Below are 115343 nucleotides of genomic sequence, written 5' to 3' on the forward strand. Positions count from 1 at the left end.
AAGAAATGGTTATGCCAGGTGATAACGTTTCTATCACAGTTAAGTTGATCAACCCGATCGCGATGGAAGAAGGTCTCCGTTTCGCGATTCGTGAAGGTGGTCGTACTGTTGGTGCTGGTGTTGTTGCGAAAATTATCGTTGGTTAATAGTTTTAAGTTGTAAGGATGAATTGGGTAGTGGCTTTAAAAAGCTTGCTATCCTCTTCGTTTGTAAAAGCTGTAGGGGTGTAGCTCAACTGGCAGAGCGTCGGTCTCCAAAACCGAAGGTCGTAAGTTCGATCCTTACCGCCCCTGCCACCATCAAGGCCAAAAGGCATCGAAAGTAAAAATCAGCATGTCTAACCAAACCGTTCAAACTGTCAGCACTTCTAATGATAAATATAAAATCATTTTGGCGGTGATTGCTGCTGTTGCTGGTGTCGTTGCATTTTATGTTCTCGCTGGTCAGGCGAAATATGTGCGTTTAGGTGCTTTGTTTGGTGGTATCGCATTAGCTTTGGTACTGGTCTTTATTTCTGAGACTGGTCGTGAGTTGGTGTCGTTTGCTAAAGAATCGATTCGTGAAGCTAAGAAGGTGGTTTGGCCAACTCGTAAAGAGGCTGGACAAATGACGGCAGTGGTATTCGGATTTGTATTGATTATGTCAATCTTCTTGTTTACGACTGATAAAGTTCTTGAATATTTGATTATGAACGTAATTCTTGGGCTTAAATAATGAGCGAACAAATCTCAGACAAAAATACGGATGGCGCGCCAGAGCAAGACTCTGGTGTTTCTGTCCCTAAGAGTGCAAAAAAATGGTATGCCGTGCATGCCTATTCTGGTATGGAGAAAAGTGTTCATCGTGCATTGGTGGAGCGTATTGAACGCGCTGAAATGCAAGATTTGTTTGGACAGATTTTGGTGCCTACCGAAGAAGTGATAGAAGTTAAGAATGGTAAGAAAAGTGTGACTGAGCGTCGTTTGTTTCCGAGCTATGTTTTCGTAGAAATGGAAATGACAGACGACACTTGGCACTTAGTAAAGAACACAAGTAAAGTAACAGGTTTTATTGGCGGTAAGTCGAACAAGCCAGCGCCAATCCCACGTCACGAGATTGAAAAAGTTCTGCAGCAGGTGCAGGACGGTGTAGAAAAACCAAGACCAAAAGTATTGTACGAAGTTGGCGAAGTGGTCCGTATTAAAGAAGGTCCGTTCACAGATTTCAACGGCAATGTCGAAGAAGTCAATTACGCTAAATCTAAAGTGCGTGTGAATGTTACTATTTTTGGTCGTGCGACCCCGGTGGATCTGGAATTTGGTCAAGTCGAAAAAGTTTAAGTTGTAAATGTAGCAAGCGGCGCTGGCACCGCACAGAAATGTAAAAGCTGGTGAAAAAAGCGAGGAGCCGAGTAGTTCGAAGATTCGTTAGAGTACTGATCAAAAGGCGCTACCACTCAACCATAGAAGGAGCCATCATGGCAAAGAAAATTATCGGTTTTATCAAGCTGCAAGTACCAGCTGGTAAAGCAAATCCATCCCCACCAATCGGTCCAGCATTGGGTCAGCGTGGTTTGAATATCATGGAATTCTGCAAGGCATTTAATGCGCAGACTCAAGGTATGGAACCAGGTATGCCAATTCCAGTTGTGATCACCGCATTCGCTGATAAGTCTTTCACATTCGTGATGAAGACGCCACCAGCAACTTACATGATCAAAAAAGCAGCTGGTATCACTAAAGGTTCTGCTAAGCCACATACAGACAAGGTTGGCAAAATCAGTCGTGCACAAGCTGAAGAAATCGCAACAGCAAAGCAAAAAGACTTGACTGCTGCCGATATGGAAGCAGCTGTGCGTACAATCGCAGGTTCTGCTCGTTCCATGGGCATCACGGTGGAGGGTCTGTAATGGCTAAGTTATCTAAAAAAGCAAAATTGCTGAAAACAAAAGTAGATCGTTTGAAAGTCTACCCATTCGATAATGCTATTGCGTTAATCAAAGAATGCGCAACAGCAAAATTCAACGAATCTATCGACGTTTCTGTTCAGCTCGGTGTTGATCCTAAGAAATCTGACCAAGTTGTGCGTGGCGCGGTTGTATTGCCAGCGGGTACAGGTAAAACAGTACGCGTAGCGGTTTTTGCGCAAGGCGCTAAAGCTGAAGAAGCTAAAGCCGCTGGTGCTGATATCGTTGGTATGGAAGATTTGGCTGAGCGTATCAAAGCTGGCGATATGCCATTTGATATCGTTATCGCGTCTCCAGACACAATGCGTATCGTTGGTACTTTGGGTCAAGTGTTGGGTCCACGTGGTTTGATGCCAAATCCGAAAGTTGGTACTGTAACTCCTGACGTTGCTACAGCGGTTAAAAACGCTAAAGCTGGTCAAGTTCAATACCGTACTGACAAGGCAGGTATCATCCACACAACAATCGGTCGTAAATCTTTCGCTGATGGCGATTTGAAATCGAACTTGTTGGCCTTGATCGAAGCATTGAACAAAGCTAAACCAGCGACGAGCAAAGGTGTTTATCTGCGTAAAATTTCCATCTCATCCACTATGGGTGCAGGTGTGCGTGTAGATCACATCAATTTGTCTGCATAATTAGTAAGAATTAAGTCCACTTGGCAATGTCAGGTGGCGCATCTTTGGGCTGTTGGTATTTGTTGACTTAGTCAATGAATGCAAAACAGAGTGTCAAAGACCGTTGGGCTTTTTAAATTCGTTTAGAAAGTTAATTGTTGAGAAGTGATTCTTGATGCCCAACGCAGATGGTGTACCCGAGCAAGTTTTGTAGTGACTACTGGTAACCCAGTGAAGCTCCTAACTTCGGACGCCGTGTTCGAAACGATATGAGGGAAGTGCATCATTGTGGTGTATCGACTGAATATCATTTAAGGAGGTTGACCGTGAGTCTCAATCTGAATGACAAAAAGGCTGTTGTCGCTGAAGTCTCTGCAAAAGTAGCAACTGCACAGACTATCATCGTAGCCGAATACCGTGGCATACAGGTCGGTCATTTGACGCAATTACGTGCTAGCGCACGTGCTCAAGGCGTATACATGCGCGTGTTGAAAAACACACTCGCACGTCGCGCTGTAGAGGGAACTGCATTTGCAAGCCTCGCTAACGAAATGACAGGTCCGTTGATCTATGCGATCTCGGAAGATGCTGTTGCTGCTGCTAAAGTTATTCAAGACTTTGCAAAAAGCAATGACAAGTTAGTCGTTAAAGCTGGTAACTACGCTGGTAAATCCTTGGATAAAGCTGGTGTTGTTGCGTTGGCAAGCATTCCTGCTCGTGAAGTATTGTTGGCGCAAGTGTTGGGTATGATGCAGGCTCCTGTATCAGCATTCGCACGTGCTTTGGCAGCACTCGCAGCAAAGCAAGAATCTGGTTCACCAGCAGCACCGGCAGCGGAAGTTGCCGAAGCAGCAGCTGAATAAGATTTTTCGTCAAATACCGAATCATAGTAATTTAAATATTGGAGTTTCAAATGGCAATTAGCAAAGACGATATCCTGGAAGCCGTAGGCGCGATGTCCGTAATGGACTTGAACGACTTGGTCAAAGCATTCGAAGAAAAATTTGGCGTTTCCGCTGCTGCAATGTCAGCTGGTCCAGCTGCTGGTGCTGCTGCTGCTGCAGTTGAAGAGCAAACAGAATTCAACGTTATTTTGGCTGAAGTTGGCGCAAATAAAGTTGGCGTAATTAAAGCTGTTCGCGAAATCACTGGTCTGGGCTTGAAAGAAGCTAAAGATCTGGTTGATGGCGCACCAAAAGCAGTTAAAGAAGCTGTTTCTAAAGCAGATGCTGACGCTGCTAAGAAGAAATTGGAAGAAGCTGGCGCGAAAGTTGACGTTAAGTAATTCTGTGTTATACTGGCGGACTTTCGAGTTTGCCTAAGTCAAAGTAAGGAACCTGCTTGCAAGAGGAGGTTCCTCTTTGGCTTCTCTGTCGTTCTCGCGGCGGTGTTGTTTGTTATTTGTAAATTCGTTGAAATTTCCTAAGCCGAATCTCATAAGGTGAGGGCTGAGACTTGAGGTTTCCTGATGGTTTTTCTTGTAGTGTATTTACCTGGAAAAAAGTTTTGAAATCTGAATTCTCCATCCTTCCTTGCCACTCACGGAGTGTCCATGCACTACTCATTTACTGAGAAGAAGCGCATTCGCAAATCTTTTGCGAAACGCGCTAACGTCCACCACGTTCCGTTCCTGCTGGCGACCCAGCTCGAGTCATATCATAGTTTTTTACAGCAAGACAAAGTAGCGTCTGTTCGTAAAAATGAGGGTCTTCAATCGGCCTTCACATCGATATTTCCGATCGTGTCGCACAATGGGTTCGCTCGTTTAGAATTTCTATCCTACGTTTTAGGCGATCCAGCCTTTGACGTCAAGGAATGTCAACTGCGCGGCTTGACATTTGCTTCGCCTTTGCGTGCCAAAGTGCGTCTGGTGATTCTTGATAAAGAATCTCCAACCAAGCCTGTCGTTAAAGAAATGAAAGAACAAGAAGTGTACATGGGTGAGTTACCGCTCATGACAAACACGGGTTCTTTTGTTATTAACGGTACCGAGCGCGTTATCGTGTCTCAGTTGCACCGTTCTCCAGGTGTGTTCTTTGAACATGATCGCGGCAAGACACATTCTTCCGGTAAGTTACTGTTCTCCGCACGGATTATTCCTTACCGTGGCTCATGGCTCGATTTTGAATTCGACCCTAAAGATATATTGTTCTTCCGTATTGACCGTCGTCGTAAGATGCCGGTCACAATTTTGTTGCGTGCTATTGGCATGACAAACGAGCAGATTCTTGCGAATTTCTTCGTCTTTGATAATTTCGGCTTGCATAGCGATGGCGCAGAAATGGAATTTGTCGCAGAACGTTTGCGCGGTGAAGTTGCGCGTTTTGATATCTCTGACAAAGCTGGCAAATTGATTGTTGCTAAAGACAAACGTATCAATTCCAAGCATGTGCGCGAAATCGAAGCTGCTGGTATCAAGATGATTTCAGTACCGGAAGACTATTTGCTTGGTCGTGTATTGGCGAAAAATATCGTTGATGCAGATACGGGTGAAGTCGTCGCGAATGCGAACGATGAGTTGACAGAAGAATTGTTGGCGAAGTTGCGTGACGCAAAAGTGACAGATATTCAAACTCTGTACACGAATGATCTCGATCAAGGCGCGTACATTTCTCAAACTCTGCGTGCAGATGACACAGCTGATCAAATGGCAGCGCGTGTAGCAATCTACCGAATGATGCGTCCTGGCGAACCGCCAACAGAAGACTCCGTTGAGGCGTTGTTTAATGGTTTGTTCTACAACGAAGATCGTTACGATTTGTCTGCCGTTGGACGTATGAAATTCAACCGTCGTATTGGTCGTGACGAATTGACTGGTGCTATGACTTTGTCGGATGACGACGTTTTAGCTGTCATTAAAATCTTGGTTGAGCTGCGCAATGGTCGCGGCGAAGTCGATGATATCGATCACTTAGGTAATCGCCGCGTGCGTTGCGTCGGTGAATTGGCTGAGAACCAATTCCGTGCTGGCTTGGTGCGTGTTGAACGCGCTGTCAAAGAACGCCTCGGCCAAGCCGAAGCAGATAACTTGATGCCTCATGATTTGATTAACTCCAAGCCAATTTCTGCAGCGATTCGTGAATTCTTCGGCTCCTCACAGTTGTCTCAGTTTATGGATCAAACTAATCCATTGTCAGAGATCACGCATAAGCGTCGTATTTCTGCTCTGGGACCTGGTGGTTTGACACGTGAACGTGCAGGCTTTGAAGTGCGTGACGTTCATCCAACTCACTACGGTCGTGTATGTCCGATTGAAACGCCAGAAGGACCAAACATTGGTTTGATTAACTCTTTGGCGTTGTATGCACGTTTGAACGAATACGGTTTCTTGGAAACGCCATACCGTAAAGTCATTGACGGCAAAATCACGACACAGATTGACTATTTGTCTGCGATTGAAGAAGGTCGTTACATTATCGCTCAGGCGAATGCGACGATTGATGCCGCAGGTATGTTGAGCGACGAATTAGTATCCTCACGTCAAGCAGGTGAAACAATACTGGTTTCTCCAGAGCGCGTTCAGTACATGGACGTTGCAACGGGTCAGGTGGTTTCTGTTGCGGCATCCTTGATTCCATTCTTGGAACACGATGATGCGAACCGTGCTTTGATGGGTGCCAACATGCAACGTCAGGCAGTTCCTTGCTTGCGTCCAGAAAAAGCCTTGGTTGGTACAGGTATTGAACGCACAGTGGCGGTCGATTCTGGTACCACGGTACAAGCTTTGCGCGGTGGTAAAGTGGATTACATCGATGCGGGTCGTATCGTTATTCGTGTCAATGATGCGGAGGCCTTGGCTGGTGAGGTCGGTGTTGATATCTACAACTTGATCAAGTACACACGTTCTAACCAAAACACAAACATCAATCAACGTCCTATCGTCAAAGTTGGCGACATCGTTGCCAAGGGTGACGTATTGGCTGACGGTGCTTCCACCGATTTGGGTGAATTGGCGCTCGGTCAAAACATGTTGATCGCGTTTATGCCATGGAATGGTTACAACTTCGAAGATTCGATTTTGATCTCCGAAAAAGTGGTTGCTGATGATCGTTATACTTCAATTCATATTGAAGAATTGTCTGCGGTTGCTCGTGATACGAAGTTGGGTGCGGAAGAAATTACGCGTGATATCTCTAACCTTGCTGAGAATCAGTTAGCGCGTCTGGATGAATCAGGTATCGTCTATATCGGTGCCGAAGTGACTGCTGGTGATACATTGGTCGGTAAAGTGACGCCAAAAGGCGAAACACAATTGACGCCAGAAGAAAAACTCTTGCGCGCGATTTTCGGTGAAAAAGCGTCGGACGTTAAAGATACATCCCTGCGCGTGCCGTCTGGCATGGTTGGTACGGTGATCGACGTTCAGGTCTTCACACGTGAAGGTATCCAACGCGACAAACGTGCACAGCAAATTATTGATGACGAATTGAAGCGCTATCGCCTCGATTTGAACGATCAGTTGCGTATTGTAGAAGGCGATGCTTTCGAACGTTTGCAACGTATGTTGGTCGGTAAAGTGGCTAACGGCGGTCCAAATAAATTGGCTAAAGGCGCAACGATCACTAAAGAGTACTTAGCAGAAGTTGACAAGTACCACTGGTTCGATATCCGTCCAGCTGATGAAGATGCAGCACGTTCTATCGAAGCGATTAAGGATTCTATCGCTGAGAAACGTCACCAGTTTGATCTGGCGTTTGAAGAGAAGCGTACTAAATTGACGCAAGGCGATGAATTGCCACCAGGCGTACAAAAAATGGTTAAGGTCTACTTAGCTGTTAAGCGTCGTTTGCAACCAGGTGACAAAATGGCGGGTCGTCACGGTAACAAGGGTGTGGTTTCACGCATTGTTCCGGTTGAAGATATGCCTTACATGGCTGACGGTACACCAGCTGACATCGTGTTGAACCCATTGGGTGTTCCTTCACGTATGAACGTGGGTCAGGTTTTGGAAGTCCACTTAGGTTGGGCAGCTAAAGGTTTGGGCTTGCGTATTGGTGAAATGTTGAATGCCAAAGCAAAAGTTGAAGAGATTCGTGGTTTCTTGAAACAGATCTATAACGAGTCTGGTAAGACAGAAGACATCGATGGTTTGTCAGATAGCGAAATCCTGGAATTGACTTCCAACTTGAAAAAAGGCGTACCTTTTGCAACACCAGTGTTTGACGGTGCGCATGAAAGTGAAATTCGCCGCATGTTGGATCTGGCTTATCCAGACCATATCGCAAAACAACTCGGTATGACGCCTTCGAAGAATCAAGTGACTTTGTATGATGGTCGTACTGGTGAAGCGTTTGAGCGTAACGTTACTGTCGGTTACATGCACATGTTGAAGTTGCACCATTTGGTTGATGACAAGATGCATGCACGTTCGACTGGTCCTTACTCTCTCGTTACGCAACAACCACTCGGCGGTAAAGCGCAGTTCGGTGGTCAGCGTTTCGGTGAGATGGAGGTGTGGGCACTCGAAGCGTACGGCGCGTCTTACGTCTTGCAAGAGATGTTGACTGTGAAGTCCGATGACGTGAATGGCCGTACCAAAGTGTACGAAAATCTCGTTAAGGGTGATCACGTGATCGATGCTGGTATGCCAGAGTCGTTCAACGTTCTCGTAAAAGAGATCCGCTCTTTGGGTATCGACATCGACCTCGAACGTAATTGATTAGTTTTAAATTAGTAAATTGGTAGCAAACCTTCGCCCGAATTCATTTCGGGCGTTGGTCATTCAGATGGGTCTTAATTTTCTGTGCTTTTTGTTCCCGGTAGTAGCGGAACTTGTGTCGAACACGATGTCGATCAGGCTCTCCCGTTATTGCGAACAGGGTTAAACCTAAAGTTGGTTAATAGACTCGTCAGCTTTAAGCGATTCAACTCTTCACTGGAGTGATATACATGAAAGCCCTGCTCGATCTATTCAAGCAAGTTCAGCCCAATGAACAATTCGACGCGATCAAAATTGGTCTCGCGTCTCCAGAAAAAATCCGTTCATGGTCCTATGGCGAAGTAAAAAAGCCAGAAACAATTAACTACCGTACGTTCAAACCAGAGCGTGATGGTTTGTTCTGCGCGAAAATTTTTGGCCCAATTAAAGATTACGAATGCCTGTGCGGTAAGTACAAGCGTTTGAAGCATCGCGGTGTGATCTGCGAAAAGTGCGGCGTTGAAGTGACCTTGGCAAAAGTGCGTCGTGAACGCATGGGCCACATTGAATTGGCTTCCCCAACAGCACATATCTGGTTCTTGAAATCTCTGCCATCCCGTTTGGGTATGGTGCTCGACATGACTTTGCGTGATATCGAACGCGTATTGTATTTTGAAGCCTATGTAGTTACCGATCCAGGCATGACTCCGCTGAAAAAATGCCAGATCATGTCTGAAGATGACTACGCAGCGAAATACGAAGAGCATGGTGATGAATTCACCGCATTCATGGGTGCAGAAGGTATCCGTGAATTGTTGCGCTCTATCGATATCGATCGTGACGCAGAAACTTTGCGTACTGAACTCAAAGAATCTAAATCTGAAGCGAAGATCAAGAAGTATTCCAAGCGTTTGAAAGTATTGGAAGCCTTCCAACGTTCTGGCATCAAGCCAGACTGGATGATCATGGAAGTGTTGCCAGTGTTGCCGCCAGAATTGCGTCCATTGGTACCTTTGGATGGTGGTCGTTTTGCGACTTCCGATTTGAACGATTTGTATCGTCGCGTCATTAACCGTAATAACCGTTTGAAGCGCCTGATGGAACTGCGCGCTCCGGAAATCATTACGCGCAATGAAAAGCGTATGTTGCAAGAAGCGGTTGACTCCTTGTTAGACAATGGTCGTCGCGGTAAAGCAATGACGGGCGCAAACAAACGTCCATTGAAGTCTTTGGCAGAAATGATCAAAGGTAAGGGCGGTCGTTTCCGTCAAAACTTGTTGGGTAAGCGCGTCGACTACTCTGGTCGTTCCGTTATCGTGGTGGGTCCACAACTGAAATTGCATCAGTGCGGTTTGCCAAAGCTGATGGCCTTGGAATTGTTCAAACCATTCATTTTCAATAAATTGGAATTGATGGGCTTGGCAACAACGATCAAAGCAGCGAAGAAACTCGTTGAGATTCAAGAACCAGTGGTTTGGGATATCTTGGAAGAAGTGATTCGCGAACATCCAATCATGTTGAACCGTGCGCCAACCTTGCATCGCCTTGGTATTCAAGCGTTTGAACCCGTATTGATTGAAGGTAAAGCGATTCAATTGCATCCACTGGTCTGTGCGGCATTTAACGCCGACTTCGACGGTGATCAAATGGCGGTTCACGTTCCTTTGTCTATCGAAGCACAAATGGAAGCACGCACATTGATGCTCGCTTCTAATAATATTTTGTTCCCATCTAATGGTGAACCATCTATTGTGCCTTCTCAAGATATCGTTTTGGGTCTCTACTACGCATCACGCGAAGCCATCAATGGTAAAGGCGAGGGAATGATGTTCCCGGATGTTTCTGAAGCGATTCGTGCTTGGGATAACAAAGAAGTGGAATTGGCGACACGTATTACGGTACGTATTACTGAATATCCAAAAGATAAAGAAACTGGCGAATTCGTTAAAACTGTTAAGCGTTACGAAACCACAGTGGGTCGTGCGATCTTGTCTGAGATCTTGCCAAAAGGCTTGCCATTCTCCGTCTTGAATCGTCCTTTGAAGAAAAAAGAAATTTCTAAGTTGATCGATACCTCCTTCCGTAAGTGCGGCTTGCGCGCAACGGTGGTGTTTGCGGACCAATTGATGCAGTCTGGTTTCCGTTTGGCGACTCGGGCTGGTATTTCTATCTGTATCGACGATATGTTGGTACCACCACAAAAAGTCACATTGTTGGCAGCGGCTGAGCATGAAGTTAAACAAATCGAACAGCAATACGCGTCCGGTTTGGTGACTGCTGGCGAACGTTACAACAAGGTTGTTGATATTTGGGGCAAGACCGGTGATGAAGTCGGTAAGGCGATGATGGAACAACTTAAAGTTGAACCAGTCACGCGTCGTGATGGCACAGTCGGTACGCAAGAATCTTTCAACGCGATTTACATGATGGCTGACTCCGGTGCGCGTGGTTCTGCAGCACAGATTCGTCAGTTGGCAGGTATGCGTGGTCTGATGGCGAAACCGGACGGCTCTATTATCGAAACGCCGATTACCGCGAACTTCCGCGAAGGTCTGAACGTTCTCCAATACTTTATTTCCACTCACGGTGCACGTAAAGGTCTGGCAGATACGGCGTTGAAGACAGCGAACTCCGGTTACTTGACGCGTCGTTTGGTCGACGTTACACAAGATCTGGTTGTGATCGAAGATGACTGCGGTACAGCGAACGGTGCTTCGATGAAAGCCATCGTCGAAGGCGGTGAAGTTAACGTGCCTTTGCGTGATTTGATCTTGGGTCGCGTTGCTGCGAACGACATCGTTAATCCAGAAACACAAGAAACTTTGTTTGCGGCGGGCACTTTGCTCGACGAATTCATGGTTGAAGAAATCGAATCCTTGGGTATCGATGAAGTCAAAGTTCGTACACCATTGACATGCGACACACGCTACGGTTTGTGCGCGATGTGCTACGGTCGTGATCTTGGTCGTGGCTCTATGGTTAACGCTGGTGAAGCAGTCGGTGTTATCGCTGCGCAGTCCATCGGTGAACCAGGTACACAGTTGACGATGCGTACGTTCCACATCGGTGGTGCTGCTTCTCGTGCAGCGATCGCTTCTTCTGTTGAGGCGAAGTCTAATGGTACGATTCGTTTTACAGCAACGATGCGTTATGTTACGAACGGCAAAGGCGATCAAATCGTAATTTCCCGTTCTGGCGAAGTCTTGATCACGGATGATCATGGTCGTGAACGTGAACGTCATAAAGTCCCTTACGGTGCGACATTGATCGTGAAAGACGGGATGACGATCAAAGCTGGTACTGATTTGGCGACATGGGATCCATTGACCCGTCCTATCATTACTGAATACACCGGTCAGGTTAAGTTTGAGAACGTCGAAGAAGGCGTGACTGTTGCTAAGCAGGTTGATGATGTCACTGGTTTGTCAACCTTGGTGGTAATCGATGCGAAGCGTCGTGGTTCTGCGGCTGGTAAGAGCTTGCGTCCACAAGTTAAATTGTTGAACGAAGCTGGCGAAGAAGTGAAAATTTCTGGCACTGAGCACGCGGTAACAATCGGCTTCCAAGTTGGTGCGTTGATTACGGTGAAAGACGGTCAACAAGTTCACGTTGGTGAAGTGTTAGCGCGTATTCCAACTGAATCACAAAAAACCCGTGATATTACCGGTGGTCTCCCACGTGTTGCTGAGTTGTTCGAAGCTCGTTCACCAAAAGATGCTGGTATGTTGGCAGAAGTGACTGGTACGGTTGCGTTTGGTAAAGAAACCAAAGGTAAGCAACGTCTGGAAATTACTGACATGGACGGTGAGAAACACGAGTTCTTGATCACTAAAGACAAACAAGTCTTGGTACATGACGGCCAAGTTGTGAACAAAGGTGAGATGATTGTTGACGGCCCAGCTGATCCACAAGATATCTTACGTTTGTTGGGTATCGAAGCTCTCGCACGTTACATCGTTGATGAAGTTCAAGACGTGTATCGCTTGCAAGGTGTTAAGATCAATGACAAGCACATCGAAGTGATCGTACGTCAAATGTTGCGTCGTGTTGTTGTGGTTAATCCAGGTGATGCGAACTACATCATGGGTGAACAAGTTGAACGTTCTGATTTGTTGGGCGAAAACGATCGTGTGCTTGCTGCTGGCGGTATTCCTGCAACGTATGAAAATATCTTGTTGGGTATTACCAAAGCTTCCTTGTCGACAGATTCCTTCATCTCTGCCGCTTCCTTCCAAGAGACCACACGTGTTCTCACAGAAGCAGCGATCATGGGCAAGAAAGATACTCTGCGCGGCTTGAAAGAAAACGTCATCGTGGGTCGTTTGATCCCAGCTGGTACAGGTCTGGCTTATCACCGCGCTCGCAAGTTGAAAGAAACTTGGGAAGCGGACGAACGCGCAGCCTTGTTGCAAGCTGAGAAAGAAATCTTCACACCAGCAGCGGAAGTTGCTGCAATTGATGTGAATGTAGGCGAAGCTTAAGTCATTCAGCGAGTCTGCTAAAAAGTAGCAAAAAATGAGAGCGGCACCGTGGAGTTTCTACGGTGCCGTTTTTGTTTTGTGGTGGTGAAGCGCCATACATTAATTGAATGCAAGCATATTCACTCGAACTGATGTGACCGAAGCGATAGCGAGGCATGGCCATCAATTGAGTCTAAACTAAGGAAACATATGAAGTTAGATCCAAACCTGATTCAATCTGTTCTGCGAGAATTGAGTCAGGGGCATAGACAATCGCCTGTGGTAATCGAGGTGGTAGACCAAACAGGCTCAACAAACATGGATTTGATGGTTCGTGCGAAGGATGGTTTATTAACTGCACCAGTTCTCTTACTCGCAGAGGAACAAACTGCAGGGCGAGGCCGTTCTGGGCGCAGTTGGCATTCAATACCGGGTGGCGTACTGACTTTTTCCTTGGCATGGCATTTCGAAACGGGACCGCAAAGCCTGCTCGGACTTCCCTTGGTGGTAGGCATCGCGATTGCCGAACGTTTATTGCAAATTGGTGTGCCTGTCAGCTTAAAGTGGCCGAACGATATTTTGAAAGATGGCAAGAAATTAGGTGGCATCTTGCTAGAGTCGCAAAGTGATGGACTCGTGGGTGCATGGGCTGTGATTGGGATTGGTCTCAATCTACAGATTCCCACGTCCTTGGAGCAAGTCATAGGACAAGAAGTTGCCGATGCGCCATGGCTGGCCCAGATGGATAGAAATGATTTGATGGCGCAATTGCTACAGTCACTGATGGCAGCTTTAGAAGAATTTAAAGTCTTGGGTTTTACCGCTTTTGTGGAACGTTGGAATGTGCTACACGCACATGCTCACCAAGCAGTGAAAATTATCGATCAAGGCAAGCTTTTACATCAAGGTATCGCGCTCGGCGTCGATGCGCAAGGAAGTTTGGTATTGCAAACCGAAGTAGGGATGCTGCGTATCCATTCAGGGGATGTGTCTTTGCGTCCTTTGCCGTAAAATGTGCTAGTTCCTATCGCCCGATTTTAATAAAACAACCATGAACTCTAAGTCACCCTTAGTGCTGCTAATTGATGCTGGAAACACCCGAGTCAAATGGGCCTGCATAGAACAAAGTGCGACGCTGACTTTACCCGTGCAATGGACGCAGTTGGGTTCCGTAACGCACCAGAATCTTGAGCATCTGCGAGCCGCATGGGCAGATTTAGACGTTCTTGAAATTGTGTTGTCGAATGTTGCCGGCGAAAAATTAGGAAATACCTTATTAGCCTTATTGGCCTCACATTTCCCGCAAATACCAGTGCATTTTTTTCGCTCTCAGGCTCACTGTGCCGGTGTGCAGAATCAGTATCAGGAGCCGCAACGCTTAGGCGCTGACCGTTTCGCCTCAGCGATTGCCGCACACTATTTATATCCGGATATGGCATTGGTGGTCGCAACTTGCGGCACTGCCACTACGGTAGATGCTGTGGATGCTGCGGAATTTATTGGGGGAATGATTTTGCCGGGACTGCAATTAATGGCAGCCTCATTGGCAAAAAATACGGCGCAGTTGCCACAGATCGCGGAGAGCTTAGGTTTGCAAGACGCCTTCGCCAAGAATACCGATCAGGCTATCGTTAGTGGTTGCTTGCACGCGCAAGTCGGTGCCATGCTGGGCGCAGTTGAAAAATTACGCCAGCGCAGTAGCCGACCGGTTCAACTTTTAATTTCGGGGGGGGCAGCCCCTTTTATCATTCCACAATTAAAACTACAAACGAATTTGATCTGGCATCATGTGGAAAACTTGGTGTTATCCGGCTTATTTGTCGCCACCAAACTGAAGTCAACCGCGCTTAGTTCAACCCCTCACTTCTGATTCTTTATATTAATTATGTTGCGATTTTTCTTGTGGATTTTATTGATCATCAATGGATTGCTACTCGCTTTGAATTTTGGTGTGTTCGGGAACTGGGAACGTGCCGAGCGTGAACCGACGCGTTTGAAAGCCGAGAAAAATGCAGACAAGCTGAAAGTGTTGGCGCCCAATGTTGCGCATGACATGATGGATGTTGCCAACAAAAAAGCCATACCGCCAATCGCTTGTTTGGAATTGGGAGGTATCAACACGGCAGATGCAAAAAGCGTAGAAGAAAAATTGAAATTGCTGGTTTTAGGGACACGCCAAACACGTACCGAGATTGCTGAAGTAGCGACCAATATGGTTTACTTGCCGTCTTTAGGAAGTAAAGATGCGGCTGATAAAAAAGCAGCACAATTGAAAAAATTAGGCTTGACTGAATTTTATATCGTGCAAGATCAATCTCCTTTGCGTTGGGGCATCTCACTAGGTGTATTTAAAACACCGGAGGCGGCACAAACCCATCTAGCCAACCTGGTAAAAAAAGGCTTGAAGGAAGCGCGGATTGCGCCGCGCGCAGTGAGTGCAGCTAAAGTAGTCTATCGTCTGCTAGATGTCACGCCTGAAGAAAAGAAGAGTTTGGATGCATTGAAAGAAGGTCTCAGTAGCGCCGAAATGCATGAATGCACGATCAAGATCGAAACCCCTTAAAGAAATATTCAACATTTGAGAGCAACGATGTAGCGTATTTCCTCGTGAGCAAACATGAGTGAATATCTGCATCAATGATTCCCTTTCGAGAGACACCCTATCATGTCAGCCCCATTTTATTTCATCCAAGGACAAGTTCCGCTATTAATTTCTATGCCACACGTAGGGACAGATATTCCCGACGACGTTGCGGCAAGCATGAATCCCGTTGCGGCCTTGAAAGCTGATACGGATTGGCATCTGCCACTTCTTTATAATATGCGTGAAGCCTTAGGCGCATCCTTGATCCATGCACAATATTCGCGTTACCTAATTGATTTGAACCGCCCATCTGACGATATGAATTTATATCCAGGGCAGGATACGACGGGCTTATGCCCGGTTGATACCTTTGCTAAGGAAGCACTGTACCAGTCAGGCCAAAATCCCGATGCCAATGAAATCCAGCGCAGAGTGCAAGCTTATTGGCAGCCTTATCATCAACAGTTGCAGGCAGAATTGCAGCGCTTGCGCGACTTGCATGGCATTGCGATTTTGTGGGATGCCCATTCGATCGCTTCGCAGGTACCACGCTTTTTTAATGGACGCCTACCCGATCTAAACTTCGGCACCGCTGACCAAAAATCTTGTGCCAGTGGCCTGCAAGATGCGTTGGCGAATGTGATGGCGCAGCATGGTGCGCCCTATACCCATGTTTTTAATGGACGTTTTAAAGGCGGACACATCACGCGTCACTATGGACAACCCGCCAATAATATTCATGCCGTGCAATTGGAAATGAGTCAGTGTGTGTATATGGATGAAAGCTATCCATTCGCGTATCGAGAAGAGGTAGCGGCGCAGATTCAGCCGCTATTGAACAATCTACTGCAAACCTGCATCACATGGGCTTCTGCACAATAAACTCGATTGCGCGTTCGACATAAGCAAACCAAGTTCAGCATCAGCGAAATCAGGAATACTCAAATGAACACAAGCAGTACGCAAACACTTTTCGCACAGCACGCATTGTTGCCCGAAGGCTGGGTAAACAATGTGCGTTTGCATTGGGACTCACAAGGTAACTTCAGTCAAATAGAGTTGGCCGCTACGCCCACCGCGTATGAAGCTCAGCATACCTACGTTTCGCCCGGAATGACTAATTTGCACTCGCATGCGTTCCAAAGAGCGATGGCGGGCATGACTGAGATTGCAGGTGAAGGGCCGGATAGTTTTTGGACTTGGCGCGATTTGATGTACCGCTATGCTTTAGCGATTTCACCCGAACAGATGCAAGCAATTGCAGCTCAGTTGTATTCCGAATGTCTGCGTCACGGTTACACCTCAGTGTGCGAATTCCATTATGTACATCGGGCTCCTGAAGGCGTGTTTTATGCCGATATCGCAGAGACCGCCAAGCAGGTGATTGCGGCAGCCAATAGTACAGGCATGGGAATTAGTATGCTGCCTGTGTTGTACAGCTACGCTGATTTTAATCAACAGCCATTGCGCGATGATCAGCGTCGTTTTAACACCAATGTTGAGCAGATACTGCAGATTATTCAAGCACTAGAGCCACAGCGTAATGCGCAAGTGGAAGTTGGCGTAGCACCGCATTCGCTGCGTGCTGCCAGCACAGCACAAATTGCAGAATTAGTCGCGACGATTCCTGCGGGGCGCCCGATTCATATTCATATCGCGGAACAGATGCGCGAGGTGAATGCCTGTCTTGCTGCAACAGGCAAACGCCCAGTTGAATTGTTGTTTGCCACGCAAAGCGTTGACGAACGCTGGTGCTTGGTACATGCGACGCATTTGAATCAAGTTGAGGTTGCTAAAATGGCCGCTAGTAAATCTGTTGCTGGCATTTGTACCTCGACTGAAGGTAACCTGGGCGATGGTTTTTTTGAGTTACCTGACTATATTCGGGCGCAAGGACGTTTTGGCATAGGCACGGACAGCCATGCTTCGCAAAGCGTGGTGGAAGAAATCCGTTGGTTAGAATATGGACAACGTTTAAAGGCACAAGGCCGTAACATCGCCAGCGTAACAGGGCAGAGACGTGTAGCCGATTATTTGTGGCAGCAGTGTTTGCAAGGTGGGGCGCAAGCTTCGGGGCGTAAGGTCGGGCAATTGAAACTCGCCCACAGAGCAGATTTTATTATTTTTGATGATCAACATCCGAATTTACAAAACCTGGATGTGGCTGATGTACTGGGTAGCGTAGTATTTACTGGCAATGACAATTTGATCCGTGATGTTTATGTGGGTGGACAGCAAGTCGTCGCAGCAGGACGTCATCGGGAACAGGCACAGATCAACGCTAATTACGTGGCTTGTATGCGGCAGCTGCGTCAACTCTAGATTGCTTTTAAAAAATTGAAGTAAAAAAGAACCTTAAAATTAGAAAGATATCGAGACCCATGAAAAAATTTACGACAAACACTGCAGCTGGATTATTAATCAGTATCGGTCTGCTCAGTATGCCAGCATTGGCCGCGAATAGCTCAGTACATTCCGCTGGGATGATCAGCGAATTGACAAGCAATAAAGCAAATCCCTCATTGCAAGCGCGTTTGAAAGCACTGGATAGTTTGTTAGCCGAACAATGGGAATATGGACTGCGTACCAATCCAGAATACGCGTCTATGCTGGGTGACAAGCGTTTCAACGATCAATTGCGTGATTTTTCCCAAGCGGCGATAGATGCTAATCTGAAAAAGAGTCGTGAATTTTTGAAGCGTTTTAAAGCCATCGACACCACAGGTTTCGATGTACAGCAAAAGTTGAATAAAGATCTGATGGTACGTCAGTTACAAGAGGAGTTAGAAGGTGCGCGTTTTCAAAGCTGGCAAATGCCGGTATTGCAAAATTCTGGATTGCATTTAGACACGCCAGAGCTGGTAACGATGTTAAGTTTTACCAGCGTTAAAGACTATGAAGACTACATTACACGTTTGAATAAATTGCCGGCCTTGTTTGAGCAAACTATAGTGCAAATGCGTAAAGGCGTTAAGAATAAAATCATGCCGCCACAGTTTCTTTTGCCGAAAATTGCACGTCAATGTGATGATATTGTTGCGATGAGCATGGACGCGTCACCTTTTGCCAAGCCAGTCGCACAGTTTCCTGCAGATATGTCTGAAGCAGATCAGCAGCGATTAAAAGCTGCGGTGTTAGCGGCGATTAAAACTAAGGTCATTCCAGCGTACCAAAATTTTGCCAATTTCGTACGAAGCGACTACGCGCCCTATGGCCGTAAAGATGTCGGTCTGTGGTCGTTGCCAGACGGCGCGGCACGGTACAAGTTGCAAGTCAAAACGCAAACAACGACCAATAAAACACCAGAAGAGATCCATCAAATTGGTTTAAGTGAAGTGAAAAGAATTGAAGGTCAGATGCTAGATGTGGCGAAGAAATTAGGTTTCGCTGATTTGAAATCTTTTAATGCCTCGATGGAGAAAAATCCAGCGCTGCATCCAAAATCACGCCAAGAAATCTTAGATTTGTATAGCAAGTATACCGACCAGATGTATGCCAAGATTCCAGAATTGTTTGGTCGTTTGCCCAAAGCCAAAGTAAAGATCATGGCTGTGGAAGAGTTCCGTGAGAAAGAAGCTGCGGGAGCTTCCTACAATCCTGGTGCGGCCGATGGTTCGCGCCCCGGTCACGTAATGGTGAATACTGGTGACTTCGCGAATCGTATGACTTTGTCGATAGAGACCACCGCTTTGCACGAAGGTGTGCCGGGTCATCACATGCAAATCGCGATAGCGCAAGAATTAGAAGGCCTACCGGCTTATCGTCAACAAGGTGGTAACAACGCCTATGTGGAAGGCTGGGCTTTGTATTCTGAACGTCTGGGACAAGAACTAGGTTTCTTCCAGGATCCGTATAGTTTTTATGGGCATTTGCAAGATGAAATGTTGCGCGCCATTCGTTTAGTGGTCGATACTGGCCTGCATTATAAAAAATGGAATCGTCAACAAGTCGTCGATTTTTTCCGTGATCATTCTGGTATAGAAGAAGTCGAAATTCAAAGCGAAACTGATCGTTATATTGTTTGGCCAGGTCAAGCTTTGAGTTACAAAATCGGTCAGTTAAAGATTTTAGAATTGCGTGAGTACGCCAGCAAAACTTTGGGTGCAAAGTTCAAGTTAAAAGCATTCCATGATGAAGTTTTAGGTGCAGGCGCTTTACCTTTAGATATTTTGGAAACACGAATTCATACTTGGGTGGAGTCACAACAATAGACTAATTAGTTTGCGCTTGACGCAGATTAATTGATTTTTTCTAAAGAGAATGGGTGTCAGGATTACATGTGGAATGTGGTTTTGACGCCCGTTTTTCTTTAACTCGCCTTAAATTACTTTAACTTACTGTAAATAGGTTGCCACACTTCAATTGACGCGAGTAGAATCAGACACCTCACATTAATTTTCCAACTCTTTTGGAGCTGCCATGGGTGCCTTTGCGATGCCGGTTTATATGCTGGAATTCACTCCGAAAACAATCGCTTCCTTATTGTCGCAGCATGCGATTGATGGGGTGGAAATCGAATTAGATGTGTATAACAAAAATGACCTGACTATTAAACTTGAAGCAAAAGGCCAACGTCTGAAATCTGATCCTGATTTGTTTCGGATTATTACTGTCCATAACGGTGTCACCAACGAGCACGATTGGAATTTTACAATCTTGCGCGAATCTGCTGACCGTAGTCGTAAGCGCTAATAGTTATAATTTTTTTGGAATGTCTGGGTCGCTAATCATTCAAGACCTGAAGCATGATGTTGACTCGATTTCAGACATTAACCTTTCCAACTTCTATTCAGTCCTGTGTCGGTGTGTATCCAACCACCTTTGCTATTGGCTCTGAAATAAAATCCTACGCCGCCTTGTCTGAAGCTTTGTATTAACTCGCCTAATACTTCTTCGTGTAAGTCACCGATACGGATATCTGCTGCGCGTCCTTCCAAATGCAAAGATTTACGTGCGGCCGGGATGCCGTCTTCACGCAGACGCTGATTCGACTCTGGCGTGCGGTAGCCAGATAAAACTTCCAGCGGTTTCGTCATGCCAAAGCGAGTAATAAATGCCTGAGTTGCCCACAAGGTTTCTAATAATTTGGGATCGATAGGTGCCGTCTTTTTACCATTGACATCCCGCAGCACGTGGCAGAATTGCTGGTAAGCGGAGTCAATCATGTCACCATCTTTCCAATACAATAATTTGACACGTTCGCCGCTGACCGGGCGTATCAAATCCAAGGTACGCGGCTTTAACCAAAAATCCATATCCAAGGCTTGCGCGTCGAATAAATCCGGCGGCGGTGTCAGCTTGCTCGTCTTGTTAGCCGTATCGACTTCCTGTGCTGTGCTGACCATGGGGCGACTGCCTAAAAAAAGTCCGCTGGCGGTAAGCAGTAAGGATTTCTTAAAAAATTGGCGGCGATTTGGCATGAGATTCAATGAAAATAGCGAAAGTAAAGTAGAGAAAGTAAGACAGATCGATAGTTTTTGTGAGTATATGCCTTCTTGTCCTTTGTGATGTACCTAGATGTGAAATTTTCTTTAATTACTTTGCCCTATAATGTCAGCTTCATCATCGAATCCAATCTGGTTATCGCATGTTAAATCCCGGACAAATTGAACAATTTCAGCAACAAGGTTATCTGGTGCTACCAGGCTTGAGTGGCGTTGATTACTGTGAACAAGTGCTGCAATGGGCCCAGCAACAATTGGACGCTGTGGTGCAACCGATTGAATACGAAGCCGACACACGTTACCCCGGGGCCCCCGTTTCTCGTGATGCAGAGGGCGGGCAAACCGCGCGGCGCTTATTGCAGGCTTATGCGCGTTCGTCTTTAATTGCTACTTGGGCGACGCAGCCAGTTTTAGCACAAGCACTGGGGCAATTGCTCGGTACCGGTGTGTGTATGTCACAGGTGCATCACAATTGCATCATGACCAAGCAAGCACGGTTTTCTAGTCTGACAGGATGGCATAGAGATAGTCGTTATTGGCAGTTTCAGCGTGCAGAACTGATCAGCGTTTGGTTAGCTTTGCGCGATGAGAAAGTGGAAAACGGTTGCCTATTGGTGCTACCGGGTTCACATCGTTGGCATATCGAAAGCAATCAACTCGATGCCGCGCAATTTTTACGTTCTGACCTTGTGGCGAATCAAGCTTTATTGGAGCAAGCGGTTCCAGTCCCGCTACAGCAAGGTGATGTTTTACTTTTTTCGAGTAATTTGTTCCACGCTGCTGGATGCAACCAAACGCCGCAAACGAAATTCTCCATGGTGTTTACGTATCGCGCTCTAGACAATCCGCCTATTCCAGAATCACGTTCGGCCAGTAAGCCAGAAATCGTCCTGCATTCTTCATCTATAAATCGAGAGGGATCGGAAGTGTGAACCAAAATATGGTTCCATGGCCTATCTGAGTTTGAAAACCTATCTTGCCGTTCATGGCTTCAATTAAAGACTTACTGATTTTCAAACCCAAACCAGTGCCGCCTTGTTGGCGAGTATCACCGTTGTTCGCTTGCGCAAATGAATTAAAAATTTCTTTCTGAAAGTCAGTAGGAATACCATATCCATGGTCTTCGATTTCGACCGTTACTTTCACGTCCGATTTGATGATGCGCACATCAACCTGATGAGAGTCGCCAGAAAATTTGGCGGCATTTGATAGAAGGTTTGCTAGCACCTGCGTCAATCGACCACTGTCGGCGATGATATTGAGTCGCTCAGGATGGACGCCAAGCACGTATTGCACGTTGAACTTCAATCCGTAACCACCATTGTCGCGTATCGATTGTTTGACCACGTTGACGATGTCAATGCTGGTGAGATTCAATGCCATTTTTCCCGCAGCGAGTTTTTCAATATCCAGCAGGTCGTTGATTAACAAAGTCAATCTTTGACTATTTCGGGATGCGAGTTCAACGAGCTTGTGCGCCGGTTCGGATAGCTTACCAGCTATGCCATTTTCTAGGAGGCTTAAGGAACCTTGAATTGATGTGAGCGGGGTTCTCAATTCATGGCTGACGGTAGAAATGAATTCCGATTTAAGTTTTTCGAGTCGGCGTCGTTCGGTGACGTCGCGAACCATGCCAATAAACACCGTCTCGTCAAACTCAGAACTCTTCGAGACCGCAAGTTCCATAGGGAAAATACTGCCATCCTTGCGCTTGCCCTGAACTTCCCTTCCTATACCTATAATGCGCGCTTCTCCTGTTGTATTGTAGCGATGTAGATAGGTATCGTGTCTGCTGCGGTCAGGTTCAGGCATCAACATCCGAATATTCTGACCTATAACTTCGGGTAGCGTGTAACCAAAGATGCCCATTGCAGCAAGATTGAAGGAGCGCATTGTGCCAATGGCATCAATAGTAATGACACCATCGACCAGATTGTCTAGGATGGTTTGGTTTTGAGAGGCGTGGTCACGTAAGGCTTTGTCTTTGTAGAGTAGCTCACTGTAAGCCGTTTCTAAACGTTTGGATTGTTCGATGACTTCGTGGGTTCTTTCTTCAACTTTTTGCGCCATTACTTTTTGATCTTCCGTGAATTTCGCGGTATTCATCGCACGGACTACAAGGTTGCAAATATGGCTGGCGTACAAAATATCTTCTCGACTCCAATTTCTTTGCTTCTCGCATTGACCTAAACTGAGCACACCGATTAGCTCATTGTCTTTGCGTATCGGCAGTTCGAGTAGCGATTTCATGTCGATTTCACGTGCAAGTTCCAGCAGGTCGCTAGCCGCAGGATGAAGTCTGATATCGTGTACTACCAGTGGAGTTCTTACATTGGATAACTCAAGATAATAATTTGTGCAGTAGTCAAATCCGATCGCGGAATTTTCAAGAAAAGGAAGGGGATTCGGACCACTGATGGTATTGCAAACTAGCTGGCGGCTTTTTTCATTGTTTAACCAAACGCAGACATATTCTATCCTGAGAATTTCTAAGGCTCTGTTAGAAATAATGCGCAGCGCTTCGGTGAAAGTACAGCTGTCGAGTATCGGGTTGCCATCGAGTTCTAGTAAAAGTTCCGGTGGTGATTTACGTGAAATATCGTAATCCCGTAGGTCTTGGAATTTGTCGACAGCGGTGAGTTGACTCAATTGAATTGCGCATTCTTGATGAAGGCGAGAATACTGCAGTGCTGATTGGTATTGATTTTTCGACTCATAGAGCTTTGAAAGCGCATCGTAGAAATTAGCAAGTTGCGGCAACGAGTCCATTTCTTTGGCCGACGTTAAGGCCGTTAAATAGGTCTCGATCGCGCCGTCGACATCTCCTTCTTTGAGTGCGATTTTTGCGAGCGTATCATTAGCGGCACCAAACAGCCATTTGTAGCCGCAGCTTTTGGCGACAGCGAGTGCTTGGTTGACAGATTCTTTAGCCTGACTGAACTTGCCGTCAGAAAAATCTAGTACTCCCAAGTGCCATAAAGCTTCAGCAAAATATTCGTCAATTTGGCCGCGCGATGCTTCGTCCATGGCATACACAAATAGACCCTTAGCGTCGTCTTTTTGCCCAATCTGTAGAAAATTGGTCGCCAAGTTAATGGCTTGTTTGGCGTTAAGATAAGCATTGTCTATGTGTCGCAATATGCCGCCAGCATCGCGATGAAAGCGCATGCCGGTCTCGTAGTCACCCATAGCATTGTAAATTTGCCCTAAGCCTATGCGTGACTCCACCAAGGATTCAATGTCTTTCGTAAAGCGGCACAAATCAATAGAGCGCGTCCAAAAATTGGCAGCGTCACGGTACTTTCCCAATGCGTAATAAACTCGTCCCAGCGCCACCATGACTTTGCCCGCGTGGTCAGGCAGGTCGTTTGCCTCTGCCAGAAAACTCGCATTATTCAAATCGTCGATCAAATGATGTGCTTCACCCAGACGTTCCTGAATAAAGTAGCGGAGCATCAAGGCGTCGATTTTACAAGCGGCTTGCTTGTTTGCTATGGCACCGAGTTCGAGACGTTCGAGTAAGGTGACAGCGCTGTGCGGATGCCGACGCGCGATCTTTTTTATGCGCGTTAGGGACTCGGCCGTAAATTTGTCTGAAGCACTCATGTAGTACCCTCGAAAACGGCAGCGAGATTTCAGTCTCGCCCTCATGAAAAGTTAACTGCTCCGCGTAATGAATGAGCGAAGACACGCACTGAATTAACTCATCTCGAGCTTACGATAACATAGGGACTTTCAAAGTTCCAGCGCGGCAATAAATAGGCGTGTAAGTGTGATTAAAATGAAAATTAATTATTGGGTTTAAGCGACAATCGGTTTGGTAGCTTGGTCCTGTTTTCGTATCTCGTCGGTTTTTCATGACTCTGTTTGGATCGTTCGATAATGATTGCTTCGCACGAACATGAACTTAGTTTTGCTGTGAAAGACTAAACATCCTATTCACTATATCGAATAGGTGATTCGGGGCAAGCTCCACGTGGTTAAGCAATAGCCAGACCCCGCCTAGTCCCTTATTCTTCTAAATTGATCAACTCCTGAATCGTCTGCCGACGACGAATCAAGCGAAGTTGCTCACCATCCACCAATACTTCGGGAATCAAAGGACGTGAATTGTAATTTGACGACATACTCGCGCCATAAGCACCGGCGTCGTGGAAGACAAACAGGTCGCCGATTTCGCAGCTTGGCAAATCTTGATGCGTGACTACGCCGCCTTCTTCTTGCGTGAAGACGTCACCCGATTCGCATAGTGGGCCTGCGACAACCGTTGGGCGCGTGCTGCCTGTGCGTGCTTGTCCGTCAGACGTATGGGCGCTGATGCGATGGTAGCTGCCGTACATGGATGGGCGCACCAGGTCGTTAAAGCCCGCATCGACAAACACAAAGAAATTACTGCCAACTTGTTTTTGTGCACGCAGCTCTGAAATCAAAATACCTGATTGTGCGACTAAGAAGCGACCCGGTTCGATTTCCATGGTGATCTTGTGACCCAGATGGCCTTCGATTTGTTGGCGTGCCTTGTCCCAAATTTCGAAATAATGGGCGGTATCGACATCGGGTTCACCTGCTTGATAAGGGATGGATAAACCGCCACCGATAGAAATCGCATCTAGGTCGATTGGACAAGCTCTGACTTGCGCGATCATTGCGTCGCACACACTCTGCAAGTGATCGTAATCTACGCCCGAGCCTATGTGCATGTGCAGGCCGACCAATTTCAAACCGTATTGTTGGATCAACGCGTAAGCTTGCGGCAGTTCTTCGTGCCAGATGCCATGCTTGCTTTGTTCGCCGCCGGTATTGGTTTTGCGACTATGACCGTGACCGAAACCAGGATTGATGCGCAGCCAAACTGGGTGGCCGGGGTTTGCTTGCCCCAATTGCTCTAGCATTTGGGGGGAGCCGCAGTTGACAGGGATGTTGAGTTCGACAACGCGTTTCAAGGCATGGCGATCCAGTAGATCTGCAGTAAATACGATAGGGGAGTGTTCGGATTGCAGTGAAGGATCAAAACCCGCGACTAAGGCCCGCTCCACTTCTCCTAGTGACACCGAATCGACTAACACACCTTGTTCACGCATCAGGCGCAGGATATGAATATTGCTACAGGACTTTTGTGCAAAACGGATGACGTCAAATTGGCGCAAACGATCAATTTGCGAACGTATCATTTGAGCGTCATAAATCCAGCACGGCGTTTGAAAATCATGCGCGATTTGGCTGATGTGTGCTGCGGTGATAGCGTTTTTCATGTGGTAAACAGAGCCTTCAAGCGAATAAAGTGGAATTTGGAATAGCACTACTGTAGCGCGTACAATACGAAAATTAAATGGGTATTCAAAGGTGAGAGATTACTTTCGCCGTGAATTCGTCAGAATTTCCGAGGTTTTGCTTATGAATCCAAAAATTGACCAATACGACCAAAAAATCCTGCAATTGTTGCAAGAAGATGCGCGTATGTCGCATGCCGAACTGGGGCGTCAAGTGCATCTGAGTCAGCCTGCAGTTTCAGAGCGAATTAAGCGACTGGAAGCCAGTAATATTATTCGTGGCTATCGCGCCGATATTAATCCTAAAGCGCTCGGTTATGAAATCACCGCCTTGATCCGAGTATCGACGCAACAAGGCCGACCGTACGCACACTATGTCGCAAATTGCCCTGAGATTATTGATTGTTATACCGTTACCGGTGAAGATGGCGCGGTGATGCGTGTACTGGCGAGCGATGTTGAACATTTGCAACGCATTATTAATGAACTCAATGCCTTTGGTTCTACGTCCACCGCGATAGTGTTGACCACGCATGTTTCCGGAAAAGCGATTGCGGTGCCAGGTATCGGGCACGAGAAGTTTTGAGTCTTGCATTTTTGTCGCTCGGCGATCGCATGACTAAGGCGTAGTCTAAAGCGCGATAAACTCAACAAAGAAACTTAATTTTAATAAGAAAAAGTTCGCTCATGGTTTTTAGTTCCATCACTTTCCTGTTCTACTTTCTGCCGATTTTTTTATTGCTCTATGTGCTGCTGCCATGGCGCAATGCCGTGCTAGGGCTTGCTAGTTTATTGTTTTATACCTGGGGTGAACCAAATAATCTTCCTCTGCTGTTAATCTGTATCACCGCGAATTATGCGTTTGGCCGCTGGATAGGTTGGGCGCAACAGACGCAGCAGTCTGCTAAGTTTCCTTTTGTATTGGCGATCGCCTTTAATCTTTGCGGTTTGGCTTACTACAAGTATTACAATTTTGTGATGGACAGCCTGATGCAATTGGCCGCGCCATTAGGGTGGGTAGTTGAACCAACACAACATGTAAGTTTGCCATTGGGAATTTCGTTTTTTATCTTTCATGCGATTTCCTATTTGGTAGATATCTTTAGGCGAAAAACAGCGCCAGAAAAAAGCTTCATCGCTTTGTTCACTTACATCATCATGTTTCCACAATTGGTCGCTGGACCTATTGTCCGGTTTTCCTCAGTGGCGAAGCAATTGCATCAGCGACGTTTTTCTTGGGCGCGCGCTGATCTTGGTATTCGGTTTTTTATACTAGGATTGGCGCAGAAAATATTGCTGGCCAATACCGTCGCACTCACTGCCGATCAGATCTTTGCTTTGCCTGCGAATGCTTTGTCGAGCGGTGTCGCGTGGTTGGGTGCGATTTGCTACACCTTGCAAATCTATTTTGACTTCGGTGGCTATTCTTTAATGGCGATCGGTTTGGGTCTCGTCTGTGGGTTTTCTTTCCCACGTAATTTTAACTTTCCATATGTTGCCCAATCTGTGACCGAATTCTGGCGTCGATGGCACATGAGTTTATCGCGCTGGTTCCGTGATTATGTGTATATCCCTTTGGGCGGCAATCGTGGTTCGTCTGCGCGCACTGCCTTTAATCTGTTCACGGTGTTTTTTCTGTGTGGATTATGGCATGGAGCTAATTGGACCTTCGTTGTTTGGGGTATGCTTCATGGCGTTTTTTTGGTGGTTGAACGGACTGGCTTTGCTACTTGGATCGCTCTATGGGCACGACCATTTCGACATATCTACACGTTGCTGGTGGTGGTGTTTGCCTGGGTTTTATTTCGCGCTGACACGATCTCACATGCATGGTCTTTTTTGACTACTATGTTGGGCGCGGGCAATGGCGATAAAGCATCATCCTTGGCCGCATTCGTCAGTCCGAGTTTGTTGTTGGCGTTGCTTATTGGAAGCCTGCTGGCGACGCCATTTCAAAAAATGGCGAGTCAGGTTTTATCTCGAATAGTTCCTCAACAGAAGCGTCTAAAGACCATTGAAAACCTATTTTTGATTGGCTTGTTCGTATTGAGCATGATCAGTCTGGCGAGTGGCGTTTACAACCCTTTCATTTATTTCCGTTTTTAAGGGGTATGGTGATGAGCTTTTCTACCTTGATAAGAAAGTGGTTCGCACAACTGGTTCAGCGCAGTTTTCTGTTGCTTTGGTTCGGCTTGTTGTTGATGCCCGCGTTGATCCATTTGACGAAAATCGATGTGCCCGATGCGACGCTGGAGAATCGTCAATTGGCAGCAATACCTTTGCCTATCAAAGATCTCGATTCTGCATTGAATTGGACCGCGCAAATGGATGCGTATTTGAAAGACCATTTTGGTTTGCGCCAGACTATGATTGCCTGGAACAATCAAATTCGATACTTTGGTCTCGGTGAATCTGCGTCACCACAATTGACTGTCGGCAAAGAGCATATGCTCTTCTTCAATTCGCATGAGGCGGCATATCCAAATCGAATGTTGAATTTTTTGTGTGGGAAAGACATAAGGCCTGAAATCATCAATGAACTCGCGACACGTGTTAGTGGCTTTTTATTAAAGGCCAGACAAATTAATCCAAATACCTCAATCGGCTTTGTACCAACCAAGCCTGTCTTGTATACAGAGTATCTGCCCGACTGGATGCAGGCCGAATGTCAGCAAAAGACGCATACGCTGCCCGTTTTTTTACAAACTATCGCACAGTTTAATGCGACGGACGCACAGCAGACAGCATTATCAGCGTCAATCTATTATCCGTGGACGGCGATGCAAAAGCTTAAGTCTTCGGTGCAGCTTTATCCTAAGGAAGATTTTCATTGGCATGGTCGTGGAGCGCAGGTTTTTGCTCAGGATATTGCGGAGCGTCAATGGCAGTTACCAGCGTTGCGCCATTTTAATTTTTATCGAGAAACGGTGAGCTCCGATATGCAGAGATTCATGCCGGGTGTCGCGCTGAAACCGACGATTGAAAGTCCAGACTATGCCAACGCGCAAATCACTGCTTGCCTTGGACCGCAATGCTTTCCAGAGCTAGCGAGTGCTGCTAAGTTGAGTGACGTGTCGCGTTATCGCTTAATTCCAGCGGGAGTCAACCCAAAAGGAAATAACCGGATTTCAGGCAAAAAGCTACTATTGATCTCTGATTCATTCGGTAACGGCGTCGCCGGTTATTTCTCGGCTTACTTCGATGAAGTTTGGCATATCTCGATCAACAATTCTGGTCAGCTCTCTAGCCAGGAGATGCTTGACTTGCAGGCAAGTTTTGAAAGCTACGCCCCGGATAAAGTGCTGTATCTATTGCATGATTATTCGCTGACCTGCTTTAGCGGCAAGCTTCACTATTGTCCCGTCGATTTGGTCAAAGTCTTAAGTCAACTTCATCCTAAGGCTAAATAGTATCCAGCCAAGTTCAATCAAGTCTTTGTCCGTGCTGTCCCCGAACATCCGTACGGACACCGCGGACAGCTCATTTTGGCATAAGTTATAAAAAATAACCTATGTAAATCAAACACTTATTCAATTTTTAGTACTTGGCACGTTTTCTGCTAAAGAGTGGTTATTCGTAATAACCTTTTTAGTGAGACGCAAGATGATTCGTGATACCTCAGGTCAGGACGCCGTGATTGCAGCACCGCCGCTTTGGCGTCGTAAGAAGCTATTGGTGAGCCTTGTTTTCGCCCTCGCATTCTTCATTCTTTGTTTATTCTTGGTACGCGCCTTTGCTAATAGCAGCAAATCCATTAACGCATCGCGCATCAAAATCGCCGAAGTTACCCGCGGTACCTTGGTACGTGACGTCGCCGTCAACGGTCGTATGGTGGCCGCCATCAGTCCTACTTTGTATTCGACAGCACCGAGTACCGTTACCTTGAAAGTGAAAGCTGGTGACATGGTGAAGAAAGGCGATGTTGTCGCCGAATTAGAGTCGCCTGATCTCACCAGTTTGCTCAAGCGCGAACAAGCCAATTACGATCAATTGGAAGCGGAAGTCGCGCGCCAAAAGATCTTGGCGCGCAAACAGAAATTGATTGCCAGACGCGACGCCGATCAGGCTGAAATCGAACGCGTTACCGCTGCCCGCACTTTTGAACGCTTTGAGAAAGCTGGCCCTTCTGGTGTGATTTCTAAGATAGATTACATGCGGGCACAAGACGCTTTGAAAACTGCCGAAATTCGCGCCAAGCACGCTGAAGCAGCAACTGGCCTAGAAAACGAAGACGTCGATCTGAATCTGAAGACCAAAAGTGCGCAGTTAGAACAGCAACGTTTAGTGCGCGATGATGCAAAACGCAAAGTTGAAGAACTGCGCCTCAAAGCGCCAGTGGATGGCATGGTCGGTACTTTGTCCGTAGCGAACCGTAGCGTGGTCGCAGCCAATACCGCCTTGATGACTCTGGTTGATCTGTCTCAATTGGAAGTTGAGTTGGAAATTCCTGAAACTTATGTCGCTGATTTAGGTTTAGGCATGACAGCCGAGATTACGATCAATGGCGTGACTGCCAAAGGCAAATTGTCGGCCTTGTCGCCTGAGGTGGTGAAAAACCAAGTCTTAGCACGTGTTCGTTTCGATGGCGCGCAGCCATCTGGCCTGCGTCAAAGCCAACGTGTTTCAGCTCGCCTGCTCATAGAAGAAAAACCGAATGTCTTGATGTTGGCACGCGGGCCTTTTGTTGAAAGTGAAGGCGGTCGTTTTGCTTATCTCGTGCAAAACAATATTGCCACTCGCATTCCCTTCAAGTTAGGTGCAACTAGTATCTCGGCAGTCGAAATCCTTACGGGTTTAAAAGAAGGCGATAAGGTCGTGGTAGCAGGAACCGATCAGTTTGAAAATGCAGAAAAAGTGTCACTGAATAATTAGTCAAAATAAGCAAGTTAGTAAATACGAACTTCAAAAAATCATAAAGGAAACGCCATGTTACATATGAAAAATCTGAGCAAAGTGTATCGCACTCACATGATAGAAACGCATGCTTTGCGTGGTTTTGAAATCCACGTTAAGCAAGGTGAGTTTGTGACGGTGACAGGTCCATCCGGTTCCGGGAAAACAACCTTCTTAAACATCGCGGGTTTGTTGGAAGAATTCACCGGCGGCGAATACTATCTCGATGGCGTTAACGTCACTCGCATGGACGACAATGCGCGCACCCGCATGCGTAATGAAAAACTGGGGTTCATTTTCCAGGGCTTTAATCTCATTCCCGATTTGAATTTATTCGACAATGTGGATGTGCCTTTACGTTATCGCGGCTTAGCTGCCAAAGAGCGTAAAGAGCGTATCGAAGATGCGCTGGCACAAGTAGGTTTATCGTCTCGTATGAAACACTACCCCGCTGAATTGTCGGGTGGTCAGCAACAGCGTGTAGCGATTGCCCGTGCTTTGGCGGGATCACCAAAATTGTTATTGGCGGATGAACCGACCGGTAATCTGGATACGCAAATGGCGCGTAGTGTGATGGAATTGTTGGAAGAGATTAATGCCAGAGGCACCACCATACTGATGGTGACCCATGATCCGGAATTGGCTATACGTGCGCAGCGTAATGTCCACATCATCGATGGGCAGGTCTCCGATTTGGTACGTAAAACACCTAGCCTCGTGGTCGATCACCACAATGTTGAAACCAATTTGCATATTGCATAAGCCGGATAGGACTCATCATGTTTCAATATTATTTTTTACTCGGCATAAAGAGCTTACGACGCAATCCTGCACTTACCGCTTTGATGGTGTTAACTTTGGCTATTGGCGTTGCTGCCAGCGTCTCGACTTTGACGATATTGCATGTCATGTCTGGCGATCCGATTCCTCAAAAGAGTGATCGCTTGTTCACCGCTATTCTCGATCCGGCACCAAAAGAAGGTTATACACCGGGTGATGAACCGAACGATCACCAATTTACTTATAAAGACATCAGTAATTTACTCCTTAGCAAACAAGGTGAACGTCGTGCAGCGATGTACGGCATCGAGGCAACCGCAGAACCAGCACGCAAAGATTTGGGTGCGATCTCTATGGAAGGCCTAGCGGCAACAGCGGACACTTTCGCTATGTTTGAAATTCCCTTTGTGAGTGGACAGGGATGGCAGGCTTCTGAAGATAAAAACTCCGCTGACGTCGTTGTTTTGAGTAAAAAGATGGCAGAGAAATTCTTTGGCGCTGCGAATCCCGTGGGACAAAAACTTCGTATGCTGAAAGGTGATTTTACGGTAGTAGGTGTTGCCGATGACTGGGCACCTAAGCCGAAATTCTATATCTTTAACGGGCGCGAAGGCGCATTTACCGAAGAACCGGATTTCATCCTGCCATTGAGCAACGCGATACGTCGCGAGACAGCGCATTCCGGTAGTATGGGTTGTACTGGACGTTCTGAACCGGGATGGGAAGGGCGTTTAAATTCTGAATGTACCTGGTTTCACTTTTGGTTTGAATTGAAATCGCCAAGTCAGCGCGCTGAATTGCAAAACTATTTGGATAGTTATGTAGCAGAGCAGTTTAAGTTAGGCCGCTTTCAACGTCAGGCGAAAAATCGCTTGTTTAATGTGCGTGAATTTTTAGTTGAGATGCAAGTGATAGGCGACGATAGCCGCTTGTCGGCCTGGTTGGCATTTGGTTTTCTTTTGCTTTGTCTGGTTAATACAGTAGGTTTATTGTTGGCGAAATTTTCAGTGCGAGCCTCTGAGGTGGGTGTTAGACGCGCACTGGGTGCCTCGCGAAAAGAGATCTTCACGCAGTTTTTGATTGAGACTGCCGTGGTGGGTTTGGTCGGCGCATTGTTGGGCGTGTTATTGGCGGCTGGCGCTCTGCAGTTGATTGCTTTGCAATCGAAGGCATTGGCTGTAGTCGCACACATGGACTGGGCGATGTTAGGTTTGACGTTTTTAATGTCGGTGAGCGCGGCGATGATCGCCGGTCTGTTACCAACCTGGCGTGCATGTCAGGTGACGCCCGCCATCCAACTTAAATCGCAATAACGCAGGAAATAAATCATGAAAACATTATTTGAACTACGCCCCATCTTTTCTGCGTTAATGCGCAATAAGCTGGGCCCCGTGCTGGTAGCGTTGCAGGTGGCCTTGAGTTTAGCGGTACTCGTGAATGCGATCTATATTGTTAATTTACGCCTTGATGTGGCGGCACGTCCTAGTGGTATTGCGGACGAACAGGAAGTTTTCCGAGTGAATATCAGAAATCAAATTCTGGGCGGACATGAAGATCAACTCGCCCTGCAAAAGCGCGAAGCCGATACGATACGTGCTGTGCCTGGTGTAGTTTCGGTGGCTCGTGTTAACTCTTTTCCTGTATCTCGATCTGGTAGCAATACGTCGGTGTCTGTCGATCGCAAGCAGGAAGTTCCGACCGCTACCACAGGTATGTTTGTGTCGCCAGATTCCTTGGTCAAGATCTGGAAGTTACGCTTGGTTGAAGGGCAAGATTTTCAAGCGGGTGATTTTTCCGAGATTAACCCTAATGTAAAAAATGAGCCCTCGAAGACAGTGATTGTTAGTAAGGCTTTGGCACAGAAGTTATTTCCGGGGCAATCAAATTTCGTGGGAAAAGAATACTTCTTTGGTTCAGGGAATAACGCCAATGCGGTAACCATCATAGGCGTGGTCGATACTTTGCAAACCTCCGGAGCTCAGGCTACACAAAATGGTGAATTTGCGACGATCATTCCAGCACGTGTGACTGGTCAAATCTGGGACGGTTATGCGGTACGTGCAGAAGCGGGACAACGCGATCGCGTGATGAAAGAAGTAGAAGAAGCCCTGCGCAAAGCCTCCGCAACGCCTGTGCATGTTAAAGCCACAAGTATGGAAAAATTCCGTGACGATCGCTATCGCAGTGAAAAAGGTTTAGCGTGGATGTTGCTCGCGGTAAGCGCTTTACTGGTGGTTGTGACTGCTAGCGGTATTGTTGGAATGAGTACCTTATGGGTGGCGCAGCGTCGTAAGCAAATTGGCATTCGTCGTGCATTAGGTGCGCGCCGTATCGATGTGTTGGCCTACTTTATCGCGGAGAATTGGTTGATTACCACGGGTGGTATCGTATTCGGAATCGCACTGGCACTGGGTTTAAACTATGTGTTGGTCGGTCAATTTGAATTGCCGAAACTACCTGTCAGCTATCTTTTGTTGTCACCATTGGTGTTCTGGATTTTAGGTGTGCTTGCGGTGTATGCACCGGCTTGGCGTGCCGCAAGTATTTCACCTGCGACGGCGACGCGTGGCGTATAGTATTGTGTTTTCTGATCTCAGCTTTGTACTGCTTGATGATGCTGATTCTCAATTTTCTTGAATTGGCATCATCGGACTACGCAGTCTGTGTATGAATTGTCGTTGTAATTTTCTATCCTTGTTACCTAGATGTGAGTCTCATGCCCAGTGTTCTAATTATCGATGATAATCCCTCTATTGCGATGGCACTCGATGTGCTGTTGTCTTTGCACGATATCAGCAGTTTCAGTGCGCAATCGCCAGAGCAAGGTCTGGCATTGCTGGAGCAACATGCGATTGATTTGGTGATTCAGGATATGAATTTCACGGAAGACACGACGTCGGGAGAAGAGGGCGTCGCCTTGTTCAAAAAGATCCGCGCACAGCATCCTGATTTGCCCGTGATTTTATTGACCGCTTGGACACATCTGGATGCTGCGGTCGATTTGATCAAAGCCGGCGCTGCGGATTATTTGGCAAAGCCATGGCATGATCAGCGACTGGTGGCGAGTGTTAAGAATTTGATTGAACTTGGACAAGTGAATCGTGCCTTGCAACATCGCGTTCAGCGCGAGCGTAAACAAAAGCGTGAGTTAGAAACCAAGTATGATTTACGTAATTTTGTCTGGCAAGACCCTGCTACCGAACGGGTTCTCGGCATGGCTTGTCAGGTCGCCAAATCGGATGTCTCCATTTTAATCACTGGTCCCAATGGAGCAGGAAAAGAAAGGATTGCCGAAATCGTACAAGCCAATTCTAAAGTCAAAGATGGCCCTTTCGTCGTGCTAAATTGTGGCGCGATTCCTGCCGAATTGATTGAAGCGGAATTATTCGGTGCCGAAGCAGGTGCTTACACGGGCGCTACAAAAGCGCGCGAAGGTAAGTTTGAAGCCGCGGATGGTGGGACTTTGTTTTTAGACGAAATTGGTAACTTACCTTTGGCTGGTCAAATCAAATTATTGCGTGTCTTAGAAACTGGGCGCTTTGAACGATTGGGTTCAAACAAAGAGCGTCAAGTTAAAGTGCGAGTGATGAGCGCCACCAATGCGGACTTGTCGGCAATGATCAAAGCGGGACAATTCAGAGAAGATTTGTTTTACCGTTTGAACGTGATACAACTTAGCCTACCCGCGTTGGCCGACCGTCCTGATGATATTTTGCCGTTGGCGAAAGCATTTTTGGAAGACGGAAAAAGCTTAAGTGCGACTGCGCAAGCCAGCTTGCTGGCGCATGCTTGGCCTGGCAACGTCAGAGAATTAAAAAACGTCATGCAACGAGCGTGTTTGTTGTCGGGCACCGATGAAATAAAGGCGGAAGATTTGGGTTTGCCTATCGCGCATACGGCTACCAATACGGCAGTCTCTGGTGACGCTGAACCCGATCGAGAAGCCATCGAACAAGCCTTGAACAAGGCGCGCGGCGTAGTGGCACAAGCAGCCGCGGATTTGGGCTTGAGTCGTCAGGCATTGTATCGACGTATGGAACGCTTGAATATTTCGCGTTCGTGACTTATTGCTCAGTACTTAGTGACCACGACTTAGTACCGATGACTCAGTTCTCTTGAGTTCACACTTTGACATTTCCCCGGCTAATTTGATCTAGTATGTCGAGAATAGGTCGAAAAGTCGGAGATCAAAGGCATAATCTGGCGATCGCTCATCATTTTATTCAGTTATGAATCTGCCTCCTACTAACACTACAGATAAAGTAGCAAACTCTGCTCATGCTGCAACAACGGCACAGGCCAATAGGCCATCACGAGGCTTGCGGGTTTCGTTGGCGGCACGTTTGTCGCTGATATTTATCTTGATTTTGAGCTTGGCTTTGACGTGCGCTGCGATCTTGGATTATTTCTTTCCACATGATCGCATTTTGATTGCAGGTGCATGTTTGTTGATCTTCATTCCGATTGCGATAGTCGCGGTACGGGGGCAACTCGCTCCCATTCTGGAATTGTTTCGCGCGATGAGCGGTACGGTGCTTAGCTATCAAGACCGGGATTTTTCATTTGGCCTGAATTGGCAGCGCAACGATGAGTTAGCTGATCTGGTCGATGCACATAATGATCTTGGCCATGTGTTACGTGAACAGCGTCTCGACCTGGTGCAGCGTGAATTATTGCTCGATAGCATGTTGCAGAACACGCCGGTGGCGATGCTATTGATAGGATTACGAGGGCATGTGGTGTTCGGTAATATCACCGCGCGACAACTACTGAACAATGGTCGCAAGCTCGAAGGCCATACTCTGGAAGAAATTTTGCAACAAGTATCACCGTCTTTGCGGGAGGCGATGCAACATGGTGGCGATGGTCTATTCACTGTGAATGCCAGTCAACTTTCGACCTCAGAGCAGATCAATGAAGATAATGACGAGGACGAAATTTATCACTTGTCACGACGCAGTTTTACCCTAAACGGCACCGAGCATGAATTGTTTTTGATTCGTCATTTGACCGTGGAATTAAGGCGTCAGGAAGTGCAGACTTGGAAAAAAGTGATACGCGTGATCAGCCACGAGCTGAATAATTCGCTTGCGCCAGTAGCCTCGTTGGCGAATTCGGCTGGCGCCTTAATTAGCCGTGGTCAGTACGAACGTCTACCGGAAATTATGAAAACCATAGAAGAGCGTGCACAGCATTTGGAAAGCTTCATTCATGGGTATGCGCGTTTCGCAAAACTCCCGACGCCGCGCCTGGAAAGTATCAACTGGCAAAGTTTTATCGGACGTTTGCAATCGCAATTGGGGTTTCAATTGATAGGGCGATTGCCAGATGAAAATGTCATGTTCGACGTGGCGCAAATGGAGCAAGCGCTGCTCAATCTCTTAAAAAATGCGCTCGAATCTGGCTCGCCACCTTCTGGTGTGACCTTGGAAGTGAGGCCCATGGTTGAAGGTGTACGCATTGAAGTCAGTGACCAAGGTGGTGGCATGAGCGATACGGTGATGTCGAATGCGCTAGTGCCTTTTTATTCGACCAAACGCAATGGAACTGGTTTAGGCCTAGCATTGGCACGTGAAATCATCGAGGCCCATGGAGGTCGCATCATGCTCAATAATCGCGAAAGTGGCGGCTTAACCGTGAGCCTCATCTTGCCAATTTGACTCGGTTCAAATGAGTTGTTGTAACCCAGATTTTCCAATAGGATTTGTGATGGTGACGGATGCACTTTTTGAGACGGTTTTGTTGCGAATGAGGCGTCAATAGCGAGCTAATGGCAATCAAAAGCAACGAAGAGCAGCAAAAATACGCCGTCAGTTCACAAATAGCACCGCAGGTGTGCCTAATGGGAAATTTGGGTTTAATACGAATGGTGCTGCGACACGCTACTTCGGTACTCTCCTTCGGTCTTTTACTGCGTTTTCGTTAGCATAGTCAGATGTTTTTTCGTGCTCAAGTTCATTATGCTATTCCTCGCACTAATCATATCAACGTATTTGTTGGGATGCCTGAATGCCAGCTTTTATCTGGCCAAGTGGGTTGCACGGGTAGACATTCGTAAGGTCGGTAGTGGCAATGCGGGCAGTCGTAATCTATCGCGTAGTCTGGGTTTGCCTTTTGCCGCACTGGCCTTTATCTGGGATGGCGGGAAAGCTTTTCTCGCGGTTTATGGTGCGATCTGGTTTGTCTCTGACGGCACTACGCTCTCATTAATTTCGCCTTTACTTGCTTTGTGTGCAGTGATCGCCGGACATATCTGGCCTATTCAGTTGGCATGGCGCGGTGGCAAAGGTTTGGCTTGTTTGCTAGGCGGCTTGCTAAGTTTCGAGCCTGCTTTCTTTGGTCTTTGTTTGCTATTTTTCTTGATTATGTATTGTTTACTTCGATCGAGTTTTCGATGGCGTCAACCTGATGCTGCGGTATTCATCAGCGTGTTGTTTCTACCATTTCTATTTTTCCTTTATCAGGGTTTTTTCTGGCAATTTCTCTTTAGCGAGTTGCTAGTGCCATGTTTTTTGCTTGGCATAATTAGCGCGATGGTGTTAGTGGCGCACCGCCAAAACATAAGTGATGTTGTTATGCCATTTGTATTGGCGCCGATTCAAGATGTGGCGCACGATGATACGAAAGTTTGAACCCATTTTTTAGCAGGTGATACCGATGAAACAAGCTACGATGCAGTTTAAGATTGCCGATCAGTCCCATGAATTCGAACAGATACATCGTTTGAACTATCGCACCTTCGTAGAAGAGATTCCGCAGCATGCGGTGAATGCCGACCGTCGCTTGGTGGATAAATTTCACGATGAAAATACTTACTTCATTGCACTGCAAGGAGATACCTTGGTAGGCATGCTGACTTTACGGGCAGTGCGGCCTTTCTCCTTGGATAGCAAAGTGGATAATCTGGATCAGTATTTACCTTTAGCTGCGCCAGATGCCGTGCACAAAATTTGTGAAATTCGTCTGCTTGCTGTCGAACCAGCATATCGTCATACCAGTGTTTTTGCTAAGTTGTTTAACTTTGCTTTGGCGACTTGTTTGAAGCAGAAATTTACCTTGGCATTGGTATCAGCCACAGTCTTACAAGAAAAATTGTATGTCAACATGGGCTTTACACCTTTTGCTAATCTGGTTGGTAAGCCTGGTGCTATGTATCAGCCTATGTACTTGGTACTGGAATCTGCTTTGCGTATGCAACAACGTTTGCAACGCAGTCGTATGCTGCAGAATATCGACGCGCTTGTTCGAAATGAAGGACCAGCATTGACGAATTTGCCGGTTAGCTTTTTGCCTGGTCCTGTTGAGATTCATCCTGCCGTTCAAGCAGTTTTTGCCAACGCGCCAGTGTCACATCGTGCAGAGGCTTTTCTATCACTATTGTCGGACACCAAAGCTCGGCTCTGCCAACTCATGGGAAGCCGAGAGGTCGAAATATTTCTCGGCAGTGGCACTCTCGCTAATGATGTGGTTGCCGCACAAATTAGCAGATTGAAGCGTCGGGGACTTATATTGGTGAACGGTGAGTTCGGCGAGCGATTGTGCGATCACGCTCAACGTTTTGGTCTCGAATTCCATACTTTCCATGCCGAGTTTGGCGATAGCTTCTATTTGCCGGCATTACGTCAGGTTTTGATTCAACATAAACCAGATTGGCTATGGATGACGCATTGTGAAACCTCGAGTGGTATTTTGAATCCGCTCAAAGAGATTCAAATCCTATGCGATAGTTTGGGGATTAAACTCTGTGTCGATTGCACCAGCTCCGTCGCATGTGTATCAGTTGATGTCAGTGGAACCTACCTTGCTACGACGGTCAGTGGGAAAGCTATTGCGGCCTACCCGGGCTTGGCGATAGTGGCGTACTCGCATGAGGTGGAGCCCGATCGACAAATTCCTCGCTATCTGGATCTTGGTGTGTATCGAGCGAATGCGGGTATTCCTTATACACATTCTTCGAATTTGGTGGCGGCGTTGCGGCAAGCTTTGGCACAAATGTCACTGGCCCGTTTTGACGAAATTGCTCAAAACTCTGCGCGCTTGCGTACAAGTCTGCAAACCGCGGGTATTACTATCCTAAACCCGGTACGCCAAAGCTCGCCTGCGGTCTTAACTTTACAATTGCCCGATCACATCAGCTCAGTCACTTGCGGTGATGCAATGGCAGAACAGGGCTTTTTGCTCAGCTATCGCAGTGGCTACCTGATCAAGGGAAACCTATTGCAAATATGTCTGATGGGGTATACCGAGCCTTCGCAACAAGACGAACTAACAGCACGGTTAACGTCTTTTTTTCAACAAGCTGGAAAAATTGCGGCCTAGATTACCATTGCTACCGATAGTGGTATCAGCTTTACATCAAAATTTGAAGGTAGAATAATTACTTTCTATAGGTATGTGTGAATACTCACCTGCTATAGGTTTTATTTTCTTGCTACTGGATATGGGACAGATATATGGGCAATCGGCTTTCAAAAATCGCCACACGCACTGGCGATGCAGGTACGACGGGTTTAGGTGACGGTTCACGTATCGATAAAGATGCTTTGCGCGTGCACGCCATGGGTGATGTCGATGAGCTCAATTCGCATATAGGTGCTTTGATTTGCGAAGATATTCCTGAGGCAATGAAGCAAGAATTGTTTTCTATACAGCATGATTTGTTTGATATGGGCGGCGAATTGTGTATTCCTGGATACACTATGATTACGGAAGCACAAGTTTTGCGGTTAGACGCTTTACTCGCTAAATACAATGCCGATTTGCCACCATTAAAAGATTTTATCTTGCCAGGTGGCTCACGCGCGGCGTCGATGGCGCATGTTTGCCGTACTGTGTGTCGTCGCGCAGAACGCGCGATCGTCAGTGTTGGTAAGGCGGAAGAAATTAACGAAGCACCTCGTCAATATATGAATCGTCTATCAGATTTATTGTTTGTGTTATCACGAGTTCTGAATCGTTTTGGCGGTGGCAGCGATATCCTGTGGGAAAAAGAACGTCAACGCTAGTGTATTTTGGCTGCCTGTTTTATGATGAACATGAAGTCTCAATGTGCGTCATAGCAATGGAGGTGGAATATGCCAAAATGGGTAGAACAGGCAGCAAAGAATGATCTAGAGATACTGGAAGATGGCCAGTGCCAGCTTTGCGGTTCCGATACTTTGCATGGCATTACCGAATGCGTGAATGCCGCCGGTAAGATCACTCACAAGATTAGCCAGGAAAAAGGCATACAGCATATGACCATCTTCCTGTGTGTTGATGCACATGCTCTGCAGCATACGCAAATTCACGGACGCTGGAATAACCACTTTCATTTGACGCGCTTGCATTTGATTTTGCAGGATGGCGTGCGGTGGAATTATGATCTCACCACGGTGCTCAATGAAGTTTTGGATGATTACAAACGACATCATCCCGATGAAGCGACGATTGAGGCAGATGCTGATCACCGGCCAACCATCACGGTGATCGACGTCGATGCTAGTCAAGATGAGGAAGAATACGTCGCGCTGGTCTGGCAATGGGCGGAGCAGGTATACACGTCGTTTTCAGAGAGTCACGCAATTGCCAGCAAGTTAGCTGGACTATTTCAAGAAAAATGTATGAGTAATAGTGCTGAATTACCGGAGTAATATCGAGATGGGGAGAGACTATGTCTTTATCACTCTTGTTACGATGTGAGCATCTAGCCAAAACCCGTGAGTATTACCGTGACATCTTACATTTCGATGTTATCGACGGGAGCGCGTTGTCCTTAAGTGTGGTGAAGTTTGGCGCACTTATTATTTTTACTGAGCTGGATCTCTGGCAGCAAAATTTTCAGATGTCCGGCACTGTTTATATTAGAGTTCCTGACGTCGATCAATATTTTTCAGAAGTCAAGGATGCCGCCGAATTAGCTTGGACTTTGCAAGACACGCGCTACGGCACCAGAGAGTTTGCTGTGCGTGACTGTAATGGCTATTGTCTGGCGTTCATGCAAAATGAAAGCAACATTAAGTTCAAATACGTCGCCAAATAACAAGACATGTAGGAGTTGCGCCCCGATCTGACAATCACCCATTTTGGGATGTTAGATCAAATGTGGTTTTGTATCAGGTTCGATTAACTGCAGCGGCGTTTCGAACAATAAAACTTTCTCTAGCCTGATTCAAGGTCTCAATCACACTTGCGGTATTAAATGGCTTAACAATATAGCCGCTCGCGCCTAAATTTAATGCTTGGGTCACAATTTTTTCATCTTCAGCGCCAGTCACCATCAATATCATGGGCTGATGTGAAGAGGCTTTAATTTTTGCGAGTGCCTCTAATCCATTTAACTTTGGCATCATAACGTCGAGCAAAACTAGATCTGGGCGTAATTCCTCACACATTGCAGCACCTACTTCGCCGTCCATCGCTTCGCCGATAACTTCAAACTGTTGTCCTCGCAATATTATTTTCAACAATGCGCGCGTCATATCATAGTCATCAACAATGAGGACTTTTAATGTTGATTGTTCAGTCATTTTTCTCTCCGTGAATTCGCACCAAAAAAATGCTTATTTCCCTATACCTTTACAAGGCGACACATCGTCATATTTTGTCCTCTACTATACCACTAGACTTGATTTAGGTGGTTCGCCTCATGACTGTAAGTAATGCACAAACCGATAAACTTCTGGCATCATCTGCCCCATGGACACGAATTCCCCCGCACCTAAAGTTGAGCTCGGAATACTAAACCTCGATGAAACTAATATTTACGGGACATTTATTTACGTACCGCTGTAATAAATACCATTTTACCTTTGGAGTTTTGTGTTGAGTAAGCTCTTCATCTAGCTATTTCTGCATAATAGATGTCGCTTCTTTCCATTTACTTGGTCATTGATGAATGCGCTGATATGTTTTTTTATTTTCCATTTTTAAGTCGTGCTAAGCTTGATATAGTTATGACAGCTTTAGGCGAAACCTTAAACACGGTTATGAATTTGAATCTGAAGAAAGTACAACACATTTGCTGCTTTTTATAACAAACGAATTTGTAAGCATGCTAAGCTAATTCCCACGAGTAACTTTAAGCTCGAGGGTAACGACAAATCGCATTGCGCCGTCAGCATACCTAAATTTTTTTTGAGAACCAGGAAAAATAGAACATGGATTCAGCTGGAAAATTATCCAAGTTAGCGATTGCGGTCGGTAGGCTTAATTTTAAGTTGTTTGTACCTATCAGCTTAGTTGTGTTTGCAGCACTCCCTATTTTTTCCCAACCCGGACCTCTAGAGCTCGTTTCTTTTTTTGGCGTCATCGTTACCGTGCTTATTTGGCGGAGCGATTCTAGTCACAATCATCAATTACCTCGTAATTCAGCAACAGGAAATGAAGTTGAAATTGAGCCGGCTAAAGAAATCGTAGTTACACGTTATACGCCGAGTGATAAGGAAACAGATTTTTTTCAAGGCGTCCTGCCAATTTGGCAAAATCATGTTGTTTCTATCAAAGACAAAACAGAATCTGCGGTAGCCCAGCTTATAGAAAGTTTTAGCTCCATTATCAGTCAATTTGATGCGGCTGGATTTGCTGCGCAGAATGCAAATGTCGAATCGGCTAACCACACAACGACGATGAATTTATTAAATCTATGTCGCGACGAATTGCAACCCGTCATCGAGCAGCTGGAAACAATGATCACAAGCAAAAATGAGTTGCTCGAATCCATTGGTGGTTTAGTGTCGTCCATGGCTGACCTAAAAGATATGGCACATAATGTTGGGACGATTGCTGCGCAGACTAATCTACTCGCAATTAATGCTTCAATCGAGGCGGCAAGAGCAGGGATTCATGGACGTGGTTTTGCGGTTGTTGCGGGTGAGGTTCGCAGATTATCTTTGATTTCATCTGAGACGGGTCAGACTATTTCGGCGCATGTCAACAGCATCTCTATCTTGGTCAAAGAAACTCTAAAGACCGCAGAAAAAGCAAGTAATAAAGAGAGGGAAATCCTTTCACATTCTGAACATGTCGTTAAAACTGTATTGGGACATGTGCAAGATTTAGGTGATGCTGCCGAATTGATGCGTAGCCAAGGTGAAGTGATTCGAAATGATGTTGAAAACTTACTCATTACTTTGCAATATCAAGATAGGGTCAGTCAAATGCTAGACGTACTAAACCGCGATATAGCGAAGTTACTTCATGCTATTAATGAACACGAAGGCATTCCCTCAACTTCAGACTGGTTAAACGATTTAGAAAAATACTATACTATGGATGACCAACATTTAAACCATGCACAATCGCGTGGTAGCAGTAAGCAATCGAACAGTTCGTCGCAAACTTCAGATGCAGACATCACATTTTTTTAAACAAATAGAAGCCCATTTTTAAACATTAATTCGCGAGGTTAAACATGTCGAAAACTGTCATGGTAGTAGATGATTCAGCATCAGTAAGACAAGTTGTAGGCTTAGCTTTACGTGGTGCAGGTTATACAGTTATAGAAGGTGTTGACGGTGAAGACGCTTTGAGCAAACTCAAAGGTCAAAAAATCCATTTGATTATCTCGGATGTCAATATGCCAAAAATGGATGGCATTACCTTTGTTCAAGAGGTAAAGAAACTAGCCATGTATAAATTCACCCCTGTGATTATGTTAACCACAGAATCGCAGGAAGGGAAAAAATTACAAGGACAAGCGGCTGGCGCTAAAGCATGGGTCGTCAAGCCGTTTCAACCGGCACAGATGTTAGCAGCCGTGTCCAAACTAATACTGCCATAAGAGGTACTATCGTGAACTATCAGGCAATTGCTGGCGAGCTGACTATCTATACCGCAGCCGTTGAAAAGCAGCAGTTAAAGGAGTTTCTCGATACCGATGACGACTTAGAGGTCAATCTCTCGCAAGTTTCTGAGTTAGACAGTGCGGGACTGCAGGTGCTGATTTTATTAAAAAGAGAAGCTACACAGCGCAATAAGAAACTACGTTACTCCATGCATAGTAAAGCTGTCTTGGAGATCCTTGAAATGTGCAACATGACGGCAGCATTTGGTGATCAAGTCGTTTTGACCTAAAGATCAGCGGGAGATTTCATATGAGTTTTGAAGATGAGATGAAGGCGGCGCTAGATACATTCGTGATCGAAAGTCGCGAACTACTACAAGACATGGAAGATGGCTTGCTCGGTTTAGAACATGATAACAATCCTGATGACGCGATTGGTGCCATCTTTAGGGCTGCTCATACAATTAAAGGCTCTGCTGGCTTGTTCGGTTTAGATCATATCGTTCACTTCACGCATGTGGTTGAAAGCTTACTCGACATGCTGCGCAACGAAGAAATCGCGGTCTCGACTTCCTTAGTCGCCGTTCTCTTACCCTGCCGTGACCATATCGGTAGCCTGGTTGATGGAATTGCTGCTGGCAACATGGAGGAGAACGAAGAACAAAAAATCGCGGGTGCGAAATTACATGAGCAGTTACGTCATTTTATGAATGGCGGTGCTAGCAATCAACAATCTCAAGTGGTACCGTTGCAAGAGGATCATGTCACCCATGCGACAGGGGGCGGCATCGTTGATTCAGGCAATTGGTATTTGTCCTTGCGATTCAATCAAGACTGCTTGCGTAATGGTATGGATCCATTGTCCTTCATTCGCTACCTGAGTACACTCGGCGACGTCATCAACTTGATGACCGTTACTGATAATATCCCAGATATCGACCACATGGACGCTGAGAGCTGCTATCTCGGTTTTGAAGTGGTGTTGAAAAGTAGTGCCACTAAAGAAGCGATTGAAAATGTTTTTGAATTCGTGCGTGAAGGTAGCGTCATTCGCATCGTTCCACCGCGTAGCAAAATCGATGAATACATCGACATCATCAACAATCTCCCGAACGACGACGAATTACTCGGTGAGATCTTGATCAAGAGTGGTGTCTTAACCAAGCACGAATTAGATGAATGTCTTCGCTTACAGCAAAAGCGCCATCGTGAAACCAATGGACAAAATAAAGAAACCCCCATTGGCGAAATTCTCGTGCATCAAGAAATGCTGCAAGAGCCTATTCTCAATGCAGCCCTACATAAGCAACAGCAAGTCAAAGACACGAAGGCGCGAGAAAAACAAAATATCCGCGTTGATGCCGAGCGCCTAGATAAACTCATCGATCTTGTTGGTGAATTAGTCATCGCTGGTGCGGGCGCAAATTTGCGCGCAAGTAAATCCAACGATATCGCCTTGCTAGAAGCCACAGGCGAAGTGATGCGTTTGGTAGAGGAAGTTCGAGACAGCGCCTTACAATTACGTATGGTGCCGATAGGTACAACTTTTAGCCGATTCCAGCGTGTCGTGCGAGATGTCAGCATAGAGCTTGGTAAAGACATCATATTGGAAATATCCGGCGGTGATACCGAGGTGGATAAATCGGTGGTCGATAAGATTGGTGATCCACTCATGCATCTAGTTCGTAATTCTATGGATCATGGGATCGAATCTGCAGCAATTCGGGTCGCGCGTGGCAAACCTGCACAAGGTACATTACGGCTCAATGCTTACCATGAGTCTGGCAGTATCGTGATTGAAGTTAGTGACGATGGCGGCGGCTTAAATCGCGATAAAATTTTGGCGAAGGCGATAGAAAAAGGATTGGTAAGTCCCGGTGCCAATCTTAGCGACAAAGAAATCTACTCACTTATATTCGAACCTGGTTTTTCCACTGCTGATCAAGTTTCCAACTTGTCAGGGCGCGGGGTTGGTATGGACGTGGTGAAGCGTAACGTCACTTCATTGCGAGGAACGATAGACATTGACAGTGCGATAGGATTTGGTGCGACCATGCGGATACGCATGCCGCTAACCTTAGCCATCATCGATGGTTTCCTCGTTGGCGTCGGTGATTCATCCTTTGTGATCCCCCTCGACAATGTGATCGAGTGTTTAGAGTTACCGCGTGACAGCGGTGATAATGATTTCATGGATTTACGCGGCGAGGTCTTACCTTTTATACGATTGCGTAAACTGTACGACATTAGTGGCGATGCGCCAAGACGACAAAATATCGTTGTCGTCAGCTATGCCGGCAATAAGGCGGGCTTGGTGGTGGATCGATTGATGGGCGAGTTCCAAACCGTCATTAAACCGCTAGGAAAACTCTTTGCGCATTTACAAGGCATAGGTGGCTCAACCATCTTAGGTAGCGGTGAGGTAGCGTTAATTCTCAGTATAGGGAGTATGGTCCAACGTTATACCAAACAGGCACATCAGCAATTGCAGCTCAATCCCTGAAGCGGAATTCTTTCACCACCCAACATTACAAACAATAGTTGGCAACACGGTAGTTCTATGTGAGTTTAGTTTTGGTAAGTTTTGTGTGTCAAACGGTGCGTGCGACTCGTTAATAATTCACAGTTGAACGCGATTGCGGGTTTGAATCATCTGTAGGTGACTCATGACTGAAAAAGTATACATACTGAGAAGCACACCGCTGCTGTTCTGGGCCCGAAGTACCTTCGCAATCGTCAGTCTGTGCGCACTTCCGATTTGGTTCAAGAAATTGCTGCGGCATCACAAGAACAGTCGTCAGGTGTCGCTCAGATTAACATGGCGATGAATCAGATAAATCAAATCACGCGGACTAATGCGTCCTCGAGTGAGGAATTGGCCGCAACGGCGGAAGAAATGACCAGGCAGGCGGAACAATCGCTCGAATTGGTAAGTTTCTTTGAACTCGGACAGTGGGTCAAAAAGGAAATCTTTGCGCCATCGACACAAAGCCGGTCAATCAAATCGCCTAGTCTCACTACTACGAAACGAAACAAACCAATCTCGGGTGGTGGCGGTTTTGACGAAACCAAATTTGAACGATTTTAGGAGTGTAGACGATGGATGCAATCAGTACATCGGGAACTAGCAAAGAACTGACGACGACCACCAAGAGTCAGTTCCCCGAATCGGGACAATATTTGACCTTCGTGTTGGGTGGTGAGGTTTTTGCCTTAGGAATCTTGAATATTAAAGAGATCATTCAATATGGCGATCTCACCGAAGTCCCCATGATGCCCAACTTTATCCGTGGCGTGATTAATTTGCGTGGCCGCGTGGTTCCGGTCGTAGATTTGACTGCACGCTTCAATCGTGGCGTCACCAATATTTCACGACGAACCAGCATCGTAATTATCGAGTTAGAACAAGGTGATCAAGAAGATACCCAGAGCATTGGCATCGTCGTTGATGCGGTCAATGAAGTGATTGATATTGCGGGTACGGATATCGAACCGCCTCCATCATTCGGGGCAAAAATCCGACCTGATTTTATCAGTGGCATGGCCAAGAAAGACGGTCGCTTTGTGATTGTCCTTAATTTGGACCAGGTGCTATCGATTGATGAAATGCTAGCCCTCGGACAATCAATTCACGGTTTAGGTGGAATAAGGAGTGAGGAAGTCGAAAGTTAAAGATCACTCATTACGTTGCGGGAGCTCTAAGCAGGATCTAGGGAGCATCAAGCAAGTTGCATTACACCATCCAGTATAAATTAAGACCGCACAGAAGGTCGTCACAAGAAGAAAAGACAAGTTCCCTGTCAAAGCTCAGTCACCGTGCATTTTGAAATGTCCTTGCGAAAAATCAATATGCATTGTTTTGGTCTGGCCTGTCCAGGCGTATTAGTCATTACAATCAGTACTGAGGGAAGGCAGCTATGAAATCTATCATCAAATCCTTGAAGATGTGGCAGAAGTTTTCGATCGTTGGCGCTTTTGTGTTACTACTATTCGGTCTTCCATTTGCACTTTATCTAAAAACTGTCAACGCCGAAGTGACATTCGTGACGAGCGAAAGAATGGGATCAGAGAGCATTCCCTTTGCCGTCAAAACAATCTTATTCGCGCAAAAACATCGGGGCCTGCATTCTTCAGTTTTAAATGGCGCTAAAGAATTAGTCTCGGCGCGAAATCAGGCGGGTCAAGACCTCAGTAAGGCGCTTGAAACTTTACAGACAGAGCTTAAAAAACGCCCTACACTCGGTGTAGATAGTGCCGTCGCGCAAATTCACTCGCAATGGCAATCACTAATGACGAATCGTGACCAACTGAGTGCTGCCGACAGTTTTGCCAAGCATACCGAGTTGGTTAAAGAGATCTTACTATTGGTAGATAAAATTGCTGACAATAGTGGACTGACATTTAGTCCTGATGCTGCCAGTTATTTCTTAATGCTGATGACCACTGACACCATTCTGAATTTGAATGAAAATGTCGCTGTCGCACGTGGTTTAGGTACGGCCATGCTAGCTAGAAAATCGATTAGCACACAAGAAAAAGCCGCTTTAATTGGGCGCCAGTCGCAAATAAAAATCAGTGTTGATAAGAATCGAGCCATTTTAAATAAGCTAGTTGCCATCAATTCAGGCTATGGCGACTACGTAGGTAAGCTAAGGTCTCAAGAGTTAAAAATTACTGCCGCACTTGAGTTAATGTCTGAGACGCTGATCGACGCTGAAAAGCTCACATACCCTGCATCTGATTTTTTCCAAAAACTCACTGAGGTCATTGACGGGAATGTCGAATTGGAGCTCAAGTTGGTTAATGAGCTAAATGATCGCACTGCGCAATTGGTTGAAGAAAGTAGCAAGGCGAGGGTTAAAACCGTAGGCGCATGTTTATTTCTACTTTTCATCGTCGCATATCTGATGGTCTATATGATACGTGTCGTTATTCGTCAGATTGGCAATGAACCGGCCATTGTCGCTGAGTTCGCCAATCAAGTTTCACGCGGCAATTTGCAGGCCGAAATTCAATTGCATGACAAAGATGATTCTAGTATCGCTTCTGCACTCAGCATGATGGTGGATAACATACGACATCGAATACTAGAAAGTGAAAAGGCTGCTAGCGAAACTTTACGCATCAAAATAGCCCTAGATAATTCGGCAACCAAGGTCATGATCGTCGATCCAGACCGAGCGATTATTTATATGAACAAATCCGTCCAAGCGATGTTTTCCAAGGCTGAGTCAGCGATCAAAACCCAGCTACCAAATTTCAACGCAAGCACGCTGTTGAATTCGAAAATCGCGCAAATCCATCCGCAGCCGGATCACTTGGAACAATTGTTAGTTGCATTAAGCTCCAGCCAACAAACTCAATTCAAACTCGGTGGACGCAGCTTCACTTTTGCCGCTAACCCAGTGATCAACGAACAAGGGCAGCGTTTGGGAAGCGTGGTTGAATGGGAAGATATTACAGAGCAACTCTCAGCGCTAGAAGCTGAACAAAAGTTGGCCGCTGAAAATTTACGAATCAAGATTGCCTTAGATGGCAGCGCAACCAATGTCATGATCGCAGATAACGAACGGAACATCATTTATGCCAACCGTTCGGTCATAGACATGCTGCGAAATGCCGAAGAAGATATTAAGAAATCGCTACCCAATTTTTCTGCTGGCGGTCTGGTAGGTTCCAATATCGATCAATTCCATAAAGATCCATCGCATCAAAGGAGCTTACTCTCCAGCTTCACTGCGACACATAAGGCACAAATCAAGATCGGCGTTAGAACATTTGCTTTATCGGCTAACCCTGTTATCAATGAACGCGGCGAACGCTTGGGCAGTGTGGTCGAATGGCTGGATAGAACTGACGAAGTCGCGGTAGAGAATGAGATTGAAAAAATTGTCGAAAACGCCGTCTCAGGTAATTTCACGACGCGCTTGGATGAACAGGGAAAGACCGGATTTTTCGCGAAGTTAAGTCGAGATTTTAATCGCCTGATGCATACTAGCGATGATGGCCTCAATGAGGTTTTACGAGTGCTTGCGGCCTTAGCCCAAGGCGACTTAACGCAGACCATCAATAAGGACTATCAAGGTACTTTTGGGGCACTCAAAGTTGCCAGCAACGAGACTGTCAATAAGTTATCACAGATTGTTGGCGATGTAATAACGGCAACGGATGCGTTGTCGAATGCCTCTGAACAAGTCAGTGCCACTTCGCAAGCACTATCACAAGCAGCGAGCGAACAAGCGGGCAGTGTCGAGGAGACTAGCGCAAGTATCGAGCAAATGGCCGCAGGTATTAATCAAAATGCAGAGAACGCCAAGATTACCGATGGGATAGCTGCAAAAGCCTCAAGAGAAGCCATTGAAGGTGGAGAGGCGGTCAAGCAAACCGTAGAGGCTATGAAAGAAATTGCTTCGAAAATAGGCATCATTGACGACATCGCCTATCAAACCAATATGCTCGCTCTGAATGCCGCAATCGAAGCGGCGCGCGCAGGTGAGCATGGGAAAGGATTTGCAGTGGTCGCTGCAGAGGTTCGAAAACTGGCGGAACGAAGTCAGGTCGCAGCCAAAGAAATTAGCGATCTCGCCAGTGGCAGTGTCAAGACAGCAGAGCGAGCTGGCAATTTGATCGATGAGATTGTCCCCGGTATTAGCAAGACGTCTGATCTGGTACAAGAGATTGCAGCAGCATCACAAGAACAATCTGCTGGCGTGGGGCAGATTAATTCCGCGATGAATCAAATGAATCAAATTACACAACAGAATGCTTCTTCGAGCGAGCAGTTGGCAGCTACTGCGGAGGAAATGACTGGTCAGGCTGAACAATTAATGGCCTTGATTGAATTTTTCCGGATTGAACAATCTTCGATTGGCTCGGCAAGGCAGCTGACATCAAGCAATGCTGTCGGTAAAACAAAGTTTGTTAAGAATCAAAAACGCATCGATGATATCGGTCTCAGCGACGCAAAATTTGAACGATTTTGAGCTATATTGATATTTTGAATCCGCAACTTGGAAGCCCATTTATGAGTAGCACACCAATCCGCGCCACCGCACCTGTGCAATTGCAAAAAAACGAATTCGAATGGATTTCGCGTTTTTTGTATGAACGCACAGGTATTGCACTCAATGACGGTAAACAAGCCTTAGTGATGGGGCGTTTGGATAAGCGATTACGCAGCCGTGGATTGAATAGTTATGGCGATTATTTCGCGCTCTTGGGACGACCTGGTTATGATGACGAAACCACCGCAGCGATTGATCTGTTGACCACCAACGAAACTTATTTCTTTCGCGAACCGAAACACTTTGAATTTTTGGAGAAGGTGGTCTTTCCCAAATACGCTAAGCAGAGACAAATTCGGATTTGGAGCGCTGCGAGTTCAAGTGGAGAAGAAGCGTACACGATCGCGATGACCTTGGCTGATTCGTTCGCATCCGATAACTGGGAGGTCATTGGTACCGATATCTCGACGAGAGTTTTGGAAAAAGCCAGTCGCGGTCTTTATCCTATGCTGGCCGCTGAAAAAATTCCAAGAGCTATGTTAAAGAAATATTGTCTCAAAGGTCTTGAGGAATTTGAGGATTTCTTTTTGATGGATGCAGTTATTCGAAAACGGGTGCATTTTAGTACCGCAAACTTAATAGAACAATTACCAGATCTTGGTCTCTTCGAAGTCATTTTTTTACGTAACGTCATGATCTATTTTGATCGTGATACGAAGAAAAAACTCGTACAAAAAATAGTGGAAAAATTAAAACCAGGCGGCTATTTCATCATCAGTCACTCCGAAACTTTGAACGGTTTAGATTCACCACTTGAGCTGGTTGCCCCATCGGTGTATCAAAAAGCTAGCTAAGACTGAAAACCTCGATTCTCCCTAGTTTTTGTCGATATTGTCCATGTGTTGACCTCCGACTTTATATAGCGCGGTTTTGGCGTCGAAAAGTGACGAATTTGTTTATATTGCGCATCAAATTAAGATGCAATCTGCGGTAATGCGTTAGCATAATAAATAATTGCATTACAGTAAAATTCGATCTCTTTGTCGAATCCAAATGTGAAGTGAGCAGCGAAAAATGAGTGAACCAGGTTTTTACATTGATATTTTCTTACAGCCAGGTGAGTTCTATTTTGGTGATAGAGAGACTCGCATTCGAACTATTTTGGGCTCCTGTGTGTCTATCACAATGTGGCATCCAAAAAAACATATCGGGGGTATGTGTCACTACATGCTACCCAAAAATAAGCGCCCTGGGCATCACAACGAGCTTGATGGGAAATACGCCGAAGATACCATGCATCTGTTTTTACAAGAGATCAAAAAATCACACACTTCTGCGCATGACTATGAAGTCAAAATTTTTGGAGGCGGCAATCAGTTTCCGGGGCAAGACAAACGGGTATTTTCTGTCTCGGAACAAAATGTAGAGATCGGTCGCGATTTGCTCGAACACTATGGTTTCAAAATTAAATCAGAGCATCTTGGTGGTAACGGCCATAGAAACATTATGTTTGATCTATGGTCTGGGGATGTTTGGGTCAAGCATGTTGAGAAGGTGATGGAATAAATGAGTTCAAGAATCAAAGTCATGCTGGTTGATGATTCTGCGGTTGTCAGGCAAGTGCTAACAGCCTTGTTAGGTAAAGACAGCTCCATCGAAGTCATTGCGTCAGCGCCAGATCCCATTTTCGCCATGGATAAAATGAACTCTAATTGGCCTGATGTGATCGTGCTTGATGTGGAAATGCCGAGGATGGATGGGATTACTTTTTTAAAGCAAATCATGTCGATTCGCCCAACGCCAGTCATCATTTGCTCAACTTTAACTGAAAAGGGCGCAGCCACCTCGATGCAGGCATTAGCCGCGGGTGCCGTGGCGATTGTGACCAAACCTAAAGCTGGCTTAAAAAATTTTTTGGAGATCGATGCTGGTGATATTGTGCAGGCAGTCAAAGCCGCTGCTGGCGCTAACTTACGGCCTCTGCGCGGCATGGGTATCTCACCAATGGTGCCAGCAAAAATTAAAATTGATGAAGTGATGCCAGCGCTGAATGCCAGCCTAAACAGTGCAATGTCAGTCACAACAGATAAGTTAGTAGCGATTGGTACATCGACGGGGGGCACGCAAGCTTTAGAGACTGTGCTTACCAAGCTTTCTCGTACTGCTCCCGGTATCGTGATTGTGCAACATATGCCAGAGAAATTCACCGAGGCTTTTGCTGATCGCTTAAATAAAATTTGCGCGATGGAAGTGCTAGAAGCGAAAAATGGTGATCGCGTGATTCCAGGACGAGCTTTAGTGGCACCCGGTGGTCGCCACATGCAAGTGAAGCGCAGTGGTGCGCAATATCATGTCGAAATTTTAGATGCCCCACCAGTAAATCGGCATCGCCCTTCGGTGGATGTATTGTTCCGTTCTGTCGCCAAATGTGCAGGCAACAACGCCTTGGGTATTATCATGACAGGCATGGGTGATGATGGCGCTTTAGGGATGCGAGATATGCATGACGCTGGTGCAGAAACTATCGCTCAGGATGAAAAATCTTGTGTGGTCTATGGCATGCCAAAAGAAGCGGTAAAACTCGGCGCGGTTGATAAGGTCGTCCCGCTCAATACAATATCTAGTCTTATCGAAGCCTATGGAAAACGATGAAGTGACTTTAAATTAATGTTTAGTCGATACCTCGTATAGAAAATCTCTTTGCATAGTGGTCCATACCCGTTCTCGTAGCGATTCTTTTTTTCGGGCGTTTGTTCGATTAAATTTGAGTCAAAATTTTCTACATCCAAATCGTGTTACTGTTAAAAACAGTATTCAGTGGCTTTTTGTCGCAGCGCGTTTTTCCTTCCAGCGTTTTGAGCCGATTCCAGAATTTTTTTGATATTGGCGTAGTCAGATAGAACCTACGCCGATGCCAGAAATGACGACGTCAAACTTTCTTGATTCCTTGTTTGTCGATTGCTACCGCTACGCAAGATTTCATTCGTTAAGTAAGGTCGTCTTCCAGAGTCTATTAGTTTCTTTTGGTGGCGATCACTTGAGAAACACTGGCACGAAAGCCGCGTCTTAATTCGGCGTTTTTTCGTAGTACGAAATCGGGATGAACTTGATGATCTAAGTGGTCTGAAGTCGTCAATAAAATCGTTTTTGTTTTAGCCACTTTCGTACCTGATTTTTGCACTGCGGCGATTAAGGCAATACCGTTAAGACGAGGATTTTCAAGACTAGTGATTAATACATCAAATGGCTCCGCTAGCAAACGTCCTAATGCTGCATAGCCGTCCTGCATGAGCTCAATCCTGAATCCAAATTCAGTCAAAGTATCTCTCATTGCGCTCACGATCACATCTGAGGATTCGACAATCATTGCTGAATATGAATGTTTCGAAGCACTGCGACGAAGTTCATGTAAATTTGATTTGAGGTCGTCACCAGGTTCAAGTCTAGACGCATATACGAAACAAGCTTTACGCATAATGTCTACGTAAGACAACGCGACTTCAATGGTCATTTTTAATAAAAGGGGGCGTTCGATCAGATCTGTTAACAGGTCTTCCAGTGGATGGCAAATATCACTAATAAAGCTCATACCATGAGTGCCACCACTCCCTTTCAGAGAATGAACTTGACGAAAAAGATCGTGACATAGGTCCAGTTGAAACCCGCAACGTTCTAAGTTCAGCAGGGTCTGCTCGATATCGTCAATATAGCTTGGTAAATCGCGTAAATAGTTTTCACGCAATACGGCAAGCATCATTTTTACTTGGTCCATATCTGATCCACAGAGAATGCTTATAGTTGAACAGTAAAACTACAAATGCTGTTTTTGCTTTAATATCTTGCTATGGCTTTTAAGTCTAAAAGTGTTAAAGATATTGGGGAATTCAACTACATGCTGACCATAAAGCTTACCTCAGCTTTGTGTCGATGTCTCATCATTTCAATGCAATCCAATAAATTATAGAGACTTATAAACGCCGCAACCAATCACGATATCATCACTAATCTTTTCGATATAGGAAGTTTTCAATTCTATCCTTCCCAGAAGTGGGTTTTCAAAAGCATAATCGACCCACCCCCCTTTTTCAGGCAGAGCAAATGCATCTTCCACCAATTTACGCCCGTCGAGTCCGGTTACGTTGAACAAGTTGATTGAAAGTTTGCTCTCGTTACCTGCATAAGCTCGATACTGTCCTTGGCGATCGAATGCGAAAACATACATGTCACGATCTACGTAAATTTTTTCTGGGTCATCGGTAATTCTAGTCAGTAAATCCATTCCGTGTATAGCAAATAAGCTCTTTGCTTTGCGGACTAATGCGCTCGCCTCATCCGCCGTTCCTTGACGTAGTTTGAAGGCAGACACGACAGAAGTCAGTTTAGCTGCGCGTATTTCTAGTTCCGATGAAGCAAATTTAGCATTTTCTGCCATCTGACTGTTACTCTTGGTAATCTCATCGAGGTCGTGAATCGCTTCAGAAATACTGGCTAGGTTGTTACTTTGTTCGGTAGATGCGGTTGAAATGGCATTAATATCTTTGGCTAAATTTTGTATGCCACTGACGATTTTTGATAAGGTGTCATTGACGTCATAAATTTGTTCAACGCCTGTCTCAACCCGATTTACGGAGTCTTCAATTAATCGACGTATTTGCCTCGCAGCGTCAGCCGAGCGTTGTGCTAAGTTACGAACTTCTGTCGCGACGACAGCAAATCCTTTGCCATGTTCACCTGCATGAGATGCTTCCACGGCAGCGTTCAAAGCTAAGATATCGGTTTGAAAAGCAATCCTATCGATCATGCCAACAATCTCTTGAACTTTCACCGCGCTTGTATGAATTCCTTGCATTGTTACTACTGCACCGTGCATCGTATTACTGCTCGACTCGGCGATTTTACGGACATTGGATGCTAAATTATCGACCGAACTTGCATTAGCCGCATTCATCCTAACGGTTTCACTGAGCGTCCCCATACTCTGAGTTGTATCAAATAAGCTAGATGCTTGTTGCTCTGTTCGGATCGCCATGTCCTGGATCCCCTCTGATAATTCTTTGCCTAAATCAAGAACCATACTTGCATTTGTACGGACATTGGCAACCAAAGCAGATAAGTTGACGTTGGCTCTCTCAATTTCTACTGCAGTTTGTGCAAATTCGTCGCTACCTACAACTTTAACCGTCCTGGTTAGATCCCCTGATGCTATCGTCTTTGCTGCGAACTCTAAATTTCCTACTGCAAGCGTTACGCTTAAATAAAATCCCATCAATAGATATGCCGCGGCAACCATGCTTGCAATCAAGGTGAAAGCGATAAGGTAAGCATGACGGTTCAACTTTTGAACACGGTCCTTTAATAATAATTCAAGCAGAGATTGTGTTTGGTTCTCTAGCGATTGAATCTGTTCTAGGGCATGCGTCCTGAGCATATTCAAGTTGTCTAAATTGGGTTTTTGGTCTGCATCAAAATATTGTTTTTGAATTTGATTTAGAAATTCTTGGTTCGTCAGTACAGCATTTTTTTTTGACGGTATTCCCACAACATCGGCTCGTAGCAATGCAGCGTAAACATTGTCGCTATTTTGAATCGCGAGTTGTAGTCGGTCGTATAGAGAGGTGATTTGAGCAAATTTTGCGCGACTGATATTTTGCGGCTCTCCACTTTCTGCTGTTACTAAAGCGAGTTGCGATAGCGTCTCATGCCAGATGGGGAGCTTTTGCAAACTTAAATCCATTAATAGGTAAGTATCTGCCTCTGGGTCAAATAGCAAACCGCTTTTTTCGATCACTAATTCATTAAATGAGAACAGCTTCAATAAAACAGAATTCAATAAATCGATATCTGAGGAATTGAGGCCTTTTTTTTCTGATAGAACAAGCAGTTCGTCAGCAACTTTTTTCCAATTGACGCTTATATCCAAAGGATCATTTTTATTGATGATTTCGGTTTGTCGCTGAATATTTTTTCGTAGTAATTGCTGTGAGGTAGCCGTTTGGTTCGGACTATTTCTAGTCGCACGGATCTTCTGCAAATCATTGATTAAGTTGAAATTAACTTGAGCAAAAGTGACACCATACAGTTCATTCTTGGCCACCACATACTCAGTATTTTTTTTAGAGAGAAGTGCGGTGCCAAACAGCAAACCGATAAACAATATGCTTCCAAAGATCCCTAGGAGTTTCTTTTGCAGACTGAGCTTGCTCATTATCTGCATGCAGGGATACATGATTGAAACCAACATCGGATTGTTAAAAAAATGCATAGTATTGTCTTTCAATCGCATAGGTAAGAAACAGATCTTTGCATTCTTAGAGTCTCATGCCATCAGCGGTTTTTTTCGCAATTTTAAGATGATTAAATTCGTAACATTTTTTAGGCGCTCGCCAATCATACAAGTATTAGATTTGATTTTTCTATTGTTTTATGTGATTTGGATAAGCTGTTACATGTAATCGAGTCGACAAATCCGCTATTGGCATTTCCTCTCATGCCTCACACCATAATCCAATTATGAATTCTTTTTTTTTCGCGTTGCGCTTATTTCCCGATTTTCTGTTTATTGATGCATTAAGCCAACACTTTTTTGTATTAATCAAGCCACTATTCCTTCTAGCTCGAAATAGGGTAAGTATTATTGCCGAGCGCGTGTTTGGCCTACTCAAATTGCAATATTGGAGAGGAGGGAAGCAAGGTACTTTGATTTGAAATCTAAATACATGTAAGTGCATCGGCTACAAGGTCAAACCAGGCTTGGGAATTCAATGTGAATTTGAAAAATAGCATGAGAGCTATGCCTAAAGAATGGCGGTGAAGAAGATTCAGCTACCACTTTGATGGCACTTACCAAGAAAATGATTATGCAGGGCAAAATCACTAACAATTGACTGTGTCAATTTTTAAGGGCGTAGCTCTCCAAAGACACCGGTAATTAGCTCTATCACTCAATGGTCTCAGCACTGCATTGGGCTTGAACGCTTCCCCCATTTGAGTGCTAGCAGCCCCTTAACTTTTCTATAGAATTCAAACGCTTAAGCCGCAATAATTTTCTTTTTTTGTTGCCTCTCGATATAATCAAGGCCTTAATAGTTTTTCTGTTCTTCCCTAGGTTGAACTGAGCCAGCAAACAAATGCGCCTTTTTAAATCCAGTCCGAGATTGACTGAACTTCCGCAAATTCCGGTTCAAGCCGACGCAATTCGTATCTTAAATAGCGCCACACAGTTTAGACAAAGCTTGCTAGAGCAGATCGCTCAGGCAAAGCATAGAATCTATTTGTGTAGTTTGTATTTGCAGCATGACGAGGCTGGGCAAGTCGTATTGGATGCCCTCTATGCGGCTCAGCGCTTAAATCCTGCTTTGCAAATTCATGTGCTGGTCGACTGGCATCGCGCGCAACGCGGCTTGATTGGCGAGCAAAAAATACCGGGTAAAGTTGCGGGTAACGCGGCTTGGTATCAAGCTCAAAGCGCCGCCCATGGTGGTGTCATACCTATCTATGGCGTACCAGTGCAAACACGTGAGTTATTTGGCGTGTTTCATTTGAAGGGCTTTGTCATCGACGATACGGTGACTTACAGCGGCGCCAGTATTAATAACGTGTATTTGCAACAATTTGATAAATATCGCCACGATCGTTATTGGTTAATTGAAAATGCACGTTTGGCCAATAGCATGGTTGATTGGGTGCGGCGCCATGTCTTGTCATCAGCGGCAGTACATCGATTAGATGTCGCCGATATTCCAAGAACGAAAGATCTGCGAGTTGAAATGCGTGGATTGCGCGAACATCTAAAAGGGGTGACTTACGAATTGCCAGGTAACCAAAGTATTGAAGATACCCATAGCCTTTGTGTGACAAGTATTTCTGGACTCGGCAAAGATAATCTGTTGAATCGTAGCCTATGTCAGCTACTAGCGGCGGCACAGAAGCAGATTACGATATGTACACCTTATTTTAATTTCCCTCGCCCTGTGATGAGGGAGGTAAATCGTGCGCTCAAACGCGATGTGAAAGTCAACATTATCGTGGGCGATAAGACCGCCAACGACTTTTATATCCCGCCGCAACAGGCGTATAAAGCCATAGGGTGTTTGCCGTATTTGTACGAAGTTAACTTGCGTCGTTTTGTGAAAAAGCATCAGGCGGAAATTAGTAGCGCAGCATTGCAAGTACATCTATGGAAAGATGGCGACAATACTTACCATCTCAAAGGGGTATGGATCGATGACTTGTACACGCTGGTCACTGGGAATAATTTAAATCCACGCGCGTTCAGCCTTGATTTGGAAAATGCTTTGTTGTTTACTGACCCTAGTGGTGAGTTAACGGTGCAAAGACAAACGGAACTAAACAGTATCATGCAACATACGACAAGGCTGCAGCACTATCGTGATTTGGAAAGTCTGAAAGATTACCCGGATAAAGTACGACAATTGCTACAGCGCTTGAGTCGGGTACGCTTAGATCACCTCGCGTACCGCGTGTTATAGCGCCCGACGCACCGTGGCTTAGGCTAAGGTGCGTTTAAATAAATCAATCGTGCGAGTCCATGCTAACTTCGCAGCGGCCTGATCAAAGCGTGGTGTGGTGTCGTTATTGAAACCGTGTTCCACACCGTCATAAACAAAGCCTTGATACTTCACACCAGCCGCTTTTAAAGCCTCTTCATATTTAGGCCAGCCTGCAACCAAACGCTCGTCTTTGCTTGCGTGATGTACCAAAACTTCTGCTTTGATATTTGCCACGGAATCTAATGCCGGTGCACCGCCGTAAAAGGGGACAGCAGCAGCCAAGTCAGGGATTTTGGTCGCGAGCAAATTGGCAATCGCACCACCATAGCAAAAACCAACGACACCGACTTTGCCATTGCCACCAGCGATGGTTTTCAAGATGCCAGCAGCCGTGATGAAATCTTCACGTGTTTTTGCCTGATCCAATTTAGGGAACAATTCACGAGCTTTATCCTCAGTGCCTGGATAACCGCCCAACGGAAACAAGGCGTCAGGCGCAAAGGCGATGAAATCATCAAGCGCGACACGACGTGCTACATCTTCAATGTGCGGATTTAGTCCACGATTTTCATGCACGACTAATACGGTAGGAAGAGGGCCTTTGGCATTCGCAGGCTTTACTAAATAGCCACGTAAAGTGCCATAACCATTGGGTGATGGATATTCAACATAGCTGGCAACAATGCGTACATCGTCTGCTTTAACTTGTTGCGCCATAGCGAAATTAGGGCTCAAGGCTTGCAGTAAACCTTCAGCAGTCACTACGCCAGCGGCATATTTGCTCGCCGAACTCAAAAATCCACGACGGCTCAAACCGCCATGCACGTATTGATCAAATAGTTTTAGTACTTCTGGATGAAAATCATTCGCGGTTTTGCTGGGGAACTGCTGTGCCATTCTTGCTCTCCTCGTCGGTATTTGAATGTGTTGTTGGGCGCGATAAATCTTTAGAGAATCTTCTCGCGCCCATAACAATACACACAAAAGTCCAAACTTGCATGAGCTAAATTGTAATAACCAAATAAGTAAAGCCGCTTAGGTCTTCAGCCGACTCTAGTACGTAAGGCGGAGTGCACGTGCAATTTGTTTCCAGTCTATATACTTAAAATTCTGGGCGCCATCGGGTAAGTGCTTATGCCCATCTTGCACGATAAAGATACCGTCTTCGTAAGGCGCGCCAAAATTCGCCGAGCTAACTTCTATGCCATCGGTTTCTGAGCTGCCATCTATGCCGCGTGAAGTATTAAAGCCAATTCGAAATTTGCCGCGATAGGCAAATGGTGCTTGTGCATCATAAATCACATAGCTACTATCACCTTGGCTCGATACCAGCAGATAACTCGCTTGTTTGCCATGATACAGCGCCAGTCCTTCAACGTCTGCGTGTAAATGTTGGTCAACTTTGGCGATTAATTGTAGTGGTTTGTTGTCTGATGTATTAGTAGCGGCATCCGCATTTGCTAACCAAACACCGCGTTTTTCTTCACCGATAAATAGGCGTGCATTCTTGTCGTCCACTACGCAACCCTCTGGTTGTGTAGCAATCTTAAAGTGACGTAGTTGTGTGCCGACATAAGTGCCATTTTTTCTCTCGATGCGCCAGTGTTGCACCAGACCATCTTTGTCGTTGACGAAGGCTTCTAGACCACCTCGATTTGGTTGGTAAAGGCAAGTGCCATAAATTTTTTCCATACCGGTTGCGATGCGACTCGTTTCCTTGACCATGCCATTCGCGTCGATGTCAAAGACTACCAGACTATTGTCGTCACGTTGGGTCGAGATGGCGACATCGCTGTTGCTGTCCTGCCACTGAATATTTTGACGCACATCGACATTGTTCAAGCGACCAACTTCCAAGAGTTGGGTTTGCTTACCTTCTAAGTCGTAGACCAATAAGCCTTGTTTTTTATTCGTGCCAAGAACGCGGCTAAGTTTGCTGTCTTTGGGGTGACGCCAGATCGCAGGATCATCGGCAGCATCCCCCAGGCGACTCATTTCTTCGGTCTGTGCTTGGGGAATAAGAACTGGAATTACTTCGTCCTTTTGTTTCGACGACGAGTTCTTTGCCAGGCTCTTGGCGTTCAAAGCGAACCAGGATTTTTTATCGTCGTCGCGCAGGTAAAAGGTGATGGTCTTAGCGGTTTCGTGTGAGCGTAGTAAGCCTGCATGTTGCGGCCACGTCGCGTAGTTTTTCTTCGACAAATTTTCAGCGAGTTTCCATTCTTGTTGTGCTGCGCGTAGAACGCTAATACTTGTCCCAGCTTCATCCAGCACCGCGATACCACCACTAATTCCTTGAATAGTGTGTGCACCGGATAGTAAGCGACCATAAGGCTGACGCAATAGCACTGCTCTTCGTGCGACGCTGCTCTCCGATTGGGCGGAATAGGCCCATAAGCCAAAGTGCTCTTCGTTGATATACAGGGTTTCAGTTTGATCATCTACTTCACAGAATTTGACGTTAGCTGGCAGTGCCATATTTCGCACTAGGCGTGGTTTCGCCGCATCGAGTAACCACTGTTGTGCGTGGCCGTCTTTTGCGATAACAAACAAATGCGTAAGTTGTTGTGCGTCGCGGAACAGGCAGCTTGATTCTAGTGAACTAGAAGGTGCTGGCATTTCCATTGCCAGCCTTAGTTTTCCATCTTGAACCTGTATCGGCAATGCATGTTGCGTATCACTGTCAATTAAAACCGCCAGTGCATGATTATCATTTTCTCGCAGATCAAAATGTTTGGCACGCACTTTATACGAAGCACGCTCAAGGCCATCTGCCGTGAGCAAACGCAAGGCCTTTTTATCCAATACTAGCCAATCACCACTCCTCAAAGCGCGGAAATCCAATGAGGTTTGAATGAAATTGGGAAGTGCTTTTATCGCGTTTGGTGTCGGCTTTATTGTTTGTGCACTGCTTGCAGGTAATACCATCCCAGCTGATAGAAAAGTGAGCGCGATAATGCCAAGGCCGCGCCAGCATTTTGACTTAATTCTATTTTGATTTTGCATAAAAAATGTTCTTAAAAATAGTTGTGGACGGTTCTATAAATTCGATTGAATTCGTCGCGAACCGGTCTTAATGGATGAAAGCTGCGGCTCAGTCGCCGCCGCTTATCACATATGAAAAATTGTATAGGGTAGTTTAAAAATTGATCTTCAAACTCGCTTTGTAGGTACGACCATATTGCTCATACTGCGCATTCAATGCTTTCTCTGCTTGATACACATAGTAGACTTCATTGTTCAAATTATTCGCTTCAAAGACTATTTGATAGCGACGATTGATTTGGTAAGCAATAGAGAAATCAAGTTGTTTTTGCGTATCGACCATGCGATCTTGTTGTGCTGACAGTATGTCGGCACCTAGTTCTAACAAATAAGGTGATTTATAGTTGAGTGCGAGGCGGGTACTGATAGGACCATCTTCATAACCTAGCATCAGATTGCCAACACGATCAGATTGGCCAGGTAGCTTGATGCTGCGCGTTTTGTAACTGTTAGTCGTTTTGTCGAAACGTCCTATATTCGCGTCAGACTGACTTAAGCTTAGATTCGCTGAAAAAATCAGATGATTGAATGGCGCAGGAAGCATACGCAGAGATTGGCTGTAACCAAGTTCTATGCCTCGTACGGTGGCCTTGTCACCATTGGCGTAGCTGATCGCGCTAGTATAGTTGGTCCAGGGTGCTGTGCCTGCGAGGTTGGTGGTGTAAGTAAAGTTCTTAATATCTTTATGAAATAGGTAAGCTGATACGCTGCCATCATCTTGTAAGCGGCGTTCTATGCCCAGATCTAAGTTGCTTGCTTTCATCGCATTGAGCAGGGGATTGCCGATTTGTGCTTCGGTATTGCTGATCAAATTGATGCCGGGTGCTAGTTGGCTAAAATTGGCACGTACCACCGCATTCGTCCATGCCGCGCGTAGGCTGGTTTTTGGGTCGAGATCGTAGCGCCCTTGTAAAGTCGGTAACCAGTTACTGTATGAACGCTCGTTTTGGGTTGGTGCGCTGACACCGGCGACAATCTTATTTCCGAACGCATCAAATTTGGTACGCTCTAAACGCGTGCCGACTAACAGGCTTAAGTCGTCAAAATGAAAGCCATTTTGCAGATAGGCAGCATCGATATTTTCATCAATCGAAAAATCATTGATTGCTGATTCCGTCGCTGAACGTGCCGCGTTGCGGTTGGCGCTTGCTACTCGTGCTCGTAATGCGACTGGATCAAGTGCCAATCCGATACGACCTAATTTGTAATCGAGTTCGCCATTCACAAAAGCCGACATGGAAGTCGCGCCTGCGCCCCAGTAATTGGCGGCACTTGTGCTACTGCTATAAGCAAATTGATCCGTATCGTTTTTCTTATTTCGCTGGCTATGCTTAATACCGAATTTTAATTTTGAGTCCCAGCTACCAAATGAAAAGGTTTTGCCGAGATCAATCCGAGCGTGCTGTTCTTTATCATCTGAAAAACGGGTCTGGAAAGTCAGTGCATTTAAAGCGAATTTACTTGGATCATAAGCACTGACAGGCGCACTCAATTTTGGCAAATTGGTTTGTGTAAAACTAATATCGCTGAAGTTTGCCGTGCCACGGAAACGAGCATCATTCAAGGCGTCTGGCGTGTCATCTGAGGCCGTACTTTGTGCTATATTTGCTTCTAATTTCCAGCCTTGAATCATCTGTTCCGTGCCGAGCAGGACAGAACTAATCTCTTGTGTGTACTTGCGTTGGCGAAGGCGTCGTTCAAGCCGCGCCGTTGCGGGTACGCCTTCGGTTAATGCACCGCCACTGACATTGCTGACAGTGAGGCGATCGCGCACTTCATCGTCGCTAAATTTACTCAAAAAGCTACGCATGAAATAGCTACTGTCACTGCTTGGACGCCAATCCAAATTTAGTGCAAATGCCTGACGTTCACGCACCGGTAGATAGTCACGCATTTCGAAGCCAGCTAATTTACCATTGCTCCAGGCGCCGCCTGTTTCCACATTGTCGGAACCAAACTTGCGCTTTTCGGCGCTCAATCCTAGCGCGATGCCAAATCGCCCATCAAGCCAGCGATCAGCAAACAAAAGGCCGAGGTTGGGGCTAGTCTTTTTGATGTTTTCGTCATAACTGACACCCGCATTCATGGACATTACCTGTTGTGGCAAATCAAAACCGGTCAATGCTTTGACCTCCACCGTCGCACCTAAAGAGTTGGCATCCATATCTGGGCGCAATGTTTTGATGACCTCTAAGGTGCGAATAATGCCGGAAGGGAGAACGTCGAGCGCCACAGCGCGGCGACTGGCTTCTGGAGAAGGCACCAACGCACCATTGATCGTAATGGCATTCAGATCTGGTCCTAAGCCACGCACGGTGATATAGCGACCTTCGCCCTGATCGCGTTGGACGGATACGCCAGGCAAACGTGCCAAAGCTTCAGCCGCATTCTTATCAGGTAAGGCACCGATGTCATCGCTGCTAATCACGCTCACAATATTGTCGGCTTTTTCTTGTAGTTCTAAAGCTTTACGCATACTGGCACGTTGCCCACTGATAGTAATGCTTTGTGGTTCTAGGCTACTGGTAGCGCCGCTCGCATTGCCCTGAGCTTGCGCTTGCATCATGCAGAGCACGCCAAAAGTGATAACGCTGAGCTGACCTAGCTTTGAAGCATTTTTTGAAGCGAGTGATTGATATGTTTTATTTCTTGAATGTTTACTGAGTTTCATGATGTGCTGACCGGATTGAGATTGGAAAAGTCCGCAGTCTAGAAGTCAATTATGTCAATTGGATTACAGATCGATGAGGTATGCCTCGGCACTCATGAATTTCGGTTGATTTGTCTAGTTTAATGAAGAATTTTGAGCTGAAATGACTACATTGCAAATGTGTGTAGCTCGCGCATTTCTAGCCTGTTCAACCCCGCCCGGGCTATTTGTAATTGTTCTTTGCAAAACCTGTAATCAATTTTCTGTGAGCTGTTTGCACCTGTGTTGTTTTTGTTGACGAAAAATCGCTATGCGCAAAAAGAATCTGGCTATGTCATTTTCTTGTCATACCTGATGTTTACTCTCGCGCGATTCCTGCAAATTCATGCGGATTCAAGCTTAACCAACACAGGTATTACCATGCTCGCTCTTCATAAAACACCTCTCGCTGTATTGTTACTTGCGGCTATCGCCACTTTCTTCGCTTATAGCACGGTGGGTATGGCGAAACCCGCTGGTGCGATACAGTGGTTAGACGTAGTGGCGGAAGGTGGTACCTCGCTGTTGGCTGGCGTGTGGTTATTGATGACCCTAAGTAGCAGGCCCCGAGGTAAGGTTACCTATTTGCTGGCAGCGGGTATGGGTTTGATAATGCTGGGCGCTTGGGCGGATTGCTTGGATGAGTTCTACAAAATCGGCAAAGAGCAGCGCTGGGATCATTGGCTGGAGGCGGTGTTCACCTTGGGTGGCATGTTGATTTTGACAGCGGGTTTGTACTTTTGGCGTCACGAGCAGTTTTCTCTCAACCTGCATTTGCAAAAACGCGAGCGTTTATTTCGCGATCATCAAGCTTTTGACAGAGTCACGCAGTTGGTTGACGCAAATTATCTGCGTCGCTTGATTTTGATGGAGCAAGAACGTCATACGGATGTGTCGAATTGCGTCGCTCTACTTGATATCAATTCCTTTCATCTGCTTAATCGGGAGCACGGTGTTGATGAAGGCGATCGGGCGTTGCAGGCCGTAGCACATATGCTGTTACTTAATTTGTCGAATCAAGATGTTTTATGCCGTTATGCCGGTGATCGTTTTGCTATCTACATGCCAACCACTACGCCTATCGAAGCACAAAGAAAATTAAATCACTTATGTGCGATGGTGGCACAAATGCACTTCTACACACAGAGCCGGCAGGTACAAATCCAAATCACCATGCGCGCGGTATGCAGCGAAGCGGCTGAGAACTTAGACAATTTGTTGGAACGCCTCGATCCGCTCGAACGAACGTCCATGTCTGGAGAGGTGCCAGCAAGAATAGTAAGGACGCCGGCCTCGCCAGCTTGTGCCTGATTCGTTAGATTGATATGAGCTACCTGTCTAGTATTGATCCTTGCTTGTATGCGCAGCATCATGCAATGCAGGCGTGGGAAAACGCAAAGCGATTTGACGTCGATTTGACCAATCTGCGTAAGGTCAGCAAAATTGATGAGCATGCTTTTCTGAACAAAGAAGCTCTGATTAGCCCCGATCAATATCTTAATTTACTACAGCATCTCGCACGCTCTTTGAACAGCAGTGACACTAGTTTCATTCTAGGACAGCATATGCTGCCCGGACACTATGGTGGCTCGAGTCAGGCCTTGTTACATGCGCAAAATTTACGACAAGCCTTACAAATCTTGCTGCAATTCCAGACAAGCTTGTGTCCGCTTTTGACCCCAAGATTGAAGGAAGAGAACGGACAGATGATTTTGTATTGGATGGACCAGTGGGGCGCGCCCGGCATGCTACCGTTTTTGGTAGAGATGCATATGACAGCCGTTACCGCTATGTGCCGTTGGCTGAGTGAAAAACGCTTACCGTGGCGTTATTGCTTTAATCGTGCTCAAGCTCGTCATATAGAACAGCATCAAGTACATTTAGGACGTGATTTACGCTTTGATTGCTATCTCGATGCGATGATCATTCCTAGTGAGTATTTGGATATGGCTTGGCCACGAGGAAACGCAATTAATCTTGAATTGGCTCTGCAACAAGCGACGAGGGAGTTAGCTGCGGAATCAGCACAAAAGCGACAAGCGCAAAGCATTATTCCACAATTGTATGATTACCTCGCACTGAATTTGCGTTGTGCGCCAAGTCTAGAAAATGCCGCACACTATTTCGGCTGTAGTAGTGCAACATTTAAGCGCCACTTGGCAAGACATGGCACCCATTTTCAAGCGGAGCTAGATCAAGTTCGTACTCACATGGCACTGTATTTGTTCCATTTTCAAGGCATGGATAATGAAGCTGTCGCCAGCTATCTGGGGTTTCATGACGCAACCAATTTTAGGCGATCATTTAAACGATGGACAGGATTGACGCCTAGTGCATTGCGTTTTGCTTTGGAGTAGTTTTTCAGGTCTATCGATTTTTATCAAAAAACGCATATACAAACGCGAAATCATTCGTTTTCAAACTTAACCAGTATCCTTAATCTACCTACATTGTTTAATTAATTATTTGTGTGGAGATTGAGAAAATGAAGTTAAAGAAAATCATTGCTTGTGTATTTGCATTGAGCGTAACTAGCTTTGCGTCATTCGCCTATGCGGCAGATGTCACATTACTCAACGTATCCTACGATCCGACCCGTGAGTTATACCAAGATGTGAACACATCATTTGCGAAGTATTGGCAAGCTAAAACGGGCGATAAACTGAGTATCAAACAATCTCATGGTGGTTCTGGTAAGCAAGCGCGTGCAGTGATTGATGGACTGGATGCTGATGTGTTGACCTTGGCTTTGGCCTACGATATTGATGCGGTTGCAGAGAAGGGTTTGCTTGATAAGGCGTGGCAGAAACGTCTGGCGCATAATGCATCGCCTTATACATCGACAATTGTGTTCTTGGTGCGTAAAGGGAATCCAAAAGCAATTAGAGATTGGAATGATTTGATTAAGCCAGGTGTTTCGGTGATTACGCCGAATCCAAAAACGTCTGGTGGCGCGCGCTGGAATTATTTGGCAGCTTGGGGTTACGCTTTAAAGCAAAATGCTGGGACTGTTACGAGCGCCAAAGATTTTGTGCAGAAGTTGTTTAAAAATGTGCCAGTGCTGGACTCTGGAGCGCGTGGTTCTACCGTCACTTTTTCTGAGCGCGGTATTGGCGACGTGTTGATTACTTGGGAGAACGAGGCCTATCTGGCATTGAAAGAATTTGGTGCAGATAAATTGCAGATCGTCACACCGAGCGTAAGTATTTTGGCCGAGCCGCCGGTGACCGTGGTTGATAAGGCTGTCGATAAGCGCGGTACGCGTAAAGTGGCACAGGCTTACTTAGACTATCTTTACACCGAAGAAGCACAAGATATTATAGGAAAGCATTTTTATCGTCCGACTTCGGAACGCGCAGCGAAAAAATATGCAGGGCAGTTTGCGAAAGTGAACTTATTTAAAATCGATGAGGTATTCGGTGGTTGGACCAAAGCACAAAAAGAACATTTTTCTGACGGAGGTGTATTCGATCAAATTTATCAATCGAAGTAAGCATCTTTTACTTGGTAGAAGGACAGAGATTTTTCTGCCATCGCAAAGCTTGTGTGACCTTAGTAATATGTTTTTAGTTGCGTTTTTCGATATGAGATAGTCCCCCAACTATCTCCTAATTAGATAGCGGTAACTTATCGTTTTTAGGCACATCTTTTATCGAAACGTCCCCCGGTTTTGATGAAGCTATAACCAAACAGTAGTCTTGCTATTGCGCGACTTAGAATTATTTCTTGGAGATATTTTCTCTGGTAAATATTCCTTATGTCGCGCTTTTTTTATTCCATTTTTTAAATGAAATCGCATAAATCATCTATGTAAGTGCAAATTACTTCGTTTTCTTTTATTGCATTGTCTTTTAGGCTGTGTTGACTCAATTTGATTAGAAGGAGCAGGAAATGACTTATGTCGGATTAAATCACTATCTTGATGGCTTACAAACATCGAGTGCGAGCAATCTTTTTGTTGGAAAAGAAGGACGTGTTACTGCGCGTTTTTTCAATGCTCGTTTGAGCAGTGTATTTCAACCTATACGTTCAGGGAATAATCTGGAGTTGTTGGGATATGAGGCATTTGTGCGGACTGTTTCTGTGAATGATATGGGCTTAAATATCTTGAAATTATTGGAACATGCGACTACTGATGACGAGTCTGTAGAGCTTGATCGTCTATGTCGTTTACTTCACGCTATCAATTTTTTTCGCCAAGCGCCAATACAAACTAGCGACTTATATTTGAGTGTACACAATCGTCTATTAACCGCTGTCACGGGCAACCATGGTGCTGCATTTCAGCGAGTATTGAGCAAACTGGATATTCCACAACAACGTATTGTTTTACAGTTGCCTGCGATATCAGCAAGCCAGCGATGGGCGATATCGCATGTGGCAGAAAACTATAGGCGCAATGGTTTTCGTTTTGCGGTTCATGCAGGCAGCATAGAGCAGGCTTTTGATCTATTAGAACGGGTACGTCCGAATGTCTTGAAGTTAAATTTTGGAAGTCATATTTTAGACAAAGACGGGTGCTTATTTGAGGATTTATTGGTGCATGCGGCGCGACTAAAATGCTTGATTGTGTTGCGAAAGGTCGATCGATTAGACCTTTTAGACAAATTCCAGAAGTTTTCAGATTTTCAAATTGCTTTTGCGGCGCAAGGCAATGCGATCGACATCCCCCGCTCAGTTATTGCGCCATCGCTGGTGAATTCTGCATCACAAACGCTAAGGATAAATACTTCTGATATGCACCGACAGGAATGCTGTAATTAGGCGAAGTTTTTTTTAATCTTATGCGGAAAATGACTATAGAAATGTGAAAAAAATCGTTTTCCATATAACTCGATCATGCAATCATGCGTCATCTAAAGCTAAATCTGTAATAAAGGCGTCGCATGGCATTTCTTTCAAAAAATCGGGCGAAGGCCAGGCGAGTTATTCCTGGTTTTCACTTATCGGTTGGATTTACTCTGTTTTATCTGGGCCTAATTGTCCTGATTCCTTTGTCTGCCGTTTTCATCAAGACGTTCACGATGACTTGGGATGCCTTCTGGCATACCGTCACTTCTGAGCGCGTGATGGCATCCTATCGCCTGACTTTTGGTGCATCACTGTTGGCCGCTTTTATTAATGTGATTTTCGGCGGTATCTTGGCTTGGGTTTTAGTGCGCTATAAATTCCCCGGTAAACGTTTAATTGATGCATTTGTCGATTTGCCGTTCGCTTTACCCACGGCGGTGGCAGGAATTACTTTGGCGACTTTGTGTGCGCCGAATGGTTGGCTGGGTAAGCTACTAGTACCGTTGGGTATTAAAGTGGCATATACACCGCTCGGTGTTTTAGTCGCTTTGATTTTTATTGGACTTCCCTTTGTTGTACGAACCGTGCAGCCTGTCTTGGAAGAGGCTGAAAAGGAATTGGAAGAGGCAGCGATTAGTTTGGGAGCCAGTCACTGGCAAACCTTCACGAAAGTCATTTTCCCCACTATTTTACCCGCGGTGCTAACTGGCTTTGCATTGGCATTTGCGCGAGCAACAGGTGAATATGGCTCCGTGATTTTCATCGCCGGTAATATGCCTATGATTTCTGAAATCACACCTTTGTTTATGATTACTAAGCTGGAGCAATATGACTATGCGGGAGCTACGGCGATCGCGGTTGTGATGTTGATTATTTCCTTTATTTTGCTATTGACGATTAATGGATTGCAAGCGTGGACGCGCCGTCGTCAAACAGCGGGGAGAGAATAATGTCTACACAAACTTTGACGACTAAACGTATAGAACCGCCGCTGCAACTGCAGGCGACTTTAGAGCCAGTCTGGGTCAGAGTATTGTTGCTTACTTTGGCTTTGGCTTTTGTTACTTTGTTTTTGTTTATTCCTTTAGTGGCAGTGTTCACGGAAGCTCTGCGTAAAGGCTGGGATGTCTATCTGACAGCGATACGAGAACCCGATGCCTTGTCAGCGATTAAATTAACTTTGATTGCTGCTGGTATTTCGGTACCCTTGAATTTGATATTCGGTGTGGCGGCGGCATGGGCGATAGCGAAATTTGAATTTCGTGGCAAGAATGTTTTACTCACGTTGATTGATCTGCCATTTTCTGTTTCGCCTGTCATTTCTGGCCTGATTTACGTGTTGCTGTTTGGCGCCCAAGGCTGGTTTGGTGAATGGCTGCGTGAGCACGATATCAAGATTTTGTTCGCGGTACCAGGCATCGTATTGGCAACGATTTTCGTCACCTTTCCTTTCGTTGCACGTGAATTGATACCCTTGATGCAGGCGCAAGGGAGTGAGGAAGAAGAAGCCGCTTTGGTATTGGGCGCATCCGGTTGGAAAACTTTTTGGCTTGTCACTTTGCCCAATATCAAATGGGGTTTGTTATATGGCGTGATCCTGTGTAATGCACGCGCTATGGGTGAATTTGGTGCGGTGTCTGTGGTGTCGGGACATATTCGTGGTGAGACCAATACTATGCCTTTGCAAGTCGAGATTTTGTATAACGAATATAACTTTACAGCAGCTTTTGCAGTCGCGTCTCTATTGACTTTGCTTGCGCTAGTGACTTTGGCATTGAAGACGATTGTAGAGTGGAGAACTGACGAATCGCGTCAGCGTGTTCCGCAAGAATAATGAAGTAGGCTTGCATTCGCCCTACAAATACTAAGTTGAAAGATTGGAAAAAACATGAGCATCGCTGTCAATCAATTGCAAAAACGCTTCGGCAATTTTACTGCCTTAGATAATGTGTCTTTAGATTTTCCTAATGGCGAATTAACGGCTTTGTTAGGGCCGTCTGGCTGCGGCAAAACGACCTTGTTGCGCATCATCGCTGGTTTGGAGTATGCCGATAGCGGTCAAGTTTTGTTGGATGGCGAAGACGCGTCGAATCAGCATGTTCGCGAGCGCCAAGTAGGCTTTGTGTTTCAACATTATGCCTTGTTTAAGCACATGACCATCTTTGAAAATATCGCATTCGGCCTGCGCGTCAAACCGCGCCATCTGCGTCCATCTGAAACGCAGATCAAAGAAAAGGTCACCAAATTACTGGAATTAGTGCAACTCGATTGGCTGGCGGATCGTTACCCACCTCAACTCTCAGGTGGGCAGCGTCAGCGTATAGCATTAGCGCGTGCATTGGCGGTCGAGCCGCGTGTTCTATTGTTGGATGAACCTTTCGGTGCACTAGATGCGAAAGTGCGTAAAGAGTTACGTCGTTGGTTGCGTCGCTTACATGATGAATTGCATGTGACCAGTATTTTTGTCACACATGATCAGGAAGAGGCACTTGAAGTCGCGGACAAAATCGTGGTGATGAATCATGGCAAAGTTGAACAGGTCGGCGCACCGAACGAAGTTTACCAACATCCTGCTACGCCGTTTGTGTATGGTTTCTTGGGTAACGTGAATCTGTTTCATGGTCGAGTGCACGAAGGTGTATTGGATGCGGATGGCGTAGCATTTGATGCGCCCGGTCATGCCGATACCCGTGATGCGGTTGGCACAGGTTATGTGCGACCCCATGAATTAGATATTGATCGCTATACAGTTGGTGCCACTGGGTTGGTGGTGAAGTTGCGCCGCGTGCATGGCATAGGACCGCTTGCGCAGTTGGAACTGGTACGTGAAGACAATGGACAAATCGTGGAAGCAATGATTAGTACTGAGCGCGCTGTGTATTTGAATCTGCAAGTGGGCGAAGCATTAGTGGTGAAACCGAAACGTCTGCATGTGTTTGTTGATAATGTAAGTGCCTAGGAACGACTATGAATTTCCAACAATTACGCTCCATACGTGAAGCCTGTCGTTGCGGTTATAACTTAACCGAAGTGGCGAATGTTTTGTACACCTCGCAACCAGGTGTCAGTCGCCAGATCCGCGAAGTGGAAGAGGAACTGGGTGTCGATATTTTTGAACGCAACGGTAAGCGTTTGACTGGCTTGACTGAGCCAGGTAAGGGCATCTTGCCCATCATAGAACGATTGCTGTTAGAAGCTGAAAATTTGCGTCAGGCGGGCAACGATTATTCCGATCAAGCACGCGGTACTTTAGCGATTGCCACTACACATACCCAAGCGCGCTATGTGTTACCGAAAGTGGTGCAGCAATTTCGTTTGGCTTTCCCCGAAGTGCGTATCGCCTTACAACAAAGTGCGCCCGAACATATTGCAGAATGGGTCTTGTCGGGCAAGGCAGATATCGGGATTGCGACCGAAGGTTTATCCGCATTTAAAGACCTGGTGTCCTTTCCTTGTTACGAATGGAATCACGTCGTGGTGGTGCCGGACGGACATCCCTTATTAGCGCATGTAGAATTAAGTCTCGAAGACCTCGCGAAATATCCATTGATTACGTACGATGTTGGTTTTACTGGTCGTGGACATATTGACGATGCATTCAAACAAGCTGGCTTGCGGACCGATATCGTGTTAACCGCGATGGACTCAGACGTGATTCAACAGTATGTTGCTTTAGGATTGGGCGTAGGTCTGGTGGCATCGATGGCGATTGAGACTGGGAATGAAAACCAACGTGCACAAGGTTTGCGTACCATTTCGGCGAGTCATTTATTTCAGTCTAATGTGACCCGACTTGCAGTCAGACGCGGTGCTTACTTGCGCGCTTACACCTATGATTTCATACAAAAATTCGCGCCGAGTTTGAGTCGTGAAGAAATACGTGGTGCTTTAGTAGAACAAGATAGCTAAGTTATTTTGATTGCATCGTCATTTGCTGGGTAAATGGGCAACGACTTAGCGTAAGTCGGTAATTTGTGCGGATTGTAAAAAGGAGTGAGCTTAAGATGCTCACTCCTTTTTGTTTTGGCTTTCGCCCTCTGCTTAAAGGCAAAAATTATGCGACGTTAGCTAAGCTATTGAAATTGTCGCAGTCTTATTCTAAGCAAGTTTTTATGTGGCACGACACATCCCTCGTCAATCTCCCTAGAATAGTTTACTATTACTGCTTATTTATACAGTATGAAAGCTCAGCATGATAGGTCGTATTGCCGGAACCCTGATAGAAAAGAACCCACCACAGATCATGGTTGATTGTCAGGGGGTGGGCTATGAAATCGACGTGCCTATGAGCACTTTTTATAATTTGCCGGCACTCGGTGAAAAAGTGGCCTTGTTGACTCATCTGGCGATTCGTGAAGATGCGCATGTTTTGTTTGGCTTTGGTACGGCAGAGGAACGCACCACCTTTAAGCAATTAATCAAAATCAGCGGTGTCGGGGCGCGTACTGCATTGTCGATTTTGTCTGGTATGTCGGTGGCTGATCTGGCGCAGGCGATTACTTTGCAAGAAGCAGGACGTTTAACTCGGGTACCTGGTATCGGTAAGAAAACCGCTGAGCGTTTGCTGCTTGAACTTAAAGGTAAGTTGGGGGCAGATCTCGGCGCTGCAGGCGTTGCGGCAGCGGCGGGTGATCATAGCTCGGATATTTTGAATGCTTTGCTCGCGCTTGGTTACTCAGATAAAGAAGCTTTAGCTGCGCTTAAATTGGTGCCAGCAGGTTCGGGTGTTTCTGATGGCATTAAAGCGGCTTTGAAGGCTCTTTCTAAGAGTTAAATAAGGGCAAAAAAGCTAAACACGAATAGTGATATTTTATGAGCATACAAACCGACAATCTCTCCACGCAATTCGTAGATACCCGCATTATCGCGGCGACGCCTTCTTCACCCAATGAAGAAGCGATAGAACGAGCCTTACGCCCAAAACAACTTGATGAATATGTTGGTCAGGAAAAGATCCGAGATCAGTTAGAGATCTTTATCGGTGCAGCGCGTCAGCGTAAAGAAGCACTTGATCATACTTTGCTGTTTGGACCACCAGGTCTTGGTAAAACGACGTTAGCGCACATCATTGCGCGTGAGATGGGTGTGAATCTACGTCAAACTTCAGGACCGGTGCTGGAACGCGCTGGTGATTTGGCGGCTTTACTGACAAATCTGGAAGCGAATGATGTTTTATTCATTGATGAGATTCATCGCCTTTCACCCGTGGTAGAAGAGATTTTGTATCCTGCTTTAGAGGACTATCAGATCGATATCATGATCGGCGAAGGACCTGCAGCGCGCTCGGTTAAATTGGATTTGCAGCCGTTTACTCTGGTTGGCGCGACTACTCGCGCTGGGATGCTGACGAATCCTTTGCGTGATCGTTTCGGTATCGTTGCACGTTTGGAATTTTATACTTCTGAAGAACTCAGTCGTATCGTCACTCGTTCGGCATCGCTGCTGCAAGTCCCGATTAAGGATGATGGCGCTTTTGAAATCGCGAAACGTGCGCGTGGTACGCCAAGGATAGCGAATCGTCTTTTGCGCCGGGTGCGTGATTATGTGCAGGTTAAAGGCGATGGTGAAATCACCAAGCCGATGGCTGATGCGGCATTGAAGATGCTAGACGTGGATGCGGTCGGATTTGACTTAATGGATAGGAAATTACTCGAAGCCATCTTGTTTAAATTTGGTGGTGGTCCAGTCGGCTTGGATAATGTCGCTGCGGCGATAGGAGAGGAGCGCGATACGATAGAAGATGTGCTTGAGCCTTATCTGATACAGCAAGGTTATTTACAACGTACACCGCGTGGGCGCATCGCCACTGCTAGCGCCTATGAACATTTCGGCTTGACTGCACCGCGCACTAATCCAAATGGGGATTTGTGGGGAACATAACTTGATAAGGCCTGTGCCTTATCAAGTTAGGGTAAGTTGCTTACTGCACTCGTGTGCATTGGCGCAAGACGCATTTAGCGACGAAATCCTTTTTTGCTTCACAGCTCATTTTATACACTTCCACGCTGCCTATTGGCGAGACCAATCCCGCCCCTTTGGTGCCAACACAACCCGCTTCCTTAGCCATTCTTTCGACTGTGAATGATGATGTGCCAAGTCTAAAAGGAATTGTTTCAATTTTTTCGTAAGTTGGCGCAGAGCTTGATTTTGTTGGTGTTGTAGTGGGTGTCGTAACTGGTGTCATAGTTGGTGTTGTACTTGCCACTACGGGTTCATTCTGTTGCGGCACTGTGTTTTGCATAGGCAAGTCTAGCGACTTTTCCGTCGTAGCCGGTGCAGGACTAACAACCAAACGTTCTGCTGTCGGTTGAACAGGAGATGTTATTGCTTGAGTCCTAGCTATTGTCGATTGAGTCGGCGACGCAGCGGCGGTTGAGAATGCAAACATTTCGTTTTGTAAAGTATCGACGCATGAGTTAGCGGCATTCTTCTGTTCTAGCTTAAGTCGCGCCCCATCATTTGCCATTAACTCGTCGTAAGTGGGTGCATTGGTGTTTGATTCTGGTATGTGTTTACAAAAACCTTCAGCGACGACAGCTTTTGTATTGGCATTAATTAGTCTCGCACGTGCGGTGAAGAAAATTCGATAATGCGTCCAATCGGTGGCGAAATAATTCATACTCCAAAGGAAGGTCTTTACATCGAGGACATATTGGGATGATGGGCTTGCAAGCGCAGCAATCTTGCTAACATCGTCGTCAGTAGCACTAAGTGGGGTGGTGATTCGTTTTACACCTAATCTGTTTTCTAAGGCAGTTGCCAAGTCATTTGACACTATTAATGCCGGATCACCCACCTTATATTTTTCAATAAGTTGATTGCCGTCGCTAATCGCAGCAAAAGCGCCAATCATGCCCAATGCAGCTTTGACTGGTGTCATAGCTGCAAAGTCAGGTTTCGGATAAGTTGTAATGGCGATGGTTTGATCTTTAAGAGCTGCCGCGTTGTTAGCGTCTAAGGCTTGCTTTCGTATTGTTGTGCAACCGGATAAGATCATTAATCCAATAATTAAAGTAAGTAATCGATTCATGTAATGTAGACTTGGTTGACAAAGTTGAAAGATGGCAATCGAATTGATAGTCAATATTTGAATATCTTCAAAAATGAAAATATTACCATCAAAGTAGGCTGGATCAGGCTAAAAACTGGTCGAGGTTTTCGCTTGTGATTTTTACGAGCGCTTTTGTGTGGATTAAGCTACGTTTATTAATTACTAATTGTGTTGGTGATTATCGAACTCAAACATGAACTCCGACTCGAACTTTGTTTTCTATTAATGAATCTCGGCGTTAACGGGATTCTGTTCGTTTAAGGGATGGAAAAACTGATCCAGATAGATGTAACTTCAAATGGTTTCCGGATGTTTACAATCAGAGTCAATTTCAGATTTTGGTGTCGGCATTTTAAGATTGGACATCCGTTTCTATTTTTAAATGTATCGGAATTGATCCAGTGTATTAATTTTGATACGAGTGTTGAATTTGCCGAATATTCATAGAAAGAAATTTGTTTGGTTGAACATATATTCTTTTTATTGTATTTATTTCGATACACCTTATTCTGTTAAAATTCCCTAGGAATTTCTTAAGTCTTTGATTTCATCGCAGAAACATAGCAATAGTCTGCATGGCACGGTGATTGCTAGCAAAGAGCAGGTTTAGTTTGACAGAGGTCATTATGCAACAAGAAGCTGGGCGCGCTGGCGCTCTTCTTACTATCGATTTGAAAGCCTTGCGGGCGAATTATCGATTTTTACAATCTCGCCTTGGTACTGCGCTATGCGGTGCGGCAGTTAAGGCGGACGCCTATGGCTTGGGCGCCATTCCAGTTTCTAAGGCTTTGGTGGCGGAAGGCTGCCGTCATTTGTTCGTAGCACAATTGGAAGAGGCAATTAGCCTGCGTACTCACATTGCACACGATGTGGCGATTTACGTCATGCATGGTTCGCCTGTGGGTTACGAGGCTGAATTTATTGAATATGGCTGTACACCCGTGCTCAATAGTCTGGAGCAGATCAGTGCTTGGCGGATCTTAGCTAAAGAGCGCTCTATCAGTCTGCCAGCTATTATCCAAATCGATACTGGGATGGCTCGTATGGGCTTGTCTCAAGCAGAACTGCGGACTTGGTTGAATGATTTTTCTATCACCGAAGGCATAGATCTGCGTTACGTGATGAGCCATTTAGCCTGTGCCGAAGATCAGCTTGACCCTATGAATCAAATGCAATTGAGTGCCTTTAAAAATTTGTGTACGCAATTGCGCCAGCAGTATCCGGACGCGAAGGCAAGTTTTTCGAATTCTTCGGGTATCTTCCTCGGATCAGAATTTCACTTTGACTTAGCGCGACCTGGTGCTGCCTTATACGGTGTCGCCCCGGTTGCTGGTCAAGAAAGCCCTATGCAATCGGTGGTTCAATTGCAAGGTCGGATTATTCAGACGCGTGAAATCCCTATGGGGGCTTCGGTCGGTTACAGCAAAACTTGGCGTGCGACTCAACCTTCTCGTATTGCTACAGTGTCAGTCGGCTATGCCGATGGTTGGCTGCGCAGTTTAAGTAATTGCGGTGTTGCCCACATCTCAGGTATCGAAGTGCCTATGGTGGGGAATGTTTCTATGGATACGATTACTCTGAATGTTAGTCACGTTGATCCGCAACTTTTGTACCCGGGCGCTTTGGTTGATTTGATCTGTCCAGACAATACCGTCGATCAGGTGGCAAAGCAGGCAGGTACGATAGGCTATGAAATTTTGACCAGCTTAGGGCCGCGCTACCAACGTCACTACGTTGATGTTTAGCAGCCAATCAAACAATTCATCAGATTCACCTTTACAGGAATTAGCACATGAAAATAGTTATCTTGGGAGCTGGCGTTATCGGTACCTCTACTGCCTACTATCTGGCCAAAGCTGGGCATGAAGTCACGGTAATTGAGCGTCAAAGTGGTGCGGCTTTAGAAACTAGTTTTGCGAACGCCGGAGAAGTTTCTCCGGGTTACTCTGCACCGTGGGCAGGACCTGGCGTGCCGATGAAGGCAATTAAGTGGTTGATGATGGAACATAGCCCATTAGCAATCCGTCCGAGCGCCGATCCAGCGATGTGGCGCTGGGTATTTCAGATGTTGATGAATTGCACGACTAAGCGCTACGAAATCAATAAAGGTCGCATGTTGCGCATGGCGCAATATAGCCGTGATGTCTTACAACAATTGCGTGAAGATACCGGCATTGCTTACGATGAGCGCACGCAAGGAACTTTGCAATTATTTCGCAATCAGCAACAACTTGATGGTTCACAAGCCGATATCGACATTCTCAAGCGCTACGGCGTGCCTTATGAAACTTTAAGTGGTGACGAATGTTTGCGGGTAGAGCCGGCATTGAGAAACGTGCGTGAAAAATTTGTCGGTGCTTTGCGCTTGCCAGGTGACGAAACAGGTGACTGTTTTAAATTTACGCAAAATCTGGCAAAGCTGGCAGAAGGTCTGGGCGTGAAATTTGAGTATGGCGTCAGCATAGAACGTGTGATCGCAGAAGGTGATCAAGTGAAGAGCGTACAGACCTCTAAAGGTAGTTTCACCGCTGATAAATTTGTGTTGGCATTAGGCAGCTATTCGCCGATTTTGTTGCGTGAGCTGGGCATCAAAATTCCGGTGTATCCAATCAAAGGTTATTCGATCACCGTCCCGATTACCGACGCGACAGGCGCACCGGAATCGACCGTGATGGACGAAACTTACAAAGTCGCGATCACGCGTTTGGGCGACCGTATCCGTGTTGGCGGTACTGCTGAAATTACAGGTTACGATTTACGCTTGCGTGAATCACGTCGTAAAACTTTGGTGCATTCTGTGACCGATCTGTTCCCACATGGTGGTGATGTTAGCAAAGCGGAATTTTGGACTGGCTTGCGCCCAATGACGCCGGACGGTACACCGATTATTGGCCCAACGCCATATCGCAATTTATTTTTGAATACCGGTCACGGCACTCTGGGATGGACTATGTCCTGTGGTTCTGGTCAATTTCTTGCAGACTTGATTTCTGGTAAAAAGCCAGCCATTTCGACTGAAGGCTTGTATATGGATCGCTATGGCAGTGTGAATCGCCCGATTGCGATTTAAGCTATTAATCCGCAGAGATGGAGAGTACGCGGGGTTAGGTTCTTTTCTTTGTGTACTGTGCGCCTCTGCTGTCAAAAGCCTTTGTTTTGAATCAGAAAGACAACAAGATCATGCGCGTCAATATTCCCTTTGAAGATCGAGTCGGTATTGCTCACGAGATTCTCGCGGTATTGGCGCGTCAGGGCTTGAATGTGCAGGCGGTGGAGGTCGATCCACCGAATATCTATATCGATATTCCTGAGCTAAAACAAAGCATGTTGGCTAGCTTGCAGGCTGATTGTGACCAAGTGGCCGGCGTTGGCACGATAGAAGTTGTTGATATCCTGCCCGGCATGCGGCGCAGTTTGAATCTCGATACCATTATGGCGGTGATGGAAGATCCGGTGTTGGCGATTGATGCTCTAGGACGTATCGTGATCGCCAACGCAGCTGCTGCAGAAGTAGTTCGTTGCAGTGAAAAAGAACTGTGCCAGAAGTCGCTGTATCAGGTGCTGCAAGACAGTACTATCCAGCATGAATTGATCGCCAATGAATTTTGTGCGCCAACGCGCGAAGTGTTATTGAATGGCGAACCCTTCTTAATGGATGTAACGCCCGTATTTGAATCTTTATCGGCGGGTACTGCCAGCGATGGCATGGCGGTTGGTGCTTTGCTTACACTGACTGCACCGAAACGCATTGGCGAGCGCTTGCATGCGATCTCGCGTGCCGAAATTGGTGGCTTTGAAGCCATCATCGGTGACTCGGAGCAAATTCGGGTGCTAAAAAAACGCGCTGCGCGGGTGGCGGTGGTCGATGCTCCTCTGTTGATTACTGGGGAAACCGGAACCGGTAAAGAATTACTAGCGCAAGCCTGCCACGGTGTTAGCTCTCGCACTAACGCACCGTTTCTCGAATTGAATTGCGCTGCCTTGCCCGAAAGTTTAGCTGAGAGTGAATTGTTCGGCTACATGGCGGGCGCATTCACTGGTGCCAATCGTGGCGGCAAGCCTGGCCTGTTTGAGATGGCCGACGGAGGTACAGTATTTTTGGATGAAGTCGGTGAGATGTCCATGTACTTACAAGCTAAGTTATTGCGCTTCTTAAATGACGGTAAGTTCCGCCGTATTGGCGGCGATAAAGAAATTCAAGTCAATGTGCGTATCATCAGTGCAACCCATAGAAATCTGCGAAAAATGGTGCAGGAAGGAAGCTTCCGCGAAGATTTATTTTATCGCTTAAATGTACTGCATCTGGAAATGCCGCCTTTACGTGAGCGTTCAGACGATATTCTGCTGCTGGCTCGTCACTTCATCGAGCGTGCTTGTACGCAGGCGCAAAAGCCGGTCTCGCGATTGAATCCTGCAGCCACTGCCGCGATGCTTAGCAATCGTTGGCCAGGTAACGTGCGGCAATTACAAAATGTGGTATTTAGAGCGATCACGATGTCCGATCAGCGCGTATTGGATGCAGCGGATCTGGATTGGGCGGAAGATTCTATGCAAGGCGAAGCGGTGGTGTTTGAAGAAGCAGAGACTTGGGAGGCGTCTGTCAATCAGTTTGAGACAGCATTACTGACTAAGCTGTATCAGGAGTTCCCATCGAGCCGCAAACTGGCAGCGCGCCTCGATACGTCGCATTCCATGATTGCAGCCAAACTGCGCAAGCACGGAATCCCAAAAAAATAGTCTAATCGTTGGTAGGTCCTAAATCTGGATTCTCAGGATCTTCTGGTAAATTGACCGCAGGGATCGTGTACTTTTCTTCAGCCCAAGCACCCAGATCGATTTGTTTGCAACGTTCTGAGCAAAACGGACGAAAAGCATTTTCGGGAGACCAAACGACTTTCGCCGCGCAAGTGGGGCAGGATACGACAGTTGCCATAATTTAGTGATTTAGAGTTACAAAAGCTCGGAAGTTACAAAAACTCAGAAGTTGCAGAGCGTCAGATCGAAAGGCACATCACTTTCGAACGGTTTTGGTTTCATATCGCCATCTTGCGACATGATACGTATCCATAGCATATATTTATTTGCTGAAATTTCAGGGATAGCACCCAATTCTTGAGGAAGTGTGACGCGCAATAGTTGATACACTTTGCCTTGCAGCATTTGCTGATAACTACCGCTTTGGGCAATCACTTTAGTCGTCCCGCCAGACTCTCGCAATAGTCTCAAAACTACACTAATTGCATCAAATAAAGGCGCGATTGGCGCGAACCATGTCGAAATGTCCGTAAAACGTTTTTCGGCAGGTAGTTTTTTCCATGCGTGATAGCTAGGTAAATCAAACTCACATGCACCGCCAGGAATGATCGTCCTGCCACGAATACTCATGAGCCATTCGTTATCACGGATATTTTGACCAGTTTTGCCGGTACTTGCCATCAGATTGATACTGGCACGCTCGACGTCATTTATGACTTGATCGAGCATATCGGCTTGTACATTCGGATTTGATTTGAAACCAATTAAGGTGTTTTTTTGGCGATCAAGTTCTTGTAATAAATCAGATTTTAAGTCGGCGCGGCCTGCTACTTCTAGCATTTCAAAAATAGTGGCGATCGCAACATGATGTTGCAGTGAATCAGACTGATGTAAGAAAAAAGAAAATTTCTCGTACAGGTCTTCTAACCGCAATAAGGTTCGTATGCGCTCGTTAAAAGGGTACTCATAAACGATCAAAATAAATTCCCTGTAAATTTGGTGCTAATTGGCTGCTATTTGTGCTTGAACTAAGTTAAAAGCAAGCTGTAAATGCGCCCTAAATATTCTTCACGTGATTCTGAACCAAGCGGAGAAAAATTACAAACATTGCGTGCGTATCATTAGGTAGAAATCGCAAAATTCAGATACTTTTTATGAAGTATCTCTACTTCGCTGCGTACTTGCGACAAATCTGCCATGGAATTGATAATATCGTCTGCATGTGCCAGACGCTCATCGCGGCTTGCTTGCGCGCTCAAAATGCTTAAAACTTGCGTTCTTTCAAAGTGGTTACGTTGCATTACCCGAGTAATTTGCGTTTCTTGATCGCAATCTACCACCAGAATGCGTTTCACACGTGCACTCCAGTCGCCAGATTCAATTAACAGCGGCACCACAAAGATAGGATAGACACCGCTAGCCGCTTTTGCTTGAGCCTCACATTGTTCCCGGATCAAAGGGTGCAAGATATTCTCTAACTGTTTTTTTGCTGCTACATCCGAAAACGCCAACTGACGCATTTTGGGTCTGTTCATCGTACCGTCGGCATTGATAAAATCTGCTCCGAAATAGTCAGCAATAATAGGAATTGCGATGCCACCAGTTTGAGTCAATTGATGGGCGATGAGGTCGGTATCAATAATGCTGGCACCCAGATCCGCAAACATGTTAGCGACAGTTGTTTTGCCACTGCCGATACCGCCCGTTAGTCCTATATTGAACATACCACTATGCATCTCAGTTGATCATGCCTAGGTATTGATTTGTCAGAGTTTTCCCCCAGACCAAGGCGACTACCCCAGCGATGGCCAGATAAGGACCAAATGGAATGGGTTTGCCTTTACCTAATTTCCCAAGAACTATCATTGAAATGCCGATGATTGCACCAACAGCAGAAGATAACAGTATGATCAAGGGCAGCATACTCCAGCCCAACCATGCTCCCAGTGCTGCAAGTAGCTTAAAGTCACCGAAACCCATACCTTCTTTTCCAGTGGCAAGTTTAAACAGCCAATACACTGACCATAATGACAAATATCCGGCTGCTGCGCCTATGACGGCGTTTTCGAGCGAAGTAAATGTGCTGAAAATATTTAATAGCAAACCACCCCAAAGTAAGGGTAAGGTAAGGTCATCGGGGAGTAATTGGGTATCGGCATCAATAAAAGTCATCGCGACTAAGAACCATACAAACACCATTGCGCCCAAACCTGGGAGACCGCTGCCAAAATGCCAAATCATGAATGCGGAAAGTAGTCCCGTGATTGCCTCAATCATGGGATAACGTTTTGAGATGTGCGCTTTGCAAGAGGTGCATTTGCCGCCAATGATCAGATAACTGAATACAGGAATATTTTCCAGCGCCGTGATCTGGTGTCCGCAACTCGGGCAAGCTGAGCGTGGCAACATTAAGTTGTAGTGTTCGGGATGCGGTAATTCTTTGCCCGATTCCTGAGCGACATAATTATCCGATTCTCTTTGCATCATTTTCGGGAGGCGGTAGATCACAACATTCAGAAAACTACCAATTAGCATTCCCAGAATGCCGAGGATAATTGTACTGATAAGCGTTTCCGGCTCCGCGAAAAAAATTAACTCCATCACTACACCACTGAACCAAGTTTGAAAATTGGCAAGTACATCGCAACAACCAGACCACCAATAATGACACCCAAAATCACCATAATTATCGGTTCCATCAAGCTAGACAATGATGCGACGGCTTCATCTACTTCATCCTCGTAAAAATCTGCAACTTTGCCTAACATCGCATCAAGTGCACCGGATTCTTCGCCAATTGCAACCATTTGCGTCACCATAGATGGAAATACATTGGCGTTCTGCATTGCGACAGTCAGGCTGGTACCAGTAGTTACTTCGGTCTGAATTTTGATGGTGGCATCTAGATAGACGGCATTGCCTGAGGCACCGCCCACTGAATCGAGAGCTTCAACCAAAGGTACGCCAGCAGCAAACATAGTTGCCAAGGTCCGTGTCCATCGTGCCATAGTTGCTTTTCGTATAACATCACCAAAAATTGGTGCTTGCAATAAGGCTCTATCCATAATTTGTTGCATTCTGAGCGAACGCTGCCAAGTTTGGAGAAAGAAATAAATCGCGCCGCCAATCCCACCAAAAATCAAATACCAATTTTTAACAAAAAATTCGGAAATCGACATCACCACTAGTGTTGGCATTGGCAGATCTGCACCAAAACTAGTAAACACTTCTTTAAACGCAGGTACGACCCAAATCATAATAACTGCGGTAACAATAAAAGCTATCGATAAAATCGCAATTGGATAGGTAAGCGCCGACTTAATTTTGGCTTTGATAGCCAAGGTCTTTTCTTTATAAATAGCAAGTCTGGTTAATAGATCCTCCAAAATACCAGCTTGCTCACCAGCACCCACTAAGTTACAAAACAATGGATCAAAGTATAAGGGATATTTTCTAAAGGCCTGATTTAAGCTCGTACCGGTCTCGATATCTCCACGGATATCGAGCAATAGTTTGGAGACTGATGGATTGGCGTGACCTTTGCCCACGATGTCAAATGACTGCAGAAGTGGAACACCTGCTTTCATCATCGTTGCTAATTGTCTTGTAAACAAAGTGATGTCTTTGTCCGTAATTTTTTTGCCAGAGCTATAACTCTTCTTTTTGATTTTAACAACAACAATACCTTGACGGCGTATTGTGGCGGCGACGATGGTTTCTCCGCCAGCACGAATTTCTCCTGTTACCTTTTTACCTTGGCGGTCTTTACCCTCCCAAGAATATAAAAATTCTTTGACTTGGGCTGGTTTTGCCGGTTTGCTTTTTGACGTCGTTGCCATACAGTTTCCTATACCTTATTCATTCGTGCAGCCAAGAACTTCCTCTAGGCTAGTTAAGCCCTGACGTACTTTTTGGAGCCCCGAGCGCCGCAAGCCTTTTACACCTTCAGATTCGGACTGCTTACGAATTTCTAGAGATGTTCCATTGGCCAGAATGATTTTTTCAATGGCTTCGGTGATAGGCATGATTTGGTAGATACCGACTCGTCCTTTATAGCCGGAGCCATTGCATCGCTCGCAACCTACTGGCCCATTCGGTTTCCAGGTCCCGTCGAGTTCTTCGTCTAAAAAACCAGCAGCCAGTAAAACTTCATCTAGAATTTCAACAGGTTTTTTACAAGTGCAGAGACGGCGAGTTAGACGTTGCGCAGTAATTAGAATCACAGATGAAGCAATATTGAACGGTGCGACACCCATGTTCATCAGTCGAGTTAAGGTAGACGGTGCATCATTGGTATGCAGTGTTGAGAACACCATATGACCAGTTTGCGCTGCTTTAATCGCAATATCCGCTGTTTCCAAATCACGAATCTCACCCACCATGATGATGTCAGGATCTTGACGAAGAAAAGACTTTAAGGCGACGGGGAAAGTTAGCCCTGCTCTGTCATTGATATTGACTTGGTTGACGCCGGGTAAGTTAATTTCAGCAGGATCTTCCGCTGTAGAGATATTAATTCCAGGTTTATTAATTACGTTCAGACAGGTATATAGCGACACCGTTTTGCCTGAGCCTGTTGGACCGGTGACCAAAACCATGCCATACGGACGCTGAATTGCGTCCATCAAAATCTCTTTTTGATCAGGATCATAGCCAAGCGCATCAATACCCATTTGCGCCTGTGATCCATCCAAAATACGCATAACAATTTTTTCGCCAAACAGCGTAGGCAAGGTGCTGACGCGGAAATCGATGGCTTTATTTGCTGATAGTACCAATTTCATACGGCCATCTTGCGGCACGCGTTTTTCTGAAATATCGAGTTTTGAGATAACTTTGATGCGAGAAACCAATTTGTCTTTGATAGCCAGTGGCGGCTGCGCAATTTCTCGTAGCTCACCGTCAACACGGAAGCGAATCCGGTAAAACTTTTCGAAAGGTTCGAAATGCAAATCCGATGCTCCCAAATTAATGGCGTCAATCAGCATTTTTTGCAGAAATTTGACAATAGGTGCGTCATCAACTTCCGACGCTTGCGTATCGGCTACACCTGAATTTAAATCCTCTTCTTTGAATTCAAGTTCAAAGTCATCGCCAGCCAGATCGGTAATTGTTTGATCTGAAGACTTCGTTAGCTTGTCAATTAGCTTTGTTAAGGCATCGTGTTGAACAATGACAATGTCGACGCTGAGTCCTGTTTGGAATTTAATCTGATCAATCGCAACAGTGTTAGTTGGATCAGAAATCGCCACAGACACTTTATTTGCTTTTTTAGATAAAGCGATAACCTTCTGCGATTGCATCATTTTGGTATCAATGACCTTGGCAGGTAGCATTGACTCATCAAATACTGTCAAATCTATTTGCGGATAGCCAAAAGTTTCTGAGCAGAAAGTTGCAAGATCCCGTGCATTAACCGTACCGCTTTGAATTAATGCATCTAGAAATGTGCTTTTATCTATTTGATTTTTCTTTTGGATCGCGTCAATTTGTGCTGGCGATACCAAATTTGCTTGTGCTAAAGCACGGGCTAAGCCTGAGGCGGGAAGACTGGGTGCTGAATTTGGTGGAACAGCTGACATAGTTTTCTATCGGAAATTAGTTAGGCCATTGGATGCTTTGTGATAATGCAACTAAGTGAGGCTTTTGTAAATAGGCATCTTACTTGTAGGACACAGACCGTGGTATTGAAAACCATCAATATGCTGGATTTTGCTTAATTGACTAATTTCAGAGCAAAGTTAGTACTCAGCGAAAGTCGAAGGTGCAGTGAATGCCTCGGGATCAATGATTACGATTAACTGCCAGAAAAGCTAAGTCTATTAACGCTTGTTTATAAACAGAATCCGGTAGGTCATGTATTACTTGGGCCGCGCGGGCTGCTGCTTTGTCAGCTTCTCCCTTGGTGTAGGCGAGTGCGCCAGATTGTGTAATAGCAGTCAATATCGCGTCAAATTTTGACTCGTCGCCTTCTTCTATGCAGGCTTTTACCAGTGCTTTTTCCTCACTACTACCATTTTTCATTAGATAAATTAAAGGCAAAGTCGGTTTCCCTTCACGTAGATCATCACCGACGTTTTTTCCTATCTCTTCCGCGACACCAGAGTAGTCAAGTACATCATCAATCAACTGGAATGCTGTGCCCAAAGAACGACCATATTCACCAGCTGCGACGATTTGCGTAGGATTTGCGCCACTGATTAAGGCACCAATTTCCGCTGCAGCTTCGAATAATTTAGCTGTTTTGCAGCGAATCACCTCGAGGTAGCGTTCTTCTGTTACATCGGGATCATGCATGTTCAGTAACTGTAAAACCTCACCCTCGGCAATGACATTGGTTGCATCTGCTAGGATTTGCATAATCTGCATGCTATTGATCGACACCATCATCTGAAATGCGCGTGAATATAAGAAGTCACCGACCAACACCGACGCTGCATTGCCAAATAAGGCATTGGCGGTCTGGCGCCCACGCCGCATAGAGGATTCATCGACTACGTCATCATGCAGCAGGGTTGCGGTATGTATGAACTCGACGATAGCTGCCAAGTCATAATGATACTGACCTTGATAGCCGTAAGCATTTGCCATCAGTAGAACCAATACAGGCCGAATACGTTTGCCACCTGCATTAATTATGTATTCTGAAATTTGGCTGACGAGCGCTACATCCGAATGCAATTGTTGGCGTATAACCAGATTGACCGCATCCATTTCCGGGGCGATTAATTGATTGATGGTGTTTTGGTTAGGCGTGGCAGACAAGGGGATATCCTGCAAAGAGCTAATTAAAATGTGGCGTGATTATACGATACCAGCGCGATGCCTACGCATAGCCACACAAAAACTACATTTGTGGCTTTAACTTTTGTTAGGCTTTTCTATGATTTTTTTAATTCAACGCACGCTATCAAAAAAACTCATTGCTTCTTGGCTGGATTGCTGAAAAATCGTCTATTTCAACTTAGTAACATTTTCATAGAGATTGACCGTGACGCGCCTCAATTGGTTTTCTTTGTTGTCAATGCTGATTTGGCTGGGCAATTGGGGTCAGGCGGACTTGATTCCAGTGTCTCGGGCACTTGCAAAAAATTAAACAATTCGACGCGTGCCCTGTTTTTTGGGATTGGCGACTGACTGAACCTCAATGACGCAGCGGTCGAATTTGCTTCAATACCTAGCAATTGCGTGGGGAAACGGTGAAGTGAAGGCTCAAACTAGAGCTGAATTAAAGTTTTTACCATAGTCTATTGTTTTCTAAGCATGAATAGCAGTGGGGCTGCTGAAAAATTACGCAAAAGTCTTTGACCGCCTCCAGTTAGCTATGTATAATCCGCAGTTCCCTTGATTTTTTGTTGATGATGTCAGTCACTGTCAATAAGAGCGCTCGGGAATCCCTATTATTTATTTGATGAGGTTTCACATGTACGCGGTCATAAAAACCGGTGGCAAACAATATAAAGTTGTCGCTGGTGAAAAACTTAAAGTAGAACAGATACCTGCAGACATTGGCTCCGAATTCACTATCGATCAAGTACTCGCTATGGGTGCTGGAGAAACCATTAAATTTGGTACTCCGTTGGTCGCAGGTGCAACGGTGCTAGTTAAGGTAATCGACCAAGGTCGTCACGATAAAGTACGTATTTTCAAAATGCGTCGTCGTAAGCATTACCAAAAGCGCCAAGGTCATCGCCAAAACTATACTGAACTGCAAATCGTTTCGATCAACGGTTAAGTCCGTTGAACTACGTAAGCAATTTCACCAGAATATTCAAGGAGCTATTAAATGGCACATAAAAAAGGCGGCGGCACCACGCGCAACGGCCGTGACTCAGAGTCAAAACGCTTAGGCGTTAAAGTTTACGGCGGCCAAGCTATCAATGCTGGCGGTATCATCGTTCGTCAACGCGGTACTAAAGTACACGCAGGCGAAGGCGTTGGTATGGGTAAAGATCACACTTTGTACGCTCTGGTAACAGGCAAAGTACAATTTGCTATCAAAGGCGCGTTGAAGCGTCAAACAGTAATGGTTGTTGCTTAATTCATTAAGCTGACAATTTGCTGAACAAAAAGGCTCTGCCATAGGTAGAGCCTTTTTGGTTTTCAGAGGATTTAGAAGTAAGCATTACAAGCAATTGCTAAAAAATGGTGTTAATTAGTTGCCTTGTGAAAAATGATGATCGTAGCGATCGTCCAGCTTAATTGCCTTAGCCAATTAGCATACTTTGTCTTAGAACATTGTCTATTGCTGCTAGTGAAATAAAACAGCACAATAGCCTGTTCAGACTCTCAATTCGTAATCACCCAGTGTTCAGTTTTCAAGCGCGTCTAGATCGCACCAGATGCCACCAAAAAGAAAGACTGGGAATCAAGGCTGAAGAGCCCTTTCGTTTAGGCGGCAAACATGAAATTTATTGACGAAGCAAGAATCGAAGTCATCGCAGGTGACGGCGGCAACGGTGTCGCATCCTTTTGTCGTGAGAAATTCCGTCCGTTCGGTGGTCCGGATGGCGGTGATGGCGGCAAAGGCGGTAGTATCTACGCAGTCGGCGACCGTAACATTAATACCTTAGTCGATTTCCGCTATTCCAAATTACACAAAGCCAAAGACGGTGAAAACGGTCGTGGCGCAGATTGTTACGGCAAAGGTGCAGACGATATCCGTTTGCGCATGCCAGTCGGCACTTTAATTATGGACAGAGATACCGATGAAGTTATCGCCGATATCACTGAACATGGTCAAGAAGTTTTGTTAGCGCGCGGCGGTGAGGGTGGTTGGGGCAATATCCACTTTAAATCATCGACCAATCGTGCGCCACGTCAACGCAGCGATGGCAAAGAAGGCGAACGCCGCGAACTCAAACTTGAATTAAAAGTACTGGCAGACGTTGGTTTGTTGGGCTTACCAAATGCGGGTAAATCGACCTTCATTACGGCTGTTTCCAATGCGCGTCCAAAGATCGCCGATTATCCATTTACGACATTGCATCCAAATTTAGGTATGGTTCGCGTTAGTCACGAAAAGAGTTTCGTGATCGCCGATATTCCAGGTTTGATCGAAGGCGCAGCGGATGGTATTGGCCTCGGCGTGCAATTTCTCAAGCATTTACAGCGCACAGGTTTGCTCTTGCACATCGTCGACTTAGCACCGTTCGACGACGACGTCGATCCAGTTAAAGATGCGAAAGCTTTGATTAAAGAGTTAGCGAAATACGATGAATCGCTGGCAGAAAAACCGCGCTGGTTAGTCTTGAATAAGCTCGATGTCCTAAATGCGGAAGATCGCAAAAAACGCGTTAAGGATTTTGTGAAGCGCTTCGGCTGGAAGGGCCCAGTATTCGAAATCTCGGCTTTGAATCACGAAGGTTGCCAAGCCTTGGTCAACGATATCTATGCGCATTTAGCTGAGAAACGTCAAGCAGAACAGCGCTCACAAGAGACCCAAATGAAAGAAGAAGCACAGGGAATTTTGTCAATTGATCCGGATGATCCACGTTTTAAAGTTATTGATTAACTTCTTAGCTATCTAATCGATTTTCGATGCAAAAAGAGCCGACTTGTTCGGCTCTTTTTACGTTTACTTCCCATAGTTTGTGAATTGAATTCAAAACAAAATTCCGAGAATTAATGCGTATTCAGAATAATGTATAATTTGGTTCATCTAATTCCGAATGAAAATGCGATATCTTATCCCTCATGCAATCCCTAATCCAAAACGCTAAACGCCTGATTATTAAAGTCGGTTCCTCTCTGGTCACCAACGAAGGCCGTGGTCTTGACCGTGTCGCTATCGCCAACTGGGCGCAACAGATTGCAGCGATAAGAGCGATGGGTAAAGAAGTCGTGCTTGTCAGTTCTGGCGCAATTGCCGAAGGTCGGCAGCGTTTAGGTTTCGAGACGCGACCAACTGGCGTGCATGAATTGCAGGCTTGTGCGGCGGTGGGGCAAATGGGTTTGGCCCAGATTTATGAGACTAGCTTTCGCGCGCATGATTTGGGGACTGCGCAGATTTTATTGACGCATGCCGATCTGGCGGATCGTGAGCGTTACTTGAATGCGCGTTCCACATTGTTGACCTTGCTTGGTTTCGGCATCGTGCCGGTAATTAATGAGAATGACACGGTGGTGACGGATGAAATCAAGTTTGGTGACAATGATACTTTAGGCGCCTTGGTGGCGAATCTGGTGGAAGCCGATGCCCTGATTATTTTGACTGATCAACAAGGTTTATACACTGCCGATCCACGCAAAAATCCCGATGCGCAATTTGTTCACGAAGCACGGGCTGGTGATGTGGCTTTGGAGGCGATGGCAGGTGGTGTCGGTTCTAGTCTAGGGAGCGGTGGTATGTTGACCAAGATTCTTGCGGCAAAACGCGCTGCACGTTCTGGTGCGCATACCGTGATTGCCTGGGGGCGTGAAGATAATGTGTTGGTTCGTCTGGCGAACGGTGAGGCAATAGGTACGCAATTGAGTTCTGACATGGCACCACTGGCCGCACGCAAGCAATGGATGATGGATCATTTGCAGACTTCGGGACAATTGGTATTGGATGCGGGTGCAGTGATTAAACTATGTGACGAAGGTAAGTCTTTGCTGGCAATCGGCGTGTCTGATGTACGAGGTGAATTTGGTCGTGGTGCCGTGGTCAGTTGCGTCGATGAGAGTGGTCGAACCATCGCGAAGGGATTGAGTAACTATAGCAGTGGCGATGCGCGTCGTATTATGCGTAAGGCATCTTCTGAGATTGTGAGTATTTTGGGATTTGTAGAAGAGCCAGAATTAATCCATAGAGATAATCTGGTGTTGGTGGCTTAGGTACCGAGTGGGAATAGACAAAAAAAGCCCGCAATGTTTGAACGTTCTGCGGGCTTTCCTTTTTTCTGACGACGGCTTATTTATCCGCCATCCGTACCAAAGTCGATTTGCCAAACAAACTTTCAATTAAATCCACCGCCAAAATCGCAGTTTGATTGCGTAAATCCAAAGCAGGGTTAAGTTCGACAACGTCGAGTGAACGCAATAAACCCGTATCCGCAATCATTTCCATGCACAACTGCGCTTCGCGATAAGTCGGGCCGCCCAGGACAGCGGTTCCAACACCTGGTGCGATATCCGGATCAAGGCAATCGAGATCGAAGCTGACGTGGATATGGGTATTTTCATCAACGCCTTCGAGTGCCTTCAACATTACCGCACGCATACCATGTTCATCAATATAACGCATGTCAAATACAGGAATACCCATGTCGTGGATAAACTGACGTTCGCCATCATCGACACTGCGAATGCCGATTTGACGGATTTCATTTGGCTGCATCGCAGGTGTATAGCCACCGTAGGCGATTAACTGTTCTGGCCCATGACCCATCAGGCACGCAACTGGCATGCCGTGAATATTGCCAGTTGGACTGATAGTCGACAAATTACTGTCGGCATGAGCATCGAACCACAGAACGCGTAACTTTTTGCCGGTGTCTTTGCAGTGTTTTGCCACCGCGCTAATGGAGCCGATCGCCAAGCAGTGATCTCCACCCAACATCATAGGTAGATGACCTTGCTTTAATGCGCTGCTAACTTCGTCATAAACTGCTTGATTCCAGTCTATGGCCTCGTTCAGATGGCGCAAGCCATTGACTGGCGCTTGCCAGGGATTGGCGGGGCCCTGCAAATTGCCATGGTCAATCACCGTCAAGTCACGCGCTTCTAGTGCCTGCGTTAAGCCTGCCACTCGCATCGCGTCAGGACCCATGCCCGCACCTTTGACACTTGCACCAACATCGGTCGGTGCACCAATTAAGGAGATAGTTTTCATTGTCTCTTCTTTGCTTTCAAAAAACGTTCAGACTTTAGTCATTCTCGCAGCAATCTTGCGTGTGCGGGCGTAATGGTACTGGCTTAATCACTGATTGGGACTGGTTTTTATGCCTTTTTATGAACAAATGGAGCTACTACTCGCATTCGTATTCATATTTGCGTTCATCAGGTGGAGGAATTATATGCCTACATGCGATAATTTGATTTCGTAATTATTAGGTATAATCGACTAAGTAGAAATTAAATTTCATTTTGATCTTATTTTGGGAATTTAGTTCTTGTTTTTTTGATTTTATGCGGAATTTATGGGAAGGTGGGTGATGCATGGATAACTACGATTTGAATATTTTGCGCCATTTGCAAGACGATGGGCGTATTAGCAATCTACAATTGGCAGAGAAAATACATTTGTCTCCTCCTCAAACCTTGCGTCGGGTGCGGGCGCTAGAAGAGGCAAATGTGATTCGTTCTTATACGGCACAAGTTGCCCCTGAGGCCATCGGCTTAGGCGTAATGGCCTTCGTTAGTTTGTCGCTAGACAGAGAGCAAAATCGCAATGCACGTGAAATTGAAAGACACTTAAAAGCCTTCCCCGACATTATTGAGTGCCATACCATTTCGGGTGATTTTGATTATTTGTTGAAAGTCGTGGCAAATGATTTGAAGAGTTTGTCGCAGTTCTTGACAGATAAATTGATGCAAGTGCCTGGCGTAGGTAATTTAAGATCAATGATTTGTATGGAAGAGATTAAGCCAGTTAGTAGTTTGCCTATACGTTAATTTGCCAGTAAGAAGGCGTACATTTGGTTTGCTTTGGGATGTACTAGGATGGTAGTCATGTCGCTGACATCCAAGAATGCAAGAAAAACACAACGAAATGCAAATAATTCCTGCGCATGCTAGTTCTCTGCAGGTAGAATGCCAAATTGGTACGAAACCATGAAAATTGCTTATGCACTGATCTTGATTTCGTTAGATGTACGGCTCGTTATTGGTTTGATTAATAGCCTTTTAATGATTCAATTGATGGCGCAATTAATGATCCAATGCAGGCTTTTTAAAATCTCATCTTAAGGTGATTCTTCATGTTAAAGAAAAATATTCTGGTTGCAGCCATCGTTTTGGGTAGCGCATTTGCGAGCGCGCATGCGGCTGCACAAACGACTTATTTTGGTGGCTCCGTTGGCCGTGCAAAATGGAATTTTGATTGCGTTGGCTCCACTAGTTGTCATACAGCCGCAGGTACTTGGAAGTTATATGGTGGCTATGACTTCACACCTAATTTTGGTGTTGAGGGTAGTTATGTATATTTAAATGAAGTTGGTGCCAGTGATTCTACATTGAAGGCAACTTTCAATGGTCGTGGTGCAGATATCGCAGGTTTTGTTAAAACGACGCCAGTCAACAACTTTGTTGGTTTTGCGAAATTGGGTATTGCATTTATGAAGGGCGAGATTGTTGCTAGCGCTGCGGGTTTCTCTGGTTCTGAAACGCATTACTCTGGCCAGCCTTTGATTGGTCTAGGTGTTCAGTACCAAATCGATAAAAAAGTGTCTGTGCGTGCAGAAGTTGATAATCGTAAAGTTAAAATTTCAGGCTTTAGGGATACAACTTTTGGTGTAACCAGCTTCACCGTAGGCGTCCAATCAGAATTTTAAGATCGTTAATTTGCTCATAGGCTAGTCGGATTTGAAGCCTTTTTTAGTTGAGCATTTCACGATAAGAAAGCAGTCGCATTTTGCGGCTGCTTTTTTTTTGCTCGATTGAATACCGACCATTTCCGTTGAGTCGTTCTCAGATGCCTTTTTCTTTGCCGCTGAAAAATGTTTTGTGCAACGCTAGGAATGTCGATTTATTGGATATCTTGGTAGGCCAAAGCATATATTTGGATTGACCAAATTGGTATTTTTGGTGAACCAAAAAATGATTTTGGTAAGGCCAATTGTTGTTTTTTTGGGAGATCTATAAATTTTTTTGCAGCACCCGTTAGTTGATTTCAAACGATTTAAATTTCTTTCTCTTTGGAAATTAAATGTCACAAATTATGCTGTTTAAGCGAAATTAATTGTATTTTCGAAGATTTTGTCGATTTATTGTTTTCCTGAAAGTTGTCTTTAAAGAAGCATCTTGAGCCGTTTTTCGGACTGGTTGCCTATTTTGCTACAACAATAGTTCTCGCGCTGACCGCGGAAACAATTTTAGAATTGGTTCAAAGTTAGGTAGATAGAAATGTGTCTGGGTTTAACTCGCGTTCGCGATATAGATTGATCACCATGCCGTGGTGAGGCATCAGAGACTATTCATACACTAGCTTACTCACAATAATTCGAGACTAAAGGAATACGATCATGCGCAAGACGAACTTGAAACAAAACATAGGGCGATTCGCCTTCACCAGCACAGTTCTAGCGATGGCAATTAGCAGTGCTTACGCTCAGGATGCTAAAAAGAATGATGAACAGCTAGTTGTCGTTACTGGTTTGCGAGCATCTTTAGAGAGCGCATTAAACAAAAAGCGCGACGACAACGGTATTGTTGATGTCATCAAGTCTGAGGATATGGGAAAATTTCCTGACACCAACCTGGCAGAATCCCTGCAACGCATTCCTGGTGTTGTAATTGATCGCGATGCCGGTGAAGGTCGCAGCATTACTGTGCGCGGTTTGGGGCAAGATTTTACCCGTGTTCGTATCAATGGGATTGAGGGCTTGGCGACTACTGGCGGTACGGATAGCTCAGGTGGTGCGAATCGCTCACGTGGCTTTGACTTTAATGTATTCCCTTCTGAATTGTTTAATTCCTTGACGGTACGTAAGAGCGCTTCTGCCGATGTGGATGAGGGCTCGCTCGGTGCAACTGTCGATTTGCAAACCATGCGCCCGTTTGATCTGCGTGGCTTTAATGCGACTGTGATGGCAAAAGGTCGCTACAACGATTTGTCACAGAAGACCGACCCGCGAGTTGGTTTCTTAATTTCAAATACCTTTGCAAACAATACTTTTGGTGCTTTGCTATCAGGCGCATATTCTAAACGCCGTGTTTACGAAGAAGGCTTTAGTACTGTGCGGTGGGACAATGGTCCTTCATCTGGCGGCTGGTGTTCACCAGTTGGCGTGACGCCTGCCAATCCTGCTACCACTGCGACAACGTGCGGACCGACTGCGCAAGGTGCCGCACGTTTGCCAGGTACCGCTGAAAATATCGCAGCCTATAACTTAGCCAGTTCAGCCAATAATTTTGTACCGCGCTTGCCACGCTATGGTCGATTGACCCATGATCAAGATCGCCTGGGTTTAACGGCGTCACTACAATATAAACCGCAACGCGGTACTACTTTGTCTTTGGATTTGTTGTACTCCAAATTGGATGCGACACGCCAAGAAGATTTCTTGGAAGCGATTTCTTTTAGTCGTAGTGCGAGCCAAGGTGGTAAACCTCAAACCAGTGTTGTGAAGACTGAATATGCACCAAATGGCGCTTTGTTATACGGTATGTATAACGGCGTAGATATTCGTGCGGAATCTCGGTTTGATCAATTATCCACGACCTTCACTCAACCAACTTTGACTCTGGATCATCAGTTCAGCGACACTTTCCGTATGAATGCACGTGTTGGTCGTGCTACGTCTAAGTTTGCCAATCCTATACAAACCACGACGACCTTAGATGCATTGAATGTGAATGGCTATGCGTTGGATTTCCGTGCAAATGACCGCATGCCAACAATTACTTATCCGTTCGATGCTGCATCTGCCACCGGTCCTATGACCTTGGTCTCGGTACCGCAAGTGACGACGGGCACGCAGCCGACCACGGTAACCAATACATCGACCAGTGAAATTCGGATTCGCCCACAAGGGGCAAACAATCGCAACGATGTCGCCCATGTCGATTTCTCTTGGGACGCGATTGAAGACAAACTGACTTTACGCGCTGGTGCTGACTACAAAAAATATACCTTCGATTCTTATGAGTCACGTCGCGTCAATCAAAATGACACGATATTCGCACCCAATGCAGGCACGAGTATCGCCAGTTTGACGACTCAATTAACAGGTTTTGGTCGTGGTCAAAATTTACCAGCAGGCACACCAACGTCTTGGCTTATTCCCGATCTGAATGCAATCGCTAAAGCTTATGATATTTACTGCAATTGCCTAAAGAGTGGTCCTGCAGGTGGCCCAGGTGATTTCACTTTATCGTCGATTACTAATGGCAATGCACGTGGCAATAACCGTGCAGTGACCGAGAACGATAAGAGCGCATTCCTCATGGGTGACTTCACGAACAATATATTCGGTTTCCCCGTGCGCGGTAATTTTGGTGTGCGCTATGTACAGACTGAGCAGATCGCAACCGGCTATCAAGCAAACGCCGGCGGCACGGCGGTCACTGTACGTAATTCCTACAATGATGTTTTGCCTTCATTGAATATCGCATTAAATCTATCGAAAGATTTCATCGCACGCTTTGCGGCAGCTAAAGTGATGGCGCGTCCGCAACTCGGCAATTTGAATCCAGGCGGGACGATCTCAACGACGGGTACGCTGTCAGTCACCAGTGGTAATCCTTTGTTAGAGCCATTCCGCGCCGATACCTTTGACTCTAACTTTGAATGGTATTTTGGTAAAAATGCGTTCTTAGGTTTAGGTTTGTTCCAAAAGAATATTAATACCTACATCCAAAGCATACGCACGAACGTCGCCTTTAAAGATACGGGCTTACCTATGTCTTTGTTGCCATCTAATTTCACAGGCGAAGAAGTATTTCAGGTTACGGCACCAATTAATACCAAAGGTGGTAAGTTGCGCGGCTTTGAATTGAATTATCAACAGCCATTCACTTTCTTGCCAGCTTGGGGCAAGAATTTCGGGACATTACTTAACTACACCTACGTCAATTCCAAAATTGAATATGTAGTCTCGCCAACCAGCGCGGTGACGATTACGGATGACTTGCTCAATTTGTCGCCGAAGTCTTGGAATGCAACGCTCTACTATGATGACGGTGCTTTTAGTGCGCGTGTATCCGCATCAAAACGTTCTGCGTTCCTGACTCGTGTTCCAGGTCAAAACAATAATGACGTCGAAGGCAAAAATGGTACGGTCAATGTTGATTTGTCGATGACTTACAAGTTGAATGACAAATGGGAATTTAGTTTTGAAGGAACTAACTTGACGAATCAGGCGAATGATCAATTCATTAGCCGCGCTCGAAATAGCGTTGTTGTGAATAACGTCACAGGTCGTGAGTTTTTGTTGGGCGTACGTTACAAATTCTAAGATGGTATGAAGTAGCGATGACGCGGCTTAACGAATGATTTGTTAAGCCGCGTTATTTTTTTATACGCACAAAATAAAAAGGGAAATAGTGATGAATAGATTGCGAAATATGTTGATGCAGAGTTTGTACAGTTGCTGCCTACTATTTACATGCCTAAGTTTGGCGTTGGTGCCCGCAACTGCTTTTGCAAGTGACTTGATAAAGGTGCAAAAAAGGTACGTCTATCCCAACGAAATGGCATGGGTAGCATCGATACACGGTGGGCGCGGCGGAAAAATACTACGCGTGACTAATTTGCAGAAAGAGGGACCGGGATCTTTGCGTGCAGCGATAGACACCAAAGGACCACGCGTGATCGTTTTTGAAGTGGGAGGTGTAATTGATCTCGAGCGCAGTGTTTTACAAGTGACCGAACCCAATCTCACGATATTGGGGCAAACCGCACCAGCGCCTGGAGTTACTTTGATCCGTGGCGGGATGAATATCCGAGCGCCACAAACCATTATCCAACATCTGCGCGTTCGCACAGGCGTTGACGGCCAAACTAAAACGAGTGGTTGGGAAGTGGATGGCATCAATATCTCGGCAGCGCATCATGTTTTGATTGATCATTGCAGCATCAGTTGGGCGATCGATGAAAACATGTCGGCATCTGGGCCGCGCTTTAAAGGTGAGACGCCCGACGATTGGCGTAATGGTACCAGCCACCATGTCTTGTTCTCGAACAATCTAGCGGCAGAAGGATTAGCCGAAGCCAGTCATAGCAAGGGCGAACATTCGAAAGGCAGCCTAGTGCATGACAACATCACGCAGATCGTTTTTTACCGAAACATCTGGGCGCATAATGTTGAACGTAATCCTTTGCTAAAAGGTGGTGTACAAGCGAGTGTGGTGAATAACTTGATTTACAATCCACGCGCCAAAGCGATTCATTACAATTTGATGGCCTTGGAGTGGGGTGAGCATGAATATCAGCTGGGTAAGTTGAATGTAGTCGGCAATGTGATGCGCGGTGGTTTTTCGACAGAAAAAGGTTTGCCTTTAATAAGTATCGGTGGAGACGGCGATCTTGCGTATTTTGAGAAAGACAATATCGCGGTTGATCAATTCGGTGCGCCTTTGCCGATGTTAGGTCGCTATGGACAAACTCGAGCCCAGTTGTTGCTGAGAGAGACACCTATCGATTGGCCTGATGGCTTGCAAGTGATGCCAGCTAAAGATGTAGAAACAGAATTGCTGCGTTATGCGGGGGCTCGCCCTTGGGATAGAGATGCGGATGATATTCGTGTTCTGTACTTTATAGCGGAAGGGCGCGGCACGATTATCAATGATGAGCGTGAAGTGAGTAGCTATCCGAAAGCCAAGATGACGCAGGCGGCGTTCAATGAACAAGATTGGGATATGGTTAATGGAATACCGAAAGCGGCATCGCGATGAATGAGTACAAGTATCAAGTTAGCTGTGGATGGTTTTATGCATGAAATGAGTTTGCTAGCTTGGATAGTCTGTGCCCTCGCTATTTTGATCACTGGTATTTCGAAATCTGCATTTGGCGGTGCATTGGGAGGCGTGGGCGTACCTTTGATGGCAATGTTTTTATCACCGCGATTAGTCGTCGCAGTGTTATTGCCGATACTTTGTGTCATGGATGTTTTCGGCGTGAAGGCCTATTGGAAAAAATGGTCGATTGACGAGTTGAAAATCATCTTGCCTGGTGGAATACTCGGTATCGTTTTGGGTTCGTTCGCGATGGGTGTATTTTCTGACAAACTTATCAAAGGCATGATAGGCGTCATTGCTGTGGCGTTTATGTTGGACAGGATGTTTCAGTTGCGCCAGCGTCTGCGTTGGCACCAACAACCAGGTAAATTTTTTGCCCGCGTTTGCGCAACGGTATCCGGTGTCACTAGCACTGTGGCACATGCGGGTGGGCCACCCATTTTGGTCTACTTGATGGCGAAAGATCTGGCGAAGGAGCAATTCGTCGCGACCACAGCGGTCTTTTTTACCGTAGTGAATGCAGGCAAGTTATTGCCTTATATGGCACTCGGTTTTTTTACTTTGGATAGTTTGCAAATCGCAGCTTGCCTGGCGATTTTTGCACCGCTCGGTGTGTGGATGGGTTTGCATGTGTTGCGAGTGATTCCTGAGCGCTATTTCTACTCCTTAGCGACTGGATTGCTCGGAATTTCTGGCATCAAATTGATCTATGATGCGCTGTGATTAGTTGGAAGTAAAACCTTCTTTTATTTTTAATATCTTCATCATTAGACTGTGCAAAGTGCGCAGTCTAATGATATCGAAATAAAACTAAGTCGATAAAGTCTCGGTGTAAGTTTTACCGTTAATTTTGATGTTTTCCAATTGCAGATTCTGCACATGATGCAAGAACCAAGGCGCAATTTGATTGCGTACTGTACCGAAATCACAGTTGCGAATACTGACATTCTGAATTGGTAAAATTGCTTGTTTAGTCTTGCCGTTGTAGCTTGATGCGACAGGGCCCAATAACACAAAAGCTTGGTAAGCAGAATAATTGCCGCCATCAATATTCACAGTACCGACGTTGACGTTTGAAATGTGGATGTCAGAAATTACCGGTGGACGAGTACGTACGCTATCGTCAGCGGGCGCGTAATCGCAATCGATAGTTATGACCGCACCAGCACTAGAGGAAACCGTCTGCACTGGAATTTGCGAGTCAGGTAATGGCTTATAGAAGCTGGCAGTCGTCTTTACACCATTCGGTATCGTGATATTGCGTACGTAAAAATGTCGCAAAAAGCCACCGCGATTCATATTGGTTTTCATACGTATCGCTGTGTTCAACGCATCCTTATCCCAATGCATGTTGCGGAAATCCAGATCTTGCGCGTAGATATGTTCGATACCCGCCGCCATTTCGCTACCTAAGGTGACCGCACCGTGACCACTATTCATCACGCAATGTTGTATGACGATATTGCGTGTCGGGCCAAACTGGGTATCGCGGTTTTTGCCAGATTTGATCGCGATGCAATCGTCACCTGTGTTGAAAGTACAGTGATCAACTAACACCGTGTCACAAGCTTCAGGATCGAAGCCATCGCTGTTCGGCCCCATACTATCCATGTTGACTTTACTGATGTGCACATTGCGGCATTTGACTGGGTGATGCAACCAGAATGGTGCTGCTTGGATTTTATAGCCTCTTAATTCGACATTAGTACAGCCGATTAGCTCTATCATGCACGGGCGTAGATAATGGCCGACTCCGAGAATGCGCGCTGAAGTCGGAATGCCGAGTTCAGACAATACCGGTAAAAAGCGCGAATCCGTACGCCATTTTTCACCGACGCCTTGGACTAATTTCTTTGCTTCTTCGGTCAGCGATGGTGCTAATAGATCGAGATTTTCTGGATTGTTCGGATTCACATTCACTTCGGAGTTGAGGATAGGTTTCTTAGGATTTTTTCTACCCTTCCAATCCCACCAATTGCCCGAACCATCTTCAAACAAAGTACCACCTTGGCCATCTAAAATACTGCTCCAGTCTTCGCCGGTGATAGCAATATTATTCTCACCATAGGCATACACCATGGGTGAATAGTTTAAGCAGTCATTACCTTGCCAACGCGAGATGACCAGCTTGCCATTTTTACCGCAATCGATATCGCCATATTTTGCATAGTCGGCTGGATTGGCGCTAAAGAATACATGGGCATTCGCTGCCAAATGTAGATGCACATTCGAGCGTAAACGGATGGGGCCTGCGCAATACCAATTTCCTGCTGGGATCAGAACTCGACCACCACCTACTTTGTTGCATGCTTGTATCGCTTGTTTAATCGCTTGGTAGCAATCGTGCGAGTTAGGTTTTGGTGTCAATACCTCGCTATCAATTGCGCCTTCGGTATCCGATGCGATTTGCGCGTTGGCAGTGATGACCTCACAAGTCTTCGCGCCAAATTTCGTAATTGGAAAATCACGCTTGGCGAATTTGATGGGTTTGGAAAACTGTTTGACGATGCTCGCAGCACGTTGCCATGGATCGTTTTCTGTTGCGTTTGCAAGTTGCGAGAAGCTGAGAGCTGGGATGCCGAACAAGCTGGCGGCGCTGGAGAAGCGCAGTAAGCTGCGGCGTTTGAGATTGATGGAAGTTGTCATATTTTTTTGAATTGGTAGTCTGTGATGTTTTAAACACCCCTCTCCCGCTTGCGGGAGAGGGGATAGTCCGGCGCTCATTTCTTACTAGCACTTAAACTAACTCTGATCGGATCTTGATAACGCGCAGCCATCTTATTCAGATACGCATCCCATTCTTCCTTAGTCTTAACATCACCCCAACGCTCCCAAATCGCACCAGCGTAATAGGCCATCGTTTTGCCGCTGTGAACAGGAGCCAAAATTAAATGATTCAAGTTGTCCTCGGCATATTCATTGGCGGTCGGCAAAATAATCGCGGTGCCGAATGCACCTTTAGTCGTCTGCTGTATCCATTGTGAGAGTGAAGTTGTCTTAAGATTTTTTTCAACACTGATTTTTGGTTCCTGACCTTTGTCCGATGGGGTCTTATTTAAACCCACAGCCGCGGTCAATGCAGTACTACCTGTGTACTGAAAAGTACTTTCTATTTTGTCGAGATAATGACCAGCATCTACCGTGAACCGCTTGGTCTCGGTCATCGCTACGCCTGCGGCATCCCAGCTTTGATAGCTAAGTTCAAACACGGTACGTACTGGGCCATTGGCCAGGATTCTCCATTTTTCATAATTGATGCTGGTGTAGAGTTGCTTGCCATCCCAGATGCCAGTGCCACCGCAACCGCGCGATTTGCCGACGTTGTACATGTCTAAGCCTTCGCCTTCATCTTTATGATAATGGTCGTGACCTTTGTTATACCAGCGATCCACGATAGGGTAGGGTACGCGCTTAAACCAAACGTCGATGCCGCTGGTGACTAAGACTTCTTTGGTGACGCCAACAGGCGCTGTTGCGGCTAAGGCCAGACCATAGGTGCGATGGCCGATTTTGTCGTTTTCCCAAGCAAAATCATCGAGCCGTTCGGGCACATGGCGACCGTAAGCTTTGGTTTCAAATACGGGCGCTACTGTGTCGATTTTTTCTATTGTGAAATCCGCAGTTTTTTCACCAGCTGCGAAGTTGTGTTGGAAGATCAATTCACCATAAGCGATACCTACGCCTTGCGGGTCTTTTGCCTGTGGCGCGACATTGGTGACTTGATACGGCAATATTTTGCCGTGTTTATCTTTGACGGCGATTTTTTGGATTAGGGCATTAGGCAAATATTGATTCACCTGTGACCATGGAATCGTGATGGTCTCGGATGGGCGCGCATCGTTTAATTGATGGGTGACTGTGACCGTTAATCGTTCTTGTGCTTGGCTGTTCATGGCAAGCAAGCTAAGTGGAAGCAGACCTAAACTGAGTGCAATGGCTTTATATTGAAGACGCATAATAGGGATCCTAAAGTGTGATTTAGTGATGTTCACGATAGTCAGTTTTATCCGCACCCGTCGGCACGTAATGATACGTTCTGACTTTATGCTCGACATTGAAAGCTGGATTTTTCAGCATCTGCAAAATCTCTGCACCCGCCATCAAGGTAGGTCCATAGCCGTGTAAGGCTTCAACGCTGGTCGGACGGTGATAGTAGTAAGTCTGGTCGCTGGCAAAGGTCGTGCCTACGCATATCCCTTCGATCTCACCTTTGTCGGTGATGCGAGTGGATAAACCTGCCCAACCCGCTTGGGCAATAGATCCCCAGGTACTAGGACTGATCCAGCCCTGATTCACTGCATGTGCAATCGCGTACACAAACATGGCACTGGCGGATGTTTCCAAATAAGAATCATGGCGGTCTAACATTTGGTGCCATAGACCTTGACCTGATTGCTGTTCAGCGATGCCTTTCAAACTCAAACGTAATTGGTTCAAGACTTTAGGGTAGCCAAGATGATCTTTCGGTAAAACGTCAAGCAAATCCGACATTGCCAGCACGGCCCAGCCGTTAGCACGTGCCCAATAGAAGCGTGGTGCGTCGGGGTTATTTGCATTCCAGCCGTGCGTGTATAAGTTGTTTTGTTGATTGAACATGTAAGCAGACATTTGCAAAACATTGCGTACTGCATCATCAAAATAGGATTTGTCGCCGGTTAATCGACCTATTTCGGCCAATGCAGGAACGCCCATATACATATCATCCGCCCACAGAGACACCGCTTGTGGACGTTTGCGTGCCAGCGTGCCATCGCTTAAGCGGAATTGCTGCTTACTGACCCAATTGCTGCAAGTTTGTATCATGTCATTCAAATCTGGGCCAATTTTTGCAAGGCGAACGCGTATCAATGCGGCACACATGGAGCCAGCATCATCTAATGAGCGAGGATCTAAAAAACGCGAAAAGCTATTACCACGTTCTAGGTGAAATTGATCTTCCTGAGCTTTGAAATAAGGCTTGGTTTGTGCAAAGAAGCCAAGGTGACGCTCGGTCATGTCGGTAAAACGTTTGTCATTGGTTGCTGCACGCACTTTCAACAGAGCAGAATGGACCACACCCATCTCATAGACCATAATGCCGTAATCACCCTTACTCGGTTCAAAGACCGCTTCCTTAATAGGCTTCTTAAAATCGGTGATCACTGCGCCGGTCGATTTGTTAATGACACGCGTTGGCGTAGTGGACTCAAGATAAGCGCGAATTCTATGTAGTGCATCAGTAACTTCCTTAGCGACCGGTTTCTTGTACGGCACAGGGTAAGTGCCTTCACCAGAATCGGCCAAGTTAGGATTGTCGGGGTTACGGAACTTGCGTTCCTTATCGTCAGCAAATGCGGCGTTTTGGATAAAAAGAGTGCAAAGCACGGCGCACAACAGTTTTGCTTGAAGTTTCATAGTCGTCTCTAGTCTAGTTTTTGAAATTGGTGAGATATTTGTATTTGGTCAGGCCATTTTAATGTGGTAAGACCAAATATGCAATGTGGACTAGCCGAATGTGGTCTTTTTGAAGAAGAATATTTTCAGATAAGTATGCGATTTCCAAGCATAAGGCACTTAGTTGTCATCATAGTCAATTTGGTTTGAGGTGGGAGCGCTAGACTGTGTGAACGTAGCACAAATGGTTTCCCGAGAAGGACTTTATCTGAGAGTGCTTGAACAGCGCTTGTGAATGCTTGCTGTGAAGAAGTGTAGGATAGTAGGAAAAATTGGCGGGCGGGATAGAATCCAAAATGAGCCGTGAGCCCGATGGAAACTATGTTCCCGCCCCTTCAAGGGGCGGGTTAGGGGGGGGGGATGGGTTTGATTCGAGAAAGAGTTACCGTTATTTCCTCGACCAAAACCCATCCCCATCCCGGCCTTTCCCTTGAAGGAGAAAAGCGAGGTAATTTAAAAGATCGAATCTGATTTACTTTGCACCAACTGACATTAACCGCGTGAGAAAGTCCGGCTAACACGATCCAGATGGGCACGCATCGCTTGTTTCGCACCATTCGCGTCATGTGCGGCGATCGCTTCCAAGATGGCGCGATGGTCAAGCAGGGTTTGCTTGCGTAATTCTTCCGTCTGAAAATGCTCTTTCAATTTGTGCCACAAGCTGCCGCGTTGATTCCATAGGTATTCAATCACACCAACCAGTGCACTATTACCCGTGGCACGCGCGATCGCCAGATGAAAATTTCTATCTGCCATTTCGTTCTCATTGCGATTATCGTGATGGCGTTCCATTTCAAGAACGGCTTTCAGGATGGCATCTATCGCCGAGTCAGTCGCATTTTTGGCAGCAATGGCTGCGATCTCAGATTCAATCAGACGGCGTGCTGACAGTACTTCAAAAGGGCCAGGGCCGACTTCCAAAACATCCGCATCGGCCTTGGCCTGCTCACTTACATAGACGCCGGAACCGCCGCGTACTTCGACGATGCCGCCCAGTTCTAAGGCGATCAAAGCTTCACGCAAAGAGGCGCGGCTGACATTGAGTTTGCTGGCTAAATCACGTTCAGACGGCAGGCGTTCACCGGCAGCGATGTTCTCCTCTTTGATCAGTTGTTGAATGCGGGCGGAGACTACGCGATACAAGCGTGGTTCAGGGGTGAGTGTTTCGACTGCAGCAGCAACTTTTTTCATTGAATCTAAGAAGGTAAGAGAAGTAGATGGGGATAAAAAATGACAAGGTTTATTCTAAATTGGTCTGTCCAATGTCGCAAGCGCTGTCGTCGTCTCCGAACCTCAATTCGCGATTAAATCCGACGATGGACTTGGCTTTGTGCCAGTTGTATGGCGCCTTCTCAGATTATTGTGTGCTGGCGCCCCATTACTTGGTATCGCCCCACTTTTTCTTTGTGCTTGCTTTGCACCAAGCAAATGTCTGGCTTGGCTAGTGTATTTTCAAAAAGCTTAGCGTTAAAGGCAAATAAATCTTCTGAAATTTTGTCGTGTGCAAGTATTATTCATATTGAGCGCAACGGCAACAGAGAACGTTGATAGAGATTGAGTTTGAACACAAGTTGGGTAGCGTCGGTGTAGGTTCTTGGAAATTCAGCTCTCTGCAAATAAGTTAATACACCCTAGTATCCCGGGCCTTGACTTGAATTTTTACGAGAAATTCTTGTGACAGGTTTGACATTTATTTGCCAATTGAGTTGGCCGGTACTCTCATCATTGATGCTCACCTGTTTGCCAGTTTCCCCAGCAATCATTCCCATTCCTGGGTGCCAAATACGTATTTGGTAGTCGCCTTCTGGTAGTCCTTCGATCAAAGCTGTACCGTCCGCTTTCGATTTAGCAAAATAGGGTGTGTCAGCGACATAAATATACCCAAGCATCCAATCATGAATATTACAACCAAGAACAACGATGCCTGGTTTATCTAATACTACTGGTGCTGCGGATTTACCTGAATAGAGTTGGATTTCAAATGACTTTGTCGGAGAAAACGAATACACATGGTGACGCACATTGTCTTTATTGGGGAAAAATATTTTCGATCCTGCGACGACAGGTTTGACGTAAGGCATAAACTCTTTATCAATCTGATCCACCACCTCATCCTTAGGTTTGAGCCGTGGCATCTTTGAAGGATCTACTGGCGTAAGTAACAGCACTGCATCTCCTACTGGTTTAGCGTGTTGATCCTTAACAAAGACGCGAAGTTCGCCTGCGTGTGCTAAGCCTGAAAGGAATAAGCAGATAGCCGCCCATCTTTTGAACTTTAAGATTTGCATTGTATGAATCCTTAAAATTGATAGCTGGCACTTAGACTAAGGCCATGACGTTGATAATTCATGCCCGCTGGAATAGTAGTCCAGTTTTTTTGAAGATTTAAATTCACGGACCAGTTGGCATCGATGCTGTGGGTGAGCCCAGCCGATAAAGTCTGTGTACTACCATCTAAGCGATAGGTATTTCGATTCACCCCAAAACTCTTATCAGGGTGAATCGCACGAGCAATCGTGTAATTGGAATTCCAATCAGCCTTGGTCGTGACCAAGACATCTCCTTGGCGCACTGCATAACTAATATTCCAAATGCTTGATTCACTCTGGGCGAAATCAAGATTGAGTTTGTAAATACGATTGCTAGTTTCAAACGTTGTTCCAGGCAAGTTGTACTCAATGCGATCTTGATGATCTGCATGATTTTTCTCATTAGCGAGCGAAGCCCATAAATTAAAGACTTCAGAAAGTCGTTTACTGGCTTTCAATTCAATTTGGTGCAATGTCCCATTGCGCTCTTTATCGCGAAAGGCCTGACGCTCTAACCCAAACCCCAGACTTAAGCTAGGCGCATACGGCCCTAGTCCAAATTTATTTTTTCCACTGATCTGTAAGCCAGCACCAGTGCGGCTTAATCCTGTGAGCTGATTGAAACTTTCATTTGATAACTTGGCGGCATACGAAAAATTGAGATTGCTATCGTCGATAAAATGCTGTTTGCCGATGGTAAAGCTCGTCATTAGACTGCTATCGCCAACGATATAGGGCTGCTTCGCATTTCCAAGGTTACTGTCGTAACGTAGGCGTGTATCGAATTGCGCGAAACCATCTGCATGTGCCGTCGATGTAGTAGCGGCGACGAGCAAAGTTGCGATGGATAAAAACAGGTGTTTATGGGGCGACATGGTTGGCCTCTGCTAGTGGATGGCGATGAGGTAAGGGCGTAAATTTCCAATTTGAATTCTGTAACCATAGGATTAATTTTTCAGGGGCTAGCGGACGGCTAACAAAATAGCCTTGGATGGAGTCGCAGCCCATCGCCATCAAAGCATCCCAAGTTGCTTGATTTTCGACGCCCTCAGCGATCACTCGTAAGCCCATGTTATGCCCTAAATCAATGGTGGATCGCACGATCGTCGCGTCGTCAGGGTTATTTTCCATATCCGTAATGAATGATTTGTCGATTTTGAGCTCATTTACCGGCAATTTCTTTAGATAGGCAAGCGAGGAATAGCCCGTGCCGAAGTCATCAATCGACATATGTAAGCCACTTTGATGCAATTGATTTAATACGTTCATTGCGCCTTCGGGATCGGTCATGATGGCACTCTCGGTGATCTCAAGCGTAAGCCAATCCGATGAAGCATTGTGGGCCTGCATGAATTGTGCAAACTTTGCGGGGAGTTTTGCATTCAATAAATCACGCGCGGAAATATTCACAGATATAGCTAAGGGAAAACCCATCGTTTGCCACGCTGCGCGTTGTTCGAGCGCGCGCTCGATAACCCATTCGGTGATGGTCGCAATAAATCCTGTGCTTTCAGCGAAGGGAATAAAATGATCTGGAGGAATGATGCCGCGTTTTGGGTGTATCCACCGGATCAGTGCCTCGACCTCGCTAATCGTATTGCTGCGCAAATCCACCTTAGGTTGATAGTAAAGCTGTAGCTCATGGTGCTCGATCGCATGCTTTAGTTCCGCCATCAAGGATAAATTTTGTTGCGTTTTGCTCTCTAAGCTTGGGTCGTATAGAGCAAATCCGCTGTTGCTACGCTTCGCGGTATACATCGCCAATTCAGCGTGGCGCAGGAGTGCATTAAAATCCGTGCCATCGGTCGGAAACTGCACGACACCAATACTGCCGCTGGCGATGAGCTGATGTCCTTCTAGGGAAATAGCTTGGTCAAGTGCCGACAAAATAAGTTGTGATAATTTGATCGTTTCGTCTTGGTCTGTCGTTGGAATAAAGATACCGAATTCATCGCCGCCAAGGCGTGCAACAAGCGTACGGTTTTGATCTAGTGTTGCTTGTAAGCGTTGCGAAATTTGTTGCAATAGCAAGTCGCCGATATGATGCCCCAGGATATCGTTGACCTCCTTAAAACGATCAATATCAATCAGCAGAATAGAAAAAGTCGTCGCCTGCCCAGCCGGATCGCTGATCGCTTCGTTGACCGCTATATTGAAAGAGGTGCGATTGGCAAGCCCGGTCAATCGATCACGATAAGCAAGCTCGCTTATTTTCTCTTCACGGCTTGCAATCCCTTTGGACATGTTTTGAAATGCTGTCGCAAGTTGTCCGACTTCATCATCTCTCGAAACGACCATCGCTTGAGAATAATGCCCCGCTTCGATGTCTTGTGCGACTAAACCTAAATCCACTAAAGGTTTGGAAATATTTCGTGCAATTTTATATCCCGCAATCAAGGTCGCCATTAATGCAAAAAAACCAAGTGCAGTAAGAATCCAGCGCAAATTAAAAAGAGGTGCTAAGGCAACATCAAGTGACTGTTGCAAAACCGTAATCGCCTCTGTGCCATCATCGATCTTGAGATGATCAATACGCGCCAAATACTCTTCCTTTGCAAGTTTTAATACTTTAGTGCTGGCTCCAGACGTTTCTGAAACTTTTTTCATATCACTGGATAAATCAGCAACCCGATTTGCACTAAGCGTGGTCGCAAGTACGTTTAGACGCTCTTGTCCCGAGATCGGCGTCAAAAAAGAAACTTCCAGTCCAGTCAAATCTTTCAGATTCTTCGCAAACTTATCATCGATGACAAATCCCAGCGCTAACCAAGCAACAGGGAGCGGAGCCATCACAGGAACGACAATCAATTGGTAAAGCTTGCCGTCTAACATCACGATAGACGTAGTTTGCCCATGTTGCTCGGCACGCTTGATTAGTTCTGGAAAGGGGAATTTCTGATCAGGAGTGTTGCTGCGAAAGGTATCGGCGATCAGGCGATTATCAGGGGCGACTAACATAGATATGTCAGCATTAATTCGTCCACCATGATTGAGTAACACAGAAACAATCGTATTGTGATCACCCGTTGCGGTTGCTTTGATAAATGCAAAATCTGATGTCAAGATACCAGCCGACTGTGATAGTCGTTTGATGTTGTCTTTTCGTATGGAATTAAAAAGACGTTCACCTGCTAACAAATTATTTTCGACCGCTTCGTTCGCGCTCCGAGAAACCACTGTATTTACCACCGCTAGCTCGATAACCAACACAGTTGACAGCAACAGAGAAAAGGCAAAGATAATCCGTGTATGCAGTTTACGAATACGCACCATGTTAATCCCGATAGCGGCAAAAAAGACAGATTCGAATAAGTCACATGACTTAATGCAAAGAACTATCATAGCGCACTATTTGTGGCTAACAAAGGGAGGATGTGGTGAACTTGGTATGTGTGTTAGATGTCAGGGCAAAAACACAAAAAAAAATATCTTAGGCATATTTTTCTCCGCAGGTAGCTATTTTTGCTGAAATGCAATGCCAAGCTTATAGCGGATCTGATTCACCAACAGTAGAATGCTTATAGGCTATCGAATTCAAACGCTTAAATAGCCTAGGCCTCTTGATCAAAGATTTAGACTGAAGTTGGGTTTGAGCTAAGCCGCAAAGCTTGAGTAATTAGGGTAGTCACAGCTAATTTACGAATAGCTGGATCATATTTATCAGACATAAGTATTCAAAGGCACAATACAGTCGGGTTCAATGCCGCACGCTAGCGCGACATTGAAAGATATGCAAAAGCTGGCTCGTCGACTTTTGGCTTTGCATAGTCTAGATTTGTTGCATCTGCGGGTTAAGTCAATTCTATGAGTTATCAACTATCCATTTCCCCTAAAACCTGCTTGGTTTAAGTATCGATTGCGATGCGTCCTAGCGCTGAATCATCACTAAAAAAGCCATCAATGCCCGCCTCGATATAGCGCTTCATTTCGGCAACTGAACCTGCTTCGTTGCGTGCATAGATCCCGGCCTCATTGCGGAAATCTGCAGCGAGAAAAATGTTCTCAGGTCGGAAGGTCCATGCATGCACAAGCAAACCTGCTTGATGAGCATTAGCGACAAATGAGGTCGGCGCAGCAAGGCGCTCATCATTACCCAAGGGAATGATAGCGCGAGTAGGTGGCGCGATAACGTCGGCATAACTGGAGATTTCTTTCATACCCGCTGGCGTAATCATCTGCGCGAAAGTGGTGCTGCCGCCAGCTGCAACGACGTCACTTGGTCGAATTGGCGTGTTCAACACCAATTGCATCAAGCTCATATTTGCTGGGCGCCCTAGCTTCTTGCGTAGATACTTTAAATTTGCCACTTCGAACGATTGAATTTCTATTGGCGCGCGACGGCTATATTCGTGTGCAAACAGGGTGGATACAAATCGATCCTCCATCGGCAAGCCAACGCTGGCAAAGTAAGTTGAACTTTTCAGTTCTGGAATAATGCCGATGATACGTCCACGTGTGGCCGATTCTGCTGCGACGTAATCAATAATTTCTTCGAACGATGGAATCTGAAATTGGCCGTTATAGGCACAACTGGCTGTGCGAATGGTCGACAGTCGCTCTACTGCGCGCAGTTGTTTCAATTCGGCTAAAGTAAAGTCGTCTGCAAACCAACCGTCATGGGTTTCACCATCGATGGTTTTCTTCGTGCGCCGATTGGCGAACTCTGGCCGAGTGCCAACGTCTGTCGTTTCGGACAAATAGTTCTCATGACGCGCCACCAAAACACCATCTTTTGTCATTACCAAATCGGGTTCGATGTAATCGGCACCGTCCGCGATGGCTTTTGCATAGGATGCGAGCGTATGCTCTGGACGTAACGCACAGGCACCGCGATGCGCAAGCAGCAGCGGCTTGGTACCAGCATTCAGGCGGCCATGCTTATTTTGAGCGAAGCTCGGTGCCGCTGTCAGTAGAGCGCCGGCCGCTGTGGCTTTGAGGAAGCTACGACGAGCTTGTGAGCGCTGCGAGAGGAGAACGGCCGCCATTAAAAATCCGCCTTCAATGTCAGGAAGCCTTGACGGGGCGGGATAGAGTAGCTCGCATAGCTACCACTAGCAACATAACTACCGTTGATTTGCAATATACCCTTGCGGTCTGCCACATTCGTTAGCGCCAGTGTCCAGCGTAAATTTTTTATGAAACTCGTTGGTACAGGTAATTTTCCAGAGACGGTCAAACCGAGTAAAAAATAGCTCGGAATGGAAAGGTCATTGGTGTAAGTGGCATAACGACGGCCCACATAATCGCCTGATAGTTGCACCTCAGTGTTACCGAAATTCGCCGTCGCGACAAACTTGTTCATCCATTCAGGTGAACCAGGAATCGACTTGCCTGCGGTCGGCACTAAACTGCTACCGGAAGTGTAGTTGTCTTGGTATTTCGAGCTGTTGAAAGAGAGTGCATTGTAGAAAGAAAAATCACGCCCAAAATGTAGTGTGCCTGCGATATCAACACCGTTGGTTTTTACACTGCCAACGTTGGCCAACAGGGTCGTGCCGCCGACGAAGGAAGTGATAATTGGGTTGGAACTAATCGCCAACAAACGATTGCTGAAGTCGACATGATAGAGGTTGATTTGCCCTTCAAAACTAGTAATTGGGCCGATGTTAAGTTGGCGATTGTCACGCAAACCTAATTCGTAAATGAGGGAAGTTTCTGGCTTTGCGGTATCAGCAAATAGTTTGAAAGCCGGCTGGCCGGCTAAACTCCAAGGAGAAAGCCCACCTGCACCATAGGTCACAAATTGACGCATATTTTTTTGTACGTTAGCAAAAATTTGGCTGTTCGGGGAAACATCCCAGCGCACACCAATTTGTGGCAAGAACCACTTCTTGGTATCGATTTCGCCTTCTGGTAAACCAGTCGACCCGCTGCCTATCGCTGCTGGCAACTGTTGCACTGGGAAGGTGCCTTTTGCAAATTGTAAACTAGATTTAAAACCAGCTTGGAGACTTAAATCTGGGCGCAATTTCCAATCATCTTGAATGTGAAATTGCACGACTTCGTTATCGATTTTGCTGGCGTATTGGGTGATGATGGGTTTGGCCAAATTGCCTGGACGTGTGTACGGTGAACTTGGATTGTTCACATCGAGAGCATACCAACGACGATAAGTTCCTGATCGATTATGTTCATACCACGCGCCCGCTTCGATAGAATGATCGCCCAACTCTAAACGCAAAGTAGAAATAAAACCATCACGGTTGATGTTGTACTCGGTAGTGCGTGTGGCGTAACCGGAATTGCCGAACAATTGCTTCAAATTTTGATTCGGGTAATACACAGCGAACAAGCCTGGCAAGCCCGCTTGATTAATCGGTCCTGCGACGACGCCGACGCCGTCATTGTGATGGTAATAATATTGATTCGACCAAGTTAAATTGTCGCGCAAGAAAGCTTCGTACTTGACATAGGCCAGTTTGTCGGTTCGTTGTGCATCGCTGTAATAGTTTTGAAAATTCGGCCCAACTGAAGCTGGCGGTGCGCCACCTGCACTCAAATATGCCAAAGCTGCTGCAAAGTCTGGATACAAAAATGGTCGTGTGTAAGGAGAAACAAGATCAGAACGATGCAAGATGCTGTCTTCGTTCGGTTCGGTCTTGTCGGACCAGTCCGCGAAGGCAGTGAACTTACCGGATTCGGAATTGTGGATGAACTTGGCGTTGACTTGATCGTTACTCTGAATGCCATTGAAATCCCATGCCTTGGCTTTATGATGAAGCGCAGAGATATAGGCGCTATTTCCATTACCAAGATCGCCAG

At 45.9% G+C, this 115343-nt stretch carries 90 protein-coding genes, 1 tRNA gene and 1 pseudogene (1 of these 92 running past the window's edge); 65 read left to right on the top strand and 27 right to left on the bottom strand.

Annotated elements, in window-relative coordinates; all coding sequences use genetic code 11:
- From ACO0KZ_RS18305 to ACO0KZ_RS18385, 17 genes and pseudogenes are all read left to right on the top strand, one after another.
- A pseudogene (locus ACO0KZ_RS18305) lies at positions 1-146 on the top strand (elongation factor Tu); the annotation flags it as partial.
- A 74-nt stretch (positions 147-220) separates the two neighbouring features.
- A tRNA-Trp gene (locus ACO0KZ_RS18310) sits at positions 221-296 on the top strand.
- Positions 297-333: 37 nt separating this feature from the next.
- A complete protein-coding gene (secE, locus tag ACO0KZ_RS18315; protein WP_422997878.1) occupies positions 334-714 on the top strand; it encodes a preprotein translocase subunit SecE in 381 nt (126 codons plus the stop codon).
- The gene (nusG, locus tag ACO0KZ_RS18320; RefSeq protein WP_315472494.1) at positions 714-1319 is read left to right on the top strand and encodes a transcription termination/antitermination protein NusG; all 606 of its coding nucleotides are present in this window, start codon (positions 714-716) and stop codon (positions 1317-1319) included. Before secE ends, nusG begins: the two co-directional genes overlap by 1 nt.
- A 137-nt stretch (positions 1320-1456) precedes the next feature.
- Positions 1457-1888, top strand: coding sequence for a 50S ribosomal protein L11 (gene rplK / locus ACO0KZ_RS18325; protein ID WP_315469670.1), 432 nt, complete (start codon positions 1457-1459; stop codon positions 1886-1888).
- A complete protein-coding gene (rplA, locus tag ACO0KZ_RS18330) occupies positions 1888-2583 on the top strand; it encodes a 50S ribosomal protein L1 (protein WP_186891710.1) in 696 nt (231 codons plus the stop codon). The genes rplK and rplA overlap by 1 nt, the downstream gene beginning before the upstream one ends.
- A gap of 305 nt (positions 2584-2888) precedes the next feature.
- Positions 2889-3425 (top strand): 50S ribosomal protein L10, encoded by a 537-nt coding sequence (gene rplJ / locus ACO0KZ_RS18335; protein WP_422997881.1) that lies wholly within the window; start codon positions 2889-2891, stop codon positions 3423-3425.
- Positions 3426-3475: 50 nt separating this feature from the next.
- Entirely contained in the window at positions 3476-3847 is a 372-nt protein-coding gene (gene rplL / locus ACO0KZ_RS18340) for a 50S ribosomal protein L7/L12 (RefSeq protein WP_186891712.1), read from the top strand.
- Positions 3848-4114: 267 nt separating this feature from the next.
- Positions 4115-8221 carry a DNA-directed RNA polymerase subunit beta gene (rpoB, locus tag ACO0KZ_RS18345; protein WP_422997883.1) on the top strand — a complete coding sequence of 1369 codons (4107 nt, stop codon included), beginning with the start codon at positions 4115-4117 and terminating at the stop codon, positions 8219-8221.
- Between the two features lie 230 nt (positions 8222-8451).
- The gene (rpoC, locus tag ACO0KZ_RS18350; RefSeq protein ID WP_422997885.1) at positions 8452-12681 is read left to right on the top strand and encodes a DNA-directed RNA polymerase subunit beta'; all 4230 of its coding nucleotides are present in this window, start codon (positions 8452-8454) and stop codon (positions 12679-12681) included.
- A 189-nt stretch (positions 12682-12870) separates the two neighbouring features.
- Positions 12871-13671, top strand: a complete 801-nt coding sequence (locus tag ACO0KZ_RS18355) for a biotin--[acetyl-CoA-carboxylase] ligase (RefSeq protein WP_422997887.1) — start codon at positions 12871-12873, stop codon at positions 13669-13671.
- 40 nt (positions 13672-13711) lie between these two features.
- Positions 13712-14530 (top strand): type III pantothenate kinase, encoded by an 819-nt coding sequence (locus ACO0KZ_RS18360; RefSeq protein ID WP_422997889.1) that lies wholly within the window; start codon positions 13712-13714, stop codon positions 14528-14530.
- 30 nt (positions 14531-14560) lie between these two features.
- Complete coding sequence (locus tag ACO0KZ_RS18365; protein ID WP_422997891.1) at positions 14561-15223, top strand: SPOR domain-containing protein; 663 nt, start codon at positions 14561-14563, stop codon at positions 15221-15223.
- A gap of 102 nt (positions 15224-15325) precedes the next feature.
- The gene (gene hutG / locus ACO0KZ_RS18370) at positions 15326-16126 is read left to right on the top strand and encodes an N-formylglutamate deformylase (RefSeq protein ID WP_422997893.1); all 801 of its coding nucleotides are present in this window, start codon (positions 15326-15328) and stop codon (positions 16124-16126) included.
- Between the two features lie 63 nt (positions 16127-16189).
- Complete coding sequence (locus ACO0KZ_RS18375; RefSeq protein ID WP_422997895.1) at positions 16190-17566, top strand: formimidoylglutamate deiminase; 1377 nt, start codon at positions 16190-16192, stop codon at positions 17564-17566.
- A 59-nt stretch (positions 17567-17625) separates the two neighbouring features.
- A complete protein-coding gene (locus ACO0KZ_RS18380) occupies positions 17626-19455 on the top strand; it encodes a DUF885 domain-containing protein (protein ID WP_422997897.1) in 1830 nt (609 codons plus the stop codon).
- Positions 19456-19663: 208 nt separating this feature from the next.
- On the top strand, positions 19664-19936 hold the full coding sequence (locus tag ACO0KZ_RS18385) for a hypothetical protein (RefSeq protein ID WP_422997899.1): 273 nt from the start codon (positions 19664-19666) through the stop codon (positions 19934-19936).
- A gap of 77 nt (positions 19937-20013) precedes the next feature.
- On the opposite strand, the gene ACO0KZ_RS18390 is transcribed toward ACO0KZ_RS18385, so the two are convergent.
- Positions 20014-20664, bottom strand: coding sequence for a YcbK family protein (locus ACO0KZ_RS18390; protein WP_422997901.1), 651 nt, complete (start codon positions 20662-20664; stop codon positions 20014-20016).
- Between the two features lie 167 nt (positions 20665-20831).
- On the opposite strand from ACO0KZ_RS18390, the gene ACO0KZ_RS18395 reads away from it, so the two are divergent.
- On the top strand, positions 20832-21620 hold the full coding sequence (locus ACO0KZ_RS18395) for a phytanoyl-CoA dioxygenase family protein (protein ID WP_422997903.1): 789 nt from the start codon (positions 20832-20834) through the stop codon (positions 21618-21620).
- Here the strand turns inward: ACO0KZ_RS18395 and ACO0KZ_RS18400 are convergent.
- The gene (locus ACO0KZ_RS18400) at positions 21592-24294 is read right to left on the bottom strand and encodes an ATP-binding protein (RefSeq protein WP_422997905.1); all 2703 of its coding nucleotides are present in this window, start codon (positions 24292-24294) and stop codon (positions 21592-21594) included. The two genes, ACO0KZ_RS18395 and ACO0KZ_RS18400, sit on opposite strands and share 29 nt — an antisense overlap.
- 404 nt (positions 24295-24698) lie before the next feature.
- Entirely contained in the window at positions 24699-25940 is a 1242-nt protein-coding gene (lysA, locus tag ACO0KZ_RS18405; protein ID WP_422997907.1) for a diaminopimelate decarboxylase, read from the bottom strand.
- 142 nt (positions 25941-26082) lie between these two features.
- On the opposite strand from lysA, the gene ACO0KZ_RS18410 reads away from it, so the two are divergent.
- From ACO0KZ_RS18410 to ACO0KZ_RS18475, 14 genes are all read left to right on the top strand, one after another.
- The gene (locus tag ACO0KZ_RS18410) at positions 26083-26544 is read left to right on the top strand and encodes an Lrp/AsnC family transcriptional regulator (RefSeq protein ID WP_422997909.1); all 462 of its coding nucleotides are present in this window, start codon (positions 26083-26085) and stop codon (positions 26542-26544) included.
- A gap of 101 nt (positions 26545-26645) precedes the next feature.
- A complete protein-coding gene (locus ACO0KZ_RS18415) occupies positions 26646-28064 on the top strand; it encodes an MBOAT family O-acyltransferase (protein ID WP_422997911.1) in 1419 nt (472 codons plus the stop codon).
- 11 nt (positions 28065-28075) lie between these two features.
- On the top strand, positions 28076-29368 hold the full coding sequence (locus ACO0KZ_RS18420; protein ID WP_422997913.1) for a hypothetical protein: 1293 nt from the start codon (positions 28076-28078) through the stop codon (positions 29366-29368).
- A 193-nt stretch (positions 29369-29561) separates the two neighbouring features.
- A complete protein-coding gene (locus ACO0KZ_RS18425) occupies positions 29562-30830 on the top strand; it encodes an efflux RND transporter periplasmic adaptor subunit (RefSeq protein WP_422997915.1) in 1269 nt (422 codons plus the stop codon).
- Positions 30831-30884: 54 nt separating this feature from the next.
- Positions 30885-31613 (top strand): ABC transporter ATP-binding protein, encoded by a 729-nt coding sequence (locus ACO0KZ_RS18430; RefSeq protein WP_422997917.1) that lies wholly within the window; start codon positions 30885-30887, stop codon positions 31611-31613.
- Positions 31614-31630: 17 nt separating this feature from the next.
- A complete protein-coding gene (locus ACO0KZ_RS18435) occupies positions 31631-32944 on the top strand; it encodes an ABC transporter permease (RefSeq protein WP_422997919.1) in 1314 nt (437 codons plus the stop codon).
- A gap of 15 nt (positions 32945-32959) precedes the next feature.
- Complete coding sequence (locus ACO0KZ_RS18440; RefSeq protein WP_422997921.1) at positions 32960-34207, top strand: ABC transporter permease; 1248 nt, start codon at positions 32960-32962, stop codon at positions 34205-34207.
- Positions 34208-34347: 140 nt separating this feature from the next.
- The gene (locus ACO0KZ_RS18445; protein WP_422997923.1) at positions 34348-35694 is read left to right on the top strand and encodes a sigma-54-dependent transcriptional regulator; all 1347 of its coding nucleotides are present in this window, start codon (positions 34348-34350) and stop codon (positions 35692-35694) included.
- A 166-nt stretch (positions 35695-35860) separates the two neighbouring features.
- Positions 35861-37291, top strand: a complete 1431-nt coding sequence (locus ACO0KZ_RS18450) for a sensor histidine kinase (RefSeq protein ID WP_422997925.1) — start codon at positions 35861-35863, stop codon at positions 37289-37291.
- 300 nt (positions 37292-37591) lie between these two features.
- Entirely contained in the window at positions 37592-38263 is a 672-nt protein-coding gene (locus ACO0KZ_RS18455) for a glycerol-3-phosphate acyltransferase (RefSeq protein WP_422997927.1), read from the top strand.
- A 25-nt stretch (positions 38264-38288) separates the two neighbouring features.
- Positions 38289-39950, top strand: a complete 1662-nt coding sequence (locus tag ACO0KZ_RS18460) for an aminotransferase class V-fold PLP-dependent enzyme (RefSeq protein ID WP_422997929.1) — start codon at positions 38289-38291, stop codon at positions 39948-39950.
- Between the two features lie 134 nt (positions 39951-40084).
- Complete coding sequence (locus ACO0KZ_RS18465) at positions 40085-40636, top strand: cob(I)yrinic acid a,c-diamide adenosyltransferase (RefSeq protein ID WP_422997931.1); 552 nt, start codon at positions 40085-40087, stop codon at positions 40634-40636.
- Positions 40637-40705: 69 nt separating this feature from the next.
- On the top strand, positions 40706-41263 hold the full coding sequence (locus ACO0KZ_RS18470) for a DUF5946 family protein (protein WP_422997933.1): 558 nt from the start codon (positions 40706-40708) through the stop codon (positions 41261-41263).
- Positions 41264-41283: 20 nt separating this feature from the next.
- Positions 41284-41652, top strand: coding sequence for a bleomycin resistance family protein (locus ACO0KZ_RS18475; protein WP_422997935.1), 369 nt, complete (start codon positions 41284-41286; stop codon positions 41650-41652).
- Between the two features lie 73 nt (positions 41653-41725).
- Here ACO0KZ_RS18475 and ACO0KZ_RS18480 read toward each other — a convergent pair whose 3' ends face one another.
- Entirely contained in the window at positions 41726-42139 is a 414-nt protein-coding gene (locus ACO0KZ_RS18480) for a response regulator (protein ID WP_422997937.1), read from the bottom strand.
- A gap of 714 nt (positions 42140-42853) precedes the next feature.
- On the opposite strand from ACO0KZ_RS18480, the gene ACO0KZ_RS18485 reads away from it, so the two are divergent.
- The 10 genes from ACO0KZ_RS18485 (at position 42854) to ACO0KZ_RS18530 (ending at position 54050) form a co-directional block, all read left to right on the top strand.
- Positions 42854-43978, top strand: a complete 1125-nt coding sequence (locus ACO0KZ_RS18485; protein WP_422997939.1) for a methyl-accepting chemotaxis protein — start codon at positions 42854-42856, stop codon at positions 43976-43978.
- Between the two features lie 44 nt (positions 43979-44022).
- Positions 44023-44391 carry a response regulator gene (locus ACO0KZ_RS18490; RefSeq protein ID WP_422997941.1) on the top strand — a complete coding sequence of 123 codons (369 nt, stop codon included), beginning with the start codon at positions 44023-44025 and terminating at the stop codon, positions 44389-44391.
- Positions 44392-44402: 11 nt separating this feature from the next.
- Positions 44403-44684, top strand: a complete 282-nt coding sequence (locus tag ACO0KZ_RS18495; RefSeq protein WP_422997943.1) for an STAS domain-containing protein — start codon at positions 44403-44405, stop codon at positions 44682-44684.
- Between the two features lie 20 nt (positions 44685-44704).
- Positions 44705-46897 carry a chemotaxis protein CheW gene (locus ACO0KZ_RS18500; protein ID WP_422997945.1) on the top strand — a complete coding sequence of 731 codons (2193 nt, stop codon included), beginning with the start codon at positions 44705-44707 and terminating at the stop codon, positions 46895-46897.
- Between the two features lie 240 nt (positions 46898-47137).
- The gene (locus tag ACO0KZ_RS18505; protein WP_422997947.1) at positions 47138-47482 is read left to right on the top strand and encodes a hypothetical protein; all 345 of its coding nucleotides are present in this window, start codon (positions 47138-47140) and stop codon (positions 47480-47482) included.
- Positions 47483-47493: 11 nt separating this feature from the next.
- Positions 47494-48066, top strand: coding sequence for a chemotaxis protein CheW (locus tag ACO0KZ_RS18510; protein ID WP_422997949.1), 573 nt, complete (start codon positions 47494-47496; stop codon positions 48064-48066).
- 245 nt (positions 48067-48311) lie between these two features.
- Entirely contained in the window at positions 48312-51377 is a 3066-nt protein-coding gene (locus tag ACO0KZ_RS18515; protein WP_422997951.1) for a methyl-accepting chemotaxis protein, read from the top strand.
- A 41-nt stretch (positions 51378-51418) separates the two neighbouring features.
- Complete coding sequence (locus tag ACO0KZ_RS18520; RefSeq protein WP_422997953.1) at positions 51419-52252, top strand: CheR family methyltransferase; 834 nt, start codon at positions 51419-51421, stop codon at positions 52250-52252.
- 220 nt (positions 52253-52472) lie between these two features.
- Positions 52473-52964, top strand: a complete 492-nt coding sequence (locus tag ACO0KZ_RS18525) for a chemotaxis protein CheD (protein WP_422997955.1) — start codon at positions 52473-52475, stop codon at positions 52962-52964.
- Positions 52965-54050: a protein-glutamate methylesterase/protein-glutamine glutaminase gene (locus tag ACO0KZ_RS18530; RefSeq protein WP_422997957.1), complete on the top strand. Its 1086-nt coding sequence runs from the start codon at positions 52965-52967 to the stop codon at positions 54048-54050.
- A 361-nt stretch (positions 54051-54411) separates the two neighbouring features.
- Here the strand turns inward: ACO0KZ_RS18530 and ACO0KZ_RS18535 are convergent, their stop codons facing one another.
- Positions 54412-55170, bottom strand: a complete 759-nt coding sequence (locus ACO0KZ_RS18535) for an Hpt domain-containing protein (RefSeq protein WP_422997959.1) — start codon at positions 55168-55170, stop codon at positions 54412-54414.
- Positions 55171-55356: 186 nt separating this feature from the next.
- On the bottom strand, positions 55357-57603 hold the full coding sequence (locus ACO0KZ_RS18540; protein ID WP_422997961.1) for a methyl-accepting chemotaxis protein: 2247 nt from the start codon (positions 57601-57603) through the stop codon (positions 55357-55359).
- A 922-nt stretch (positions 57604-58525) separates the two neighbouring features.
- Between ACO0KZ_RS18540 and pssA the strand changes: the two genes are divergently transcribed.
- A complete protein-coding gene (pssA, locus tag ACO0KZ_RS18545) occupies positions 58526-59887 on the top strand; it encodes a CDP-diacylglycerol--serine O-phosphatidyltransferase (RefSeq protein WP_422997963.1) in 1362 nt (453 codons plus the stop codon).
- Between the two features lie 18 nt (positions 59888-59905).
- On the opposite strand, the gene ACO0KZ_RS18550 is transcribed toward pssA, so the two are convergent.
- The 3 genes from ACO0KZ_RS18550 to ACO0KZ_RS18560 all read right to left on the bottom strand — a co-directional run bounded on the left by ACO0KZ_RS18550 (position 59906) and on the right by ACO0KZ_RS18560 (position 65519).
- A complete protein-coding gene (locus ACO0KZ_RS18550) occupies positions 59906-60805 on the bottom strand; it encodes a dienelactone hydrolase family protein (RefSeq protein ID WP_422997965.1) in 900 nt (299 codons plus the stop codon).
- Positions 60806-60961: 156 nt separating this feature from the next.
- Complete coding sequence (locus tag ACO0KZ_RS18555; RefSeq protein WP_422997967.1) at positions 60962-62914, bottom strand: phytase; 1953 nt, start codon at positions 62912-62914, stop codon at positions 60962-60964.
- A 133-nt stretch (positions 62915-63047) separates the two neighbouring features.
- The gene (locus ACO0KZ_RS18560) at positions 63048-65519 is read right to left on the bottom strand and encodes a TonB-dependent receptor (RefSeq protein WP_422997969.1); all 2472 of its coding nucleotides are present in this window, start codon (positions 65517-65519) and stop codon (positions 63048-63050) included.
- 504 nt (positions 65520-66023) lie between these two features.
- Between ACO0KZ_RS18560 and ACO0KZ_RS18565 the strand changes: the two genes are divergently transcribed.
- The 10 genes from ACO0KZ_RS18565 (at position 66024) to ruvB (ending at position 76313) form a co-directional block, all read left to right on the top strand.
- Complete coding sequence (locus ACO0KZ_RS18565) at positions 66024-66953, top strand: GGDEF domain-containing protein (protein WP_422997971.1); 930 nt, start codon at positions 66024-66026, stop codon at positions 66951-66953.
- Positions 66954-66967: 14 nt separating this feature from the next.
- A complete protein-coding gene (locus tag ACO0KZ_RS18570; RefSeq protein ID WP_422997973.1) occupies positions 66968-67999 on the top strand; it encodes an AraC family transcriptional regulator ligand-binding domain-containing protein in 1032 nt (343 codons plus the stop codon).
- Between the two features lie 128 nt (positions 68000-68127).
- Positions 68128-69135 carry a sulfate ABC transporter substrate-binding protein gene (locus ACO0KZ_RS18575; protein ID WP_422997975.1) on the top strand — a complete coding sequence of 336 codons (1008 nt, stop codon included), beginning with the start codon at positions 68128-68130 and terminating at the stop codon, positions 69133-69135.
- A 398-nt stretch (positions 69136-69533) separates the two neighbouring features.
- Positions 69534-70406 (top strand): EAL domain-containing protein, encoded by an 873-nt coding sequence (locus tag ACO0KZ_RS18580; RefSeq protein WP_422997977.1) that lies wholly within the window; start codon positions 69534-69536, stop codon positions 70404-70406.
- Between the two features lie 122 nt (positions 70407-70528).
- A complete protein-coding gene (cysT, locus tag ACO0KZ_RS18585) occupies positions 70529-71383 on the top strand; it encodes a sulfate ABC transporter permease subunit CysT (protein WP_422997979.1) in 855 nt (284 codons plus the stop codon).
- Positions 71383-72267: a sulfate ABC transporter permease subunit CysW gene (gene cysW, locus ACO0KZ_RS18590; RefSeq protein WP_422997981.1), complete on the top strand. Its 885-nt coding sequence runs from the start codon at positions 71383-71385 to the stop codon at positions 72265-72267. The genes cysT and cysW overlap by 1 nt, the downstream gene beginning before the upstream one ends.
- Before the next feature lie 54 nt (positions 72268-72321).
- On the top strand, positions 72322-73392 hold the full coding sequence (locus ACO0KZ_RS18595) for a sulfate/molybdate ABC transporter ATP-binding protein (RefSeq protein WP_422997983.1): 1071 nt from the start codon (positions 72322-72324) through the stop codon (positions 73390-73392).
- Positions 73393-73400: 8 nt separating this feature from the next.
- The gene (locus tag ACO0KZ_RS18600) at positions 73401-74342 is read left to right on the top strand and encodes a CysB family HTH-type transcriptional regulator (protein ID WP_422997985.1); all 942 of its coding nucleotides are present in this window, start codon (positions 73401-73403) and stop codon (positions 74340-74342) included.
- 283 nt (positions 74343-74625) lie between these two features.
- Entirely contained in the window at positions 74626-75207 is a 582-nt protein-coding gene (ruvA, locus tag ACO0KZ_RS18605; protein ID WP_422997987.1) for a Holliday junction branch migration protein RuvA, read from the top strand.
- Positions 75208-75245: 38 nt separating this feature from the next.
- The gene (gene ruvB / locus ACO0KZ_RS18610) at positions 75246-76313 is read left to right on the top strand and encodes a Holliday junction branch migration DNA helicase RuvB (RefSeq protein ID WP_422997989.1); all 1068 of its coding nucleotides are present in this window, start codon (positions 75246-75248) and stop codon (positions 76311-76313) included.
- 40 nt (positions 76314-76353) lie between these two features.
- Here ruvB and ACO0KZ_RS18615 read toward each other — a convergent pair whose 3' ends face one another.
- Positions 76354-77463, bottom strand: coding sequence for a hypothetical protein (locus tag ACO0KZ_RS18615; protein WP_422997991.1), 1110 nt, complete (start codon positions 77461-77463; stop codon positions 76354-76356).
- 647 nt (positions 77464-78110) lie between these two features.
- On the opposite strand from ACO0KZ_RS18615, the gene alr reads away from it, so the two are divergent.
- From alr to ACO0KZ_RS18630, 3 genes are all read left to right on the top strand, one after another.
- A complete protein-coding gene (alr, locus tag ACO0KZ_RS18620; RefSeq protein WP_422997993.1) occupies positions 78111-79229 on the top strand; it encodes an alanine racemase in 1119 nt (372 codons plus the stop codon).
- Positions 79230-79276: 47 nt separating this feature from the next.
- On the top strand, positions 79277-80554 hold the full coding sequence (locus ACO0KZ_RS18625) for a D-amino acid dehydrogenase (protein WP_422997995.1): 1278 nt from the start codon (positions 79277-79279) through the stop codon (positions 80552-80554).
- Positions 80555-80640: 86 nt separating this feature from the next.
- Positions 80641-82221: a sigma-54-dependent transcriptional regulator gene (locus ACO0KZ_RS18630; RefSeq protein ID WP_422997997.1), complete on the top strand. Its 1581-nt coding sequence runs from the start codon at positions 80641-80643 to the stop codon at positions 82219-82221.
- A 1-nt stretch (position 82222) separates the two neighbouring features.
- Here ACO0KZ_RS18630 and ACO0KZ_RS18635 read toward each other — a convergent pair whose 3' ends face one another.
- The 7 genes from ACO0KZ_RS18635 to ispB all read right to left on the bottom strand — a co-directional run bounded on the left by ACO0KZ_RS18635 (position 82223) and on the right by ispB (position 88953).
- On the bottom strand, positions 82223-82417 hold the full coding sequence (locus ACO0KZ_RS18635; RefSeq protein WP_422997999.1) for a DNA gyrase inhibitor YacG: 195 nt from the start codon (positions 82415-82417) through the stop codon (positions 82223-82225).
- Positions 82418-82461: 44 nt separating this feature from the next.
- The gene (zapD, locus tag ACO0KZ_RS18640) at positions 82462-83217 is read right to left on the bottom strand and encodes a cell division protein ZapD (RefSeq protein ID WP_422998001.1); all 756 of its coding nucleotides are present in this window, start codon (positions 83215-83217) and stop codon (positions 82462-82464) included.
- Between the two features lie 143 nt (positions 83218-83360).
- Positions 83361-83963: a dephospho-CoA kinase gene (coaE, locus tag ACO0KZ_RS18645; RefSeq protein WP_422998003.1), complete on the bottom strand. Its 603-nt coding sequence runs from the start codon at positions 83961-83963 to the stop codon at positions 83361-83363.
- Between the two features lie 13 nt (positions 83964-83976).
- Positions 83977-84840, bottom strand: a complete 864-nt coding sequence (locus tag ACO0KZ_RS18650; protein ID WP_422998005.1) for a prepilin peptidase — start codon at positions 84838-84840, stop codon at positions 83977-83979.
- Between the two features lie 2 nt (positions 84841-84842).
- A complete protein-coding gene (locus tag ACO0KZ_RS18655; RefSeq protein WP_422998007.1) occupies positions 84843-86078 on the bottom strand; it encodes a type II secretion system F family protein in 1236 nt (411 codons plus the stop codon).
- Positions 86079-86093: 15 nt separating this feature from the next.
- On the bottom strand, positions 86094-87821 hold the full coding sequence (pilB, locus tag ACO0KZ_RS18660) for a type IV-A pilus assembly ATPase PilB (protein ID WP_422998009.1): 1728 nt from the start codon (positions 87819-87821) through the stop codon (positions 86094-86096).
- A 202-nt stretch (positions 87822-88023) separates the two neighbouring features.
- The gene (gene ispB / locus ACO0KZ_RS18665; RefSeq protein WP_422998104.1) at positions 88024-88953 is read right to left on the bottom strand and encodes an octaprenyl diphosphate synthase; all 930 of its coding nucleotides are present in this window, start codon (positions 88951-88953) and stop codon (positions 88024-88026) included.
- 709 nt (positions 88954-89662) lie between these two features.
- Here ispB and rplU point away from each other — a divergent pair.
- The 4 genes from rplU (at position 89663) to proB (ending at position 93057) form a co-directional block, all read left to right on the top strand.
- Entirely contained in the window at positions 89663-89974 is a 312-nt protein-coding gene (gene rplU / locus ACO0KZ_RS18670; protein WP_186892095.1) for a 50S ribosomal protein L21, read from the top strand.
- 51 nt (positions 89975-90025) lie between these two features.
- Complete coding sequence (gene rpmA / locus ACO0KZ_RS18675) at positions 90026-90280, top strand: 50S ribosomal protein L27 (protein ID WP_186892094.1); 255 nt, start codon at positions 90026-90028, stop codon at positions 90278-90280.
- Between the two features lie 363 nt (positions 90281-90643).
- Complete coding sequence (gene cgtA, locus ACO0KZ_RS18680) at positions 90644-91753, top strand: Obg family GTPase CgtA (protein ID WP_186922155.1); 1110 nt, start codon at positions 90644-90646, stop codon at positions 91751-91753.
- A gap of 182 nt (positions 91754-91935) precedes the next feature.
- Complete coding sequence (gene proB, locus ACO0KZ_RS18685) at positions 91936-93057, top strand: glutamate 5-kinase (RefSeq protein ID WP_422998012.1); 1122 nt, start codon at positions 91936-91938, stop codon at positions 93055-93057.
- Positions 93058-93133: 76 nt separating this feature from the next.
- On the opposite strand, the gene rocF is transcribed toward proB, so the two are convergent.
- Positions 93134-94054 (bottom strand): arginase, encoded by a 921-nt coding sequence (gene rocF / locus ACO0KZ_RS18690; protein WP_422998014.1) that lies wholly within the window; start codon positions 94052-94054, stop codon positions 93134-93136.
- A gap of 326 nt (positions 94055-94380) precedes the next feature.
- Between rocF and ACO0KZ_RS18695 the strand changes: the two genes are divergently transcribed.
- From ACO0KZ_RS18695 to ACO0KZ_RS18715, 5 genes are all read left to right on the top strand, one after another.
- Entirely contained in the window at positions 94381-94836 is a 456-nt protein-coding gene (locus ACO0KZ_RS18695) for an Lrp/AsnC family transcriptional regulator (RefSeq protein WP_315485206.1), read from the top strand.
- 305 nt (positions 94837-95141) lie between these two features.
- On the top strand, positions 95142-95714 hold the full coding sequence (locus ACO0KZ_RS18700) for an outer membrane beta-barrel protein (RefSeq protein ID WP_422998016.1): 573 nt from the start codon (positions 95142-95144) through the stop codon (positions 95712-95714).
- Positions 95715-96404: 690 nt separating this feature from the next.
- Complete coding sequence (locus ACO0KZ_RS18705) at positions 96405-99338, top strand: TonB-dependent receptor (RefSeq protein WP_422998018.1); 2934 nt, start codon at positions 96405-96407, stop codon at positions 99336-99338.
- 91 nt (positions 99339-99429) lie between these two features.
- Positions 99430-100776: a pectate lyase family protein gene (locus ACO0KZ_RS18710; RefSeq protein ID WP_422998020.1), complete on the top strand. Its 1347-nt coding sequence runs from the start codon at positions 99430-99432 to the stop codon at positions 100774-100776.
- A complete protein-coding gene (locus ACO0KZ_RS18715) occupies positions 100777-101562 on the top strand; it encodes a sulfite exporter TauE/SafE family protein (RefSeq protein WP_422998022.1) in 786 nt (261 codons plus the stop codon). It abuts the gene before it with no gap.
- An 87-nt stretch (positions 101563-101649) separates the two neighbouring features.
- On the opposite strand, the gene ACO0KZ_RS18720 is transcribed toward ACO0KZ_RS18715, so the two are convergent.
- The 9 genes from ACO0KZ_RS18720 to ACO0KZ_RS18760 form a co-directional block, all read right to left on the bottom strand.
- Entirely contained in the window at positions 101650-103485 is a 1836-nt protein-coding gene (locus tag ACO0KZ_RS18720) for a glycoside hydrolase family 28 protein (RefSeq protein WP_422998024.1), read from the bottom strand.
- Positions 103486-103559: 74 nt separating this feature from the next.
- Positions 103560-104795, bottom strand: a complete 1236-nt coding sequence (locus tag ACO0KZ_RS18725; protein ID WP_422998026.1) for a DUF4861 family protein — start codon at positions 104793-104795, stop codon at positions 103560-103562.
- Between the two features lie 22 nt (positions 104796-104817).
- The gene (locus ACO0KZ_RS18730) at positions 104818-106233 is read right to left on the bottom strand and encodes a glycoside hydrolase family 88/105 protein (protein ID WP_422998028.1); all 1416 of its coding nucleotides are present in this window, start codon (positions 106231-106233) and stop codon (positions 104818-104820) included.
- Positions 106234-106764: 531 nt separating this feature from the next.
- Complete coding sequence (locus ACO0KZ_RS18735; protein WP_422998030.1) at positions 106765-107463, bottom strand: FadR/GntR family transcriptional regulator; 699 nt, start codon at positions 107461-107463, stop codon at positions 106765-106767.
- 440 nt (positions 107464-107903) lie between these two features.
- Complete coding sequence (locus tag ACO0KZ_RS18740) at positions 107904-108560, bottom strand: methylamine utilization protein (protein WP_422998032.1); 657 nt, start codon at positions 108558-108560, stop codon at positions 107904-107906.
- A gap of 11 nt (positions 108561-108571) precedes the next feature.
- A complete protein-coding gene (locus ACO0KZ_RS18745) occupies positions 108572-109456 on the bottom strand; it encodes a hypothetical protein (protein ID WP_422998034.1) in 885 nt (294 codons plus the stop codon).
- A complete protein-coding gene (locus tag ACO0KZ_RS18750; RefSeq protein ID WP_422998036.1) occupies positions 109443-111854 on the bottom strand; it encodes a putative bifunctional diguanylate cyclase/phosphodiesterase in 2412 nt (803 codons plus the stop codon). Before ACO0KZ_RS18750 ends, ACO0KZ_RS18745 begins: the two co-directional genes overlap by 14 nt.
- 572 nt (positions 111855-112426) lie before the next feature.
- Positions 112427-113566, bottom strand: a complete 1140-nt coding sequence (locus ACO0KZ_RS18755) for a glycerophosphodiester phosphodiesterase (protein WP_422998038.1) — start codon at positions 113564-113566, stop codon at positions 112427-112429.
- A protein-coding gene (locus ACO0KZ_RS18760; RefSeq protein WP_422998040.1) for a TonB-dependent receptor crosses the window boundary here: on the bottom strand, positions 113566-115343 show its 3' portion. The gene runs 619 nt beyond the window's last position; 1778 of the gene's 2397 nt are visible here — the last part of the coding sequence; its start codon lies beyond the right edge, outside the window; its stop codon occupies positions 113566-113568. The genes ACO0KZ_RS18755 and ACO0KZ_RS18760 overlap by 1 nt, the downstream gene beginning before the upstream one ends.

The sequence above is a fragment of the Undibacterium sp. Di24W genome, from assembly GCF_049340325.1.
Taxonomy (GTDB): Bacteria; Pseudomonadota; Gammaproteobacteria; order Burkholderiales; family Burkholderiaceae_D; genus Undibacterium.

Excerpts from the sequence above, each read along its gene's own strand:
- secE (WP_422997878.1), top strand. The coding sequence starts at position 334 with ATGTCTAACCAAACCGTTCAAACTGTCAGCACTTCTAATGATAAATAT.
- nusG (WP_315472494.1), top strand. The coding sequence starts at position 714 with ATGAGCGAACAAATCTCAGACAAAAATACGGATGGCGCGCCAGAGCAA.
- rplK (WP_315469670.1), top strand. The coding sequence starts at position 1,457 with ATGGCAAAGAAAATTATCGGTTTTATCAAGCTGCAAGTACCAGCTGGT.
- rplA (WP_186891710.1), top strand. The coding sequence starts at position 1,888 with ATGGCTAAGTTATCTAAAAAAGCAAAATTGCTGAAAACAAAAGTAGAT.
- rplL (WP_186891712.1), top strand. The coding sequence starts at position 3,476 with ATGGCAATTAGCAAAGACGATATCCTGGAAGCCGTAGGCGCGATGTCC.
- rpoB (WP_422997883.1), top strand. The coding sequence starts at position 4,115 with ATGCACTACTCATTTACTGAGAAGAAGCGCATTCGCAAATCTTTTGCG.
- rpoC (WP_422997885.1), top strand. The coding sequence starts at position 8,452 with ATGAAAGCCCTGCTCGATCTATTCAAGCAAGTTCAGCCCAATGAACAA.
- ACO0KZ_RS18355 (WP_422997887.1), top strand. The coding sequence starts at position 12,871 with ATGAAGTTAGATCCAAACCTGATTCAATCTGTTCTGCGAGAATTGAGT.
- ACO0KZ_RS18360 (WP_422997889.1), top strand. The coding sequence starts at position 13,712 with ATGAACTCTAAGTCACCCTTAGTGCTGCTAATTGATGCTGGAAACACC.
- hutG (WP_422997893.1), top strand. The coding sequence starts at position 15,326 with ATGTCAGCCCCATTTTATTTCATCCAAGGACAAGTTCCGCTATTAATT.
- ACO0KZ_RS18375 (WP_422997895.1), top strand. The coding sequence starts at position 16,190 with ATGAACACAAGCAGTACGCAAACACTTTTCGCACAGCACGCATTGTTG.
- ACO0KZ_RS18380 (WP_422997897.1), top strand. The coding sequence starts at position 17,626 with ATGAAAAAATTTACGACAAACACTGCAGCTGGATTATTAATCAGTATC.
- ACO0KZ_RS18385 (WP_422997899.1), top strand. The coding sequence starts at position 19,664 with ATGGGTGCCTTTGCGATGCCGGTTTATATGCTGGAATTCACTCCGAAA.
- ACO0KZ_RS18390 (WP_422997901.1), bottom strand. The coding sequence starts at position 20,664 with ATGCCAAATCGCCGCCAATTTTTTAAGAAATCCTTACTGCTTACCGCC.
- ACO0KZ_RS18395 (WP_422997903.1), top strand. The coding sequence starts at position 20,832 with ATGTTAAATCCCGGACAAATTGAACAATTTCAGCAACAAGGTTATCTG.
- ACO0KZ_RS18400 (WP_422997905.1), bottom strand. The coding sequence starts at position 24,294 with ATGAGTGCTTCAGACAAATTTACGGCCGAGTCCCTAACGCGCATAAAA.
- lysA (WP_422997907.1), bottom strand. The coding sequence starts at position 25,940 with ATGAAAAACGCTATCACCGCAGCACACATCAGCCAAATCGCGCATGAT.
- ACO0KZ_RS18410 (WP_422997909.1), top strand. The coding sequence starts at position 26,083 with ATGAATCCAAAAATTGACCAATACGACCAAAAAATCCTGCAATTGTTG.
- ACO0KZ_RS18415 (WP_422997911.1), top strand. The coding sequence starts at position 26,646 with ATGGTTTTTAGTTCCATCACTTTCCTGTTCTACTTTCTGCCGATTTTT.
- ACO0KZ_RS18420 (WP_422997913.1), top strand. The coding sequence starts at position 28,076 with ATGAGCTTTTCTACCTTGATAAGAAAGTGGTTCGCACAACTGGTTCAG.
- ACO0KZ_RS18425 (WP_422997915.1), top strand. The coding sequence starts at position 29,562 with ATGATTCGTGATACCTCAGGTCAGGACGCCGTGATTGCAGCACCGCCG.
- ACO0KZ_RS18430 (WP_422997917.1), top strand. The coding sequence starts at position 30,885 with ATGTTACATATGAAAAATCTGAGCAAAGTGTATCGCACTCACATGATA.
- ACO0KZ_RS18435 (WP_422997919.1), top strand. The coding sequence starts at position 31,631 with ATGTTTCAATATTATTTTTTACTCGGCATAAAGAGCTTACGACGCAAT.
- ACO0KZ_RS18440 (WP_422997921.1), top strand. The coding sequence starts at position 32,960 with ATGAAAACATTATTTGAACTACGCCCCATCTTTTCTGCGTTAATGCGC.
- ACO0KZ_RS18445 (WP_422997923.1), top strand. The coding sequence starts at position 34,348 with ATGCCCAGTGTTCTAATTATCGATGATAATCCCTCTATTGCGATGGCA.
- ACO0KZ_RS18450 (WP_422997925.1), top strand. The coding sequence starts at position 35,861 with ATGAATCTGCCTCCTACTAACACTACAGATAAAGTAGCAAACTCTGCT.
- ACO0KZ_RS18455 (WP_422997927.1), top strand. The coding sequence starts at position 37,592 with ATGCTATTCCTCGCACTAATCATATCAACGTATTTGTTGGGATGCCTG.
- ACO0KZ_RS18460 (WP_422997929.1), top strand. The coding sequence starts at position 38,289 with ATGAAACAAGCTACGATGCAGTTTAAGATTGCCGATCAGTCCCATGAA.
- ACO0KZ_RS18465 (WP_422997931.1), top strand. The coding sequence starts at position 40,085 with ATGGGCAATCGGCTTTCAAAAATCGCCACACGCACTGGCGATGCAGGT.
- ACO0KZ_RS18470 (WP_422997933.1), top strand. The coding sequence starts at position 40,706 with ATGCCAAAATGGGTAGAACAGGCAGCAAAGAATGATCTAGAGATACTG.
- ACO0KZ_RS18475 (WP_422997935.1), top strand. The coding sequence starts at position 41,284 with ATGTCTTTATCACTCTTGTTACGATGTGAGCATCTAGCCAAAACCCGT.
- ACO0KZ_RS18480 (WP_422997937.1), bottom strand. The coding sequence starts at position 42,139 with ATGACTGAACAATCAACATTAAAAGTCCTCATTGTTGATGACTATGAT.
- ACO0KZ_RS18490 (WP_422997941.1), top strand. The coding sequence starts at position 44,023 with ATGTCGAAAACTGTCATGGTAGTAGATGATTCAGCATCAGTAAGACAA.
- ACO0KZ_RS18500 (WP_422997945.1), top strand. The coding sequence starts at position 44,705 with ATGAGTTTTGAAGATGAGATGAAGGCGGCGCTAGATACATTCGTGATC.
- ACO0KZ_RS18510 (WP_422997949.1), top strand. The coding sequence starts at position 47,494 with ATGGATGCAATCAGTACATCGGGAACTAGCAAAGAACTGACGACGACC.
- ACO0KZ_RS18515 (WP_422997951.1), top strand. The coding sequence starts at position 48,312 with ATGAAATCTATCATCAAATCCTTGAAGATGTGGCAGAAGTTTTCGATC.
- ACO0KZ_RS18520 (WP_422997953.1), top strand. The coding sequence starts at position 51,419 with ATGAGTAGCACACCAATCCGCGCCACCGCACCTGTGCAATTGCAAAAA.
- ACO0KZ_RS18525 (WP_422997955.1), top strand. The coding sequence starts at position 52,473 with ATGAGTGAACCAGGTTTTTACATTGATATTTTCTTACAGCCAGGTGAG.
- ACO0KZ_RS18530 (WP_422997957.1), top strand. The coding sequence starts at position 52,965 with ATGAGTTCAAGAATCAAAGTCATGCTGGTTGATGATTCTGCGGTTGTC.
- ACO0KZ_RS18535 (WP_422997959.1), bottom strand. The coding sequence starts at position 55,170 with ATGGACCAAGTAAAAATGATGCTTGCCGTATTGCGTGAAAACTATTTA.
- ACO0KZ_RS18540 (WP_422997961.1), bottom strand. The coding sequence starts at position 57,603 with ATGAGCAAGCTCAGTCTGCAAAAGAAACTCCTAGGGATCTTTGGAAGC.
- pssA (WP_422997963.1), top strand. The coding sequence starts at position 58,526 with ATGCGCCTTTTTAAATCCAGTCCGAGATTGACTGAACTTCCGCAAATT.
- ACO0KZ_RS18550 (WP_422997965.1), bottom strand. The coding sequence starts at position 60,805 with ATGGCACAGCAGTTCCCCAGCAAAACCGCGAATGATTTTCATCCAGAA.
- ACO0KZ_RS18555 (WP_422997967.1), bottom strand. The coding sequence starts at position 62,914 with ATGCAAAATCAAAATAGAATTAAGTCAAAATGCTGGCGCGGCCTTGGC.
- ACO0KZ_RS18560 (WP_422997969.1), bottom strand. The coding sequence starts at position 65,519 with ATGATGCAAGCGCAAGCTCAGGGCAATGCGAGCGGCGCTACCAGTAGC.
- ACO0KZ_RS18565 (WP_422997971.1), top strand. The coding sequence starts at position 66,024 with ATGCTCGCTCTTCATAAAACACCTCTCGCTGTATTGTTACTTGCGGCT.
- ACO0KZ_RS18570 (WP_422997973.1), top strand. The coding sequence starts at position 66,968 with ATGAGCTACCTGTCTAGTATTGATCCTTGCTTGTATGCGCAGCATCAT.
- ACO0KZ_RS18575 (WP_422997975.1), top strand. The coding sequence starts at position 68,128 with ATGAAGTTAAAGAAAATCATTGCTTGTGTATTTGCATTGAGCGTAACT.
- ACO0KZ_RS18580 (WP_422997977.1), top strand. The coding sequence starts at position 69,534 with ATGACTTATGTCGGATTAAATCACTATCTTGATGGCTTACAAACATCG.
- cysT (WP_422997979.1), top strand. The coding sequence starts at position 70,529 with ATGGCATTTCTTTCAAAAAATCGGGCGAAGGCCAGGCGAGTTATTCCT.
- cysW (WP_422997981.1), top strand. The coding sequence starts at position 71,383 with ATGTCTACACAAACTTTGACGACTAAACGTATAGAACCGCCGCTGCAA.
- ACO0KZ_RS18595 (WP_422997983.1), top strand. The coding sequence starts at position 72,322 with ATGAGCATCGCTGTCAATCAATTGCAAAAACGCTTCGGCAATTTTACT.
- ACO0KZ_RS18600 (WP_422997985.1), top strand. The coding sequence starts at position 73,401 with ATGAATTTCCAACAATTACGCTCCATACGTGAAGCCTGTCGTTGCGGT.
- ruvA (WP_422997987.1), top strand. The coding sequence starts at position 74,626 with ATGATAGGTCGTATTGCCGGAACCCTGATAGAAAAGAACCCACCACAG.
- ruvB (WP_422997989.1), top strand. The coding sequence starts at position 75,246 with ATGAGCATACAAACCGACAATCTCTCCACGCAATTCGTAGATACCCGC.
- ACO0KZ_RS18615 (WP_422997991.1), bottom strand. The coding sequence starts at position 77,463 with ATGAATCGATTACTTACTTTAATTATTGGATTAATGATCTTATCCGGT.
- alr (WP_422997993.1), top strand. The coding sequence starts at position 78,111 with ATGCAACAAGAAGCTGGGCGCGCTGGCGCTCTTCTTACTATCGATTTG.
- ACO0KZ_RS18625 (WP_422997995.1), top strand. The coding sequence starts at position 79,277 with ATGAAAATAGTTATCTTGGGAGCTGGCGTTATCGGTACCTCTACTGCC.
- ACO0KZ_RS18635 (WP_422997999.1), bottom strand. The coding sequence starts at position 82,417 with ATGGCAACTGTCGTATCCTGCCCCACTTGCGCGGCGAAAGTCGTTTGG.
- coaE (WP_422998003.1), bottom strand. The coding sequence starts at position 83,963 with ATGTTCAATATAGGACTAACGGGCGGTATCGGCAGTGGCAAAACAACT.
- ACO0KZ_RS18650 (WP_422998005.1), bottom strand. The coding sequence starts at position 84,840 with ATGGAGTTAATTTTTTTCGCGGAGCCGGAAACGCTTATCAGTACAATT.
- ACO0KZ_RS18655 (WP_422998007.1), bottom strand. The coding sequence starts at position 86,078 with ATGGCAACGACGTCAAAAAGCAAACCGGCAAAACCAGCCCAAGTCAAA.
- pilB (WP_422998009.1), bottom strand. The coding sequence starts at position 87,821 with ATGTCAGCTGTTCCACCAAATTCAGCACCCAGTCTTCCCGCCTCAGGC.
- ispB (WP_422998104.1), bottom strand. The coding sequence starts at position 88,953 with ATGGATGCGGTCAATCTGGTTATACGCCAACAATTGCATTCGGATGTA.
- rplU (WP_186892095.1), top strand. The coding sequence starts at position 89,663 with ATGTACGCGGTCATAAAAACCGGTGGCAAACAATATAAAGTTGTCGCT.
- rpmA (WP_186892094.1), top strand. The coding sequence starts at position 90,026 with ATGGCACATAAAAAAGGCGGCGGCACCACGCGCAACGGCCGTGACTCA.
- cgtA (WP_186922155.1), top strand. The coding sequence starts at position 90,644 with ATGAAATTTATTGACGAAGCAAGAATCGAAGTCATCGCAGGTGACGGC.
- proB (WP_422998012.1), top strand. The coding sequence starts at position 91,936 with ATGCAATCCCTAATCCAAAACGCTAAACGCCTGATTATTAAAGTCGGT.
- rocF (WP_422998014.1), bottom strand. The coding sequence starts at position 94,054 with ATGAAAACTATCTCCTTAATTGGTGCACCGACCGATGTTGGTGCAAGT.
- ACO0KZ_RS18695 (WP_315485206.1), top strand. The coding sequence starts at position 94,381 with ATGGATAACTACGATTTGAATATTTTGCGCCATTTGCAAGACGATGGG.
- ACO0KZ_RS18700 (WP_422998016.1), top strand. The coding sequence starts at position 95,142 with ATGTTAAAGAAAAATATTCTGGTTGCAGCCATCGTTTTGGGTAGCGCA.
- ACO0KZ_RS18705 (WP_422998018.1), top strand. The coding sequence starts at position 96,405 with ATGCGCAAGACGAACTTGAAACAAAACATAGGGCGATTCGCCTTCACC.
- ACO0KZ_RS18710 (WP_422998020.1), top strand. The coding sequence starts at position 99,430 with ATGAATAGATTGCGAAATATGTTGATGCAGAGTTTGTACAGTTGCTGC.
- ACO0KZ_RS18715 (WP_422998022.1), top strand. The coding sequence starts at position 100,777 with ATGAGTACAAGTATCAAGTTAGCTGTGGATGGTTTTATGCATGAAATG.
- ACO0KZ_RS18720 (WP_422998024.1), bottom strand. The coding sequence starts at position 103,485 with ATGACAACTTCCATCAATCTCAAACGCCGCAGCTTACTGCGCTTCTCC.
- ACO0KZ_RS18725 (WP_422998026.1), bottom strand. The coding sequence starts at position 104,795 with ATGCGTCTTCAATATAAAGCCATTGCACTCAGTTTAGGTCTGCTTCCA.
- ACO0KZ_RS18730 (WP_422998028.1), bottom strand. The coding sequence starts at position 106,233 with ATGAAACTTCAAGCAAAACTGTTGTGCGCCGTGCTTTGCACTCTTTTT.
- ACO0KZ_RS18735 (WP_422998030.1), bottom strand. The coding sequence starts at position 107,463 with ATGAAAAAAGTTGCTGCTGCAGTCGAAACACTCACCCCTGAACCACGC.
- ACO0KZ_RS18740 (WP_422998032.1), bottom strand. The coding sequence starts at position 108,560 with ATGCAAATCTTAAAGTTCAAAAGATGGGCGGCTATCTGCTTATTCCTT.
- ACO0KZ_RS18745 (WP_422998034.1), bottom strand. The coding sequence starts at position 109,456 with ATGTCGCCCCATAAACACCTGTTTTTATCCATCGCAACTTTGCTCGTC.
- ACO0KZ_RS18750 (WP_422998036.1), bottom strand. The coding sequence starts at position 111,854 with ATGGTGCGTATTCGTAAACTGCATACACGGATTATCTTTGCCTTTTCT.
- ACO0KZ_RS18755 (WP_422998038.1), bottom strand. The coding sequence starts at position 113,566 with ATGGCGGCCGTTCTCCTCTCGCAGCGCTCACAAGCTCGTCGTAGCTTC.